The 115,343-nt window shown below is 56.6% G+C and carries 94 protein-coding genes and 10 pseudogenes (1 of these 104 running past the window's edge); 40 read left to right on the top strand and 64 right to left on the bottom strand.

What is annotated here, in order from left to right; genetic code table 11:
• Window positions 1-643: 643 nt before the first annotated feature.
• Window positions 644-2,212 (top strand): annotated as a pseudogene (locus QA648_RS33385) (IS66 family transposase).
• Between the two features lie 307 nt (window positions 2,213-2,519).
• On the opposite strand, the gene QA648_RS33380 reads toward QA648_RS33385, so the two are convergent.
• On the bottom strand, window positions 2,520-3,677 hold the full coding sequence (locus QA648_RS33380; RefSeq protein WP_283054355.1) for a lysine 2,3-aminomutase: 1,158 nt from the start codon (window positions 3,675-3,677) through the stop codon (window positions 2,520-2,522).
• A gap of 207 nt (window positions 3,678-3,884) precedes the next feature.
• On the opposite strand from QA648_RS33380, the pseudogene QA648_RS33375 reads away from it, so the two are divergent.
• The 3 pseudogenes from QA648_RS33375 to QA648_RS33365 form a co-directional block, all read left to right on the top strand.
• Window positions 3,885-4,136, top strand: a pseudogene (locus QA648_RS33375) (IS110 family transposase); the annotation flags it as partial.
• A 141-nt stretch (window positions 4,137-4,277) separates the two neighbouring features.
• A pseudogene (locus tag QA648_RS33370) lies at window positions 4,278-4,412 on the top strand (helix-turn-helix domain-containing protein); the annotation flags it as partial.
• Window positions 4,410-4,862 (top strand): annotated as a pseudogene (locus QA648_RS33365) (transposase); the annotation flags it as partial. The pseudogenes QA648_RS33370 and QA648_RS33365, both read left to right, overlap by 3 nt.
• A gap of 733 nt (window positions 4,863-5,595) precedes the next feature.
• Here the strand turns inward: QA648_RS33365 and QA648_RS33360 are convergent.
• The 4 genes from QA648_RS33360 to QA648_RS33345 all read right to left on the bottom strand — a co-directional run bounded on the left by QA648_RS33360 (window position 5,596) and on the right by QA648_RS33345 (window position 11,237).
• The gene (locus QA648_RS33360; RefSeq protein ID WP_283054354.1) at window positions 5,596-6,507 is read right to left on the bottom strand and encodes a MurR/RpiR family transcriptional regulator; all 912 of its coding nucleotides are present in this window, start codon (window positions 6,505-6,507) and stop codon (window positions 5,596-5,598) included.
• A 921-nt stretch (window positions 6,508-7,428) separates the two neighbouring features.
• A complete protein-coding gene (ectB, locus tag QA648_RS33355) occupies window positions 7,429-8,703 on the bottom strand; it encodes a diaminobutyrate--2-oxoglutarate transaminase (RefSeq protein ID WP_283054353.1) in 1,275 nt (424 codons plus the stop codon).
• Window positions 8,704-8,947: 244 nt separating this feature from the next.
• A complete protein-coding gene (locus QA648_RS33350; protein WP_283054352.1) occupies window positions 8,948-9,934 on the bottom strand; it encodes a LuxR family transcriptional regulator in 987 nt (328 codons plus the stop codon).
• A gap of 379 nt (window positions 9,935-10,313) precedes the next feature.
• Window positions 10,314-11,237 (bottom strand): hypothetical protein, encoded by a 924-nt coding sequence (locus QA648_RS33345; RefSeq protein WP_283054351.1) that lies wholly within the window; start codon window positions 11,235-11,237, stop codon window positions 10,314-10,316.
• A 246-nt stretch (window positions 11,238-11,483) separates the two neighbouring features.
• On the opposite strand from QA648_RS33345, the gene QA648_RS33340 reads away from it, so the two are divergent.
• The gene (locus QA648_RS33340) at window positions 11,484-12,311 is read left to right on the top strand and encodes a winged-helix domain-containing protein (RefSeq protein ID WP_283054350.1); all 828 of its coding nucleotides are present in this window, start codon (window positions 11,484-11,486) and stop codon (window positions 12,309-12,311) included.
• A 293-nt stretch (window positions 12,312-12,604) separates the two neighbouring features.
• Here QA648_RS33340 and QA648_RS33335 read toward each other — a convergent pair whose 3' ends face one another.
• The 12 genes from QA648_RS33335 to QA648_RS33280 all read right to left on the bottom strand — a co-directional run bounded on the left by QA648_RS33335 (window position 12,605) and on the right by QA648_RS33280 (window position 24,461).
• A complete protein-coding gene (locus tag QA648_RS33335) occupies window positions 12,605-13,618 on the bottom strand; it encodes a 1-aminocyclopropane-1-carboxylate deaminase (protein WP_283054349.1) in 1,014 nt (337 codons plus the stop codon).
• 359 nt (window positions 13,619-13,977) lie between these two features.
• Window positions 13,978-14,202 (bottom strand): exopolysaccharide production repressor protein, encoded by a 225-nt coding sequence (locus QA648_RS33330; RefSeq protein WP_283054757.1) that lies wholly within the window; start codon window positions 14,200-14,202, stop codon window positions 13,978-13,980.
• Between the two features lie 54 nt (window positions 14,203-14,256).
• Window positions 14,257-14,586, bottom strand: coding sequence for a ferredoxin III, nif-specific (gene fdxB / locus QA648_RS33325; RefSeq protein ID WP_283054348.1), 330 nt, complete (start codon window positions 14,584-14,586; stop codon window positions 14,257-14,259).
• Entirely contained in the window at window positions 14,583-14,786 is a 204-nt protein-coding gene (locus QA648_RS33320) for a CCE_0567 family metalloprotein (RefSeq protein WP_260305790.1), read from the bottom strand. Before QA648_RS33320 ends, fdxB begins: the two co-directional genes overlap by 4 nt.
• Window positions 14,787-14,810: 24 nt before the next feature.
• Entirely contained in the window at window positions 14,811-15,299 is a 489-nt protein-coding gene (locus QA648_RS33315) for a NifX-associated nitrogen fixation protein (protein WP_283054347.1), read from the bottom strand.
• A gap of 12 nt (window positions 15,300-15,311) precedes the next feature.
• The gene (nifX, locus tag QA648_RS33310) at window positions 15,312-15,812 is read right to left on the bottom strand and encodes a nitrogen fixation protein NifX (RefSeq protein ID WP_283054346.1); all 501 of its coding nucleotides are present in this window, start codon (window positions 15,810-15,812) and stop codon (window positions 15,312-15,314) included.
• Window positions 15,778-17,169, bottom strand: coding sequence for a nitrogenase iron-molybdenum cofactor biosynthesis protein NifN (gene nifN, locus QA648_RS33305; RefSeq protein ID WP_283054345.1), 1,392 nt, complete (start codon window positions 17,167-17,169; stop codon window positions 15,778-15,780). Before nifN ends, nifX begins: the two co-directional genes overlap by 35 nt.
• Window positions 17,169-18,743, bottom strand: coding sequence for a nitrogenase iron-molybdenum cofactor biosynthesis protein NifE (nifE, locus tag QA648_RS33300; protein WP_283054734.1), 1,575 nt, complete (start codon window positions 18,741-18,743; stop codon window positions 17,169-17,171). Before nifE ends, nifN begins: the two co-directional genes overlap by 1 nt.
• On the bottom strand, window positions 18,727-20,268 hold the full coding sequence (gene nifK, locus QA648_RS33295; RefSeq protein ID WP_283054733.1) for a nitrogenase molybdenum-iron protein subunit beta: 1,542 nt from the start codon (window positions 20,266-20,268) through the stop codon (window positions 18,727-18,729). The genes nifE and nifK overlap by 17 nt, the downstream gene beginning before the upstream one ends.
• A gap of 125 nt (window positions 20,269-20,393) precedes the next feature.
• Window positions 20,394-21,896, bottom strand: a complete 1,503-nt coding sequence (gene nifD / locus QA648_RS33290; protein WP_283054732.1) for a nitrogenase molybdenum-iron protein alpha chain — start codon at window positions 21,894-21,896, stop codon at window positions 20,394-20,396.
• 103 nt (window positions 21,897-21,999) lie between these two features.
• On the bottom strand, window positions 22,000-22,893 hold the full coding sequence (nifH, locus tag QA648_RS33285) for a nitrogenase iron protein (protein WP_283054731.1): 894 nt from the start codon (window positions 22,891-22,893) through the stop codon (window positions 22,000-22,002).
• Window positions 22,894-23,486: 593 nt separating this feature from the next.
• Window positions 23,487-24,461, bottom strand: coding sequence for a LysR family transcriptional regulator (locus QA648_RS33280; protein ID WP_283054730.1), 975 nt, complete (start codon window positions 24,459-24,461; stop codon window positions 23,487-23,489).
• Between the two features lie 985 nt (window positions 24,462-25,446).
• On the opposite strand from QA648_RS33280, the gene QA648_RS33275 reads away from it, so the two are divergent.
• Window positions 25,447-26,412, top strand: coding sequence for a hypothetical protein (locus tag QA648_RS33275; RefSeq protein ID WP_283054756.1), 966 nt, complete (start codon window positions 25,447-25,449; stop codon window positions 26,410-26,412).
• Between the two features lie 199 nt (window positions 26,413-26,611).
• Here QA648_RS33275 and QA648_RS33270 read toward each other — a convergent pair whose 3' ends face one another.
• The gene (locus QA648_RS33270) at window positions 26,612-28,696 is read right to left on the bottom strand and encodes a prolyl oligopeptidase family serine peptidase (RefSeq protein ID WP_283054729.1); all 2,085 of its coding nucleotides are present in this window, start codon (window positions 28,694-28,696) and stop codon (window positions 26,612-26,614) included.
• Between the two features lie 1,046 nt (window positions 28,697-29,742).
• Here QA648_RS33270 and QA648_RS33265 point away from each other — a divergent pair.
• On the top strand, window positions 29,743-30,288 hold the full coding sequence (locus QA648_RS33265) for a hypothetical protein (protein WP_283054728.1): 546 nt from the start codon (window positions 29,743-29,745) through the stop codon (window positions 30,286-30,288).
• Window positions 30,289-30,459: 171 nt separating this feature from the next.
• Here QA648_RS33265 and QA648_RS33260 read toward each other — a convergent pair whose 3' ends face one another.
• The 3 genes from QA648_RS33260 to QA648_RS33250 form a co-directional block, all read right to left on the bottom strand.
• Entirely contained in the window at window positions 30,460-31,524 is a 1,065-nt protein-coding gene (locus QA648_RS33260) for an LLM class flavin-dependent oxidoreductase (protein ID WP_283054727.1), read from the bottom strand.
• 244 nt (window positions 31,525-31,768) lie between these two features.
• Window positions 31,769-33,274 (bottom strand): SDR family oxidoreductase, encoded by a 1,506-nt coding sequence (locus QA648_RS33255; RefSeq protein ID WP_283054755.1) that lies wholly within the window; start codon window positions 33,272-33,274, stop codon window positions 31,769-31,771.
• A gap of 119 nt (window positions 33,275-33,393) precedes the next feature.
• Entirely contained in the window at window positions 33,394-33,966 is a 573-nt protein-coding gene (locus QA648_RS33250; protein ID WP_283054726.1) for a nuclear transport factor 2 family protein, read from the bottom strand.
• Between the two features lie 1,029 nt (window positions 33,967-34,995).
• On the opposite strand from QA648_RS33250, the gene QA648_RS33245 reads away from it, so the two are divergent.
• A complete protein-coding gene (locus tag QA648_RS33245; RefSeq protein ID WP_283054725.1) occupies window positions 34,996-35,733 on the top strand; it encodes an aspartate kinase in 738 nt (245 codons plus the stop codon).
• A gap of 77 nt (window positions 35,734-35,810) precedes the next feature.
• Here QA648_RS33245 and QA648_RS33240 read toward each other — a convergent pair.
• A pseudogene (locus QA648_RS33240) lies at window positions 35,811-35,921 on the bottom strand (SOS response-associated peptidase); the annotation flags it as partial.
• A gap of 378 nt (window positions 35,922-36,299) precedes the next feature.
• Window positions 36,300-37,163 carry an isocitrate lyase/phosphoenolpyruvate mutase family protein gene (locus QA648_RS33235; RefSeq protein ID WP_283054724.1) on the bottom strand — a complete coding sequence of 288 codons (864 nt, stop codon included), beginning with the start codon at window positions 37,161-37,163 and terminating at the stop codon, window positions 36,300-36,302.
• 742 nt (window positions 37,164-37,905) lie between these two features.
• Here QA648_RS33235 and QA648_RS33230 point away from each other — a divergent pair.
• Both QA648_RS33230 and rpoN read left to right on the top strand, forming a co-directional pair.
• Window positions 37,906-38,445, top strand: a complete 540-nt coding sequence (locus QA648_RS33230) for a peroxiredoxin (RefSeq protein ID WP_283054723.1) — start codon at window positions 37,906-37,908, stop codon at window positions 38,443-38,445.
• 78 nt (window positions 38,446-38,523) lie between these two features.
• A complete protein-coding gene (rpoN, locus tag QA648_RS33225; RefSeq protein WP_283054722.1) occupies window positions 38,524-39,966 on the top strand; it encodes an RNA polymerase factor sigma-54 in 1,443 nt (480 codons plus the stop codon).
• A 44-nt stretch (window positions 39,967-40,010) separates the two neighbouring features.
• On the opposite strand, the gene QA648_RS33220 is transcribed toward rpoN, so the two are convergent.
• Window positions 40,011-40,667, bottom strand: coding sequence for a nitrogen fixation protein NifQ (locus QA648_RS33220; protein ID WP_283054721.1), 657 nt, complete (start codon window positions 40,665-40,667; stop codon window positions 40,011-40,013).
• Window positions 40,668-41,140: 473 nt separating this feature from the next.
• Between QA648_RS33220 and QA648_RS33215 the strand changes: the two genes are divergently transcribed.
• From QA648_RS33215 to QA648_RS33150, 14 genes are all read left to right on the top strand, one after another.
• Window positions 41,141-41,461, top strand: coding sequence for an iron-sulfur cluster assembly accessory protein (locus QA648_RS33215; RefSeq protein WP_283054720.1), 321 nt, complete (start codon window positions 41,141-41,143; stop codon window positions 41,459-41,461).
• A 25-nt stretch (window positions 41,462-41,486) separates the two neighbouring features.
• The gene (locus tag QA648_RS33210; protein WP_283054719.1) at window positions 41,487-42,143 is read left to right on the top strand and encodes an iron-sulfur cluster assembly scaffold protein; all 657 of its coding nucleotides are present in this window, start codon (window positions 41,487-41,489) and stop codon (window positions 42,141-42,143) included.
• A gap of 45 nt (window positions 42,144-42,188) precedes the next feature.
• On the top strand, window positions 42,189-43,415 hold the full coding sequence (nifS, locus tag QA648_RS33205; protein WP_283054718.1) for a cysteine desulfurase NifS: 1,227 nt from the start codon (window positions 42,189-42,191) through the stop codon (window positions 43,413-43,415).
• Window positions 43,416-43,604: 189 nt separating this feature from the next.
• Entirely contained in the window at window positions 43,605-43,988 is a 384-nt protein-coding gene (gene nifW / locus QA648_RS33200) for a nitrogenase stabilizing/protective protein NifW (RefSeq protein ID WP_283054717.1), read from the top strand.
• A 182-nt stretch (window positions 43,989-44,170) separates the two neighbouring features.
• A complete protein-coding gene (locus tag QA648_RS33195; protein ID WP_283054716.1) occupies window positions 44,171-45,022 on the top strand; it encodes an electron transfer flavoprotein subunit beta/FixA family protein in 852 nt (283 codons plus the stop codon).
• 12 nt (window positions 45,023-45,034) lie between these two features.
• Entirely contained in the window at window positions 45,035-46,147 is a 1,113-nt protein-coding gene (locus QA648_RS33190; protein WP_283054715.1) for an electron transfer flavoprotein subunit alpha/FixB family protein, read from the top strand.
• Between the two features lie 11 nt (window positions 46,148-46,158).
• The gene (locus QA648_RS33185; RefSeq protein WP_283054714.1) at window positions 46,159-47,463 is read left to right on the top strand and encodes an FAD-binding protein; all 1,305 of its coding nucleotides are present in this window, start codon (window positions 46,159-46,161) and stop codon (window positions 47,461-47,463) included.
• 11 nt (window positions 47,464-47,474) lie between these two features.
• Window positions 47,475-47,774, top strand: a complete 300-nt coding sequence (locus tag QA648_RS33180; protein ID WP_283054713.1) for a ferredoxin family protein — start codon at window positions 47,475-47,477, stop codon at window positions 47,772-47,774.
• Between the two features lie 178 nt (window positions 47,775-47,952).
• Complete coding sequence (gene nifA, locus QA648_RS33175; protein ID WP_283054712.1) at window positions 47,953-49,698, top strand: nif-specific transcriptional activator NifA; 1,746 nt, start codon at window positions 47,953-47,955, stop codon at window positions 49,696-49,698.
• 231 nt (window positions 49,699-49,929) lie between these two features.
• Window positions 49,930-51,411: a nitrogenase cofactor biosynthesis protein NifB gene (nifB, locus tag QA648_RS33170; protein WP_283054711.1), complete on the top strand. Its 1,482-nt coding sequence runs from the start codon at window positions 49,930-49,932 to the stop codon at window positions 51,409-51,411.
• A 33-nt stretch (window positions 51,412-51,444) separates the two neighbouring features.
• Complete coding sequence (locus tag QA648_RS33165; RefSeq protein WP_283054710.1) at window positions 51,445-51,639, top strand: 4Fe-4S binding protein; 195 nt, start codon at window positions 51,445-51,447, stop codon at window positions 51,637-51,639.
• A 98-nt stretch (window positions 51,640-51,737) separates the two neighbouring features.
• Window positions 51,738-52,061 (top strand): nitrogen fixation protein NifZ, encoded by a 324-nt coding sequence (locus QA648_RS33160; RefSeq protein ID WP_283054709.1) that lies wholly within the window; start codon window positions 51,738-51,740, stop codon window positions 52,059-52,061.
• On the top strand, window positions 52,058-52,270 hold the full coding sequence (gene nifT, locus QA648_RS33155; RefSeq protein ID WP_004126022.1) for a putative nitrogen fixation protein NifT: 213 nt from the start codon (window positions 52,058-52,060) through the stop codon (window positions 52,268-52,270). The genes QA648_RS33160 and nifT overlap by 4 nt, the downstream gene beginning before the upstream one ends.
• Before the next feature lie 34 nt (window positions 52,271-52,304).
• Complete coding sequence (locus QA648_RS33150; RefSeq protein ID WP_283054708.1) at window positions 52,305-53,186, top strand: SIR2 family protein; 882 nt, start codon at window positions 52,305-52,307, stop codon at window positions 53,184-53,186.
• A gap of 790 nt (window positions 53,187-53,976) precedes the next feature.
• Here the strand turns inward: QA648_RS33150 and QA648_RS33145 are convergent.
• From QA648_RS33145 to QA648_RS33135, 3 genes are all read right to left on the bottom strand, one after another.
• Window positions 53,977-54,438 carry a hypothetical protein gene (locus QA648_RS33145; protein ID WP_283054707.1) on the bottom strand — a complete coding sequence of 154 codons (462 nt, stop codon included), beginning with the start codon at window positions 54,436-54,438 and terminating at the stop codon, window positions 53,977-53,979.
• A 145-nt stretch (window positions 54,439-54,583) separates the two neighbouring features.
• Window positions 54,584-56,008, bottom strand: coding sequence for a nucleotidyl transferase AbiEii/AbiGii toxin family protein (locus QA648_RS33140; protein ID WP_283054706.1), 1,425 nt, complete (start codon window positions 56,006-56,008; stop codon window positions 54,584-54,586).
• Window positions 55,998-56,786, bottom strand: a complete 789-nt coding sequence (locus tag QA648_RS33135; protein ID WP_283054705.1) for a type IV toxin-antitoxin system AbiEi family antitoxin — start codon at window positions 56,784-56,786, stop codon at window positions 55,998-56,000. Before QA648_RS33135 ends, QA648_RS33140 begins: the two co-directional genes overlap by 11 nt.
• Window positions 56,787-57,661: 875 nt before the next feature.
• Between QA648_RS33135 and QA648_RS33130 the strand changes: the two genes are divergently transcribed.
• Window positions 57,662-59,503: a type II toxin-antitoxin system HipA family toxin gene (locus tag QA648_RS33130; RefSeq protein WP_283054704.1), complete on the top strand. Its 1,842-nt coding sequence runs from the start codon at window positions 57,662-57,664 to the stop codon at window positions 59,501-59,503.
• 254 nt (window positions 59,504-59,757) lie between these two features.
• Here the strand turns inward: QA648_RS33130 and QA648_RS33125 are convergent, their stop codons facing one another.
• The 11 genes and pseudogenes from QA648_RS33125 to QA648_RS33070 form a co-directional block, all read right to left on the bottom strand.
• Window positions 59,758-59,889, bottom strand: a complete 132-nt coding sequence (locus tag QA648_RS33125; RefSeq protein WP_283054703.1) for a hypothetical protein — start codon at window positions 59,887-59,889, stop codon at window positions 59,758-59,760.
• 128 nt (window positions 59,890-60,017) lie between these two features.
• Complete coding sequence (gene cysC, locus QA648_RS33120) at window positions 60,018-61,916, bottom strand: adenylyl-sulfate kinase (RefSeq protein ID WP_283054702.1); 1,899 nt, start codon at window positions 61,914-61,916, stop codon at window positions 60,018-60,020.
• Window positions 61,916-62,815: a sulfate adenylyltransferase subunit CysD gene (cysD, locus tag QA648_RS33115; protein WP_283054701.1), complete on the bottom strand. Its 900-nt coding sequence runs from the start codon at window positions 62,813-62,815 to the stop codon at window positions 61,916-61,918. Before cysD ends, cysC begins: the two co-directional genes overlap by 1 nt.
• A gap of 5 nt (window positions 62,816-62,820) precedes the next feature.
• Window positions 62,821-63,567: a sulfotransferase gene (locus tag QA648_RS33110; RefSeq protein ID WP_283054700.1), complete on the bottom strand. Its 747-nt coding sequence runs from the start codon at window positions 63,565-63,567 to the stop codon at window positions 62,821-62,823.
• Between the two features lie 507 nt (window positions 63,568-64,074).
• Window positions 64,075-64,860: an ABC transporter permease gene (locus QA648_RS33100; protein WP_283054699.1), complete on the bottom strand. Its 786-nt coding sequence runs from the start codon at window positions 64,858-64,860 to the stop codon at window positions 64,075-64,077.
• 3 nt (window positions 64,861-64,863) lie between these two features.
• Entirely contained in the window at window positions 64,864-65,778 is a 915-nt protein-coding gene (nodI, locus tag QA648_RS33095; RefSeq protein WP_283054698.1) for a nodulation factor ABC transporter ATP-binding protein NodI, read from the bottom strand.
• Window positions 65,766-67,492: pseudogene (gene nodU / locus QA648_RS33090) on the bottom strand (nodulation protein NodU). The gene nodI and the pseudogene nodU overlap by 13 nt, the downstream one beginning before the upstream one ends.
• A 36-nt stretch (window positions 67,493-67,528) precedes the next feature.
• Window positions 67,529-68,246 (bottom strand): annotated as a pseudogene (gene nodS, locus QA648_RS33085) (nodulation methyltransferase NodS).
• A complete protein-coding gene (gene nodC, locus QA648_RS33080; protein ID WP_283054695.1) occupies window positions 68,161-69,522 on the bottom strand; it encodes a chitooligosaccharide synthase NodC in 1,362 nt (453 codons plus the stop codon). The pseudogene nodS and the gene nodC overlap by 86 nt, the downstream one beginning before the upstream one ends.
• 11 nt (window positions 69,523-69,533) lie before the next feature.
• Window positions 69,534-70,193, bottom strand: coding sequence for a chitooligosaccharide deacetylase NodB (gene nodB, locus QA648_RS33075; RefSeq protein WP_283054694.1), 660 nt, complete (start codon window positions 70,191-70,193; stop codon window positions 69,534-69,536).
• Complete coding sequence (locus QA648_RS33070; RefSeq protein ID WP_283054754.1) at window positions 70,190-70,780, bottom strand: NodA family N-acyltransferase; 591 nt, start codon at window positions 70,778-70,780, stop codon at window positions 70,190-70,192. The genes nodB and QA648_RS33070 overlap by 4 nt, the downstream gene beginning before the upstream one ends.
• 329 nt (window positions 70,781-71,109) lie before the next feature.
• Between QA648_RS33070 and QA648_RS33065 the strand changes: the two genes are divergently transcribed.
• On the top strand, window positions 71,110-72,036 hold the full coding sequence (locus tag QA648_RS33065; protein WP_283054753.1) for a LysR family transcriptional regulator: 927 nt from the start codon (window positions 71,110-71,112) through the stop codon (window positions 72,034-72,036).
• Between the two features lie 538 nt (window positions 72,037-72,574).
• Here the strand turns inward: QA648_RS33065 and QA648_RS33060 are convergent.
• The gene (locus tag QA648_RS33060; protein WP_349254338.1) at window positions 72,575-73,120 is read right to left on the bottom strand and encodes a helix-turn-helix transcriptional regulator; all 546 of its coding nucleotides are present in this window, start codon (window positions 73,118-73,120) and stop codon (window positions 72,575-72,577) included.
• Window positions 73,121-73,947: 827 nt separating this feature from the next.
• On the opposite strand from QA648_RS33060, the gene QA648_RS33055 reads away from it, so the two are divergent.
• Together QA648_RS33055 and repC are read left to right on the top strand one after the other, a co-directional pair.
• Window positions 73,948-74,421, top strand: coding sequence for a protein psiB (locus tag QA648_RS33055; RefSeq protein WP_283054692.1), 474 nt, complete (start codon window positions 73,948-73,950; stop codon window positions 74,419-74,421).
• 866 nt (window positions 74,422-75,287) lie between these two features.
• The gene (gene repC / locus QA648_RS33050; protein WP_283054691.1) at window positions 75,288-76,583 is read left to right on the top strand and encodes a plasmid replication protein RepC; all 1,296 of its coding nucleotides are present in this window, start codon (window positions 75,288-75,290) and stop codon (window positions 76,581-76,583) included.
• A gap of 269 nt (window positions 76,584-76,852) precedes the next feature.
• Here the strand turns inward: repC and QA648_RS33045 are convergent, their stop codons facing one another.
• On the bottom strand, window positions 76,853-77,320 hold the full coding sequence (locus tag QA648_RS33045; RefSeq protein WP_283054690.1) for a helix-turn-helix domain-containing protein: 468 nt from the start codon (window positions 77,318-77,320) through the stop codon (window positions 76,853-76,855).
• Between the two features lie 1,026 nt (window positions 77,321-78,346).
• On the opposite strand from QA648_RS33045, the gene QA648_RS33040 reads away from it, so the two are divergent.
• The gene (locus QA648_RS33040) at window positions 78,347-78,664 is read left to right on the top strand and encodes a hypothetical protein (RefSeq protein WP_283054689.1); all 318 of its coding nucleotides are present in this window, start codon (window positions 78,347-78,349) and stop codon (window positions 78,662-78,664) included.
• A gap of 133 nt (window positions 78,665-78,797) precedes the next feature.
• On the opposite strand, the gene QA648_RS33035 is transcribed toward QA648_RS33040, so the two are convergent.
• Together QA648_RS33035 and QA648_RS33030 are read right to left on the bottom strand one after the other, a co-directional pair.
• Window positions 78,798-79,454: a helix-turn-helix domain-containing protein gene (locus QA648_RS33035; RefSeq protein ID WP_283054752.1), complete on the bottom strand. Its 657-nt coding sequence runs from the start codon at window positions 79,452-79,454 to the stop codon at window positions 78,798-78,800.
• Window positions 79,455-79,986: 532 nt separating this feature from the next.
• A protein-coding gene (locus QA648_RS33030) for an IS5 family transposase (RefSeq protein ID WP_283054688.1) occupies window positions 79,987-80,750 on the bottom strand; the annotation gives its coding sequence in 2 pieces (ribosomal slippage) (window positions 79,987-80,408 and window positions 80,408-80,750; 765 coding nt in all).
• 146 nt (window positions 80,751-80,896) lie between these two features.
• Between QA648_RS33030 and QA648_RS33025 the strand changes: the two genes are divergently transcribed.
• Window positions 80,897-82,084, top strand: a complete 1,188-nt coding sequence (locus QA648_RS33025) for an IS701 family transposase (RefSeq protein ID WP_283052815.1) — start codon at window positions 80,897-80,899, stop codon at window positions 82,082-82,084.
• A 178-nt stretch (window positions 82,085-82,262) separates the two neighbouring features.
• Here the strand turns inward: QA648_RS33025 and fixJ are convergent, their stop codons facing one another.
• Together fixJ and QA648_RS33015 are read right to left on the bottom strand one after the other, a co-directional pair.
• Window positions 82,263-82,901, bottom strand: coding sequence for a response regulator FixJ (gene fixJ, locus QA648_RS33020; RefSeq protein ID WP_283054686.1), 639 nt, complete (start codon window positions 82,899-82,901; stop codon window positions 82,263-82,265).
• The gene (locus QA648_RS33015; RefSeq protein ID WP_283054751.1) at window positions 82,870-84,375 is read right to left on the bottom strand and encodes a PAS domain S-box protein; all 1,506 of its coding nucleotides are present in this window, start codon (window positions 84,373-84,375) and stop codon (window positions 82,870-82,872) included. Before QA648_RS33015 ends, fixJ begins: the two co-directional genes overlap by 32 nt.
• A 235-nt stretch (window positions 84,376-84,610) precedes the next feature.
• Here QA648_RS33015 and hemN point away from each other — a divergent pair, with 235 nt between their 5' ends.
• Window positions 84,611-85,963, top strand: a complete 1,353-nt coding sequence (gene hemN, locus QA648_RS33010) for an oxygen-independent coproporphyrinogen III oxidase (protein WP_283054750.1) — start codon at window positions 84,611-84,613, stop codon at window positions 85,961-85,963.
• A 155-nt stretch (window positions 85,964-86,118) separates the two neighbouring features.
• On the opposite strand, the gene QA648_RS33005 is transcribed toward hemN, so the two are convergent.
• The 11 genes and pseudogenes from QA648_RS33005 to ccoN form a co-directional block, all read right to left on the bottom strand.
• Window positions 86,119-86,343 carry a hypothetical protein gene (locus QA648_RS33005; RefSeq protein ID WP_283054684.1) on the bottom strand — a complete coding sequence of 75 codons (225 nt, stop codon included), beginning with the start codon at window positions 86,341-86,343 and terminating at the stop codon, window positions 86,119-86,121.
• A 318-nt stretch (window positions 86,344-86,661) separates the two neighbouring features.
• Window positions 86,662-86,796, bottom strand: a pseudogene (locus QA648_RS33000) (MoaD/ThiS family protein); the annotation flags it as partial.
• Window positions 86,787-87,761: a glycine oxidase ThiO gene (gene thiO, locus QA648_RS32995; RefSeq protein WP_283054683.1), complete on the bottom strand. Its 975-nt coding sequence runs from the start codon at window positions 87,759-87,761 to the stop codon at window positions 86,787-86,789. The gene thiO and the pseudogene QA648_RS33000, both read right to left, overlap by 10 nt.
• A gap of 371 nt (window positions 87,762-88,132) precedes the next feature.
• Entirely contained in the window at window positions 88,133-88,813 is a 681-nt protein-coding gene (locus QA648_RS32990) for an OmpW family protein (protein ID WP_283054682.1), read from the bottom strand.
• A 416-nt stretch (window positions 88,814-89,229) separates the two neighbouring features.
• Window positions 89,230-89,376: pseudogene (gene ccoS / locus QA648_RS32985) on the bottom strand (cbb3-type cytochrome oxidase assembly protein CcoS); the annotation flags it as partial.
• Window positions 89,373-91,667, bottom strand: a complete 2,295-nt coding sequence (locus tag QA648_RS32980) for a cation-translocating P-type ATPase (RefSeq protein ID WP_283054681.1) — start codon at window positions 91,665-91,667, stop codon at window positions 89,373-89,375. The pseudogene ccoS and the gene QA648_RS32980, both read right to left, overlap by 4 nt.
• Window positions 91,664-93,265 (bottom strand): cytochrome c oxidase accessory protein CcoG, encoded by a 1,602-nt coding sequence (gene ccoG, locus QA648_RS32975; RefSeq protein WP_283054680.1) that lies wholly within the window; start codon window positions 93,263-93,265, stop codon window positions 91,664-91,666. Before ccoG ends, QA648_RS32980 begins: the two co-directional genes overlap by 4 nt.
• 376 nt (window positions 93,266-93,641) lie before the next feature.
• Window positions 93,642-94,505 carry a cytochrome-c oxidase, cbb3-type subunit III gene (gene ccoP, locus QA648_RS32970; RefSeq protein ID WP_283054678.1) on the bottom strand — a complete coding sequence of 288 codons (864 nt, stop codon included), beginning with the start codon at window positions 94,503-94,505 and terminating at the stop codon, window positions 93,642-93,644.
• 1 nt (window position 94,506) lies between these two features.
• The gene (locus QA648_RS32965) at window positions 94,507-94,659 is read right to left on the bottom strand and encodes a cbb3-type cytochrome c oxidase subunit 3 (protein WP_104825658.1); all 153 of its coding nucleotides are present in this window, start codon (window positions 94,657-94,659) and stop codon (window positions 94,507-94,509) included.
• A 9-nt stretch (window positions 94,660-94,668) separates the two neighbouring features.
• Window positions 94,669-95,400 carry a cytochrome-c oxidase, cbb3-type subunit II gene (gene ccoO / locus QA648_RS32960; protein WP_283054677.1) on the bottom strand — a complete coding sequence of 244 codons (732 nt, stop codon included), beginning with the start codon at window positions 95,398-95,400 and terminating at the stop codon, window positions 94,669-94,671.
• Between the two features lie 7 nt (window positions 95,401-95,407).
• A complete protein-coding gene (ccoN, locus tag QA648_RS32955; protein ID WP_283054675.1) occupies window positions 95,408-97,024 on the bottom strand; it encodes a cytochrome-c oxidase, cbb3-type subunit I in 1,617 nt (538 codons plus the stop codon).
• A 380-nt stretch (window positions 97,025-97,404) separates the two neighbouring features.
• On the opposite strand from ccoN, the gene QA648_RS32950 reads away from it, so the two are divergent.
• From QA648_RS32950 to QA648_RS32925, 6 genes are all read left to right on the top strand, one after another.
• On the top strand, window positions 97,405-97,848 hold the full coding sequence (locus tag QA648_RS32950; protein WP_283054674.1) for a pseudoazurin: 444 nt from the start codon (window positions 97,405-97,407) through the stop codon (window positions 97,846-97,848).
• Between the two features lie 23 nt (window positions 97,849-97,871).
• Entirely contained in the window at window positions 97,872-99,224 is a 1,353-nt protein-coding gene (locus QA648_RS32945; protein WP_283054673.1) for an STM4012 family radical SAM protein, read from the top strand.
• On the top strand, window positions 99,221-100,189 hold the full coding sequence (locus QA648_RS32940) for a class I SAM-dependent methyltransferase (protein WP_283054671.1): 969 nt from the start codon (window positions 99,221-99,223) through the stop codon (window positions 100,187-100,189). The genes QA648_RS32945 and QA648_RS32940 overlap by 4 nt, the downstream gene beginning before the upstream one ends.
• 29 nt (window positions 100,190-100,218) lie before the next feature.
• Window positions 100,219-101,427, top strand: coding sequence for an MFS transporter (locus QA648_RS32935; protein WP_283054669.1), 1,209 nt, complete (start codon window positions 100,219-100,221; stop codon window positions 101,425-101,427).
• A 413-nt stretch (window positions 101,428-101,840) separates the two neighbouring features.
• Entirely contained in the window at window positions 101,841-102,533 is a 693-nt protein-coding gene (locus QA648_RS32930) for a carbonic anhydrase (RefSeq protein ID WP_283054668.1), read from the top strand.
• 4 nt (window positions 102,534-102,537) lie between these two features.
• A complete protein-coding gene (locus QA648_RS32925) occupies window positions 102,538-104,079 on the top strand; it encodes a SulP family inorganic anion transporter (protein WP_283054667.1) in 1,542 nt (513 codons plus the stop codon).
• A gap of 641 nt (window positions 104,080-104,720) precedes the next feature.
• Here QA648_RS32925 and QA648_RS32920 read toward each other — a convergent pair.
• The 3 genes from QA648_RS32920 to tnpB (QA648_RS32910) all read right to left on the bottom strand — a co-directional run bounded on the left by QA648_RS32920 (window position 104,721) and on the right by tnpB (QA648_RS32910) (window position 106,870).
• Complete coding sequence (locus tag QA648_RS32920) at window positions 104,721-105,047, bottom strand: hypothetical protein (RefSeq protein ID WP_113217717.1); 327 nt, start codon at window positions 105,045-105,047, stop codon at window positions 104,721-104,723.
• Window positions 105,047-106,618, bottom strand: a complete 1,572-nt coding sequence (locus tag QA648_RS32915) for an IS66 family transposase (RefSeq protein WP_283054665.1) — start codon at window positions 106,616-106,618, stop codon at window positions 105,047-105,049. Before QA648_RS32915 ends, QA648_RS32920 begins: the two co-directional genes overlap by 1 nt.
• A gap of 72 nt (window positions 106,619-106,690) precedes the next feature.
• Entirely contained in the window at window positions 106,691-106,870 is a 180-nt protein-coding gene (gene tnpB, locus QA648_RS32910; RefSeq protein WP_283054749.1) for an IS66 family insertion sequence element accessory protein TnpB, read from the bottom strand.
• 546 nt (window positions 106,871-107,416) lie between these two features.
• On the opposite strand from tnpB (QA648_RS32910), the gene QA648_RS32905 reads away from it, so the two are divergent.
• Genes QA648_RS32905 through QA648_RS32895 form a run of 3 tightly spaced genes read left to right on the top strand, consistent with a single transcriptional unit; the run spans window position 107,417 to window position 110,203 of the window.
• Window positions 107,417-108,091, top strand: coding sequence for a helix-turn-helix domain-containing protein (locus QA648_RS32905; RefSeq protein WP_283054452.1), 675 nt, complete (start codon window positions 107,417-107,419; stop codon window positions 108,089-108,091).
• The gene (locus tag QA648_RS32900; protein WP_283054664.1) at window positions 108,088-109,515 is read left to right on the top strand and encodes a recombinase family protein; all 1,428 of its coding nucleotides are present in this window, start codon (window positions 108,088-108,090) and stop codon (window positions 109,513-109,515) included. Before QA648_RS32905 ends, QA648_RS32900 begins: the two co-directional genes overlap by 4 nt.
• Window positions 109,484-110,203 (top strand): hypothetical protein, encoded by a 720-nt coding sequence (locus tag QA648_RS32895; protein ID WP_283054663.1) that lies wholly within the window; start codon window positions 109,484-109,486, stop codon window positions 110,201-110,203. Before QA648_RS32900 ends, QA648_RS32895 begins: the two co-directional genes overlap by 32 nt.
• Here the strand turns inward: QA648_RS32895 and tnpB (QA648_RS32890) are convergent.
• The 6 genes and pseudogenes from tnpB (QA648_RS32890) to QA648_RS32865 all read right to left on the bottom strand — a co-directional run.
• Window positions 110,174-110,419, bottom strand: coding sequence for an IS66 family insertion sequence element accessory protein TnpB (gene tnpB / locus QA648_RS32890; RefSeq protein ID WP_283053782.1), 246 nt, complete (start codon window positions 110,417-110,419; stop codon window positions 110,174-110,176). The genes QA648_RS32895 and tnpB (QA648_RS32890) overlap by 30 nt on opposite strands.
• Window positions 110,416-110,778, bottom strand: coding sequence for a transposase (locus QA648_RS32885; protein WP_283054662.1), 363 nt, complete (start codon window positions 110,776-110,778; stop codon window positions 110,416-110,418). Before QA648_RS32885 ends, tnpB (QA648_RS32890) begins: the two co-directional genes overlap by 4 nt.
• A gap of 115 nt (window positions 110,779-110,893) precedes the next feature.
• A pseudogene (locus tag QA648_RS32880) lies at window positions 110,894-112,210 on the bottom strand (amino acid permease); the annotation flags it as partial.
• A gap of 171 nt (window positions 112,211-112,381) precedes the next feature.
• A complete protein-coding gene (locus QA648_RS32875) occupies window positions 112,382-113,590 on the bottom strand; it encodes a beta-ketoacyl-[acyl-carrier-protein] synthase family protein (RefSeq protein WP_283054661.1) in 1,209 nt (402 codons plus the stop codon).
• The gene (locus QA648_RS32870; protein ID WP_283054660.1) at window positions 113,591-113,872 is read right to left on the bottom strand and encodes an acyl carrier protein; all 282 of its coding nucleotides are present in this window, start codon (window positions 113,870-113,872) and stop codon (window positions 113,591-113,593) included.
• 96 nt (window positions 113,873-113,968) lie between these two features.
• On the bottom strand, window positions 113,969-115,343 hold the 3' portion of the coding sequence (locus QA648_RS32865) for an acyltransferase family protein (protein WP_283054659.1). Its footprint extends 551 nt past the window's final position; 1,375 of the gene's 1,926 nt are visible here — the last part of the coding sequence; the start codon falls outside the window, past its right edge; it ends in the stop codon at window positions 113,969-113,971.

Raw genomic sequence — 115,343 nt, 5'->3', positions numbered from 1 at the left:
TATTTGACGAGATATCTTGTATTTGCAGGCGTAACCTCTCATAAAAGCGACCTCTTGCGGCATAATCCACTTTACAAATGCGGCATATTTATCCTTACACTTCCGCACGTCAGCCCGGCCCCGATTTGCTCGAAAGGCGCTTCACCAGAGTGGCCAAACTCCATTAAGTCGACTACCCGCAAGAGCGATCGCCCGTTGCTCATGACGACCTCAGGATCCAAGCTCACAAGATCAGTCCATTGCGGAGGAACCGACCAAACAGTGGTGTCCTCGGTCTGCAGCAAAAGGCGTTCACCATGCCGGTTGTAGCGCTTGCCGACGCACGGCAACTGCCGTGGGAATAAAGGATGAAACGGATGCGTCACCCGCACTAACTGCGTATCTGCGTTGGCAGTGGCTGCATTCTGTTGTGAGGTACAAAATAATCGAAGAAAATGGCTTCTGCTGGCCTGTCCCGTCTGCTACCCGCGTCCGTCTCGATCATGCGCAATTAATGGCACTTCTAGCCGGAATGGATTGGAAAAAGATCCGCCCCGCCAAGGTGCGCCGGCCACTTTCGATCGGCTGATGACGATGTGCGGCAAGTTGAATCATGTTGCTGTAAGTGTTGGGAAATCGGCTGATTCTATGCTCTATTACGCGCATGGTTTTACCCGGTCCAGACCTTCCTGACGACGTCGATGCGCTGAAAGCGATGATCATTGCTTTGAACGCAGAGAAGGCTGCGACTGACGCCGAAATTGCCCGAATGAAGGCTGTCCAACAGAAAGCCGACGAGCGGATCACCACTTTGACGGCGATCTTGAAGGTTTTGCAGCGGGCCCAAAACGGTACGCGCTCCGAGCGACTGCGGCTGGCGATAAACGACGAGCAGATAGACTTCGCTTTTGAGGAGGTCGAGACTGGCCTTGCGGCGATTGACAGCGAGCTCGGCCAAGTGGGCAAAGAGCGGCCAAAAAGGGAGGCGCGGCCACGCAAAGGTTTTGCCGCCCATCTCGAACGCATCGAGGAAGTGATCGAGCCGGAGATCCCCGACGACTGCCAAGGCTTGGAAAAGGTTCTGATCGGCGAGGACCGATCCGAGCGGCTTGATGTCATACCGCCGAAGTTCAGGGTCATCGTCACACGCCGCCCGAAATATGCCTTCCGCGAACGTGACGGCGTGCTGCGGCTTTGGCGCCCGCGCATATCATCGAAGGTGGGCTGCCGAGCGAACGGTTGCTGGCCTATATCGCCGTGTCGAAATACGCCGATGGTCTTCCGCCTCTCTATCTGCGCGACAGCGTGGTTCTCAGCCGCTCTTGATGGCCCAATGGATGGGGCATCTGGGCTTCGAGCTGCGGATCTGGCGGATTACATCTTGGAACGCATTAAAGCCGGAGAGAGGGTTTTGCAGACGAGACCACCTTACCGACGCTGGTCCCCGGCTCTGGTAGAACGATGAAGGCGTGGTTATGGGCCTACGCTCCGACCGTTTGGCGGGTCTGGCCCGCCGATGGTTGCCTATCGCTTCGAAGACAGCAGGGGTGGCAAGTGTGTCGCGCGTCATCTCGCCGGGTTCAGCGGCATCCCGCAAGTGGATGGGTACTCGGCTTATACCAGCATGCTCAAGGAGCGCGCCAAGTCCGGCAGCAATGAAACGATCAAGCTTGCCGGATGCTGGCACATTTACGCCGAAAGTTCTACGAGCTGCATGTCGGCGGCATTAATGACGCTGCAACGGCGTCGATCACAGCCATGACGGAACTTTGGAAGGTCGAGGACGAGATCCGCGGCAGTGATGCCGAAACGCGCGCGAGGCGCCGTCAGGAGACGTCCGCTGGCATTGTCGCCGATCTCTTCCAGTTGTGGGAGAAGGAACTCTCCAAAGTCTCCGAAAGTCCAAGACTGCTGAGGCGATACGCTACGGCCTGACACGCCGGGGGCGCTGGAGCACTTCTTGACGGACGGCCGCGTCGAAATCGACTCCAACATAGTCGAGCGTGCCATCCGGCCCCAAACCATTACGAGGAAGAATAGTCTCTTTGCCGGCAGCGAGGGCGGCGGAGAGACATGGGCGACGATCGCCACACTTCTGCAGACGGCAAAAATGAACAATGTCGATCCGCTTGCCTGGCTATCTCAAACGCTCACCCGCATCGCAAATCGCTGGCCAGCCGCTGATATTGAGCTGCTCATGCCATGGAACTTCAAACCAGACGCCGTCGGCTAACCGCTTACGAGCAATTTCGTGATCGAGCTCTCGCGCCTTGTCGAAGAGTGGGTGCAACGTGGAAATCACCGCGATTATTTTGACGGCGGCCTAAGCTTTGTAATGGCGCGTGCTCAACGGTGCAGCAGTTTGTCCTCAAGACCTTTGGGCGAAAAATCACCGCGTCGTCAGACTCGTTCTGCCCAGACTTGATGCTTCTTTTTCGTCAAATCTAGGCCGATTCTCCATCGACGCTTTCCTCTTTCATGTTCCAACGCACAATTCTGGCACGTAAACGCCGTTAAGTGGGAAGCGTCCACTCCATCACTTACTTTCCATCTGATATTTCGAACAAATCGTCTAGCCAACAGGCGCCCTCAAGGTATGGACGAGAAAATATCTTCCCAATCTTTTCCTGAGACCTGTTCTGATGATATCGCATGTACACACGGCCATCGGCTCCAAGGTCAAGAATCTCGATCTTTCCTGTGTAGTGCGACATGATATATTTGAATGTCTTTTGGATGCCACTGAGACGTTGGTTGATCCCGCGCGTAATCTCTAGTCCCCGACGCAGCGAAACCTGAAAATGGGATGCGCCTTTCACCGGTCTTGCCTGAAAGAGATAGTATGGACGGACCCCCATCTGATGACATTTGGCGAAGGTCGGAGCCAAGATCTCAGGATCATCGTTGACTTTCGCCAGAAGCACCGATTGGTTAAAAAACTCAACGCCTCGTGCACGCAGAGAGCGGATGTTGCGCTCTGCGTCGATCGAGATTTCACCGATGTGATCGAAATGTGTGACGATGAAGGCTGCCTTACCTGCGTCCTGGATCCGTTTGAACAGGGTCACCAAGCTGGGATCCTCGAACCTCTTGGGTGCGTACGCGAGTGCTTTTGTGCCAAAACGAATCGAGTTCAAATGCGGAAACGGCAATAGATAATCAAGAATCTCGTGGAGCCTATGGGTGCTGAGCACGAATGGGTCGCCTCCAGATATAAGTACGTTCGTCATCTCAGGATGATTTCCAATGTATCGTCCAATTTGCCCTAAGTCAGCTGCAATTTCATCTGAGTCCTTTCCAACTAGGCGTTTGCGAAAGCAATAGCGGCAGTATGAAGCGCAGCGGTCTGTTGCAAGCAACAGACCTGTCTGAGCGTACTTGTGCTGAAATCCAGGCACGACCGTGTTATCATTCTCGCCGCTGGTATCCAGATCACCGGTATTGTCAAACTCTTTGAATGAGGGCTCCACGATGAATTTGAGTTGATCGTAATAGTCACTGTTAACGATTTGTTTGCGATAGAATCTTGTGACACGATAACGTGTGATATTGTTAGCTTCCAGCTCGCCGGGGGTTATTGCACGCGCGCCCTCCACGAAATTCATGATCTTCGATGACAACCGCGGGTTCGAACTGGTGAGCGGATCCACATTCACTTGTTTTGCCGTTTTACTTTGGATAGTTCGGGTGGTCTTCATTTAGAGCCCTTTAATAAAAGAAGGCGGAACGCAATGGGCGCAAGGGTTTCTTGTTATGCCCATGCAATCAACGTGCCGTCGATGATCTTTTTGCCGGCAAAGACGAGCAGTCAGCTGATTACCCAGCGGCATCGTCAGAACACGTGCGACTTCAGTGTTAGGGCCGGAACAGCACCCCCCAAGTTGACCCGTTAAACGTAAGGCCGTATGTCCGTCTTCGTGGCTGAGGTGGCTCGCCCTACACTGGTCTTCCGAGGGTTGCTCGGACAGGCCGAGCAGATCCTCATCACAGGAGGACGAGCCGTGGCGGATTATAGAGAAGCTTTTGTCGGAATCGATGTTGCCAAGCTGAAGAATGCAATTGCGATTGCTGAATCTGGCCGAAACGGAGAGATCCGTTATGTCGGCGAGGTTGAGGCATCGGATGCCAGCATGCGCCGCATTATCCAGCGTATAGCTGTCAGTACCGGAGCAATACCCCTCAATAGCGCCGTTTGAATCTTCCCAGTTTGAGGCGCCGCCGGTCTTCTGGCGCGCGCCCGGAAGACCGGCGGCGCGTCATCGCCAATACTCTTTCCGATGGTCGGAAAGGGGATTTGGGTGATCAAGCTGAGGGAGACAATGATGATCCTGGATTTACATCGACAAGGGCTGTCGGTGTCTGCGATTGCCAGGCAGACTGGCATAGATCGCAAGACGGTGCGCAAATACATCGAGCGTGGACCAGAGGCTCCGGTCGTTCGAGCTCTGCAGACGCTGCGAGGGATCCATCTGATCGTCGCAGTCACATTCGCCGCGGAGGTCGGCGACGTGACCCGATTTGAGAGCCCTCGCCAACTGATGGGCTATCTCGGCCTGGTACCTGGCGAGCGATCAACGGGTGAGACGGCCAGACGAGGCGCAATCACCAAGGCCGGCAACGGTCGGGTTCGGCACATGCTGGTCGAGAGCCCCTGGACTTATCGCCACCCGCCAAAGATCGGTACAAGAAAGCTCTACCTCATGGAGCAGGCCCCATCGAGAGTTCGAGAGATTGCATGAAAAGCTCAGAGTCGGCTGACATCTCGATATCGAATGCTCGCCGGACGGGGAAAGCGAACGACGGTGGTTTGCACCGCGATTGCGAGGGAGCTGACCGGCTTCATGTGGGCTGTTGCAAGGGAGGCGCAGGCGATCAGATCATAGATCGCTGCATCGAAGTTGCACCTCGCGCATGGGCGGGGGCGGGACAACGGCAGGGGAACACCCGTCAGACGCTTTGTGGCCGGCACTTGACCGACGCCCGTCGTAAGATCGGAACAGCCCGGACGCACAATCGGGAATGCGGTAACCAACCCGCGCATCAGAGCTTGATCATAGATGTCCTACAGTTCCGCCTCCACCCATACGCGATCATCATCATGAACAGCCGTTCGTTTGGACGGTCGGGCTCCTCGCGCCCAAACTATTGACAACGGACATCAGAGCGATGATGTGAGCCGTCGTTTTTCGAAGCTTAGCATGTGTTTTGCCCACGCGATGCTTGAGCTCTGCAATCCGAGCCTCGTACTCCTGGATTATATCGGCCGCCTGCGCATCCTCATCGATGGCGCCTCCTCGTGAATTCGATGCTGTGGGAGCGATACCTTCATGGGTCCTCTGTTCGAAACGGCTGAAGCGATGGTCGTTCACAATCGCATTCTGTCCAATCTACGGCGTGCTCTAAAAAGGATCAATGTTCGCTGCTGATTGGCACGTCAAAGGCAATCGGCCGTATCAGGCTGCCTACGTTAACACCGGCTTCTTGCTGCCTTTTCGTGTTCAGATTCCTGATAGCTGCTCATCGAAATTGCCAGCCGGGATGCCACCTGTCACCTATTTCGGTCAAGCGCATGTGCGATGTCAACTGCGATTGTCGGGGCAGGCGGAAAACGATCCATCAATTTCCGGTTCTTCTTTGGTCATGAGAGTTTGTGCCAACGCCGCTCTTCAGGACATAAGTGTCGAATTCTACGAGATGTTCTTTATTGGCCGCCAAAGCTTGAAGAGCGCAGCTACCACGTCTTGCGGCGACCAGTTCCATGAGACACTCTACTGCGGCCAATGCGGGAGTCATCGTGTGAATAAACGAAGGAATTTCGGTGCGAACGCGGATTACAATTTGAGAAATTTTAGCGATTGGAGACAATTCGCTGTCCGTCAAAGCGACGAGTTTCGCACCACGAGACACGGCAAACTCGGCTGCCTGAACTGTGAAGCGAGTGTAAGGGCTAACTGTGACCGCTAGCAAAATGTCTTCTGGACCGACAGAACGGAGTGCATCATCAGAGGCACCGCCCATCCCCTCGATCAATGTTGTAGGAGAGCCAAGTAATGATCCAACATGGTGCATTAAATAGGCTATGGGAAAACTTGAACGGCGGCCGATGCAAAAAATATGTTTTGCCTCCGCTATGAGGTCGGCTGCTGCCGCCAATGCGGCAATCGCGGACGGCTGCGCGAACCTGCTTAGATGACCCTGCAAAGCATTTACTGTGTCGCAAATGAGGACGCCATCGCCCCCAATTTCCCCTCGCGCCAATAACGATTCTCCACCCCCGCCGAAGCTTTCCGGCCGTTCCCTGACGCTGTCGGCGAATACCTCCTTTAATTTGTCGAAGCCATCGAAGCCAAGGCGTTTCGCAAGCCGCGTTAATGTTGCCGGAGGCACTCTTGCTCGGCGCGCCTGCTCTCTCATTGACAGCAGCGCGACTTCTGTCGGATGGTCAACTAACCAACGTGCAGCGACCTTCATTTGCGGAGGGAATTGCTCATATCGGTCCTTTATGAGACTTGCAGTGTTAAAATCCATTCTTACTTCCTGATGCCCTTGAGGCAAATCCTTAAGCGACAAAGGTCTATTCCTTCGTTTAGGGATTTAAGACCGGCCCATTGTTGAGAAACGCAACCTTTTCACGCTGGCTCACGCAGCACGAGTTGACGCACGTCAAGCGCTGTGGCGTTCCCCGGAATTGAACAGATTACTCTATCGTGAGGTCCGGCGCTGCGTCTCGACGCTAGCATCCCAACATCTTCATCCGGAGAGACCCAAAAGTTAACTCCGCATGAGGGCGAAAATGCAATAAATGGAGCCATTCGGGGCACAGTGATATGGCGTTTTCTTTTCGTCGCAGCAATCACAAATCTCATCCTTGACTCTAAGAACGGCAGTTTCCGTGGCTTTCCGAGAGGGTCAAGCAAAAGCTGTGCCAGTGCGCAGATCTGACCGACGAAGAGTTTATTTCCTTTTATTTAACTGTTAAATGAGAATGCAGAGTCGCAGAGCCGACAACTCCCTGTCGCGAATCCGACAAATCTGGAGTGTCCGTTGGCTGGCTCTTTAGGAATGCTGGCAGGAGCCTTCCGCGTTGTTCGCTTGCGACAACATAGACCTTTTGAACGACGTGATCGCCAGATGTTGAGAAAAACAGCTGTGGCATTATCGAGATTTGAGCGACTCGCATCCAAATTGGCGGCGCCGTTCTTCGCAACTATAACCGGTTCCGTGCCGTTGGCGCTGAACTTGCCTCGTTGAATTAATCCATTTTGAAGTAAGCTCTCGGGGGACATGTCACACTGAGAGGACTAGGCAATGTAGCGCAACCGTTTTACGGACGAACAGATCATCGGCATTCTGAAGGAGCATGAGCGGGCACGCCGGTCTCGGAGCTTTTTCGACAAAGTACTGCCGATACGTCACTCGGTCGCAATTGCTATCCTTTTCAAAGTGGCTTTACACGCTTGCGTGCAGAGACTTCTCCAGAATGTCCAGGCCACGTTGCAAAGTCTGCCAGTCAGTTGTCAACGGAGGAAGAAGTTTAATAACCTGGTCTTCCGCGCCACATCGCTCTACAACAAGCCCCTCTTCAAAAGCTTTGCGTACGATTTGCGTCGCCAATTTGCCCGTACTGCAGTCGAGCCCGAACATCATGCCCCTCCCCCGCACGGATAGGTTAGAATTTCGGTTGCTTTGCGCGACTTGCTGAAGACGATCTCTTAGAATGCATCCTTTGTCGACAACTTCGTTAGATAGCTTTTCATTTGTCCAGTATTTTCGCAAAGCAGCGGTCGCTGTCACGAGTGCGAGATTGTTGCCCCTAAAGGTTCCGCTGTGTTCGCCTGGTTGCCAGACGTCAAATTCGGGTTTGAGCAGCAAGAGTGACAGCGGCAGCCCACAACCGCTGAGAGATTTCGACAAAAGAACGATGTCTGGAGAAATGTCCGCAAACTCAAAGCTGAAAAAATCGCCAGTTCGTCCGCAGCCCGCCTGAATGTCATCAATAATCAGCAGGATGCCATTCTTCCTGCAAAGCCGCTCGAGCGACTGCAGCCAGTTTCTGCTCGCAGGATTGATGCCGCCTTCACCCTGAACGGTTTCAAGAATAACGGCCGCGGGCAAATCGACGCCACTGCTACCGTCGGCAAGCACTTTGTCCAAATATTCCGTAGTATCCCGATCAGGGCCCCAATAGCCGTCGTAAGGCATGAACACCGCTCCGGAAGGAGGAAGACCTGCCGCGTCTCGGAAGTATCGATTACCAGTTACTGCAAGCGCGCCCAGGCTCACCCCATGATAACCGTTGGTGAATGAGACGATGCTGTGGCGTCCAGTGACCTTGCGTGCAAGTTTCAAAGCTGCCTCGACGGCGTTGGCTCCAGTGGGACCCACAAACTGGTATTTGTACCTAAGACCACGCGGGCGCAAAATCAGCTCGTCAAAAAGCTCGATGAACTCTCTTTTCGCCGACGTAGCCATGTCTAACGCATGGATAACCCGATTTGACTGCAGGTACTCCACGGCAGCACTTAGGATGTACGAATCGTTGTGACCGTAGTTAAGGGCACTCGCGCCGGAAAGAAAATCAATGAACGCACAACCATTTTCGTCTTCGAGGATGGCTCCTGCCGCTTTCGTGAACACCACGGGGAATGATCGTGAATAGGATCGCACGTTCGATTCGAAGGTTTCAAAAGCAAATAGGGAATTGGAAATGCGGTCATTACTCACGATTATTTCCTCAACCAGATGCCATGACCCAGCGCCTGTACCCTTGACGCCAATTACCGCGAAATCTCAGCAACGCCTCGAAATCCGGCGTCCATTTGGAAAGTTTCCGCAACTCTATATGACCATTGCTAACTGTGCTCCTACCTAGAATGATAGTGTTCCTATTTGCTTATTATTGGCCTGTCGCAGGAAAACAGAGCTGCGGCAGTGGCGGCACTGCCGCCTAGAGACGAACAATCGCCTCCTACAGCTCGATAAATCCCAGATTTATTGCCTTAATAGCCGCGACCGTTCTACTGGCAGCGTCCAACTTTCGCATGACGTTTTTAATGTGAAAATTAACAGTGTTTTCGGATATATTCATAATAATTCCTATGTCCCATGACGACTTTCCCCGTGCTACCCAGAGAATACATTCTTTCTCCCTAAGCGAGAGCTCAGGCACTTTCTCCATGGGATTCGAATCCGCGACATTTGCAAGTCTCAGATGGAAATGTATCGCCGCAAGTTGTAAGTAGGCGATTGCCCTGTGGTGGTATTCACGCTCAATTTGCTGGGCAAAGCTCATGATGGCGAAGCTTCCAGCCGAGCTGCGCAAGGGAATAGTAATGCCTGACCTTACGCCAAAGCTTGCAGCCTCGTCGAAGATACGCCGTTCGTTTGGAGTTGTGCTAGGGCCAACGTATGCCTCCCTCCACTGGATAGGGCCTGATCGCATTCGACTTTCCTTGATAATGGGAGCTTTCCGATCATAACCCATTTCGAGACATCGCTTCTGCCATTCATCAGGATAGTTCAGGATCTCAAGTGAAGGGCGTCGAACCGGCTGTAAAACCTTGCGCTCGATTGTAAGAGGACCGTAGGCTATCCACGTACAGCCGAAATTCAGAGCGAAAGCTGATAAGTGCTCAAATAACTGTTTAGACTGAGCGATGCCATGTGTCTGGTCAAGAAATCGGCCGAACTCGACCGCAAGTTCCCCTCGATTTATAGCTTGAGAAGGCCGCGAGAGGTCCGAGGAAATCAGATCGGCAACTCGGCTGGTCTGCTTACTCACTTGAGTGGAACCGCAACCGTCCCTAAACAATCGATTCTCTCTCTCGGTCAAATAATGGCACGCCATTTTGTCGTCAGTGCGTGACGTCGCTGGCCCTGAGCGGCCACGGCTCTCCGAGCCTTCGGCGAACGTTATCGCTAAAGCTTTGAAAGCGGGCTGTGGAAGAGCTGACATCGTGCTTTCCTCCCGTTTTTTCCGAGGGCTCGGAATTCCGTAGTTCAAGAGTCGTGCCAATCTTGCTGAAAAGAACCCCCACAGAGCCTCTACCAATTTTTTTAGCCGTTTATGTAAAATGCAGCAGCAAAGCAGCCGAGTACGCCGCGCTCAGGCTGGACAAACCTGACAATAGTGTCTGTTGTGAGTCCCCAACTTCGCGACGTTCTATGTATGAAAGTGCTCGAAGAAAGAAGGAATCAACTCGGTGGTTTGGCATACGCGCAATTTGGTGTCAGGCACCAAGCTTTGCATTTCGAAAACAGGGACCGCATCTGGGGCATCAAAGATTGCGTGCGCGGAAGGAAAAGCGTTGGGCGAGGTTCTTCAAATGCGGCACTCAAAATCTGGCTGTATGGATGTCGTTGTTCACCGTCATTTCGCTCGGATCGGCACACATGACATAGATTGGATGACCGTGAAACCCAAAGGCTGCTTCAAAGAACTCCGGATCGTCATGCGAGCGACGTTGCCGCCTAAGCGCAATCCTCCGAACTAACGCCGCATCAAATTTATAAACGCCGACGAGGCTCAAATCTGCAGACGCACTTTCATGGCTGTCGGAGCCTTCGGGTATAATTGCTGTAAGGCGTTGCGCTTTTCCCGTCAGCACTCGTAGCGATCGTTTACCGGGTGACTGGCTAGCAACTACAATGTTGCGATATGATGACCGCACCAAGCGCTCCAGCATCGTGAAACTGATCGCCATATCCTCGGTAAATATCAGAACGACCCCATTGACGTCAGCAACTTCCTCTGCCGTTGCCACGTCAATAAGGCGTCCCGGATATGGCGTGCGCAGTGGGCGTACGCGGAGTTCCATACCATACAGCTCGTGACAGAAACGATGGTCGACCTCGCCCATGCCTCCTAGTCCAAGGATAATCGTCTTTTGCACGCCAACACGTGCCAATTGAGATAATAAACCTTGCAGAACGGACGTGCCGCCGACCATAACTGCGCGCGCTGAGAAGCGCTCTTTTGCAGTTAATTTAATATGTCGGGGGCCTGGGATAACGATCGCACATTTCTCCATTAGCAGTGCCCTCGGACTGTGCACATACGATAAGACTAACTCTGCATCGTCCTCGATCCACTCCCTAATCAGATAGTTGACTGGGCGGTGGATCAGCGCCTCTTCGAGGCTCATGTCCAAACGCTGTGCGCAGCCATCGGCGACGGCGAAAGCATCATAGATCCTCAAGCCGAATAGATGGTCCGCATCAAGGGTGCATGGCTGTTCTCCTGCCGCTGACACATCCATTTCTTCGCCAAACCGAAAGCACGTATTAGTGCGAAGTCGCTGGCTTCAGATTCAGTTTGAGTATTTTTTGCTTTAGTGGCAAAGCGCCCAAGTCCGAGATTTCGAACATGTGCGCTCAGTGTTACAGCCATGGGATTGTTTCAAAACAATCTTTTCGTTGGCACGACGCGTGCACGGTTATCTGCAAAATCGCCGACTGACGAGTGAACTCCCTCCAGGATCAAACCCATTCGTCGACGTGCCGTAATGGAAGGCTTCGGCGCAAGCCGCAATTCAACAAACTGGATTTTGGAGATAAGTGCAAAACTCTGTTGGCGAAAAAACCTGAAGGTCGGCCGAACTTTCATTCAAGGATTTCACGCGATGTCGAAGGACGATACCAATCGGGATTTCCACTCAGCGGCGGTGCTGATCAATGCACCAGACGATTGCTCTGGTCAGTTCTTGGAATGCGCATGTAAGTACATCAATACCAGCCATGGGAACGCCCTTGCCAAACACTTGCAAGAGGCGACGCCAGATGTGGTGTTTCTTGGGATGCATTTCTCTGACGTTGAGACGCAGACGCTCTGTATTCGCCTGCGTCTTTCTCGGGCGCGGTCAATGTCGATCATTGCGATTGCGGAGGTTGCTGATGAAGTAACTCAACAAGACAGGCTCGCCTTCGATGACAATGAGCATGTTAGCCGATCGCGAGAGATAGCGCTCACAAGCATCGGCAGAATCTTGGACGGCTCGTGTCGGAGTTCCATTCCAAGGCATCAAGAACTGCTTGCCTTTCAGGACATTGAATTGGATGTGGCCACGCATCGTGTGCGCCGAAACGGCCGGACGATTCATCTCGCTCCAACCCAGTTCCGCCTGCTGGAGCACTTTATGAGAAACCCATACCGGGCGTACTCGCGAGATGAACTAAAGAATGCAGCTTGGCCGCATACCGTTCATATCGGGCCTCGCACCATCGATGTTCACATTGGTAACTTGCGCGCGGCCCTAAATAGGGACAGCGACCGCGATCTGATACGGACTATAAGATCTGTTGGCTACGCGCTTTCCGAGAAATCGGATTCGTAATTGCGGGATCGGCCTGAACCTGGCCGTGTCTGCGGCGCCAATTTGGCTGCGTCTTGATCGGTCAAAATAGGCGCACCCCAATAGAGTAGGCATTGTGATTAAAACAGTGCTTGATTTTGGCGTTTTCGGCGGAGGATTTTTTGCTTGCCAACGGTATGGCAATGTCGCTGATAGTAGCGGATTTTCATATTGCTGAGATTGGAAAAAGGGCTGCACCCGCAGTACTATTGCTTGTTGGCGCATCCATGGAACCTTCAATTTTCAGGGCCCGCATGAGACTATTTCGTTCGGGATCAGCCGTTGCGAAACGTGTAGCTGTAAGCATTGATTGCCGGCGCGCCGCCGAGATGCACGTAAAGAATCCTGGATCCTTCTGAAAAGAAGCCTTTGCTGATGAGATTTATCATCCCTTGCATTGATTTTCCCTCGTACACGGGATCAGTGATTATGCCTTCCAGCCGCGCGCAAAGGCGAATGGCCTCGTTCGTTTCCTCGGAAGGAATGCCATAACGGGGGTGCGCATAGTCCGCGAGCAATACCACATCATCGTTGGCGATTTCCCTTCCGAGTTCGACGAGCTTTGCAGTTTGGCGGGCAATGTTGAGCACCTGCGACTGGGCTTGGAGTGGGGTTGCCGAAGCATCGATACCGATCACATTGCGCTGTCGCCCATCCTTGGCGAACCCGACGACCATGCCGGCTTGCGTTGAGCCCGTCACCGTGCAGACCACGATGTAGTCAAAGGCAAAGCCAAGCTGTTTTTCCTGCGCGCGAACTTCCTCGGCAAAGCCCACATAGCCGAGACCGCCATATTTGTGGACAGAGGCCCCCGCTGGGATCGCATAGGGTCTGCCGCCCTTTTGCTTGACGTCGTCGAGAGCCCGTTCCCAACTGCTGCGGATGCCGATATTGAAGCCGTCATCGACCAGCCGCACCTCTGCTCCCATGATCCGGCTTAAGAGGATATTGCCAACGCGATCGTATACAGCGTCCTCATATGGTACCCAATCCTCCTGCACCAGAAGGCATTTCATGCCGATCTTGGCGGCAACCGCGGCGACCATGCGCGTATGGTTGGACTGCACGCCACCAATGGAGACAAGCGTATCGGCATCGGACGCGATCGCGTCTGGAATGATGTACTCGAGTTTGCGGAGCTTGTTGCCGCCGAACGCCAGACCCGAGTTACAGTCCTCGCGCTTGGCATAGATCTCCACCTTTCCCCCTAGATACTCGCTGAGGCGATCGAGCTTTTCGATAGGCGTAGGGCCGAAGGTAAGGGGATATCGTTCGAAATTTTTCAGCATTTTTCTCTTCCAATGTGGCTTTAAATCCAGTCAGTTATGCGCGATCCTTAAGCGACTGACGGCACTCTCCCACGTTCCAAAGATCCCATTGTCCCCTTGCCCTCGTTGGCATCGAGACGACGCAATCCAGGCCGGTGCTCACAGCTTCAACGTCAATGCTGATGAAACAAACAATAAACTCCTCAGTGGCGACACTGGAAGCGATCGCCGACGGTCATGTCGTGTAGTTGCTCCAATAACGTCATGCTCGATGATCAATGTCCCTTCTAAGCAGCCCGAGGCTCACAACTGATCAATTCCCGGCCTTCAAGGGCAGCAAACCGCACCATCGAGCCAAGCTGGGAGGACATCGGAGTAGTTCAGTGTTTCTTCTCGCAATGCTCTGGCCGGTAGCGCATTTCCTCGCGATCATCGAACCGCAAGACCCGCCGGCTCCTCTTTGAAGCGCAACTAGCTCGCCACATCAGGAAGAGCACGCTTGCGAAATAGGCCACTTGAAAAAGGAGCCAAATATCCAACGTCGTGGCCATTGCTCTGCGGATGGAATGGGAAACGAGGTAAGTGCCTAGAAGGCTGATGCACATGACCAGTTGCAGGAGGCGACAGAAAATTGCAAAAGGCACCGTCGTTCTCCGAGTTTATACGCCAGCACATGAAGCGAGCTTGTCAGCCGCTATATGAACCTGACAGTTCTTCGGGCAGACGCGGACGCAGGCGCCGCAGCCGATACAGCGCCCTTCCTGGTCCACGACCATGATCATACGACTGAGTTCGCCATCGAAGTCATCGTCTTCGTCATCGCAGATGCCAAGGATTTCACCCGCTTCATCGGCGCCGTAAAGGTGCATGACGTCACGCGAGCAGACCTTGAAACAGCGGCCGCAGCCGATGCAAGTTTTACCATCGATGCCGGTCAGATACTCCGGCATCCAGTTGGATCCATCGCGGGTAACGAAAGACCCCGTCATCGGGATTCCTCCAATACCGCAAGCTCTTTCTTCGCCGTATTCAACTCGGCGAACGCGTCGAACGTTTTTTCTGCGATCGTCTTGATCTTAGGCCAGTTGACCGGGAGGTCCTCGGCAAGGTCGTGCAACTCCATTTTCGCAGTTGCCGCTCGTGACTGGAGTTTACGGACCTTCTTAAGCTGCTCCACAATGTCTGACATTATCTTTTTCCTCAAAAACCGATTTCATGGCGCCCGCGCCACGTCGGGATAGGCTTTGATGGCGACGATCGCAGCATCGACCAATTTCGTGCCGGCCTCGGCTAGCTTGCGAAGCGTCTCGAAGCCGAACCGATGCACGTCCCGGAGCGTCTTCGACAAGACGACCAAACGCCCTGTCGTGAGAACCACTCGCCCGAAGCCCTCGGGGTTCATCGTCACGATCGAGGAGGCGACGAGGCCGGAGTGCCCCTCGATTTCAAGCCCGACACAGGTGTAAAAGATCTGAAGCCTCCAAATCACGTCCGGATCGGGGTCCCCGATAATCGGCATCTGCCGGCGCTGCTCCTTCGTCACAATGAAATCGGCAAGCAGGTCGGTGTCCGATTTTCCGTCCCACGACCCATGAGCATCCTGCGCCCTCACCAAGCGAACCAGGCGTTTGATGAACGGGGTTGCCATTGCGTCGCTATCATCATCTGCGACTGTGTTGGCGAGGCTGATAGGCGAAGTCATCTCCGATCTCCTTTAATCCTCATCGTCGAAGAACGGCTTGGCGAGACCCATCCCGGCGTCTGCAAGCACCTTGCGCAGCCATGGCGGCGGGGCAGTTTTCAGCATGGTCTGGGTGCGCGTCAGGACTTCCTCGATGGACGATGGCTCCGGCACTTTGATCGGATGGATTTTTGCCGCGACGACCTTCGCGGCGGAGGGGCCGCCGATCGCCAGGCAGAACAGCAGATGACATCCCTTCAACGCCTCGACCCTCATCGTGATGCGATCAGTGCCGCCGTCGTTCGTGTGCTTGCCGCTTTCGTCAGTTGCTTCACCAAAATCGACGGCTTCGACGATTTCCCAACCGGTTGGGGTGACGTCATAGACAGCAAAAAGCTTGGCAGATCCGAAATGTGCGTTCAGCCTCTTCAGGTCCTGCGTCGCGATCGCAATGCGCAGAACTCCCTTCGGGCATTCTGGGGCAGGTACCGGTCCCTCGTCAGTGACGAGTGAAAGTCGTCGGACAGCGGTCATTTTTTGCCTCCATGTCTTGCAAGGGATTGAGCGCTTCGGGGCTCGGCCGGCGGCAGTTCGACTGGAAAATGTTGGCGGCCTCGAACAGAAAGTTGCGCGCGCCCTCGTAGAGGATGGTTTTCTTATGCTGGCTGCCCAGCCGGTCGAAAATCGGAAAGCCGACCCTCATCAGCGGGACGCCAAGCCGCTCGGCCGCCTGACGGCCGTGGGAATGGGTCACGATCAAGTCCCCGCCAGCGTGACGCGCCATGGTTTCCAGATCGGAAAGGTCGCCGACCTGCACAGCGTCGGCTGGCACCTTCTGCAGAATGCAGTTGGTGCCGGTGGTCGCTACCGCCGCGACGATTTCAGCGCCCATACCCTTGAAGAACGTCGCAAGTTGAAAAAGATGGTCTGGCTCGGCGGCAATCGCAATGCGCTTGCCGCCGAAATGAAAATGACCGTCGAGGAGTGCGTCCTGCAATTGCGCGCGTCGCCGCCGCACCGTGGCCGGCACAGGATTGCCGGCGATCATCGCCAGCATGGTCATGAAACGGTCGATTGCCTTTAGGCCGACAAGCTGCTCGAAGAGGACGTAAGGCACGCCGGTCTTGGCCTGCAGCGCCGCGGCGGCCGTGCGCATATGCTCGCCGATCGCAACCGCCTGGAAGCAGGTGCCGAGTTCGCGGATTTCCTCGACCTTCGTGCCGCCATAAGTGGTCGGCACCCATCGGTCATCAGGAATCGTACCGTCAAGCGAGCCCGAGACGTCCGGCAGGATCACCGGCTTGAGGCCAAAGCTTTCGACCGTTTCGCGCAGCAGTTCAACATCGGCGACCGTCAGGTGCCAACCTGGCAGGATCGCAATCTTCTTCAGATCGCGGGACCGCCCGCCTGGGGTCGTAATGCCTTCGATCATGGAGGTGACGGCCTTTGCCCAACCCTCCTCGATCGCACCGTCGAAATCCGGTGTGCTCGACAGCACGACCTCGGTACCCGCAAGCTCTTCGGCACGCTCCAGCTTGATATTGGCAAGATCGCCCTCGAAATTCTCGCCGCGGGTTTCGACCAGCGCCGTTGTGCAGATCCCGATCAGCTTCGGTTTAGCGCGTGTTTTAAGATTAAGGAGCGCCTCTTCCAGATTGCCGGCGCCGCCGAGGATCGTCGCCACTGCGTCCATCGCCGTTGTCTGCAGGGGAATCGCTTCCTTGAAATGGCGCACGAAGAGCACCAGCGCGAAGCTGGTGCAGCCTTGGCTGCCGTGGAACAACGGTATCGCACCATCGACGCCGAGATAGGCCAAGGCCGCGCCCAGAGGCTGCGATGACTTCAGCGGGTTGACCGCCGCCGACTTAGTCTGCGGAAGAATGCATGCCATCAGCTTTCCTCACCACTTGCGGAAGCCACCGGCGAGAGTGGCCACGGTGTTCGTGAAGGGCAGGAAGTTTCGGTCTCGCCCTTTCCGCTTGGCACCCGAGCCTCCGACGCAGGCGGGCATTCCCAGGGTGCCGGCTCTCGCACCTCACTCCAGATCGGATTGTGAATAGCAAGATCGATCTGGCGAACGAGCTCCACCATACCGTCATAGCCCGCATAGGGGTGGTGGCGCTCCTGGTTGATATCCAGCCAAGGTGTTTTGGCCTTCAGCGCGATGAATTGCGTGCGCCCGCCCGACAACATGATGTCGGCCTTGCCTTCTGCGAGAAAGTCGTAGAGCTCGCTCGGTCGCATCGATTCGAAGATATGATTGTCGTCCTTCAGAATCTGTTTGATGCGTTCCTTGTCTTCGGCAGTCGACTTCTTGGTGGAGGTGCCGACAATTTCGACGCCGATTTCCATCAGCGCGTGGGCGACCGACCAGGCCTTCACACCGCCGGTATTGAGGAGCACGCGCTTGCCTTGAAGCCGCGGCCGGTATGCCGCGAGCTTTTTCCATGCAATCGCCTCCTGCTCTGCGATGAGTGCCTCGGTGCGCTCAAGAATTTCCGGATCGGCACCCTTCCTGACGATCAGCTCAGCGATCTGCCGCAGCGATTGCGAAGTATCACTGATGCCGTAGAAGGAACCTTCGAAGAAGGGAATATCCCAGAGTTCTTCCATTTTGCGGGCAAGGTTTATGAGGGCGGTCGAGCACACCATCATCGCTGCCCGGGCGCGATGGGCGGAGGCAATGTCACGATAACGCGCGTCCCCGGGGATGCAGGCGCGCACACGGATGCCGAGCCGGTCAAGAAGCGGCTTTACCAGCCAGAACTCACCGGAGAGGTTGAATTCGCCGAGAATATTGATGTCGTAGGGACCGGCATCGTCGGGCTCCACCGTGCCGATGACATGATCGAGCAGAGTCTCGCCGGCGAGCTTGTTTCCAAGGTTCTTGGAGCCGGAAAAACCGGGCGCATTGACAGGCACCACCGGCAATCCGAATTTTTCCGCAGCACGCTTGCAGACGGCTTCGATGTCGTCGCCGATCAGCGCCGTAACGCATGTCGAATAGACGAAAATCGCCGGCGGCGCGTATGTTTCCTTGATTTCGCGGATCGCTTTGAAAAGCTTCCGCTCGCCGTGCCCCATCACCACGTCGAGTTCGGTAAGATCGGTGGTGAAGCTCGTGCGCCAGAGCGTTGGGCCGGACGAAGCCGTACCGCGATTATCCCAGGAATTGCCTTCGCAGGCGAGCGTGCCATGAATGAGATGCGCGACGTCGGTGATCGGCTGCAGCACAATCTTTGCCCCGTCGAACGCGCAGCCGCCGGCGGCCGCCCCGGGAGTGAGCGGCTTGGAACAGCCCTTCTTGCGCACGCTGGCATCTTTGCCGCGGTTCATCTCGCAAGCGGGCTCATCGAAGACTTCCTGGATCCTGGCATCGAGCGAGCGCCTTGCGACGGTCTTGGATGCCGATCGCAAGGCGCTTGGCGGCGGAGCCGATCGTTTGCCGTTAGCGTGTGAGGTCATAGGAATAATCCGTGACACCTGTTTGGCTCGTCTCGCGGTCAAGTTTGTCGAATATCGTGTCGAGGATTGTCGTTAAGACACGCAGCCCGCCTTGGTAGCCCATCAGCGGGAAGCGATGGTGATGATGCCGGTCGAAAATTGGAAACGTCAGGCGGATCAGCGGCGTGCCGGTGTCGCGTTCCAGATATTTGCCATAGGAATTGCCGATCAGGAGGTCCACCGGTTCGGTGAAGAGCAGCGAGCGCAGTGCCCAGAGGTCCTTGCCCGCCCAGACCTTGGCATCCTTTCCGAACGGCGAGGATGCAAACAATGCCTTCATTTCGGCTTCCCAGGCAGATGTGCCGTTGGTGGCAAGGCAATGTATCGGCTCGCCGCCGGTTTCCATCACGAACCGGGCGACCGCATAGACAAAATCTGGATCGCCGTAGATCGCGTATTTCTTTCCGTGCAGCCAGGCTTGGCTGTCCGCCATGGCGTCGACAAGCCGCCCGCGCTCCAGTGCGATCGCGGAAGGGATTTCCTTGCCGGAAATCACCGAGATTTTCATCAGCAATTCGTCGGTCGCGGCGACGCCAATCGGATAGTGGAAGGAAGCGGTCGGCTGTCCGAGCTCTTTGCAATATTCCAGCGTCTTGCGGGTGTTGTAGTGCTGCAGCGATAGTGTCGCGTCGGCGCCAAGAGCTTCCTTGACGTCTCCGATCGTCGTGCCGCCATCATACATGCGATACATGCCGTCCGAGGGAGTATCGAACTGGTCGGATGCATCCTGGATGAGGGTATAAGACACGCCCATGAGGTTGAGCAGGCGCTTGAGCTCGCGGTTGTTGCCGACGCAGAAGCCGTCGAAGCCGGGAATGATGTTGATGGTGCCGTTCGGTTCCTTGCGCTCCCTGCCCTTCCAGAAGTGCTCCAGGATGCCCTTGACCATGCCGTCATAGCCATCGACGTGGCTGCCGACGAAGGCGGGCGTGTGGGCGAATGGAACATCGAAGTCGGAGGGGACCGAGCCTTCGTTCTTGGCGTTTTCGATGAAGCCGTGCAAATCGTCGCCGATAACCTCCGCCATGCAGGTGGTCGAAACCGCAATCATCGACGGGTCGTAGAGCGCATAGGTGTTGGCGAGCCCATCGACCATGTTCTTCAATCCGCCGAATACCGCCGCGTCTTCGGTCATGGAGGAAGAAACCGCTGACGAAGGCTCCTTGAAATGTCGCGAAAGGTGCGACCGGTAATAGGCAACGCAGCCCTGACTACCATGGACGAAGGACATGGTCCGCTCGAAGCCCGCGGCCGCAAAGACGGCGCCGAGCGGCTGGCAGGCCTTGGCGGGATTTATCACGAGGGCTTCGCGGGCGAGATTTTTCTCCCTGTATTCCCAGGTCTTGGTGAACTCACCTTGATCGGCAACGATCTGGTCCGGGTGCGGACATTCGAAATTCAGCTTCTTTTCGGCAAGCATTCGCCTGTATTCCGGCTCGCGGAACAGGGGCGCGTGGTCGAGAATTTTTTCGGCCGACTGCGGCATGGTATTCGCCTTTCTTTTCATCGTGCCGCACCGGTGGCGGCAAAGAACGTCGAGATGTTAGAGGTGTGCGGATCAAGTCCGCGGCGAGAGCCTAGCCTGCCCCTGCTCCAAGACAGGCCAGGCCCTCATTCGGCCGCAACCGCCTCAGCCGGCGCGACCTTTTTCTTCCAGGGGGCGTCGTAGAGATCCCAGACTGGATTGTTGATGGCGAGATCCATGTCTTTGGCAAAGATGGCAAAGCCGTCGTAGCCATGATAGGGGCCGGAGTAATCCCACGAATGCATCTGGCGGAACGGAATGCCCATCTTCTGCACCGGGTACTTTTCCTTGATACCGGAGCCAACGAGATCGGGGCGGATACCCTCGATGAACTTTTCCAGTTCATAACCAGTCACGTCGTCATAGATGAGCGTGCCTTTTTTCACGTAATGTCCGGTGCGCTGATAGTCGTCGTTGTGGGCGAACTCGTAGCCGGTGCCAACGATCTCCATGCCGAGATCCTCGTAGGCCGTGACCACGTGACGAGGGCGCAAGCCGCCGACGTAGAGCATCACCGTCTTGCCTTCGAGACGTGGTCGATATTTGGCAATGACGGCGTCGACCAAAGGTCGGTACTTGGCGATGACTTTCTCGGTCTTTTCCTCGATTTCCGGCCCGAAATGTTTGGCAATCTTGCGCAGAGAGGCTTCGATCTGCGAGGGACCGAAGAAATTGTATTCCATCCACGGAATGCCGTACTTTTCCTCCATGTGCCGACAGATGTAGTTCATCGACCGGTAGCAGTGGATGAGGTTGAGCTTGGCCTTGGGCGCCCGCTCCAGTTCGGCAAGCGTTGCGTCTCCCGACCAGTTGGCGACCACGCGCAACCCCATCTCCTCCAGGAGGATGCGCGTGGCCCATGCGTCGCCGCCGATGTTGTAATCGCCGACGACGTTGATGTCGTAAGGACCCGCCTCGAACTCGGCGTCGGTCTTGTCGAACACCCAGTCGCGGATGGAATCGTTGGCAATATGATGCCCAAGTGATTGCGATACGCCGCGGAAGCCCTCGCAGCGCACCGGCACGATCGTCTTTTCGTATTCCTTCGCCTTCTTGCGCGACACAGCCTCGATGTCGTCGCCGATCAGACCGATCGGGCATTCGGATTGGATGCTGACGCCCTTGTTCAGCGGGAATAATTCCTCGATCTCATCGATGATCTTGTCCAAGCTCTTGTCGCCGCCGAAAACGATGTCCTTTTCCTGGAAGTCGGAGGTGAACTGCATCGTCACGAAGGTGTCGATCCCTGTCGTGCCGACATAATAATTGCGACGCTGCGACCAGGAATAATGGCCGCACCCAACCGGTCCATGGGATAGGTGGACCATATCCTTGATCGGGCCCCACACGACACCTTTGGAGCCGGCATAGGCGCAGCCGCGGATCGTCATAACGCCCGGAATGGATTTGATATTCGATTTGACGCTGCATTCGGAAAGGACGTCGTCCTCCTGGTCGGTCGCCTCTCCGCCCGTTGCAACGCTGAGGTGCTTGTTGCGGCGCTTCGCCGCCTTGTCCGGATACTGCGACAGCACGTCCGCAATAAGCTTTTCATGCAATGTGCCGTCATTCTTGTAGTCGAGGCTCATAGGGCCTGCCCTCTTTTAAGGTTCGGATGACGCCTCGCGCTGAGGCGCGTTCTCGGGAAGGACGCGCCGGGTCAAGGGCCGGCGCGTCCGTCGAAAGCGGCGGTTATTGGGCGGCCGCCACCTTCGATTCCTTGGCCTGAAGTTCGGCAAGCATCTGCTCGTCGGTCTTCATGATGCCGAAGTCGAGCAGCATGTCCTCGAGCTCTTCCATGGTGATCGGGGTCGGAACGGTCCCTTGACCCGAATTGGCATGAATCTTCTCAGCCAGTGTGCGATATTCTCCGGCCTGTTTGGAATCCGGCGCATACTGGATGACCGTCATTTTCCTGAGCTCGGCGTGCTGGACGATGTTGTCGCGCGGCACGAAATGGATGAGCTTGGAATTGAGCCTGGAGGCCAAGGCCTCAGCAAGGTCGACTTCGCGGTCCGTCTGGCGCTCGTTGCAGATCAGACCGCCGAGCCGCACGCCGCCTGCATGGGCATATTTCAGGATGCCCTTGGCGATGTTGTTTGCCGCATAGAGCGCCATCATCTCGCCGGACATGACGATGTAGATTTCCTGGGCCTTGTTCTCGCGGATCGGCATTGCGAAGCCGCCGCACACGACGTCGCCGAGCACGTCATAGGAGACATAGTCGACATTGTCGTAGGCGCCGTTTTCCTCGAGGAAGTTGATGGAGGTGATGACGCCGCGACCGGCGCAACCAACACCCGGCTCTGGACCGCCGGACTCCACGCACTTGATGCCTTTATAGCCGATTTTGAGCACGTCCTCGAGTTCGAGGTCTTCCACCGAACCTTCCTCTGCCGCTAGATGCAGGACGGTGTCCTGCGCCTTCGAGTTCAAGATGAGGCGGGTGGAGTCGGCTTTGGGATCGCAGCCGACGATCAGGATCTTCTGCCCGAGATCGACAAGGGCTGCGAGCGTATTTTGGGAGGTAGTGGACTTGCCGATGCCCCCTTTGCCGTAGAATGCGATTTGACGCAAATCTGACATGTTGCCTTCCTTCTTTCGTTCCATCCATCGCGGAATACGGTCGGCAGCTCGCGCCGCCCGCCAACAAGCGTTTCAAAACGCGTGCCAAGTTGGCGGCCGACTTGAAGGGAAACTCTCTTGATTGTTTTTCAGCTATTTAGCCGCGCCAAACATGTGCGCGAACTGGACAGGTCTTTGTCGCAGGCCCGACAAATCGGACGCAAGGTGTCGCAGTAAACGGGTGCTGTCTGGAGATCGTTGGGTGTCGGAGGTTAGCAGCGATCAACAGCAGGACCAAAGAACTTCTAAAATTGGAGGCAATCCCACATCAAATCGTGCCAGTGGCGAAGCACCCGATTCTGCCTCGAAACAACGCCAAACCAGTTGAGACCCAACTGCTTGTCGCGCCGCATCATTGCCCCAGGGATCGAAAGCGGCATATCCATGCGGCGCGACACAGACGAAACTGATCAGACCAGCCTTGGACTCAGCGTTAAGCACAGGGATCCAGGGGAGCTGGCAATGTTCTTGGTGGCCGGTCGCGGACAGGCACGCTTGCCCAATAGGTTGGAAGGTCTAAGTGCATCGCAGCCGCATCAAGCGAGCCGGACTATTCATCCGGCGTAAACTTTCGGACGACTGGGCTTCATTGTGGGAGCACCTTGACGTTCCGCAGTCGGCGGCGAAGCCATCCGGGCTGCCTCCCGAATTAATGTCTCCCGCATCCAGAGGCTTGCCGGATCGCTATTGTGAAGCGCCGGCCATTGGAGGGCCTCAGTCAATGTGGCGATCGGAAGCGGAAGCTCCATGATCCGTAGGGGTGTCATTTTCGCGCAATGCTGCGCCAGCCGCAGAGGCATTGTCCCTATACGGTCGGTACCCGACACCATGGGTGGGATCATGCTAAAGGATTGCACCACGATCTCGATACGTCGCTTGAAACCCCGCTCGCGCAAATACCACTCGTCAATGGCGGGCCGGCGGCTATTTCCAAACCTGACCGCAACATGACCCATCGACATGTATTGCTCGAACGTGAACGGCTCTGTCAGCTTCTTGTTCGTACTGCACCCTACGCACACGAATATATCGTCGAACAGTGCCGCATGAGGATGCTTCGACATGAACACTTCCGGCATAATGAGAAAGTCGATATCGCCGCGCTGGAGGAGCTCATCGAAGTCGTCTGAAACAGGGAGAAACTCGAAGCTGACGGCAGGAGCTTCCTGCACCAGACGCTCCACGACCTTTTCAAGAAACACGAGTGTGACGTAATCGGAGAGGATGATCCTGAAGCAGCGATCCGAATGAGCGGGGTCGAACGGTTCCCAGGTAATAACGGAGAGCTGGATATACAGCAAAGCCTCCCGGACTGTCACCGCGAGCCTTTCGGCACGTGGCGTTGGGACAAGTTCACGGCCAACCATCGTGAAGAGATCATCGTTGAAATACGTCCGCAACCGCGCCACGGCCCCGCTCATGGCTGGCTGGCTGAGATTGATACTTCGTGCCGCTGCCGTAAGGTTGCGCTCGGTCATGAGGGCGTCGAGCACGACGAGGAGATTTAGATCAAGACCCTTGAAACGCATGTTTTCCTTCATCCACGGCGTGGAGGTATGCCATACACGCCATCGATCATCGTGCCCATTGAAAGGATATAAATTGGCCGAAATCAAGTAGATCGAGCGCGCATTTGCATGGGGTCGCCCGAAACGATCGAGTAAACGGTGTTGGAACTCTGAGGTCTAACCACATTGGGCGTGGCAAACCCCTTATCCCGGCAACCTCTTAGGACGCTCGTTAGACGGCAAGGCGTCGAAACCTCCCAAGGCAAGCGCGCTGTATTGGACAAAAATTCGGGCCAACCCGACAGCTTGGCATGCGGGCTTCCGCCCAAGCAAGCACGGCAAAGCAATCGCTTGATTCGAAAACTCGCGAATGTGGCAAACACCGCCGCCGGGCAGGATACGCCGCGCGAAGGAGATTGGTTATCACCGCGCGTTTAGGATCCGCTCAATCCCCACGCCTAAATGGCTTGGCGAGCCGACATCCGGTGGGGAGTCTTCAACAGGAAAATGCCGTACCGAAATGCCGGTCTCGATCGGCATGATCAACGGGCCTCAGTCCCTGAAATTGCGGAGCTGTGTCTTGAATTATCCATCTCGCAAATAAGCATTATCTAAACAATAGATTTGCCAAACCTGTGGGGCATTGGAGTAAGGTCCCTATGTCCCCGACTTTGATCGTATTCGCCGAAACAAACTTTAGGGAAATTGATGTTCAGTCATGCAATCAAAGTCGGTGCGCCCGATTTCCGTTCATTGGGCTAGGTCCGACCGAGCCTAATGTGAAATCCGTTTTCCATAAGGGGAGCTACGACACATTCCCTTGAACGGATCCTCCCTGGACAAGACCAGCAAAGGCGGCGTGCGAGAGCATACCGCCTTTGCACATTCCGTCAATCCGTCACTGGATTTCGTAGCATCAACAGGAACATTCTTTGTCAAGACTATCCGTATTGAGTGCAGGTTCTTGCCCGCAGGAGGAACTTCCATCATCCATGAAAGGCCACGAATGCTCAGCTCCGCAAACTCTAACCCGAAGGACCTCGAAACGATCGCGCGCAACGGCGGGGTATTTCGCCGGATAGTGTCTCGAATTCCAACCTATCTCACCGATATTCGGGAGAACCCGGCTTGGCTGCCAATGTTCCTGCTGGCACGCACGATGCCGTTCCGCAAGGCACATTGGCTGACCGCAAGACAAGCGCAGCGGCGGGAAAGTCGCAAGCCCTCGATGTTTGGCGACCTCAAGGCAGAGGCGATCGCCGCCGAATTGAGAAGAAGTGGCCTATTTGCCGGATTGACGCTTCCCACCGCAATCCACGAGGAAATTGCCCGTTTTGGGAATGAGACTCCTTGCTTCGGCAATTTCGACCGAAGGTTTGACTTTTTGGCCAGCGACCATGTCGAAGCCGAGCGGTGGTTTGGCCGGACGATACTAAGTGGCCACCATTACGAACGGGCGTTACGATGTGATGCCGTCGTTGCCGTTCAGCAAGACCCGCTGCTTCTTAACGTGGCAAGGCATTATCTCGGCGGCAATGCGAGATTGATCACCACGCGGACGTGGTGGAGCTTTCCGACAAAAAATGCCTCGGATGCGGATCTGAGCCGCGCTTCCTTCAAGTTTCACTTCGATCTCGATGATTGGCGGATGCTGAAGTTTTTCTTTTATCTCACCGACGTCGATGGCAATTCCGGCCCGCATATCTACGTGCGCGGCAGCCACAACCGTCGACGCTTGAAGCATCAATTGACTCTACTGGTTGGCCATCCCGCGCACGAGGTGCTGGATTTTTACGGCGAGGAAAATGCCATCACTTTGACCGGCAAAGCGGGTTCAGGTTTCGTCGAAGATCCTTTCGGCTTTCATATGGGTACCTTGGCAAATCAGAGACCGCGGCTGATGATGGAAGTTGGATTTGGCGTCTCAAAGCCATCAAAACGCCGTTTCCATGGAGAGCCGGTTCTTCGCTAGATGAGCAGTCGTTCAGGCGCCGATGCAATTACTGACAGAGCTCTATTTCGGCGATTGGAATACAATCCGACCGTCAAGCTGGCGGTCGACGCCAGCCATCCCCTGCTGCCACGCAGCGCGACTTAGTGATCGATGATATCGCTGATGATGAAGGGAGTGCCTCACCGCTTCTAGTCGATCCGCTGCTTTCCACAACAAGTCATAGACGTTCCGGAAAACCGATGGCATCGCGAAGGAAACTGTAACCGAGGGCGAGGAAGGTCGCCTGCTCGCGATTGTCCGTGCCGGCGCCATGACCGCCGACCTCAGCTTCGTAGAAGTAGGCGGGGCAGCCGAGTGCCTGTAGCTTTGCAGCCATCTTACGTGCGTGCCCAGGATGGACGCGGTCGTCCCGTCTCCGGGTGGCGAGCAGGATGGGCGGGTAGGATTGCCCCGCTTCGGCCGTGTGATAGGCAGACATTTGACTGAGAAAGGCCCAATCCTCCGGCTTGTCGGGATCACCCTTTTCGTCAATCCAGCTCGCACCCGCGAGGAGCTTCGTGTAACGACGCAGGTCCAGAACCGGAACGGTGCAGAAGAGCGCGCCGAAACGCTCCGGATATCGAGTTAGCATGTTGGCGATCAGAAGACCGCCATTTGAGCCGCCCTGGGCAGCGATCCGTCCCGGACGCGTGACACCGCGGCGCACCAGGTCAGCGGCGACGGCGGCGAAATCGTCATGGGCAAGACGTCTTCCCGCCCTTCTTCCAGCCTCGTGCCACCGGGTGCCGAACTCGCCGCCGCCGCGGATGTTGGCCACCACGCTCGTGCCGCCGCGTTCCAGCCACAGCTTGCCTATCGCGGAGTTGTAGTGGGCCAGAACCGATTTGCCGTAGCCGCCATAGGCGGTGAGGTGAACCGGCGCATTTCCGTTTCCGTTCTCCGGGCCAACTTGTGTATAGGGGATTATTTCACCATCTGTCGAAACCGCCTCATGACGCGTGACCACCAATCCGGATGCATCGAATTTGTCTGGATCGCGTTTCAGGACGACGGGGGCGCCGAGCCGCGGCGCCCCGTTGAGATTGAACAAGAGAAGCTGCGGCGGCGTCACTGGATCTTCAGCCGAGACGAGGACTTCTCCATTGCTCTCGTGAACTTCCGCATCTAACGGCCAGGCTCGAACAGTCGTCGCAGCGGGCATGGTGTCCAAGGTTCGGTGCGTCCAATTCTGTCGTCCGGGCGTGAACATACCGAAGCGCGGGACGAGATTGTCGAGGAGGAATACCACGAGCTTTCCGTCATTCCAGAAGAAGGACTGCAGGGCGCACCTTTCGCCCGGTTCAAATAGCGTGGCAAAGCTACGCGCGCCGGCGATGAACGAGGACAGGGAGATGCCGAGCAGCGCGTCAGCCGCATGGGTCGTCCCTCCGACCTTCCATGCGTTGCGCAACTTCACAGCCAGCCAATCACCGAAGACGTTCCAGCTCGCATCTCGGGGAAGATCGATCTGGGTCTTCGGACCGCTCCTGTCGCCGATCCAGCGGATTGCGTCGAAAAAGGTCCGTTGCTCGATGAACCAAACGCGTTCGCTTGCGGCGGTACGATCCAGATAGCCGAACACGAGGATGCATTCGGGCCCCGCCTCGAAGATAACCGGCGCGGCGAGCGGATCCGAACCCCGCGTCCATAATCGCACTGTGCGCGCATAGCCGGAGCGCGTGGCCATGCCATCGCCGAGAGCGATGGAAAGCAAAAGAGTGTCGTGATTGAGCCAGGCAATATGGCCTTTGGCCTCCGGGAGATTGAAGCCGTCGGCGACGAGGCTTCGCGTGGTTAGATCGTACTCGCGATGCTCGACCGCGTCGCTGCCACCCAGCGATAGGCGAAGGACGGCCCTTTCGCATCTTCCCGGTTCGATCGAGGCACCGTTCCATATCCAGTCCTTTCCCTCTGTCTTGGCGAGGTCATCCAAGTCGAGGACGATCTCCCACTCCGGCTCCGCCGTCATGTAGGCGGCGAGCGTTGTTCTGCGCCACACGCCTCTCGGGTTTGCGGCATCTCGCCAGAAATTATAGAGGTATCGGTCCCGGCGCGTGATCCACGCAATCTTGTCAGGGCGGTCGAAAATACCTGCGAGCGTGTCGCGGTCTCCTTCGAACCGAGGCCCGCCAAAGCGCGCCAGCGTTCGCGCCGATTGCTCAGTAGCCCAAATCAAGGCTTTCTCGCCATGAATGTCTTCGAGCCAGAGATAAGGGTCGTCATCGGGGGCATTCAGTGTCGGGCGAGCATCGATACCAGTCATGTGCGAAAAACTCCTAATCGAGAAAACTTCGTGGTGCGGGGAAGTGGTAAGTCTGTGATGGCGGGCACCTGGCCGGGCGATCTGTCCGGAGATGGGATGGTATTGTCTCGCCTGGTTTTATGTTGCCGAGCCTCCGAGGTTAAGAAACAGGCGGCAAATAAGCGGCTGTTTTAGCCGATCAAATGGATTTGGCCCTGCCAGAAATCGTTACCGCTCCGTGGCCGCTGGGCGATCCCGCGAACCGAGCAATGGCTCGGTCTAGGCTCGCGGAAAGCTCGCACAGAACTTGGGCCTCCACTCACATCCGCAGGAACAACCGGAGCTGGCGCCGCGAAGAAGGGGGCGGTCCGCAATTTGGCGCCAAAAGCGCTGATCACCGCCGCACCCGCGCGACTTTTATCCGGCGAATGCGAAAGTCCGGTAAGCACATGTTCATTGGAATCCCAGCGAAGGTTCATTGGCGACTATTGGTCGACGCCGAGCAATTATGACAATCGCGCCAACTCGAACAATCGAGCGCTCCGATGCCAGGCGGGTGCCAGGCGGGCAACGGATCCTTCGGGCTGAATGCGGATCTGCGCCAGACTTGGCATGATACCTTTCTCCTCCATTCTATCGGATCGATGTCGTCACAGGTCGGCCGTTCCTGTCACCTCCTGGCAAAGGAACTTCAAAAGCCATGCCAGCTGTGCAAAGAACGTGAAATGACCCGCTATCCACCGGTTTAGGTATGGATGCGCCGGTTGGCCGAACACGTCCGTGTCGCGGACGGAACAAACCTGACAGTGTCCCCCGGATCAAACAACAACGCGAAGACTTATTGAAGTTTCAGGCGAGAGTGTGCCGGTTCATCACAGACCTGGTAATCGTGCCGATCAACCAGAAAGGAGCAAGACCGGGGGAGGCTATTACGATTGATCAGTGGCGGGGCGCTGATTGGCAAGCTGTTTGCTAGTTGAGCCCGGGGCAGCGAAAGCGACAAAGCTAGTCGGCTGCTATTGCGACATTGGATTCTATAAAATGAACCCAAAGGAGGGCGGCGGCGGATGACATGCATTGTCGGTTTAATCAGCGACGCATCTGTTCACATCGGGGGCGACAGCGCTGGTGTGGCCGGCTATTCGCTTACCGTCCGAGCCGATCGCAAAGTTTTCCGCAAACAGGACTTCCTCTTCGGATTTACCTCTTCGTTCAGAATGGGCCAGCTTTTGGCACATTCCTTCAAGCCGCCCAAAAGACACCCCGAAACGGATGTATATGCCTTCATGGTGACGGATTTCGTCAACGCGCTTCGCCAATGCTTGAAAGATGGCGGCTACGCACGACGGCAGAACGAAGCTGAGCGCGGCGGCACCTTCCTCGTCGGCTATGCCGGAAGGCTTTTCAGAATCGACGATGATTACCAGGTTGGCGAGCCGGTCGATGGCTTTGACGCCTGTGGATGTGGTCAGCAAATAGCACTGGGCGCGCTCTTTGCATCGTCCAGCGCTCCGCCCCGCGAAAGGTTAGAGATGGCTCTCAACGCCGCCGAGCGATTTTCCGCCGGGGTGCGCGGCCCGTTTCACTTTGAGACTCTCGATCTGGCTGCATGATGATGGTCGCTACTGCAACTGATTGTGGCGAGTTCGCTAAAGTCTAAATCGCCGTTTCTTCAGGCCCGAGGTCCGTATCGTCAGCGAGGGCCGTTCGCCGTGAAGCGAGATCAACTTCGGTCTATCCGAACGACTCATCATCAAAAATTACTTCGTGATCTCGGAAAGCAATTATCCCGTCATCGCAGGTGCATGACCGAGTGACTTGTTGACGGCCGGGATGATCTTGTCTCCCCAGAGTTCGATTTGCCGCAGCATCGCCTGATGATCGAAATCGCCCAATTGGCAATGAATTGCGATCTGGGACGGTTTCAGCACACTAATCTCTTCCAGCAGGCGATCGATCACCCGATTCACATTGCCGATTGGCAGATTGTCGCGCATCGTTTGAAACGACAGGTCCTGTTGGGTCGGGGTTTCCTGCAGCAGGTAACCGTCCTCACTTTGTTGTCGGCGCTGATGAAGCGCCTCAGATAGCCGACGCTGGAAACGGGCGTTATCGAGATAGCTGTTGATCTCCGTCTCATTGTCGCTGGCATAGCAACAACGCAACAGCGAAATCTTGGCGTCCGTAACAGTCTTACCTTTTGACAGTGCTGCGTTCTCGATGCTTTCGCGCAGCCTGCTCAAAGTGTCCAAGCCGTCGTGGAATGCTGTGACGAAAAGATTGTGTCCCTCGCGATAAGCACGGCCCATGTTGTATCCGGACGCCGTGGCGATCCAGATCGGGGGGGTCGGCTTCTGGATAGGCCGCACCGAAATAGCCGTGGGAGGTACTTTTATATATTGACCATCGTGCTCGAAAATCTTTTGCTTGAGACCCTTGAGAACGACATCCAGATATTCCGAACAAATGGACGGCGCCTCATCGATTTCGACACCGAAGCGGTCAAACTCAAACTGCTGATATCCAGAGCCGATGCCAAGCTCCAGGCGACCGCTCGAAACGATATCGGCGAAACCTATCTCGGAAAGCAGACGTTGTGGTTGATAAAGCGGCAAGACGCAAACACCAGTGCCGAGGCGAATGGAGTTCGTCCGGCCGGCACAATGGGCAACCATCATCAAGGGCGATGGAACCAGGCTATAGTTGTTGAAGTGGTGTTCGGCAAACCACGCGGTGTTGAAGCCAGCTTGCTCCGAAAGGACTGCCTGTTCGATTGAGTTGCGGATGATGCTGGCGGGCGATTGATGATAGCCCCGCTGGGAAGCAAGGATGAAGGTCGCGAATTCCATAGCGTTTCCTCATTAACGTTGGGCCCGTCGGCAAATGGTCGATAGCTACGTGTCGTGGCTGCGGTCCCGATCCGCTTTTTTCGGTATTCGAGGTTTCGAGACAGATCGCTTGCCGTTCGCCGGCCGCAAGCGCTCCTTCAAATTGTCAAATTCGATGATCTCACGCATCCCATCTGGCAAATGGTGTCATTTTCGATCTCCCGTGAATGTTCTGATCGTGGGACAATCCAATATCGCCCGACCTTCAGCCGTTGCCGACGTAGAGGGTCGAACCGTTGATGTATGAAGCATCTGGCGAAGCTAGAAAAAACGCGGCGTTTGCCATGCCTTCGAACTGCCCACCGCTACGGGCCGGGTTGCGGCGGCTGATCGCTTTCCGTGCACTATCAGGTGTGTGAATGAAGCCAAGAGCAATCGTCGCAGTCCGAATGCCAACCGGCCCGAGTTCGGCCGCCATGCAGCGGGTCAGCATTTCCAACCCCGCCTTTGATGCGCCATACGCATGGCGCTGGGCAATCGTCAGGGAACGGTTAATTGATCCGATGTTCAGGATTACCCCGTCGGGCCGCATCGTCTTGATAGCCTCACGCGCGCAGGTGAAGGCACCGGTGAGGTTGACATCGATGACGCGCGCGATCTCGGCAGGCGTTTGCTCAACTCCCGACTCGCAGCTGTCGGGCCAAGCGGAACTGTTGACGAGGACCTCAAGCCGCCCGAACCGCTCCCGCACATCGTCGAACAGTGCTACCACCTTCGTTTCACTTGAGATGTCCACGGATTTTCCCATGTGCTCGCCGCCGAGGGATTTTGCGAGCTTCACCGCTGCGGCGCCGTTTATGTCTGCAATTACGACGGTATCGCCGTTTGCTGCAAAGCGGCGGACAACGGCCGCGCCTATGCTGGTCGCGCCGCCCGTCACGAGGACGATCCGCTTATTGGTTGATTGTGGCGGGCGGGAAAGCTCGGCTACTGGTATTTCGCTTACTCGCGGGTGCGCGTCGCCGGGCTGGTTGAAGGACATCCACCCCCCATCAATTGTCAGCACCGTGCCGTTGATGTAATGCGCATCCGGGCTGGCGAGAAACCGCACGGCTCGCGCAATTTCGTCCGGACGCGCCATCCGTCCCATCGGCACACGGCTACGCACCGCCGCCAAGTTCGTCTGGCCCGCGCGTTCCAATTTCGCAACCATCGGCGTGCGCACATAGCCCGGCGCCACTGCCGTCACGCGGATGCCAAGCGAAGCCAACTCGGAGGCGAGCGATTTCGTAACCGAGATAAGGCCCGCTTTCGAAGCAGCGTAGGCGTTGCGTTTTGGATTGCCAATTATGCCCGCCATCGAGGCGACGTTGACAATCGCAGCACCTGGCTGCATCCGCCGCGCCGCTTCGCGAGCCATGAGGAAGGGCCCGATCAGGTTTACCGCCATTGCGCGTCGGAAGTCGTCGATGGGGGTCTCAGTGGTCGCGGCCATGCTGGGTCCCATCGCCGCATTATTGACAAGAACGTCGATGTGGTCGAACTGCGCGTCGATCCGCGCATAAAGGGCAAGGATATCTTCTTCCCGCGAGACATCGAATTCAAGCCCGAGATCCGCCGCGCCGAAACCGCGAGCCAGTTCAAGCACGCCGCTGTCCGGAAGGTCTGCGGCAACAACTATGTCCCCGACAGCGAGATGAGCGTCGACGAGTGCGCGGCCGATCCCGCCTGCAGCGCCTGTAATGATGACGACGCGTCCTTGCTGTTTCATGAGGAATTCTCCTGACCGTTTTCCGGACCATGTTTTCCGGACAACCACCCCGGCATGGCAGTAGATTGAGAGGTCGCGTGGTTTACATTCGGCCATCGACGAAGATTTAAAACCGCTCATCACCGAGGCGTTTTCGCCATGTGGATCAGATCTTCACGTTTTTGAAGAAAACGACGTTTCACGAGCGCATAGACCGGATCGGCCGGATACGATGCCCCGATCGGCTGCCGGAGACCAAAACGCTCCACCTCTGAGGTCACTGGCGCGGTCTGTTCCTCGAACCAATCGTAGACGACGGTCCGCTCGGCAATGCGCCACTCACCTTCTCTTTTCTGAAACAGATCGCAATAGCGGCCACACAAGAGGACCTGACGTATCGTCCTCGCGCCGTCCGGTCCCCGCTGCAGCGCAGTGAAGTAACTCTCGACGGCAGCCTCCGCCGGATCGATGAACTCAATCAGAACGTTCGTGATCTGATGGATGTTGCGCGGTTCGGTCTTGAAGACACCCAGCGCGAACTCTATGAATCCCTCGGCCGAGCCGGAATAAGCGCCGTGATTATCGTGCGCATCGGGCCAGTACGCACTGCGTAGCGCCGCCTCGTCTGCCCGATCTATCCCGCGACAGTATCGATAAAGACAGTCGCGGATCGCCTCGCGATCAAGTAATTCGGTAATTTGTTCGTGGCACATCGCTTTGTCGCTAATTCCAGGTTGGGAAGAGGCATTCGTGCATTGATCGACGCGGCAACGACGCCAGGATGTTCGTAGCCGGCGGACCATCGAGGAGATGCTGCACTTTGCACCTGGCACGGGGCGGCTCGCCAATATGCTTCCCACCGATCAAACCGTCGTTTGGTTCGACGTCCGTAAGTGCGCTCGGCCGCGGTTGAAAGTTATCGGGGATTTGGCCCCTCAGACCGTTCGCTCTCTTGGCTTCCATTGCTCTCCTCTTCGACGAAATCCATTTGACGATTTGATATGGTCCGCCTCCCCTCCTGCCGACCGGAACCGAATAATTGTTTACCGGTCGGCATCGCCGGTACAGGACCCCACCACTTTCAAAGACAAACACGTTCAAATCTCATGCCAACGCGACTGGCGTAGCGGACGAAATGTCTTAGCGGCTTGATTTCACCTGCTTACGTGGGAACAGCGAGATTGACTTAACGAAGGCTGTGTCGGGTATCTGACAAATTGGACAGTGTTTGCGGTTGAATCTCCATAACGCGTTTTATCGCCTCTCTGAGACGTTTCGCTGTCCTCGGCCCTCGGGAAGAAACATGGACAAAGCTTTTGCCGGCTCCTTCTTCAAAGTTGGCACGGTTTTTGACGTTGCTCCGATGCAGTAAGAACCGCAAACACATATTTCTCGCGTTGGTCGCCGCATGGAACGGGGATCATGGAGGCCTGCAGCTAAATGAAGAGGCCCGTCAGTTTGAGCGTCGCGGACAAAGATGGAAGGTCGCGGCACGTTCGAGACTTCTCCAATATCGATCGGCGAAGAATTACGGGGAAAATGGTGGAAGAGCGACTTTTCAAACGCGACGAAACTTCTCGGCGTTAGGTTCAACGTAATCGAGCTTGCTCCCCAAATGGCGTTGAACGAATGCAGTTGTGCGCTGCGGCTTTCATAAAGTCTCGGTTTCCCATCGGAATCTGACATCGAAGATCCCTGCAGACGCACATGTGGCCTACACAGTGGAAGGGCGAGGTCCAGACATGTTCACCCAAAGTCTTCCCCCATGCGGCTTTTCCATAATTGTGAAGTTCGGTGGAAACCTCATGCATGATCTGTCGGCCTGTAGGACGGCTGTGGCGGAACTCGAGCGCTTGGTCCAGCGTGGACATCGAATTTTAGTAGTTCCCGGCGGGGACTTTCACGACAAGGCGATGGAGCGTGTTGACGACCTATATGCTCTGGCACCGGTTTCGACCCATCACGCGTGCGCTCTTGTCCAAGATCAGAAAGGAAATTTGCTGGCCAGTCGTGCTTTTTCTTCGAAACTTGTTCCGTCTGCAACGTTGAGCGAATGTCGGAGCCTGGCAAAGGTTGGCAAAATTCCAGTTCTGCTTCCGTCGCGCATGCTTTCCACAACGGATTCGGTTGAATGGAGTTGGGACATTACGTCCGACGCTGTGGCCGCGTGGATTGCGTGGGTAACCAACGCTCCTTTATTGGCAATCCTGACCGACGCAGACGGCGTCTATCGCAATGGGGCAACTCACAATCCGGAGGCGCTGATCGAGGAGATAGATGCCCACGATCTTGCGGAGCTTGGTCATGCGCCGGTCGATGCTTGTGCGGCCCATTTCATGTCCTTGCGAGGTGCTGCGGGGGTTGTTATCAACGGCACGCATCCAGACCGGCTCCGTGATTGGACCGAAGGAAAGCACGTGAGAGCGACCTACATCACCACATTTCCCTACAAAGAAAGCGCCCCATCACGTTCGGCTTAGTCAACGACATTGCCGGCGTCAAACGGCCTGATCATGGTTCCTTCCTCCGGCACGTTCTTTCATAATATCGCCATTGGTCACAGCAACGGCGGCTCCGGATCCTCGAAAGGCTCAATGATATCTGGGCGGTCATTTTTCGGCGAACCGACGTCCTTGCCGATCGGCCACATGGTCATAAGCTCGCTCGGGATCTTACGAGGAAATAAGTTCCATATCCGCCGGCGCCGATCCAAGTTGGCCGACCGCACCAATGTAAGCTTCGCATGACTTCATGCTTGGACGGTTTACAGAAGAACTGGATTTTGAACACCCTTTGATCGAGATAATTCACAGTCACAAAGATCGGCATACCCGGCGCTATGCAGTCCTTGCCGCCCGACGCGCCGCACCGGGTTTTTCGCCGGGCTTCAAGCAACTTTGCAAGAGACGGAGTTTTGACCAAGCCGGCGACGACAAGCGCCATGCAGGCAGAAGCGCTTGATCGTATTCCATGCGCCTGGGTGCCCCTTCAGCCGGACCGATTCTACTACGTGCGAGGATAGATACCTACTTCCGCCGAAGGCGGTTCACCATAACGCGGCGGGATGGTCGTCGAGCGTCGCTACCTCCTGCCCAATCCGCCCGGCGCTTGCTTCGGCAATGATCCAGTTGCAAGCGGCCCGCATGCCTGCGACCGCGGCCCGCATCGCATGATTGACCCAGATGACATTGGAGATCCCAGCCTCATGATGCACTGAAATGACTGTGCGGTAGTAGTTGGAGGGCGCAATTATGATCGGAAGCCGCTTCCACTCCTTTGCGAAGGTGAGAACCTCCTCCATTTTCGCCTCTTGCGAATGGATCAGGATTGCATCGGCGCCGGCGTTCGCATAGGCGTCCGCCCGCAACAGGGCCGCCTTGAGACCGTAACCCGCGATCAAGGCTTCGGTGCGGGCGACAAGCACAAGATCGTTTCCCGTCGTGTCCTTGATCGCCTTCAGGCGGCCGGAACACACTTCGATATCGTCCAGCGGATGACGACTGCCGACAGAGGAATTCATTTTCGGGAAGCCCTTATCATCGATGCACACACCAGATGCGCCATGTTGCAAAAGCTTTACTGCCATCAACCGCGCGCTATTCATGTTCCCGAAGCCGGAGTCACCATCGGCCAGGATCGGCAGCCCGCTGGCATCCGCCATTCGTTCCACCACCTCCATCAGATGTGTCCAACTCGCCTCCCCGACGTCGCGATAGCCGAGGCTCTTCGAAATGGACGGTCCAGACGCCCAGATGGCCTTAAAGCCCGCCTGCGTGGCGATCAGCGCAGAAAGCCCATCATACGCTCCCATCAGGTGCGTGAGGTTCGGCGAGGAAATCAGATCGCGGAGCGTTTTCGTCGGATCCTCAATCGCCCCGATGCTCTTTGGAACGAAAACCGTTTGATCCATATCATGCTCCTTCGGAAATCTGCCGGTGCCAAGCGCAGCGAAAAGAGCAACGACGCAAGTTGCGTGCCGGATGGGCGCAAACGGCCGTGCTACACGACCTGTCCCGGCAGGCAGCCCAGGCACTGCGATCCCTTCGTCCGTCTTCCAACATTCTTGTCCCCTTTCGAACATAAGAAGGTTGGCGAAGGGACACGCGAGAAAGAACCTAGTCGTCCAATCGCGATGACCGGGCCCGCACTTTTAATCTCACTGGGACCGGACACGCGGCCGTCTTGCCGAAGAGCTGGAGAGTGGTACAGGTCTTAATCTGGAGATGGTCGAGAACGGCAACGCGACGCATCGGTCGGCGCTGCAAGAAGAGGTGTCTCGGCAAATCGTTGCGCCCAAAAGCGCGAGTACCGCGGCCACATCAACGCCCGCCGGCGGTGCGAGTTGAAGGATCTGACACGACTTTCCGGAACGTTTCTGTATTTTTCGAATATCGGACGCTTCCCGATAACGGGCGACTAACCGATGTCACCGCGGCGGACGTCATTCGAGGCTCGGATATCTCGGTCAGTGCCGTTGTTCGAGGGGCTCCTACTCAAACCAGGGCTCGGTGCAGAAGCAGAATAGTTCTCTACCCTCAAAGGCAATGGCACGGCGCTTGCTAGACCAGTATCTCGGATCTCGGCTGAGATCGAATACTGCGGCCGTAATCGCAAAACAACGCGTCAATTGTCTGTTATGAAGGAGCAATTGGATGACCAGCAAAAAGAAGGTTCCCTTCGTCACGTTCCGCACGCGTGTTCGCGATGATGCCCTACCCGGACCGAATCCGTATCGCTGGAAAGACAAGACATCCGACGACTATTTCAGCGGCAAGCGCGTCATCTTGTTTTCGCTGCCAGGCGCCTTCACCCCCACCTGCACCAATCAACAGCTACCGGATTTCGAAAGCCTTTATGGGGAGTTTCAAAAGAAGGGCATCGATGAGATTTACTGTCTCTCCGTAAACGATGCATTCGTCATGAACGCCTGGGGCAAGTCCGTAGGGCTTCACAACGTCAAGCTCATCCCTGACGGCTCAGGAGAATTTACGCGCAAGATGGGCATGCTCGTCGCCAAGCACAATCTCGGTTTCGGAATGCGTTCCTGGCGCTACGCGGCGGTGGTCGATGACGGTGAGGTGGAGCAGTGGTTTGAGGAAGAAGGCTATTCTGACAACTGTCAAACCGATCCCTATGGCATTTCATCGCCGCAAAACATCCTCGAAACGCTGAAGGCCTCGGCCGCAGCATAGGCACGGAGGATCCAAAGCCTCATAAAATGAAAATTCGCGCGACTACGTACCAAGATCGATAGGGGTTTCGCTCTTAGGATGCAGTATTTAGCAAACCTTCTCCAGCGCCAAAAGCAATCGCTGGTAATTACGCCTCAGCTCATCCAATCGATTCGCTTGCTGCAACTGGCGCACGGCGAGCTGCATCAGTTCGTCGAACAGGAACTGGAGAAGAACCCGTTTCTGGAGCTGGCATCAAGCGACGGCATTGCTTCTGACGATGTCGTTTCGAGCTCGGAGAATACGCCCGACATTGCCGGGCAGGAGGCCAAGGTTGATGCGCCGACACGGGTCGACGCTCGCGAGCCACTTGGAGAATGGAAATCAATTCGGAATGGAGCCAATGCTTCGTCAGAGCAACCCCCTGGCTTCGAGGAGTTTGCGGCTTCTACCGAAACATTGCACGACGATGTCGCCCGGCAGATCGCCCTCACTGCATTCACCTCTCGAGATCGGCTGATCGCCGGTGCGCTTGCCAATCATCTGGAAACCACTGGATATCTTCAGGTGGACCTATCAGAGCTGGCAGCAAGCCTGGGTGTCCGCGACGCAGACGTCGAACGGGTTCTCGCGACCTTGCAGCATTTCGATCCACCTGGAATTTTTGCGCGAACCCTTAGCGAATGCCTCGAGATACAGTTGCGGCAGCGAGATCGGTTCGACCCTGCTATGGAAGCGCTGATCGCAAATCTTGAGTTGGTTGCGCAACGCGACTTTCGCGCATTGAAGCGGCGCTGCGGTGTCGACGACGACGACCTTCTCGACATGTTGCACGAGATCCGGACACTCGATCCCAGGCCCGGAAACCGATTCCAATCGGGACGACCAGAAGCCATCATACCGGACGTTCGGGTCCTGCCTTCGAACGCAGGCGGGTGGCAGATCGAGCTCAATCCCGACATGCTGCCCAAAGTGCTCATCAACCAAACCTATTTTTCCGAAGTCTCCCGTCTGACCGCGCATGATTCCAAAGATCAGGCATTCCTCAACGAATGTTTCCAAAACGCGAACTGGTTGGTTCGCAGCCTCGATCAGCGCGCCAAGACGATCCTTAAGGTAGCGACCGAAATCGTCCGCCAGCAGGATGTCTTTCTGGAACGAGGCACTGCCTATCTTCGGCCTCTCAATCTTAAGACTGTCGCTGACGCGATCGAGATGCATGAGTCGACGGTGAGCCGTGTGACTTCGAATAAATACATGCTCACCCCCCGTGGCGTGTTCGAACTGAAGTATTTTTTCACGGTAGCGATTGCCTCCTCCGAAGGCGGTGAGGCACATTCGGCCGAAGCTATCCGCCATCGCATCAGGGCAATGATCGCCGCGGAAACGGAGGACAGTGTGCTTTCCGACGACAATATGGTCGCCCAGCTTCGGGGAAGCGGCATCGATATAGCGCGCCGCACCGTCGCAAAATACAGGGAAGCAATGAATATCCCCTCCTCCGTTCAACGCCGCCGCGAGATGCGGGCGGGATTTGGATAGATGCCGACCGAACGTAACGATCTCGCACCACTCGCAAAACCGATCTAACAACGGCCTCCATCCGTTTCAGGGCCGAAGCACGCTTCGAAATCACTGCATTCCTGACAGCTCGGAGCGGCGCACAGCGAAAAACCTTCGGCCTCGCAGAGCTTGCGGTAAAGATACTTCTTCCACCTCATATTGTTGGTATTGCCAGCCGCCAGCGTCGGGAAATGCATGGCAAACAAACGCCCGAGCTCGGCCGGCTCAAGTAGTCCAAGGTCCTGCCAAAGATGGTCGTCGCGCAGGGCACGTCGGGCAATGATCTTAGCAAAGCGGGCACTGACTGGATCGTTGTGACGGGCATGCGAAAGTAGCAATTCACGCAGGAGCCCTTCCTCCGTACCGAGTTCCGGATCGCTCGCCTCTCCCGGAAAGAAGGCGTCGATGAGCTTGGCAGGAAAACTCCTTGTAAGGATGTCCCGCAGTTCGGCGCGAGAAAGGCCGGTCGCCTCTGTCGCCGACGCCTGGCCAGCTTCGATCTCCTCAAGCGCTCGTGAAAAGACACAGGCAAGCGCATATTCGTCAAAATCCATCTCCAAGTCCATTCGCAGCCACTGCCCGGCTTTGGATGACTGCAAGTGTTGCCACCGATCAGACATTCGTGCTCCGCGACTGATGCCCTTGCCCCTCAAAACCTGGAACTGATGCAGATCTGACACGGCGCTTTTGCTCCTTCGTTTCATCGATCAAGGTCGCCTGCAGCATTGACGGCCGTGACGAGAAACCTCCAAAAACCATGCCAGCGTGGTCCTACAAACAGCGTAGGCACAGGCCTTTCGGGGTTATTTGCGCGATGTGATGAGCGTGCAAATGCAGAGCGGCCAACGCCAAATGTCGGCTCATCGACAAACCCGACAGTCATCGTTGGTACTCAGCCCTTTCCCCGGTGCGCCTGCTAGGAACGTTCTCCCACCTGCGATAACGGCCGCGGCGTGGAATGGCGCGGTGATCCTTTGGTGGGATTCTCGCATTCACCAGTGACTGCCCTTTTTTGATATTTGACGTTCAACGATGTCGGAGATGCGCATATTGCCACTGGAAGATCCGAAGGTTCCTCAAGTGTTTTTCTGTTTGGCACGGCACATGCAAGGTCATTTGCGAATTTTGCCGACGACCAACGAGAACGACATTTATGATCACGCTCACAGACAACGCCGTCGCCGCCATGAGGATTGCGCTCAGCCGAGCGGACGAGCCGGCCGAGGGCCTGCGCATCGCGGTCGAGACCGGTGGCTGCGCCGGGCTCAAATACAGGATGGGGCTTGAGAGCGGCTCACGCGAGGGCGACGCTGTCATCGAAACAGATGGGATCACGCTGTTCGTGGACGCGAGCTCTCAGCCACACGTCAACGGCATGACGGTGGACTTCGTTACACGGCTGGAGTCCTCAGGCTTTGTCTTCGACAATCCCAACGCAGCAGAGATGTGCGCTTGCGGCAAGTCCTTCGCCTGATCATCCCGAATAGGTGTGAAAAGTCATGCGGAAGTATCGCGACAAGCTCAAGAAATCGTCCTGCAATCACAAGGGCGCCCGCGGTCTGCAAACAGCCAATACTGAACGCGAGGTCGGCGCGGTCTCACGTGGGGATCTGGTTGAATTGACGATGGGCTTCGCCCGGCCGATGGACGCAATCAGTGTGGCAACATTGCAGACGCTCCGCAGCCGTTTCGCGATCACCTGCCCGGCCGCGTTGATCGATTATATCGTCGGCAAAGCCGCCCATGAAGCCCTTCGAATTATCAATCGCGACTTAGCGGATGGCGTCGATCGGCCGCCGTCCGGACGCTCACGATCACCGCTTGCGTCGTATCTGGCGCAAAGTCGTAGCAGGATCCCGTCACAAGCGTCAAAGGTGTCGAGGAAGCGACTGTTGCGGTCCCTGCGGCGTTGTTCGTTAAAGGCCTCATCAGGTCAGAGACGATTTTGTCGGCGGGCACAAAGGAAGGCAGCGCGCTCGAGGTCACAGAAACATCTTTGTAACCGATGGTCATTTTCGATGGGATGCCGCCAAGGATCGAGGACGCATGGGGCTCGCCTGAAACATTCCCACCATAATCTGAGACTGCCAAATGACGTCGCTACAGCGAATTCGACCAATCGAACGCTGCCGCGATTGTTCTCGCTCCAGCGCTGAACGACGGAGACTATCGAGGTACTCCGCCAACTGAGGATCGCTTCCATGAGATCTGTCTATCTCGACAACAATGCAACGACGCGAGTCGATCCTGAAGTCGTACAAGCGATGTTGCCGTTCTTTACGGATCAATTTGCCAATCCTTCGTCCAGTCACAGTTTCGGCGCCTCGGCAAGTGCGGCGATAATGACCGCGCGCAAACAATTGCAAGCTTTGATCGGTGCGGAGTTCGAGCATGAGATCGTCTTTACGTCCGGCGGGACGGAAAGCGACAATGCAGCGATCCTGTCGGCGCTCGAGATCATGCCCGATCGCACGCAGATCGTGACGTCCGCAGTCGAGCATCCGGCCGTGCTGACGCTCTGCACGCATCTTGAGAAGACGCGTGGCATAAAGGTGCACAGGATTCCAGTCGATCGGCATGGTCGCCTCGACCTGCGCACATACCGGGCAGCCCTCACCCCACATGTTGCACTCGTCTCGATCATGTGGGCGAACAATGAAACGGGCACGATTTTTCCGGTCGCCGACCTCGCTAAGTTGGCCAAGGAAGTCGGCGCTTTTTTCCATACAGACGCTGTGCAGGCGGTCGGCAAGCTTCCGATGAACCTGAAATCGAGTGCGATCGACATGCTGTCGCTCTCGGGTCACAAGCTGCATGGACCCAAAGGGATTGGTGCGCTTTGGGTAAAGCACGGCGTACGCTTCGATCCGATGATGAAAGGGGGACATCAGGAGCGCGATCGGCGCGCGGGCACGGAAAATACCACCGGCATCGTCGGGCTCGGCAAGGCCGCTGAACTTGCCTTGCGCTTCATGAAAGAAGAGAACGGACGAGTAGGATCGCTGCGAGATCGCCTGGAAAAAGGGCTTCTGCAGCGCATCCCAGATGCGTTCGTCACCGGCGACAAGCAAAAGCGGTTGCCGAACACCTCAAACATAGCCTTCGACCAAGTCGACGGCGATGGCTTGCTGCTTCTTCTTGACCGCTATGGCATCGCTTGCTCTTCCGGCTCGGCTTGCACGTCTGAGTCGCCGCAGCCGAGCCATGTGCTAACGGCGATGAACATTCCCGATATCTCGAGCCATGGGGTCATCCGGTTCTCCCTGTCGCGTGACAATTGCGAGGAGGATATAGACCGCGTGCTCGATGTTTTACCCGGAATCGTCACCAGTTTGCGTGATGGTTCGTCGTTTATGACGACGCCGGCAAAGCGCCGAAGACCTTTGACTTTTCTGAAGTCTACGGAAACGGACGGAAACCCCTCGTGAAGCGGTTCGTGTTTCTGAAGACATGGCTTGGCGGCACTCGGCGATGTTCGTCGCTTTCGCGACGCAGAATTGTTCGGACTTGCCAAGCCGCTTGAGGCCATAAGCGCGCGGACTTTTCTTGCGAGATTTTCGCGACCGCGGATTCATCGCAGCGGATCACCGCAGCATCGTTCCAACCGGGAGAATGTCATGAACAATCATTGCAACGCCAGCCGAACCGGCGATACGGCCAAAATCCTCGCGCGGTTGAAAAATCTGTCGGCCGCGGAGGAATTTTTCGCGCTGCTTGACGTCGCCTATGATCCCAAGGTGCTTGACGTCTCGCGGCTCCACATCATGAAACGGATGGGGCAATACCTTGCCGAAGAGGATTTCACCGATCTTCCGGAACAGGTGATCGCTGCCAGGGCACGCGCCATCCTTGAACGCGCCCACGAAGATTTTGCGACGTCCTCGCCATTGGCGCACCGGGTCTTTAAGGTGCTCAAGGACCACAATCCGGCCACGCCTGCCCAACCGGGTCCCACCTTCGTGCCGTTCGATTCCATCTTGAAGCGTTTCGGCAAGGATTAAATGCGACATGGTGTGGCTTGAACGATGTCGAGAAGCCGACAAATAGCGGTTCCAGCGCCCGCAGATTAGAAGAAAACGGCGGAATTTCAAATGGATGTGAAATTCAAAAGCGTTGGCACAGATAGTGCTTCGATGGACATGAAGCGCGAAACCCGCCATTCGAACAGCAGCTAGGAGACCACATGCACGTCGTAGTCTGTATCAAGCAGGTGCCGGACTCCGCACAGATTCGCGTCCATCCGGTAACAAACACGATCATGCGCCAGGGTGTGCCGACCATCATAAATCCTTATGATCTATTCGCCCTTGAAGAAGCACTGCGGTTGCGTGACGTCCATGGCGGCGAGGTCACCGCGCTCACGATGGGTCCGCCCATGGCAGAGGATTCGTTGCGCAAGGCGCTCACTTACGGTGCAGATCGGGCGGTATTGTTGACTGACCGCTATTTTGCCGGATCCGATACCCTGGCGACTTCTTTTGCTCTTTCCCAGGCGATCGCAAAAATCGGCGAGACCTTCAGCGCCCCCGACATCGTCTTTACTGGCAAGCAGACGATCGACGGCGACACTGCCCAGGTCGGGCCGGGCATCGCCAAGCGCCTCGACCTCCTGCAACTCACTTATGTTTCAAAGATTTGCTCCCTCGATCTCGATGCGCGCGAAATTAAGGTCGAACGCCGTTCGGAAGGGGGCACGCAGATGCTGCATAGCAGGCTTCCCTGCCTGATCACCATGCTGGAAGGCACCAACGAAATCCGCCGCGGCTCGCTTGATGACGCGCTACGCGCTGCACGCAGTCAGATCGTAAAATGGAGCGCGGCCGACGCCGGCATAGAGGACCTCAGCAAGTGTGGATTGCGTGGTTCGCCGACAGTCGTCAAACGCGTCTTTGCCCCGACAGCGCGGGTGGAAAAGGCGGAGCAAATCACCACCACCGATAAGGCGCTGAGCGATCTTGCTGATGAGTTGATTGTCGAAATCTTCGCCCGTCAGCCGGCGCTCGAACACGAACTCGCCTTCGACGCCAGCGCATAACGGCAAGGAGCCATGACGTTGACCGCAAATCAAGAAACACCGCCCCCTGCCGTCGGCCGCGCGGGTATGAAGAAAGAGCTGCCCGAGCAATTCAAGGACTACCGGCACGTTTGGGTCTTCATCGAAGTGGAGCGCGAAAATATCCACCCCGTCTCCTTCGAACTGCTAGGCGAAGGCCGCAAGTTGGCGGACAAGCTTGGCGTCAAACTCGCAGGTGTCGTGCTCGGACCTCCGGGGGACGCAACCCAGCAGGCCATTGCAGAGGCGTTTGCCTATGGCGCCGACGTTGCTTATCTGGTGGAGAACCCCCTGCTCGCAGACTATAGGAACGAGCCCTTCAGCAAAGCTCTGACAAATCTGGTTACCACTTATAAACCCGAGATCCTGCTTCTGGGTGCGACGACGCTTGGTCGCGACCTTGCCGGTTCCGTGGCGACGACCCTGTTGACGGGGCTCACTGCGGACTGCACCGAACTAGATGTGGATGCGGACGGTTCGCTTGCCGCAACGCGGCCGACATTCGGCGGCTCTCTATTATGCACAATCTACACGCTCAACTGCCGACCGCAGATGGCGACAGTGCGGCCGCGCGTCATGGCGATGCCGCAGCGCATGAACAAGCCTGTCGGCTGCGTCATTCAGCATGGGGTCCCGATGCTCGAGGAGGAGATCGTCACCAAAATCCTCGGGTTCCTTTCCGACGTGCAATCGACAAATTCCAATCTCGCCTATGCCGATGTGGTGGTGGGCGGGGGCCTGGGTCTCGGAACATCGGAGAACCTGAAGCTTGTGAAGAATCTCGCGCGGGTAATTGGAGCCGAATACGGCTGTTCGCGGCCGCTGGTCCAGAAAGGCTGGATGCCGGCTGATCGCCAGATCGGACAAACCGGCAAGACTATCCGGCCGAAGCTCTATATTGCAGCCGGGATTTCCGGCGCCATTCAGCACCGGGTTGGCGTCGGCGGAGCTGATCTCATTGTCGCGATCAACACCGATCCGAACGCACCGATTTTTGAGTTCGCCCACCTTGGCGTCGTGACGGATGCGATCCGCTTCTTGCCGGCCCTCACTGATGTTTTCACCCATCGGCTGTCGCCGCACAGTCGCGATAAGCTTGCGAACTAAGGGGCACGGCTATGAGCGGGGAAAAGTTTGACGCTATCGTCATTGGCGCTGGCATGGCCGGCAATGCGGCTGCTTACACCATGGCAAGCCGTGGCCTGAAAGTCCTGCAGTTGGAACGTGGCGAGTATCCGGGCTCCAAGAACGTCCAGGGCGCCATCATGTATGCGAACATGCTGGAGAAAATCATCCCGAATTTTCGAGATGATGCGCCTCTTGAGCGACATCTCGTCGAGCAGCGCTTCTGGATGATGGATGATACATCCCATGTCGGCATCCAATATCGATCGGATGACTTCAACGAGTCGACGCCCGAGCGGTACACAATCATCCGCGCCCAGTTTGACCGATGGTTTTCGCGCAAGGTGCGCGAGGCGGGAGCGACGGTCCTGTGCGAGACGACCGCGACGGAACTTGCCCAGGAAGGCGGCAAGGTGATCGGTGTGCGCACCGACCGTAGCGGCGATGTCATTCTTGCGGACACGGTCGTTCTTGCGGAAGGCGCCAATGGGCTGCTCGGCGCACGGGCCGGTTTGCGGCGAACGCCGACTTCGGAGAACGTGGCACTCGCGGTCAAGGAAATACATTTTTTGCCAGAAGACGTGATCGATCAGCGCTTCGGTCTTCATGGCAACGAAGGCTGCGTGATCGAGGCGGCCGGTACCATCTCCCGAGGCATGGCCGGGCTCGCCTTCCTTTATACCAATAAGGAGTCGATCTCTCTTGGCATCGGCTGCCTCGTCTCCGACTTTGCTGCAACGTGCGAAAGCCCTTACGAGTTGCTCGAAGCATTCAAGAACCATCCGTCGATCAAACATCTGATCGCGGATTCGGAAGTCAAGGAATATGCAGCTCATCTCATTCCCGAAGGTGGGTACAAGGCAATTCCCGCGCTCTTCGGCGATGGCTGGGTCGTGGTCGGCGACGCAGCACAGCTCAACAATGCCGTTCACCGCGAGGGTTCCAATCTCGCCATGACGTCGGGGCGCATCGCCGGGGAAGCAATTTTCGACGTCAAGAGCCGCGGAGGCCGAATGACCAAAAGGAACCTCGCACTCTACAAGACAATGCTGGACGATTCCTTCGTCATTAAAGATCTTAAGAAATACAAGGACATGCCCGCCCTACTTCATACCAATTCCCGCAATTTCTTCATGACATATCCGAAGTTAATGTCTGAGGCTTCGAAAAATTTCATGCGTGTCGATGGTACGCCGAAGATCGAAAATGAAAGGGCGACGACGGCCGCTTTCATAAAGGCGCGCTCGCGCTGGGGACTGGTCAGCGACGCGGTGCGCCTCGCAATGGCTTGGCGCTGAAGGAGAATAGGATGACGGTTGCAGTGACGAAGTTGCGTGTGGAGGACAAGCTTTTCCAGAATCGCTATCTGGTTGATCCGGGACGCCCTCACATCAAGGTGCAGCCGCACGAGCATCCGAGTGCGAACCTTTTGGCGCTGACACGCATCTGCCCGGCAAAGTGCTATGAGCTGAATGACAAAGGCCAAGTGGAGATTGCCGCCGACGGCTGCATGGAGTGCGGCACATGCAGGGTGCTGTGTGAGGCAAGTGGCGAGGTTATCTGGAACTATCCCCGAGGCGGTTTTGGTGTTCTCTTCAAGTTCGGGTGAACAGCTCTATTATTAAACATCTCAAAAACACACTATTTTCGTCACAGCCAGGCGCTGCATCAATTTTGCCTGGAACCAGCTTGCAATTTCAGAAACTAACATTAGAGTTTCTACTTATACAAATAAGCACAAACAGTGGTTGGAATGGGGGCATTCTACACAGCTAGAGGTGTTGAAAATGACCCGCATCCTACGCGATTGCGTCGATGAAGTTGGACCTTTGCGCGGACAATCCAGCAAAACGCCTGAAGTCGGAATCTCCTGCAGCGGGATCTACGAAATATCGAAGCTCCTGACGGCCGCTGCACCGCTGGAGATCACGCTTGTCAAGGTCGCGAATATCCTCCCCACCTTTTTGCGAATGCGTCATGGAGCAATCGTTGTACTGGCGAGCGAAGGGGAGCCGGAAATTACCGCGTCGGCCGGAGTGACCGATCCTCGTCAATCTGGCGCTCGCCACATCATCACACAGGCTGCAATGGATCAGATCTTGATGACCGGACAGCCGCTGGTGATACGGGAAACAAGTAAGTCCGAACTGTTTCAGGCTCCTCAACCGTCTTTGAGCAGTGACACGATCCCAATTACATTTATCGGGGTTCCTTTAAGGGCTGCGCACAAACTGGTCGGGACGTTATGGATCGACCGCTTCAGGGACAGCGCCACTGAGCTGCGTCATAACGAAGATATTCGCTTCCTTACCATGGTCGCCGATCTTATCGGCCAGACTATCTCGTTCCACCGAGCCCTGAGCACGTCGGGTCCGCAGATCATCCAGCTGCACCGGAAATCCGCCGAAGGGGGACGGAATGATCCGAGCCAAAGTTCGCGAGCCAAAGTCGACTGGATCGTTGGAGAAAGCCCCGCAGTCAGGCAGGTGTTGGAAATCGTCTCTGCCGTGGCGATGACGAATACCACAGTGCTTTTGCGGGGTGAAAGCGGCACTGGCAAGGAATTTTTCGCACAGGCAATTCATGAGCTTTCCCCTCGCAGGAAGAAGTCTTTTGTAAAACTAAACTGCGCCGCACTGCCTGAAGGTGTCCTGGAATCGGAACTCTTCGGACATGAAAAGGGCGCTTTCACCGGGGCTGTCTCGCAGCGCGCAGGGCGTTTCGAATTGGCAAATGGGGGAACGCTGCTCCTTGATGAAATCGGCGAAATTTCGCCTGCCTTTCAAGCCAAGCTTTTGCGAGTGTTGCAGGAAGGCGAGTTGGAGCGGGTCGGGGGAACCAAGACCCTCAAAGTCGACATCAGGCTCATATGCGCAACCAACAAGGACCTCGAGGCGGCTGTCGCGAATGGCGAGTTCAGAGCCGACCTTTACTATCGCATCAATGTCGTGCCGATCGTCTTGCCACCGCTCAGAGACCGCCCCGGAGACATTCCGCGCCTTTCAAAGGTCTTCCTCGACCGTTTCAACCGCGAGAACAATCGCGAGCTCACCTTCACGCCGCCGGCACTAGACCTGATTTCGCAATGCTATTTCCCTGGAAACGTCCGCGAGCTCGAAAATTGCGTGCGACGGACGGCGACTTTGGCGCGCTCAAAGACGATCGTTCCCTCGGATTTTGCGTGCCAGAACAGCCAATGCCTTTCGGCGCGGCTTTGGAAAGGAGATGGCGGCAGCCGTGACGGTAAGGCTATCAATGAGCTCACTCGGAGAGGAACGATGCCGGCGATATCGCCGCTCTCTACCCAACCAGGCAGCGTCTCGCATCCGGAGGTAGCGCCCGTCAAGCCCTGCGATCCCAATGGTCCGGCGTGCCAAGCCCTATCACCGCGCCTTACAGAGCGGGACCGGCTGATCGAGGCAATGGAGAAGGTCGGATGGGTTCAGGCCAAAGCGGCTCGTATGCTCGGCCTCACGCCCCGTCAGGTCGGCTATGCTCTGCGCCGGCACAATATCGAGGTGAAAAAGTTCTAAGCCCATGTCGTTCGTCAGGTCGAAGATGCCCTCCCAGCACTCCGCGTGACAAAGGCGCGTTGAATTCGCGACGAGGTCCATGTGCCGATTGTCAGGAACGAACGAAACCGTGCGGAGCAAGTGTAATCAATCGAACACGAAAGTCTAAAACACCTGATATGAAACAATTTCTAGCACTGGCATAGGTCTTGCAGTTTGAACTGCAATTTTCACCAGCCACGGAATTGCTAGATGACCGCATCGATGATTTCGCTTGATAGCTCGGCCAGCGCCAAAACTTCGGACCGCAGGCTGGCTACCGCGAAGTCCGGGAGCTGCAAATCCTCATCCTGCGGCTCGCCCGCAAAACCGGATGACATGGATGCAGCGATCTGGAAGAAGATAAAGGATCATCCCTGCTATTCGGAAGAAGCACACCATTATTTCGCGCGCATGCACGTCGCCGTCGCACCGGCTTGCAATATCCAGTGCAACTACTGCAATCGCAAATATGACTGCGCAAACGAAAGTCGGCCCGGGGTCGTCTCGGAAAAGCTGACGCCAGAGCAGGCGCTACGCAAAGTCATTTCGGTCGCCAACGAAGTGCCGCAGCTTTCGGTCGTGGGCATCGCCGGCCCAGGCGATGCGTGTTACGACTGGAAGAGAACCAAGGCGACGTTCGAAAAAGTTGCCGCGCAAATTCCCGACATCAAGCTCTGCATCTCCACCAACGGTCTAGCATTGCCAGATCATGTCGACGAGCTTGCAAGCATGAATGTCGATCACGTGACCATCACAATCAACATGGTCGACCCGCAAATCGGCGCAAAGATATATCCTTGGGTTTTTTACGACCACCGGCGATACACCGGCATCGAAGCGGCCGAAATCCTGCACAAGCGCCAGATGTTGGGTCTGGAGATGCTGGCGGCGCGCGGCATCCTCATCAAGGTCAATTCGGTGATGATACCCGGCGTCAATGACGAGCACTTGATCGAAGTGAACAGATGGGTGAAGGAGCGCGGCGCTTTCTTGCATAACGTGATGCCCCTGATTTCGGACCCGGCGCACGGCACTCATTATGGCCTGACCGGGCAACGCGCTCCGCGGGCAATCGAATTGAAGGCGCTTCAAGGTCGTCTCGAAAACGGCGCCAAGCTGATGCGCCATTGTCGGCAGTGCCGGGCCGATGCCGTCGGTCTGCTCGGCGAGGATCGTGGCCAGGAATTCATGCTCGACCACATACCCGACGCAGTCTCCTACGACGACCGCAATCGCGCGGCATACCACGAAGTAGTCGCGCGGGAGAGAGGCAATCACGCAGCAGCCAAGAGCGAGGCGATCGAAATGGTCAAAGCAGCAGGCCCTGACGGGTCGCTTCACGTCGCGGTAGCGACCAAGGGCGGCGGGCGCATAAACGAACATTTCGGCCATGCGAAAGAGTTCCAGATTTATGAAGCCTCTCCGAGAGGAATCGCCTTCGTGGGCCATCGCAAGGTCGAGCAATATTGCCGCGGCGGTTGGGGTGACGACGCTACACTCGACGGTGTGATCGTTGCGCTCGAAGGGATCGACATCGTGCTCTGCGCCAAGATCGGAGATTGCCCTAAAAGGCGGCTGGCGGACGCCGGCATTCGAGCAATGGACTCTTATACCTATGAGTACATCGAAACCGCCATCAGCATGGTCTATGCCGCCCAGTTTGGTGTTGACCCGCTGACAGGGACGGCCTGAACTGTTCATTTTAAACCGCCTCAGGAGTTGATAATGGCCTTCAAGATCATCGCATCCCAATGCACCCAGTGCGGAGCCTGCGAATTCGAATGTCCATCAGGTGCGATAGAACTGAAGGGCGACAACTACGTGATCGATCCGGAGAAGTGCACGGAATGCGAGGGGGCTTTCGAGACGCAGCAATGCACATCGGTATGTCCGGTGCCGAAGACCTGCGTCCCAGCCTGATCGTCTGTTCGCTGGCCGCCTGAAGGCAATATCTCCTCCAAAGGACACTTTGAACCACGCGGCTAAGCAGACCAGTCTCAAGAAAGTGAGGCACCACCGTGGGCCGAGGACGCGAACAAGAGATAGAAATCGTCTGTCCACCGCGATTTCTGCCGGGCGAGCGGGTTCGTGCCACGCGCCACATAAAGAATGACGGAACCTATCCGGGCAAAGACGTTGGCGAAAACCTGGTACGGAAGGGCGATGAGGGTTATGTGCGCGACATCGGCACCTTTCTCCAGCAATTCTATATCTATGCGGTCGAATGGGTGGATCGCGGCACCATCGTCGGCATGCGCGCGCGTGAACTGACGAGCCTCGACAAAGCCGCGGCAAGCATTGCCGAAACGGCTACCAGCGCCAAGGAAGGAATAGCCCCGTGAAAGTGATGATCCGCAGAACCGGAACCGGCTTATCGGCATATGTTTCCAAGAAGGATCTCGAAGAGCCGATCATTGCTATGGAGAATGAGAATCTATGGGGCGGCTGCGTGCTGCTTAGGAATGGGTGGCGGCTTGCCCTGCCCGATCTGCCGAAAGACACCCGCCTACCGATTACGGTCGAGGCAAAAAAGATATCTGAAGAGGACTAGACGCTGCAAACGAACGACAAAAGGCGACAGCGGCATGACCGTGCTTCTTGAATCTGATCATCTATTGGTCTGCCGGGGCGATCACGCCGAAAAGCAACTTCGTTTGCTGAAGGATGGGCTCGCCGCGGATGGCATAATCCCGTATCTCGGTCCCGGGCTTCTTCGGCAAAGTTCGGCGGCGCCGCCTGTACCGGACGGACCGGAAGCCATTGCAGCAGCTCTTAACGCACGGGCGACAGCACCTTCCAAGATACGCAGCAACATGTGGTCGGTCGCACAGTTTATCGAGCAGCGCCGACATCGTCGGACGCTTCAAGCCTGGATGGCGGAGATATTCGCCCCCTCCCAGCCGCCGACTGTCCTCCACGCCTGGCTTGCAACGCTGCCGCTCTCGCTCATCATCGACAGCTGGTACGATGCGGCGATGCGCGCGGCTCTCCTGGCGAACGGCCGAACAGACGTGGTCGAAGTGCAAGGCGTCTCGCGGGCAAATGAGAATCGCGACATTTGGACGAAAACCTACGATTTGTCCGGAAGCGAACTCATGCCCGGTTCGGTGGCAAAAACGGTGCTTTATGCGCCTCATGGGGGCGTTCGGCCCGCCGCTAATTTTCTCGTGTCAGATGCCGACTATGTCGAAGTTCTGACCGAGATCGATATCCAGACGCCGATCCCCGAAATCGTCAAGGAACGGCGGAGCAACCGCGGTTTTTTCTTTCTGGGCTGCCGCTTCAACGATCAGATGTTACGCATCTTCGCCCGCCAGATCATGAAGCGCTCCAACGGTCCACACTTCGCTGTGATGGATGCCGAAACCATGACCAAGAATGAACGCCGCTTCTGCGCGGAATGCGCCATCATCCTGATTGACCTGCCGATTGGCGAAGTTGCGGCCGGTCTTGTCGATGCGGCATAGCTGCAGGCGCGACCCAGGCTTCGCAAATCCCATGCAGACCAAGAAGCACAAATCTTGCCGACGTTCCGGGGAATTCGGCGGTAAATGCACCAATAGCCAAGGTCTGCTTTGCGCCCGCAAGCGACGTCGGCTCGGCTTGAAGGCATGACCGATTTGGGGCCGGAAACGGACTGTCCGCTTCGCGAGAGCAGGCCAGGAAAGCGGACATGTGGTTGCGTTCGAAAGAGACGGCAAGTTCGAATCTCGTCCGGCGCTCCAGTAATGCAATCAATGGTTTGAAGGTAACGATTTAGACATAATCAGAAAAAAGTGAGAAATTTGCCACAAATTCGCGATCCTCTGAAACCCACAGGAACCCGCCATTTTCTGATCCAGTCTGTTTCTGTCTGTGGCGAGTGTGTAGCGAATGTCCAGCAACCTCAAGCGGCCTTTGACCGGAAGGCAGCAACCCCGACCGAGGTGCGCTTCCACTCAAACTGACGGTTTGAAATCAGTCGATTTTACGAAGCGAAACTTTGTAAATTAAAGCATATCCAAACCTCGATTATACTCAGTAAGTAAACTTCCCTTACGCGTATCCCGCGATGTCGGGCGATGTAACTTTCGCATATTTGAAATACGCGAAAGTTACATCAGGTCCCTTATCTCGTCGACGAAAACATCACAAAAAATGCTCGGCCGCGGCCACGCAGAGGTCGACAAACCGGTCCAGCTGATATGCGGTATCAATCGCAGGAGCCGCTCAGTGGCTCGCTCGCCTCGTAATATTCGACTCTCTCCTCGATCCTTTTCAGTCGGCAGAAATTTGGAAAAATGTGAAAAATAGTAACTTTTCATGAAAAGCGATTCTAAAATCGACGTTCTGTGAAATTTGGCAAATTACCTTCAGCCCTCGTGTTCGGAAATCAAACTTAGCCTCTTTCTGGAGACGCCTGGAATGATCTACGAGCGAGCGTGCCGCGCTCGTTGCTGCGAACAACTCCTTCTGAACGTTGCCCTTAATATCCTCAAGTCTGGCTTCATTCACCCTGTCGAAAATATTCTGGCCGACAGCCTCCTCAAAGCAGGCAACAGCGGCGAGCAGGTCCACAAACGCACGATCAAACACGCGAGCGCTAACAGGGTATGAGCTATAGCGCTTCCAGATCTTACGGCCGGGATGGCTCGTCATTATCTCGTCGATGTCAAAGCCACTGACGCGCGCGATTTCTCCAAGCAAATCGAGGGGCAGAGGCACGACTGCAGCTTTCAACTTTTCCCGTATAGTGGCCACATTTGATGCTCGCTGTTTGTGCATCTGGTCCGTAGCCGCGCGCAGGATTGCCGGGTCGCCGAACCCGTGCGGAAGGGCGTTGTCCTTATCGGCTTGCTTTAACTCCGGTTGCTCATGTCGCCCCTCAATATTGCGTATCTGCGAGATAGCCTGTGCGGCCCGGGCACGGATACCCCTGCGGTGTTTTGTGCGGTTTCAGTGAGCTGTCGTGTGTTTGCCTGCGGAACTTTTTCTGACAAACCGGGCACTGATAGACATAGGTTGGATGACCTAATGCACGGGATCGTGCGGGCGCGAGACGGGGGCGATTCAACGCCATATCGCCGAATGAGCCGCCATTCCGTGAATGCGGAATGGCAATTGGTCCCGAGGGTATAAGCTCAACAGCATAGCGTGGCACAAATGTCTGGGTGGTCGCGCGCGCGCCGGTGATGCGGTCGACCCGGTAGCTGCGGTGTTCGTTCTTGTTGAGATTAAAGGCGTGAAGGACGATATTGCCTTCACTCGTGCGACGCAGCGAGTAGGGCTCGATGCGCCTTGTTGTGCCCTGATAATCAAGATCAACACACAGCCGGTTTCCGCCCGCGAAGCGGATGATTTCGAGATACGTCTGCGACGTATTAGGGATATCCAAGCTGAACGTGCGGCCGTGAATAACGGTTTCACCCGCCGCTAGCGCGAAGGCAGGCAATTCGACAGGCATTTCACCGCCGGTAAGCCAAGTGAAGAACTCGGGCAGCACACTCCAGAAATCATCTACAGGTGGCAGGGCCGGAAGCTGGTGCGCCAGCATGGCCGCCCAACTTCCTTCAAGCGCGTCGCGGTGGCTCGCAAGGTCCTCTAGCTTCGGCACTGCAATGCCTTTGAAATCGCACTTCTGCCGAAGAACATCAAGGAGCTCAGCAGCACGCGGGCGCGCTTCGGCATTCCGAAACAGATTGACGACATCGTAGAGATCTCGCGGTCTTGTGCGTTCCGCAAGCGCCCGCACTTTTTCGCCGAAGGTCTCTACATAGCTGTAGGATAGGACTTCGAAGCTGGCCTCCTGCGCATCGCTATAAGAATGGAAAACCGGTGTCCTTACCGCCGGCAGGACGATGCGCTCATCGGCGGTGAGATCGAGTTTGATGCGCGGCAGGCGAATGACAGCGACATTGGGCGAAACAGGCCCTTTGTAGCTCAGCTTGCCTTGACAAGAGATATTGCCACGTGGGTTATTGAAGAGGTCGAAGCTCTGTCCTTCAGCAGGTATCTCAAGGCCTGAGCGCTCATAAATCCAATCGGCGATCTCGCCAAAGACACGCTTGAGGAATTCCTCATTGAGATGGGCTTCCTCCATTAGAGTGAAGTCGAGATCCTCCGAAAACCGGTAGGTCTCGAAGTAGCATTTCTTCAAACACGTTCCGCCCTTGAAGATCCACGTCTCGCGCAAATCCTCATGCGCGGAAATCCCGGCGAGCGTCCAGCCCAGAACGTAATCCTTCTCGACCACGTCGGGGCGAAGGCCAACCTTCCCTGCTGTTTCCAGGATCTCGGCCTTACTGATCATGGCTTGATACTCCGATCCAGCTGGCCGGGACTTTCAGTTTCCAACGTGTCACGACGCGATCGCACGTAAGTGTGGGATCGAGTTTGGCGTAGCCTTTCGTTAGCCGCGCTTTGCACGCGGTGACGAGTGCTGCTCCTAGCGGATGACGTTCTGCCAGGAAACCAAGCCGTTTGAACACCGCTCCGTTGTCGAGTTGATCGGCATAGGCGATCAGCCGGTCCGGCTTGCTGTCATTTTTATGCAGGTAGCGGTCGAGGCAGTCGGCCACATGTTGGATGCCGCCGCTGATCGCCGGATCGTCCAGTATGTCGAGCATAGTCCGGTCGATGTCGGAGACGCTGACTTTCGTGTGTTCGCGCCAGACTGATTTGATGCCGAAGATGCGCGACTCCGGGATCTGACGCAACGTAAATTGCGCTCCACCGCTTTCCTTGATGCGGTTTCGGATAGGTCGTGCCGTAAAGACGACGATGTCGCGAAACAGTTGTTCGGTAAGATCCCAATATTCTGCAGCTGTTCGGCCACCGATATAAGCGGGACCAAAAAGCGCGGGGACCAACAGCCACGCGTCAGCTACCGTCTGGTCGCTACCGCGCATATCCAGAGAAACAGGCGCGTAGACACCCGTGCCGACGCGCTGTAGCCATCCTTGCGCCGCCCATGCCGACAGAGTCTTGGCGGCTTGGACGCGCGAGATGGCGAGTGCGCGCGCAGCATCGTCGATTTGAATGACATCGCCGGCGGCTCGAAGGACGGTAGTTAGTTTGGGTTTTTTCATAGTATATTATATGCGCATTTTTTCAGTAATATGAGGAATTTCTCCATATAAAGTGTACTATTAGAAAGGCCAGAAAGCAATCAAAGTACAATAAAAGCGCAAAATTTCTGGAAAATACGGAAAAATTACATGTTCGATAAGCCTTCCGGGGAGGAGATGCGGGTGCGCGCGAAGCTCCTGCTGAAAACGCAGCGCTCGATCGCCAGTCCCGCGAAGTAAGAGCGGGACTGCGCCACGGGTACCCCCGCTGCCTATGTATCGAGCATGTCCCACTCATCGCCCGTGACCCAACGCAAAGCTGACAGCTTCCCGTTGATTATACCCCATTCGAAATCGTCCCAGGGCCCAAGATTGTCGACTCCTACCTCTTTTCGCGGCGGCAAGCGCGTCTGCCCATATCGTAGCTGATCGACGATACGCTCCGTCACCAGCCTGTCGAGCCTGGCCATCGGGATTGAGCGCCCTTTGCAGGCCTCCTTGCCTTTCAGCGCGCATGTGGCGCAGGTGTAGTAGCGCTAGCGGCCCGACTTGCCCGTTCGCAGTATGATGCCGCCGCCACAGCTGGCGCAGGTGGCGATACCCGTCAGAGGGATCGGACCGATAACGATACGCGGCGGCGTTACCTTCGGGTTCTTTGCTCTGAGCATGGCCTGCACGGCGTCGAAGTGGCTTTATCGATGTTCGATAGGACAATACTAATTTTGAAATAAGTATTTTTCTTATAACTCAATGCGTTATTATATCTTTGATCGTCTCAGCAGCACCGAAAAATTGTAACTATCGCGTATCTGAAATACGTGATAGTTACAATTCCTTGCAGCCCGAAAACGAATGTTGTAACTTTCTCGTATCTGAAATACGCGAAAGTTACATATATGCCTCTTCATCTCGTCGGGGAAAACATTGACAAAACGCGTGGCCACCGTCAGGCGGAAGCCGGCAAGCTGGTCCAGCTCATGCGCGGTATCTATGTTGATGCCGACGATGACATAGATCAGACGGTGCGGACCCATGCTGTACGCATCGCTAAATATCTCTACCCGAACGCCTACCTGTCGGCCGCCAGCGCCGTTCTGCTCGGCCCGCTGCGCGATGGCCGCCTGTTTCTAACCGGCCGCCGCGTGCAGCGGCAGCGCATTAGGACGCTCGAAATCATTCAGAACAAAGCGCCGGACAACCCGTCCGTCGCGCAGGCGGCGGTCGGCGACAACATGGGCGAGTTCCGCGTGGCCGTGTCTTCGCTGCGCCAGCGTTTTCTGGAAGCCTTCCGCATCCGTAGTGAACATGCGGCCTCGTTCGACGAAGACATGAAAGAGGCAATCGCCGCACGGCTGATTGAAGAATATGGGAATCCAGAGAGCGCCGCCGATGCAGTGTTTAAACTTGCCCGCGACAATGACTGGCTTGCTGAAGGCAGCGCCGCCGAGCGTTTCCTCAAACGGAAGCCGGCGGCCGCCGTAACTGTCACCAACCAGGCCGCGCTCGACCTGACCGTGGCATGGCACGGTGCGCCGATCGGCAACCTTACGCATGATGGCTTCGAATGGCGGTGGAAGGCGTCCGATCCCGACGGCCCGCCGCTTGTGCGCCAGACTACGCCGGGCAGATTGCCTCCCTTCATTGAATCACTGCTCCCGGAAGGGTGGTTGAACCGGGTGCTAAACAGCCCGGACGAGCGGGCGGAACTGCGCACCGGTAAGCGGTACATGTCGAACATCACAATTGTAGAGCGGGCAAGCGAGCTGACGGCGCTTCCGGCCGATATTCTACTGACGCGGCTGAACACCTTCACGGCAAACCACCTGTTTACAGGGATCTATGCCGGTCCCGGCCGCGGCGATATCCATGATACGTTCGAACAGAACCTGGCAAAAATCTTCGCGACAGGCGCGACACCGCGCCTGTCAGGCGTACAAATCAAGGCGCCGATGTTTCTCGATGCCGACGGCACCCTTATGCCCAGCACGAACAAGCCGTTCACGCATATTCTCAAGCCCGCCGGCACGTCGGGATTCGAAGCGCTGCCCGCGATAGAATGGCAGTCCATGGAACTCGGTCGGGCGGCCGGATTCATTGTGCCCGCCATTGCGCTCGTTGCCATGCCGGATGGCATGCCACATGCCCTTGTGGTTGAGCGGTTCGATATCCGCACCAGCCTTGACGACATGCGCCGTCTCGTGCTCGAGGACATGGCGTCGGTTTTGGGCGTGCCCGCGGAAGATAAATACATGGGCACCATGGAGCGGATCGCATCCGCCCTGCGCCCGCTGTCTATTGACCCGGAGGCGGACCTGCTGTTGGTCTTGCGGCGGGCACTGTTCGCCTGGCTGATCGCGGACGGCGATATGCATCTGAAGAACATGGCCATGCTGAAAATCGCGGAGCCACGGAGGAGAGATTTTAGCTCCGTGCGAATGGCGCCGCTCTACGATGCGGTCACAACGCGGGTATTTCCGAGCCTGCAGAGCGACCGTATGGCGCTCAAGATCAGCGGCAAGGACGAACGACTCAAGAGAGCGGACTTCAGGCGTTTTGCCGCCACCGCAGGTATTCCGGCGTCGGCGGCGGATATGGCCATGGATGAGCTGGCGGCGGCGCTTGCACACGGCCTGGACGCCCTTACGTTGCCGCCGCCGCTGGCAGATGGTTCAGTCCGCGCTGAACGGGCGGCGCAGATGCGAGAAATTGTCCGCGAGCGTCTGGCCACTTTTGAATAGGATCGGGCCATTGCTATTGGATCACAAAGCTTCAGATCGCGCAGGGTTATTGAAGGCGACGTTATCCCGGTGATGTTGATCGATTGCTGCATTGTGCTTCTCCATCTGTTTTCGATGGAGCGCCGTGAAGAAGCGGGCCCAGGCACGGCCAGCAACAGATAACACGGGAGGACAGCGTCTTTGCGTTCTAGCGCCGCCGGGACGGCCCGCTTAAGGTGATTTGTCGCAAAACAGGGAAAGCATCCCGCAGCGCCTCATATCACAGCGGTGTTCGCCGGGCGCGCTGCCTCGCGGGTGAGCGCCCGAAGCAGAGCGGCTAGATCGAAGATAATCTGATCATTCTCCTTGCTGGAATAAGCCGAAACGAGCTTTTCATGCATCGACATCAATTGTCTGCCGAACGAGGACCGACAATTTCGCAAGTTTACCGAACTAAAGCTTGAGTCGCGGGTCACACCAAACCGCTGCTCGGACCGCTGACGCCACATGCCAAAAGCGAGCGTTAGGCCAGGCGCTATTTCTCCTCCATTCGGCTTCGAAGGAACTCTTCTATCTGAAGCGCTAACGTTACCGGCTCCTGGCCGACGGTTTTGAGCTGAAGTTCGGGATTGTCCGGCGCCTCATATGGAGACGAGACGCCGGTGAAGTTCGCGATGTTGCCGGCGAAGGCCTTCTGATAGAGCCCTTTCGGATCGCGGCGCGCGCATTCCTCCAAGGGCGTATCGACAAAGATTTCGATGAACTCGCCTTCATCCATAAGCTCGCGCGCCATACGCCGCTCGTCCCGAAAGGGCGAGATGAACGAACAAATCACGATCAGTCCTGCGTCGGCCATCAATCTGGCGACCTCGGCGACGCGGCGTATGTTCTCGACCCGATCGGCCGCGGTAAAGCCAAGGTCACGATTAAGCCCGTGGCGTACGTTATCTCCGTCCAAGAGATAGGTATGCTTGCCGTAAGTATGCAGAAGCGCTTCGAGCGCATTGGCGATCGTCGACTTGCCCGAACCCGACAGACCGGTGAGCCAAAGGACAGCGGGCCTTTGGTTCTTGAGCGCGGACCGCGCGGCCTTGCCGATGTCAAGCGCTTGCCAATGAACGTTTTCGGCACGACGAAGCGGGAAATCAATCATGCCGGCACCGACGGTCGCGCTGCTTACCCTATCGACGATGATGAAATTGCCGGTTGACCTATTTCCCTCGTAGGCGTCAAACACGATCGGTCTTTGCGTCATGATGTTGCAGACGCCGACCTCGTTCATCGGAAGCAGTTTGGCCGGTTCGCGAACGAAGTTGTCGACATTCAGTTGGTGCTTGAGCGCAGTCACCGTGGCGCTGACACTGTCCGTCTCCGTCCGCAAGAGATAGCTTCGTCCCGGGAGCATCGGATTGGCATCGAACCAAATAAGATGCGCCTGGAATTGGTCGGCGACAAAAGGCCTTAAGGCGGGGTCAACCAACATGTCGCCCCTGGAGACATCTACGTCGTCGGCTAGAACCAAGGTTACCGGTTCCCCTTCTGCGGCAGATATCTGGTTGCCACCAGGGGCAATCATCGCCCTGACCGACGAGCGCAGCCCTGATTTTGCAACAATCACCGGATCGCCGACGGCAATTTTTCCGGATGCGATCCGGCCCGCATAGCCGCGAAAATCCGAATTTGGCCGCATGACGAGCTGAACCGGAAAACGAAAGGGGCTTTGCTTGTCAGGTGGGTCGAGTTCAACCGCTTCCAGATATTCAAGAAGCGCCGGACCTTGATACCAGGGTAATTGCCCGGATTTCGAAACAACATTGTCTCCGAAGCGGGCGGACATCGGAATAGCCATTATGCTGGCAAAACCCAGCTTCGCCGAGAAGCTTGCGTATTCGGCCACGATGGCATCAAATATCGGCTCTCTGAAATCGACGAGATCGATCTTGTTCACCGCCAGCACGACATGGCGAATGCCGAGAAGCGAGACGAGATAGGAATGTCTGCGTGTTTGCTGGAGTATGCCTTGGCGGCTGTCGACGAGGATGACGGCAAGATCGGCCGTCGATGCGCCCGTCGCCATATTGCGCGTATATTCGTGGTGGCCTGGCGTATCGGCAACGATGAACTTGCGCTTCGACGTGGAAAAATAGCGATAGGCGACATCAATGGTGATGCCCTGCTCGCGCTCCGCCTCAAGGCCGTCGAGCAGCAGAGAAAAATCGATTTCCTCGCCATTGCCGCCACCGATGCCGACGCGGCGAAGGTCCGCCAATTGATCTTCGAAGACCAAATCGGCATCGCAGAGCAATCGACCGATCAAGGTCGATTTGCCGTCGTCGACCGAGCCGCAGGTGATGAATCGAAGAACCGGTGTTTTGTCCTCTTGGACTAGATGCTGTTCCATGTCATGCGCCGATATCGAAAAAGGATATGACATCAGAAGTACCCCTCGCGCTTCTTCTTCTCCATTGCGCCGGCCTCGTCGAGATCGATCAGCCGGCTCTGTCTCTCGGAGGTGCGTGCCTCCACGATCTCGCGTAGGATTTCCGGCACCGTCGCCGCACTGGATTCGCTCGCTCCCGTCAAAGGATAGCAGCCGAGCGTGCGGAAACGGACCGTGCGTTGCGTGACCGTTTCGTCGGGCTCAAGTGGCATGCGCTCGTCATCGACCATGATCATCGTCGCACCGCGGCGCACGACGGGCCGCGGCGCCGCGAAATAGAGTGGCACGACGGGAATGTTTTCCTTTTGGATGTATTGCCAGATGTCGAGCTCGGTCCAGTTGGAAAGCGGAAAGACGCGCATCGTTTCGCCTGCGCTGACACGCGTGTTGTAGGTTCTCCACATCTCCGGACGCTGGCGTTTCGGATCCCAAGCATGCTGGGCGTTGCGAATGGAAAATATCCGCTCTTTGGCTCGCGATTTCTCCTCGTCGCGGCGCGCGCCTGCGAGCGCAGCATCGAAACCGTATTTGTCTAACGCTTGGCGTAGCGCCAGGGTCTTCATCATGTGCGTGTGCACGTTGGAGCCGTCTCGAAAGGGGCTGATGCCCTGATCGATGCCATCCTGATTGACGTGGACAATCAATTTCAGGTCCAGTTCCCGCATCATGCGGTCGCGGAAGGCGATCATCTCCCGAAACTTCCAGAGGGTGTCCACATGAAGAAAGGGAAAGGGTGGTTTTCCCGGAAAGAATGCCTTCATTGCGAGATGCAATAAAACGGAGGAGTCCTTTCCGATGGAATAGAGCACAACCGGATTTGAAAAGGTCGCAGCGACTTCCCGAATGATATGGATGGCTTCGGATTCGAGGTATCGCAGATTGTCGAAAGACATCTCATTTATCCTTGCGGAGCCGATGTGTCGTCAAGCTCGAAGAACTTCGCGTAAGGCCCGCCTGCAAAGTGCCGCCGTAGGTCTTCAAAATTCTGTAGCGACTGGGCGAGCGACCGTGTTTCCTGCCGTTGAATGGTGGCGCGATTGGAATACTGATGCGCGGGAGCTCCGAGGAACGCCAAAACGGCTGCCAGGCATGCGCTCGGTTTAAGAAGAAGATCCTGGTATTCGATCGTCAGCAGTTTGCTCGGATCGAACGCGCTCTTGACCCGTGCATGGAAATCGTCGGCAGCTTTGAAATAGGTTTCGCATTCGTTCACTGACAGCGAGACACTTGGGGGCTCATTACTGTCAGCGCTGAATTTCAGCCACTGACCCGTTTGCCTTGCCTGCACCAGAGATCGCAGGGATTCCAATGTATTGCGAGTAAGCAGAATGACCTTCAGGCCTTGCCAGCGAGCCAGCTCGTCGAAAAAGCCCGGGCGGTCATAAAATTGAGGCTCGTTGATCTTACAGCCGACGTGCGTCACCTTCTTCTTGGCTGGCGGATAGCGCAGATAGGCGAGCTCGAGAAGCTCGCGATCGCTGTGCCGCAGGCGATCCTTATCGGGCCAATTTTCATCATAGCTGTTGAGCAACTCACCGTTGCTTAAAACATTTGGATGGTCGTTCAGCAACGCTTCGAGATAGTGCGTCCCAGTTCGCGGCATCGCAAGGATGACAAATGGCTGCGTCGGTACGGAATGGATCATTGCGGATGTTCCCAACTGATATTGATCACAAAGGTGTGGAAGGCGCCCTAACAAGACCTCCTCGGTCGCGCTGCCGCTGCGTCTTTATGATCCGTCCGCAGCCTTTGAAGGCTGGCATCGACTGCTTCGAAAAGATTTGTGCGCGTATAGCTGACACGCCCGTCGCGGACATAGGGCAAGTTTGCTTTGCCTGGTCGGACGGGACCAACCGCTTTGGTCGAGAGCACCACATCCTGCCTGCGGCCGGTTTTGCGCAGCCAACTGCCGATATAGCGCACCGACAGACCCGTATGTCCCGACGCGGGGTGGTACAGGGTACATCTCCGCCGTGTCGACAAAGTTTACGCCTGCATCGAGAGCTGTTTCGAGTTGCGCGTGCGCCTCGGCTTCCGTGTTCTGCTCTCCCCAACTCATCGTACCCAAGCCGAGCGCGCTTATCTTCAGGCCGCTGCGGCCGAGTTCGCGATACTGCATTTCAAAGCTCCTTTTCGTAAGCGGTCATGGCTTTCAGGGCATCAGACGGCGCCGCAAGAGCGTTGCTGAAAGGAAGAACGGCAATGCCGCGTAGAGGCAAAGCGTACCGATATGCAGGCCGACGCTTTCGGCCGGCCGGCCGAGCATTGCTGGACGAATGAGGTCGATCGCATGTGCGAGCGGCAGGAAGTGCGCCATTTCCTGAAATCCGCCTGGCAGTTGTGCGACCGGAAAGACCGCGCCGCACAGGAACAACATGGGTGTGAGGACGAGCGTCTGGTAGAAAATGAAATAGTCGTAACTGGGTGCAAGTGCCACGACGACCATCGCCACGCTCGCGAATGCAAACCCGGTCAGCGCGATAACCGGCAGCACGCAGGGGATCGAAGTCCACGTCGCATAGCCGAGCATGGTGGCGACGATCAAAATTCCCGTCCCGGCCAGAAACGCCTTGGTGGCGGCCCATGCCAATTCGCCGAGGACGACATCGCCGAGCGTCATTTGTGTGTATAGGATTGCTTCCCAGCGGTGAGATTGCATCCGAGCGAAAGCCGCATAAATCGTTTCGAACGTCGCGGAGGTCATGGAACTTGCCGCAACCATGCCGCCAGTCAGAAACGCGATATAGGGAGCCCCGTCCACGCGACCGACCATTATTCCCAAGCCGAAGCCGAGACCGAACAGATAGATCATCGGATCGGCGAGATTGCCGAGTATTGACGCAAGCGCGACCTTCTTCCATGCCAGAAAGTTGCGGCGCCACACAGCAATCCAGTTCCAGGCGTTAGCCGGCAGCGTTGTCGCGTAACCTTCACCCATCGTTCATTTCTCCATCTCGCGCCCGGTCAGCCGCAAAAAAACGTCCTCCAGATTCGGCGGACGCTGCAAAAGACGCAGGCCCGTTCGCCCGCGCAGCTGCGCCAACACCGGCTCCGGATCGGACGCATAACAAAAGAGCGTCTCGCCGCTCACCTCGAACCGTTGCGCATAAGGCCGGATCGCTGAATGCAGTTCATGCGGATTGCCGCCGTATATTTCGATCACCTGGCAGCCGATCTGCTCGTCGACAAGCGCGTGCGGACGGCCCTCGGCGATGATGCGCCCTTTCTCGATGACGCATAGGCGGTCGCACAAACGTTCAGCCTCTTCCATGAAGTGGGTGGTCAAGATGATCGTCTTGCCGCGCGCCAAAAGCGCGCGCAGGCGCTCCCAGATCAGGTGGCGCGCATGCGGATCAAGGCCCGTCGTTGGCTCGTCCATGACGAGCAGCTGCGGGTCGTTGATCAGCGCACGTGCCAGTGTCAGGCGCCGCTTCATGCCGCCGGACAGCTCGGAAACGCGTGCATGCGCCTTGCTCTCAAGACGCGCGAACTCGAGCAGTGACGGAATGACCTTTTCGACCTCGCGTGTGCCCATGCCGAAATAGCGTCCGAACACCAGAAGATTTTCGCGCACAGTGAACTCGGCGTCGAGGTTGTCGAACTGAGGGACGACGCCGATGCGCCTGCGTGCCAAGCGCGCGCGCGCCGGCACCGGCACCCCGAGCACGCTGATCTTGCCGGAGTCAGGAAGGGTCATGCCGAGCACCATGCGCGCAATTGTGCTTTTTCCCGCGCCGTTCGGCCCCAGCAGGCCGAAGCACTCTCCCGCTGCAACGGAAAACGACAGCTCGTCGACAACGGTCCTTCCGCCGTACGACTTTGTGACGCCGGCAAGTTCGATTGCTACCGCGGACATGTGCTCATCTCATGTTGGCTGCGACGCCAACCGGCGCCAATTCAGATACCCGCTCCTTGGTGAAGAGCACGCCGTTGCACCATACATGTTCGATGCGTCCCCATTCGCAGGCTGCGGCAGCATCCGGGAAGAAGCCACGTCCATGGAGGTTTGCACTCGTATTGCAAAGCAGCGGGATGCCTGTGAGTTTTTCATACTCGATGAGGAGTTCGGTAACTCCGTGTTCAGAGCTCCTGGAAATGGTTTGCAAACGTGCAGATCCGTCGAGATGGACGACAGCGGGAATTTTGTCCTTCCACTCCGGGCGCGTCTGGTGGTCGAACAGCATGTAAGGATCGGGCGTTCCGGGACTGAATATATCCGGCGCCCGGTCCTCCAGGCATATTGGCGCCACCGGCCGGAAGTGTTCGCGAAATTTGACTTCGTTGAGATAGTCTTTCATTTGCGGCAACGTCGCGGCTGCGAGAATGCTTCTGCCTCCGAGCGCCCTCGGTCCGAGCTCGGCGCGCCCAGCAAGAAAGACAACGGGCTTATTGCTGGCGAGGATCGTGGCGAGTTCTGATATGCTGCACGGGGCAGCCTCCCATCCTTGCGGCGCATCGCCATTTTTCAAAGCCGGGCCGCTGTAGACCGACCACTCCAGCGGCACGAAGCCTTCATGCACCGCCATGGCGCTGCAGGCGGCACCGATTGCAGAACCACTGTCGTTCGGAAATGGCGGAACCCAGACGGCATCGAACAGGCCTGTCGCACGTAGGGCACTGTTCCATTTGATGTTGAGACCACAGCCGCCGGCTATGCATAAATTTCGCGGCCCGGGCAAAGAGTGGCGCTTCATGGCAAGCGCCATTTCACCGACCAAGAGAAGCTCGAGGAAAGCATGGAATGATGCAAGCACATTTTCGGGCGCCTTATCCTCCAATCGGACCACGCTGGCATCGAAGAAATCATGCACGGCCACAAGGGAAGATTCAGCGTCGTTGATGTTTGCGCGGTAGCGGCAGGCTCGCTCGGAATCGCCTGAAAAGTGCTCCTCATAGAGCTCTTTGAACACCGCGACGATGTCTTCATCAATCGAACCAAGCGCGATATAGGCCATCAGCTTGCCGGCGACACCGAGGTCCCAGCCCGCGCGGCTTGGCTGCTTATATGGCCCGAAGTAATGGCCCGCGGCCGCGTATGCTTGCCCTATCATCGGGAATAAGGATTCCAGGAACCGGGCTCCTTGGTCATCGACATGATAGAGACGCGGGAAGATGCAGCCATCCCACACCAGGCAGAACGCGGGTTCGCGAGCCTTGGCGAACGGACTGGTGCAGTATGCGGAGGCCACGTGGCCGGTCACATGCGGATAGCTCTTATAAGAAAAAACCCGGTCGTTGAGAATGAGGCCTGTACCGTCGATCGAATCGAGAAGACCGTCGGCGTGGCGTTCAACGTACGGCGCCCCCGTGAGAGTGATGGGAGCTGCGCCACTGAGGACCTGGAAACGCGACTCGATCTCACCGTCCCATCCGTCGATGACGAACTGATCGACATCGCGTGGATTAAGACCGTGTTCCGCCAAAGCGGTGACAATTGCGTCGAGATTGTCGATGGTTTGATATCGGCGATTGTTGTCCTGCTTCTCCTGCTCAATGCAGAAGACTAGCCGTCCGTCCTCGATAAGGGCGATCGCCCCGTCATGGGTGAGCTTTATACCACAGATGCGCATAGTGTCTCCATGTCTAAGGGTCGAAACTTCGATTGATCAGGAAGAGGAAACCGGATTGCGGAAGCGGACGAGCAAGCAGTCTTCGTTGTCTGAATCCCCCTGTAGCTCCAGACGCTCTACCTCGACCAACATGTCTTTCAGCATGGCGATGACCGTCTCAGCGCCGGCAGCATGACCCCAGCGCCGGCAATTCGCATCGCGTGCCGAGCCGAAAACCAGATGCCCGCCCGGCGCAAGCATGCGAAGCAGGTTGCCAACTGCCATTCGCATCTCGGCAATGTCTCCGAGGTAATAAAGAACTTCTGCAACCACGATCAGATCGAAAAGCTCTTCAGAGGAAAACTGTTTAACGTCTGAGACAACCCAGCTGATGTGTGCCGGCATGTTCATCCGTCGGCGCGTTCGATCAATTGCTTCTGGCACGACGTCGACAACTGTGAGGCGCCGGCAATGGGGCGCCAGTTTTTCCGTGAAGGCGCCGGCCGCACACCCGACTTCGAGTGCGTTTGCGATGGGACCTTCGGCAAGCGACAGCAGGAGCATTTGCGCGTGACGCTTGCGTTCGAACGGATTACCGTCGAGGCGCCACGGATCGTCTGCAGCCAGTTCGCGATTTAAAAGTTGATAATTGTCGTGCATTTTCAAGCCCGTCTACCTTGATAAAGCGATCATCGCTGGTCGGTGCAAATGCCGTCATATGCCATCGATCTGGTCGCATCTCTCGCAAGATTGTGCCGGCGAAGCGGAGCTTCATTTTCCTGTAATTCTCGTGGGCTTGATCCAGCAATCGGGTCTTGGATGGCATCCAGCTTTCCACCCTTGTCTGGTGCTTTGGCAGCAGAGCCGCGCGACAACCAATCGCTATTGCTCAACGTACAGAGCGCGTAGGCCTTCAAGGGCAGCAGGAAAAAGATGTTGAGGAAGGTATGCAGCGAGAATCCGATAAATCGAAATTGGCGGGCACGGACCGCTGCGACGCTGCAGCGGATCATGGTCATCGATGCGATCATCAGGCATGTCCACCAGGGCACGGTGCCGGTGAGTGCGAACTGCGTAAGTCCGGTTAGCACCGACAGGGCGAGCAAGAGCGGTCCGAGGTTCTGACCAATGACGTCCAAAGTGAGAAAACGGTCAAGACCAGGCAGAAGGTTCATTGCAAGCAACGTGTCGCGGAAAGTGCTGCGTGCCCAGCGAAGTTGCTGACGCAGATAAGGGCGCAGCTTGTTTGGAACAACAGTTGCCGCGATGGCGGTTGGAACATATTCGGTTCGAAATCCGGCTTTCAGCATGAGGATCGTAAGATGACGATCCTCGCCGAAGTCGCTTCGTTTTCCCCGGAACATTTGCGTTTCGTACTGGTCAAGTAGCATCGTGAGCGCAGTCCGGCGGTACATGGCGCATGGACCACAGCAGCACATGACTGCACCGAAACGAGCCTGTGCCGCCCGCTCCTCATTACAGGCCAGCCAGTATTCCATATCGATCAAACGGGTCAACCAGGTCTCGTGGCGGTTGCTCGCAGCCAGCTGGCCCATAGCCGCGCCAATCGCCGGATCTTGCATCTTGAGTGCAAGTTTCATGACGACGTCTGAGGCGAGAATGGTGTCGGAGTCGACGTTGAGGACCAAATCTCCAGAGGAACGGCGTATCGCCGCTATCTGCGCCTTGCGCTTTCCAACATTCTCCTTGAGCAGAATGAATGTGAATCTTGGATCGCGTGCAAATGCCGTGTGAACGGGCGTGATGGCGTCGCGATTGCTGGAACCGTCATCAACTACATAGACATTCAGATCCCCGGCGTATTCTTGCTGCGCGATGGACTCCAGGCAATCCCAAAGAGTGCCCGGATCCTCGTTGAAGGAGGGTATAATGACATCGACGCTCGGCCAATGCGCCGAGCCGATCGGCTCTGCTGATGTCGATGGTTCATTGGTCGGCCGAGCATAAACGACCTGCATGCTTTTATAAGCCGTCGAGAGCAGCGCATAAAGCGAGATAGCGGCAGTGCTGGTTGTGTCGAGCAGATTCATGGATATCGCTTTCAGTGATGTTGAGGAAGCGAGCGGATTACAAATCCGCGGTCGCGCACGACTGGAATGATGCGAGAGAGTGCCATGATGGTATGATGGCGCAGACTGCTGTCTGTGCTCGGCTCCGCCTCGCTTGGAGGACATCCATCGTGCAAGAGAACGATTGCCCCGGGACGGATAGAGGCGAGCACTGCATCGACAATCGCCTCGACGCCAGGACGGGACCAGTCTAGGGGGTCCACCGACCAGTGGACGGCCGCCAGCCCTGCGCTCGCCGACACGGAAAGAACGTCTTGGGTCCAGCTCCCATAGGGAGCGCGCATGTATTGCACCGACGCCTGCGGACATGCGGTCCTGATAGCCCTGCTCGCCTCGGATATCTCATGTTCTATTTCGCCGGCGCTGCAATTGGACAAGTCGGGATGGGTCATCGTGTGATTGGCGACCTTGTGGCCTTCGGCGATCATTCGCTGGATGAGTTTCGGCCGCTCGGCCGCGTAAGTTCCGATAACGAAGAAGGTTGCGGGCGCCTGATGTTCCGCGAGCACGTCGAGGACTTCCGGCGTGCAGAAGGGATGAGGTCCGTCGTCAAACGTCAGATAGATGCTCGGCTGGTCGGTAGCGTCAGCGCACGTATCGTGCATTTCGTATAAGCAATCGAGGTGCGTCATAGCTCCGGTCCGTTCCGATCGATCACAGTGCCTGCTGGCCAATCGGAGATGGATCCTCCAATCGGCAGCACGATGACAAGCGCGTCGTCAATGCGTGTGGGCGGCTTGTCGAGGCGCGCCTCCGGTAGAGTGGAGCACACACGAATCCCCGATAAGATCGTTACCGGACCGTGACGGCCGAACCTTTCGATATGCTTTTGCAATGCGGGCCGAACGGTGCCGAACGCAAAGGGAACGGCGAGTTCGCGCAGTGTCGGAAGCATGGCGTGAATTGAATGCCCGATCCCTAATCCCTCAAGATCCGGACGGACGCCATATAGTCCGAGCTCACCCACCAACTGATCGATTGCGCCAATCTTAATAAATCGGCGCAGCAAGCCTAGATGAGCCGCGACACCATTAGCATCATAGCCGATCAGGCGAAGTTCGGGCCTTGCTCCCGCCCAGCTTCGACTGCCCTCGAATGGTTTTGCGTTAAAGGGCCCGGTTGGCCCATAGGTCATCCGAAAGAAGTCGGCGAGCTTGACATGCTCGGCGAGTTCCAACTCGTTTTCCCAGCACAGTCTCCACCGCACCTTTGAGCGCATGCAAAGACCTCCTTTTTCTTGCTGTAGTTCTGAGGGAAACATCGTGTGATTGCAGCAATGGCTCGTCTTCCGCACGTCATACGCGCCATTGACGACCGCAGCGGCAAACAATCGTGATAGTAGAGCCTTTCTCTTCCGCTCGCGTCTGAGATGATCAACTCTCCCAATACTTCCGACCTTCCTCAGTCGTTCGTAAGCTTGCGCCGATGTACTCGTCTGCTAATCGACATACTTGTCAGGTTATCGACATTTTTCTCATGCACCATCACGCCGAATCGGTAAAATTGATTGTTTGGATGGCAACCATCCACATCTTGGATGACGGAAAAATGCGTTTTAAAGGACTGGACTTAAATCTTCTTGTTGCGCTCGACGCATTGATGACGGAGCGTAATCTTACGGCCGCGGCACGCAGCATCCACCTCAGCCAGCCGGCGATGAGTGCCGCTGTTGCCCGATTGCGTGTCTATTTCGAGGATGAACTGTTTACGATGAATGGTCGCGAACTTGTCCTGACGCCGCGTGCGGAAGGGCTCGTTTCGGCCGTCCGAGAGGCTTTGCTGTATATCCAGCTCTCCATCATTTCCTGGGAGCCGTTTGACCCTTTTCAATCGGATCGCCGTTTCAAAGTCAGCCTTTCCGATTTCCTCACACTCGTGTTTATGGAAAAGGTCGTGAAGCGTGCTGCGCGGGAAGCCCCAGGCGTGAGCTTCGAATTTCTGCCCCTCGCCGATGACTATGACGAGCTTCTGCGCCGTGGCGAAGTCGATTTTGTCATTCTCCCGGAAGTGTTCATGCCAACTGGGCATCCTCGAGCGAAACTGTTTGATGAGACACTCGTTTGCGTGGGCTGTCGCACCAACCAAGAGCTATCACAGCCGCTTACATTCGATAGATACATGTCCATGGGGCATGTCGCGGCCAAATTCGGGAATTCACGAAGGCCCGCCATTGACGAGTGGTATTTGCTCGAACACGGTTTCAAGAGACGTATCGAGGTCGTCGTGCAGGGCTTCAGCATGATCCTGCCCGTTCTGTCCAATACCAATCGCATAGCGACCGTGCCGTTGCGACTGGCGCAACATTTCGCCAAAATTTTGCCCCTTCGGATCATGGACCTTCCACTGCCACTTCCCCCATTCACAGAGGCCGTTCAATGGCCTGCGCTTCAAAATAGTGATCCGGCAAGCCTGTGGATGCGCGGGATCTTATTGCAGGAAGCATCGCGCCTTACCTTACCGTCCGAAGAGCATTGAGTGCGGATATGCCAACAATGTTGCTGCAGCCCATCTCATGCGGAGTACTCGCAAGATCGACTTAGAGTTTATAAGGAAGAGAGGTCATCGAGGCACCTGACTTTCTAAGAATGTGGCATGTCGTTCAGAGGACGGTGCACGCAGATTGGCAGGAATGTCTTTAGTGCTGTCGATAGAACGCCGGTTTCGGCAATCGGTGCGAGTCTGCAATCGCCAGCAGATAAACATTTCTGGCTAGCGCTGATATGCGCTTTGGATGGTGCATGATGGCAAAATCTCTGCCGACGAAGCGCGGTGGGCATCCTTGGCTGCAGCCGAAGAAGCTGGAATACCGTTCTTTAATCAATGCTGACGCGGCTGAAAACGCGCGTAAGTATGGCGGTTCCCCTGCCGCGTGTTTTTTTGAAGGCTGCGAGAGTAGGAACGCACCTGAATCGGCCGGTTTCACCGCATGGCGCCTTCCGTTTCCTGCGCAACATCGCAAAGCCCAGAAGAACCGTCATGATGGATCTACTCCAATCGGCGCGACGCCTTTCCGTCATTTGCTGCCGTTAATTTGGTTTCCGATTGCGATTTCGACAGCATTGCGGCATTCAGGGTCGTCCGCCGCCTGGCCATCATTTTCGCCGCAGGTCTCGCCTATGCGACCTAACAAGCTGAACACATCCCGCAACGTCTCTTCGTCGAAGGCCCGCAATTTTTCGATTGATGCCAATAGCAGAACCGCTTTGGCTTCGGTCCCACCCCACAGATGGGGTGCTGCTGGCGCGATAATTTCCTCCGGAGTGGCGTCCAGAACCTCACAGAGATGAATCAGCCGGCACACCGTCAGACGGGAGACTTTATTTTCGTAGCGACCGTAAACCTGTTCGCTGAGACCAAGCAAGGGCGCCAGTTTCGAGCGAGGCAGTTTTCGTCTGTCGCGGGCGCCGCGAAGACTGGTGCAGATCTGTTCTTCCAGTTCCGCGCTAAGCGCAATTCGCCCGTCAAAGGGCTTCCGATAGACTGGTTTGTCTATACGTGGGTCAACGACCTGCTGTAAACCGAGTTCTTTAATCCACTGCTTCAAAGATGGACCTGCCATTGCTGAGACTGAAGGTTAACGCACAAGACCTCTTTTATACGGAAAAATGTTGAGGTTAAAACCTGTAACGCTGCATTTTTGATCTTTTTTGGCGCATCTTTCTATCAAGCGAATTCGTGCCACGTGCGTAGATTCTTGATATTATCCTTATTTCTCAATACATAAAGAAAGCGGCACCAGCCTCTCTTGGTGCCAGAACGTGCAAAGACCGCGCCAAATTGGGTTATCATCATAATCCGAGCGGGACCGCACTGGCATGGCGTTTCCGACGGATCCAATTTCGTGAGAAACGCACCAAATGCCATTTTCTAGAATCTGTTGCGTGGCTAAAACGGCTCTCTGCCGCTTGGGTCTGATAGTCGACATACGGGAAAGCGATGTGGGCATCAGCCTCAGAAGGGCATCGCCGACGCCCCGGTCACAAGTCGGCACGAGCGATCCAGTTCACACAGCACTACCCACCCAGTACGACTACTGAAAATTGCATATTCAATTCAAGCATGCGCCGACTAACATACTGCTTTTTAGCTTTTTGCTCAAAAAACGCAAAATATATTTGGCGCGCCTTCAGGCTTCCTCGCGCCAGCGATCCTGTGAAATACCAGCCTTATCCATCTGATTTCACCGCAATTCTTTCGAATCTCGCTACCCTGGAAAGCTGTCCAGATTGCGAAACGCGTGCCAAATTGGCGCAGGCGGCATTTACAGCGCCTTTTGAAATCAGCATATTGCGCCGCGTCGCCGCTATCTAGGGTTGGTGTTATTGACCCTCCCTTCTCGCTCATCTCCGTGGGCACGAGATCGCTTCAAATAGAAGGCTAAAACAAATGAAAAATATCGTGTACGTGTTAGAATCAGACACCGCCCTGTTTCGGGCGGTTGAGCTCCAGGACGGAAGCAGCATCGCTCCGATCTACGACTTGATTGGTAGCAGGCTGATCGAGATGATCCGCTTTGACGATATGCACTCGCTGTTCTTAGACGAAGAAGCGTTGCGTGATGGGCTAACCGCCTTTACAATCTTTGATGGCTACCCAAAGCCTCTGGCGGGGAAAATTGTCCTTGTGGGAGGCGACGGCGGACAACCTTATCGTTCCCCATTGATCACGATTGCGGATGCGGCCGCACGTTTTCAATGTTGCCGGCCGGTGCTCGATCCAGTCTTTGTCACGGCTGACGATATGACGCCAAAGGGCCTTATACTTGCCGGGGCACTGGCAAGCTTGCAAGTCCGCATTGATCGTCGCTCTCCTATGCTCGAAGAGAGCGCAACTTGCGAAAATCGCGGCTTGATACAATAAATCCGACCGCCACGCTCACGAACGTTCCCGCGGGCGTGGCGGCAAAGGCTTAAGCACTCAGTTTCAGCTGACTCACTCATTTGGAAAGCGGCAATCCTTTGATGGATTTGCTGCGGTGGCGCTGCAGCTCAACATGCTGGGAGATCTCAGGGAGCTCCGGAAAACGCGCACACCGTTCGCAGGTCTGAGATGGCGATCCCACGCACCTCAGGTAATCATCGCTCCAGGAGATTAGATCTCAAACCCCAACGAGGGATGGAGTTTAGGTCGACAGCGGACGGCACAATCCTCCCGCCTCTTCTGATAGCCCCCGGGTCGATAATGACCAGCCGGGAAAGCGGGCCATCGCTATTCGTCCAACTATCCACATTTCGCACTCTGATCCCCAACGGCAAGTACCGGAGGAGTATTGCGTTTTCGGTCAAGCGTCATCGGCTCGATGTCCGAGCATCCGGCAAATTTTCGAGCTCCTGTCCATAAGGCGAACCAAATAGGATCGGTCAGAACCGCATCGAAATTGCGTTCAGATTTTCTTATACCTAGCGATATCAAAGACTTAATTTAGAAATTGTTCGGCTGCGACCTCAAGTAGCAGCTCAAATTCGTACATATCTTGCGCCAAATTGATTTGTTGAGATATGCTTTTCTCGTATTGACCGCAAACATCCCGACGCGTGGGTCGGGTTTCAAATGGAGAGACAAAACCGGCCAGAAAAAGAAAACCGCTCCCGAAGAAATCCGGAAGCGGGTCTGTAAGAGAATAAATTAGCCAAAACCTTTCTCGCAGACCCTTCCTTCCTTGTCAACAAAAAACACCAATTTGGTGGACGGCGGAGCTTTGCCTGGTCCCGAACGGAGACGAGGACATGGAAGATATAACCACCTGCCAGCGGCCGGTCGGCCGTAAGATCACGCCTCAAAGGGCCGAATTCCGCCGCTTGGCAAAATCGGCAAAAATCGGAATGGTGACACGTGCCCAATTGGCGGTGCTTGCTCAAAACCTGACCTGCACAGGCCTGATAAATGGAACGGAAAGCCATCTGTTGCTGATATTGATCAACACCGCCCCCGCCGATGCTTTCGAAAAGTCGGGGCGGCCAATAGTGTTCAAATCGAACCGACAATTGGCGTTTGAGGTCGGGCGTTCAGTCGGTCGGGTCAGTCGAATGCTCTCCAGGCTTTTCGATCTGGGTTTGATCACGATGCAGGACAGTGGAAACTATAAGCGATATCCTATCAGAAACAGTGACGGCGACATAACAGACGGATGCGGGGTCGACCTTCGAATACTGGTCCTGCGATATGGCGAGCTTAATCGCCTCGTAAAAGATATCCGAGCGGAGAAGAAGGCGACCGAAGCCGCGTTGCGACGATATCGCGGCGCGTTGCGCAATATCCGTTATGCCCTCGCTGTTGCCGCTGATGTAAGTGCGACGGTGCGCCAACGCGTCGCCGACCGCGTCGAGCGCATCAGTAATTATATCGGAATTGCGGCCAAAGCGTCCAACCGGATGCTGCGTCGTGCGACTTTCCTTCTTGAATGGTCTATGGACCAACTGATGCAGCTTGACCCGCGACCTAAAGACCAGCTCGGGGCAGTTAAAACGACATGCTTACGTGTCGAAAACGACATGCAGAAACAGACTACACTTCCCTATCAATCAGTACGTAGTAATGTTCAAGAGGGTTCGGCACATGGCGGACAACTCAGTTTTCCAAAAGCCGGCGCCGCCGGCAGATCGGCTTTCGAACAAACCGCGACGCGGCGGCGAGGCTCAATCAGTGAGCAGGAGCCTCAGCGGCAGGCTCTACTTGCGCTTAAGGATATCTTGCGGGCGGCACCGGCGCTCGGGGAGCTTGGATGCACCCCCAAAAACTTCCAGGAGCTTGTTCGGCTGACTCCAATGTTGTGCCGCTTCGCTGGGATCTCAGAGGATGCCCGTCGCGGCGCCGTCGAGACAATGGGCGAACAGCAAGCAGCCGTGGCAGTGGCAGTTACTCTTGAAAAAGCAAATCGGCGGGAGGTCAGTTCGCCTGGGGGATATCTGCGCGCAATGGCCGAGCGCGCAGCCGCGGGCAGATTGCATCTTACCCGCTCGGTCTTCGGTCTGGTGGCTCGCCGCGACCTTGAGGAAAGCACTCGAACCGCCGGGCAAACTTAACTGGTGGGTCACGCTTTTAAGAGGTGCAGCGTTCTAGTCGACACTCTTCATGCGCCACGATCAAAGCGATCGACGATATCGGCGCATGCGGCGTCCAACCGGAAAACGAGTAAGTGAAGGATCCACGCTTCTATGGTTACGTCGCCTGGTTCCCTCAGAAAGATGATCATGGAAACCACATCTGCGGCGAGATCGTCGGTGAAGACCGACGCTGGCCGTTGGCGGAGTGCCCGTTAAACAAGTCGAGCATACCCGCGATTAATGTCTCATCAGCTCCCGTTATCTTGGGGCATAATACGCTTCAACAGCCGAACGAGATCGCGCGTTGCGTCGCTCGGAAGGGTTCTGATAATTCGATCCAGAGTGAGACGATCCTCGGCTTCCTCAGGCGTGCGCCCCCAAAGATGGGGTGCCGCTTCATAGAGCATGTCTATGGGCATGAAGCCGAGAATCTCACAGAGATGGATCATTCGGGTGACCGTCATTTTCGAAAACGCCCGCTCGTAACGTCCGTAAACGGGTGTCGACAGGCCGAGCATTGGCGCAAGATCCGCGCGAGAGAGGCCTTCGGCCTCGCGCGTTTTTTTTAAAAATGCACTGATCAGTTCTTCCATATTCCCTAATGTCGCAACGTTCCCGTCAAAACCGGGCTTGCGGTAGATCGGCTTGTCGACTTCCGGATCGGTGGTATCCACGAGGCCTCTCGAACTTTTGTAACTTTCTAGATCTTGCGTCACCGCCTGTCCCTATTTTTCAACAATCGCTGGTCAAAGTGGATCACCTTGAACGGACCTGAACTGCTTGCCTTTGCCACTTTGCGGTCGTCTTCTGTCCATTCCGAAGGACATAATCCGGTTATAACAACTTTAAAGAGTTTAGCCAATTTGCTTCAGTAATCCGATGCACGCTGAAGTCAAATCACGGCTGCGAGATCGGCGGTCGGGATCAATTCAGCGCCAAACGATTGCTCGCTGCGACAATCTCCAAGCCATCACGATCGCCTTGAAATGCAGCCAAAATTCGCGAATACACCCCTGAAGCTCCTCAATGGAACCAGCGGCAATCGGCATTGGTTCCGATGTGAACGGCCGAGCCAACGGTCGACGCATCTTCGTGTCCGCTTATATCCCATTTGGTTAGCAGGAAAAGCAGGATGGTACCCTGGTGATGGTTTTGCCCAGAGAGCCTTATCGGTTATCCCTCTCCGGTTGTTGCGTGAAACCAAGCGATTTCTGATGGCCGGCTTGCTCGCGCGAAGCGGACGGACAGCGCGTATCTTCAAAGGACGAAACCGGTCGGCGGGCGCATCGTAAAGCTCGCAGAGCGTCAAAGCGAAAGGCTTGCCGCGGGCTTTCTGGGGGCTGGGCGGCTATGAGCGAGGCGCTCGTCTTCTCTGGTTGGTGTCGGCCATGCCGTGCCGGAAAATGCGGGGATTGAATCGGGGCTCGGCCTAGGACCCGGCTCAATCGAGCGCCGGACCGGCATCCCCGCGCCACTGCGTTGACGATGCCGAGACGCTCAGCGGACTTGCGGCGAAGTCCGCTGAGGCTGCCGTTGACGACTGCGGCATCGTGTGTGACGACATCGCGCTAACCCTGCTTCGCACACCGCATGGCCTTCGAAAATAGGGGGCGATCGATCTTGCGGAGCATGTTCCGGCTTCGTCATGGGTTGACGCTTGCCGGCGGCGCTGTCCCGCATCAGGGACGACCCAGGTGGCGGCCAATAATCTCAGCCGCCGGATCAATCCGGCCGAGGGACTAATGCCTTTTCTTTTCGCGGCTACTATCGGCGCCGTCGTGTTGGCGCCGTCAGGCTATACGGAGAAGACATTCTGGGCTTGGATCTCGCCCGTGGACGACAGCCGCTACGATCTGATCTCCATTCCAGCCGGCGGCAGCACCTGGCTCTTCGCTCCGGGCACGGTGGCGGAGGATTTCCTGATAATGATGCGGGACGGTCGTGCCGTTCAGGCCAATGCCCGAATGTTCGACATCGTTACCGACAGGATCGGCATTGATATCCGCAAAACTCCTGCTGACAGCACGGAAGGTGGCCGTCGTCCTACGGTCGCGCCATAAGTTCCAGGCAAGGACCGGAAACAAGCTGACGTAGGCCCGCCACACCATGTCCCAGAAATGAGATGCGCGAGCGCAAATGGCGATTTTTCAGCCCGAAGGCTGCAACGTCCTGCATTGCACAGGTCGCGCCGAGCTAAGATAGTCGGGCAACATGGCCCGAGAGCGAACGAAGTGCCTCAGGCTTCCTAATGTCGACCATTCGCGCATGTCGCAGGCTGATTATGCTTTGTTCCTTCAACTCGCTCATCGCACGCGATACCGTCTCGATGGTCAAGGCGAGATAATCTGCAATGTCCTGCCGCGACATAGCCAATCTAAACTGTCGTGTGCCTCCCAGGCGCTCGCAGAGATCCAGCAAAAATACGGCGACCCGTTCAATCGCAGACTGCCGTCCGATAAGCAGAAGGTGTTCCTGAGCGCGTTCCATAGCTTCAAGAGCAAACGCAAGGAGTTCCGGCAAATGCTGCTGGGCAGGGCCCTGTTCAAACGCGACTATTCTTGTCAGGGCGAGCGCTTCGGCAAAATAGCGATGCTGAGCGCCGGCTTCCAAGCCGAACATTTCCCCCGCGACATGGAAGGAAACGACCTGCCTCCCCCCGTTGGGAAGGATACGACATATTCGAACAGCTCCGGCAGAAACCTGATAGCACTTTTCGACGTTCCCGCCCTGGGCGTATATCTCTTGGCCGCGCTCATATGTCACGACGAGGTGCGCTCCCGGAATTTGCGGCCCCACAATTTTCGCCGGCGTGATCGAAGTCTGTGCTGCAGGCATTAATTTGGGATGCATCTCGTATTCCCCATGTTCCAGGGAAAGATTGCCGGTTCTTATGGGAGCGAGTAAATTCGGTTTCATCACTAAGGGTAAACACTTAAACGGCATCTCGTACGGTTCGCCGGCGCTTTATTCCGATCCCTTTCGACGGGTATTCATCACAAGAGGCAGAAGCTCGTCGTCCTCATAAGAATCGTATCGCCGGGTCAGAAGGACCATGCGGCCAGTTATTCGGTAAAGACTTCCATTCGACGCGCAGGAGGCCGCTCCCTGCGAAGTCCGCGGAAACGCTACCGAAGTTACCGATTTTGTGGTTCCGCCCCTCGCTGGTAGAGAGCGTTTTTTGGTTTCAGCCCAAGACATTGCGGAACTTAGGCGCATAATCCTTCAACCCGCGAAGGCTAAGGAACTCGGCGATGACGACCAAATACAGAGTTTCTGGGAAAACCGGATGCCATGACGCGACCTTTTCCGTTCGGACGATTCCGGCAGGACGCCGAATACGGCGAGATCAATGCCACGAAACTAGGCTGTGGTGACGATTTAACTATTTGATCCATAGCATGATGCTTGCAAGCTTGATGAAGCCGAGGAAGTGGGCGGCGAGCTTGTCGTAGCGTGTTGCGATGCGCCGCCATTGTTTGAGCTTGGAAAAGAAGCTCTCGATACCCCATCGTTGCTTGTAGGCGAGGCGATCGTAATCATGCTGATGCTTGCGGTGACGGCGAGGTGGAATGACCGGTTCGCCGCCATGGTCGAGGATGATGTCATGCAGGCTGTCGGCGTCGTAGGCACGATCCGCAAGCACCTGCTTGGCTGGCAGCCCTCGAATGAGGTCGCAGGCGGGTGCCATGTCGTTTTGTTGTCCGGGACCGAGTCGGAAGCGAACCGGCAATCCCAGCGCATCGACTACAGCATGGATTTTGCTCCCAAATCCGCCTCGGGAACGGCCGAGAGCCTGGGTTTGCGCCCCCCCCTTTTTCGACGTCCACCAGCGGCCTGTGCCTGCGCCCGGATGACTGTGGCGTCGATGGACAGCCATTCCATGTCCGGATCGGCAGCCACAGTATCAAAGATCTGGTCGAATACGCCCTGTTCGATCCAGCGATAGTAGCGCCGCTTGACAGTCTGATAAGGACCGAAACGATCTTCGGGTAGATCGCGCCAGCGTGCACCAGAGCGGGCAAGCCACAACACCGCATCGAAGAATCGGCGACCGTCGCTACGAGGACCACGCCGGCCCTTACGGCCACCCGGTACAAACGGTTTCAGCCGCTCCCACTGATCGTCTCGAAGTGTCTCGCCATCCATCGCTAACCTCCAAAAGCTAGCGTTGAATCTGATTTGAGCCTCAGATGGAATCCAAACCGTTAATTTGTCACCACACCCTAGTACTACAGTTGTAAATGGGAGCAAATCATGATTCTCTTCAAGGAGTTTTTTGAAGGGGCTGCGGCATGTCTGTTTCGGAATGGTCGGGTTCGGGGATTTCCTGGGAAGGGGAACTGTCGGTGCTGAAGGCGCGTCTTGGCGTGGTGTTCCGACGTTCTGAGGCGCGGGAGGGCTGCGGGGCATTTATCGACGGGCTTTTATCGGGGATTGAGCGCAAGACGGGCTGGCTTCTTTCCGAGCAGGCCGGCCTTGGGCGCCCGTGGCGAATCCAGGCCCTGCTGGGGCGCTCGCAATGGGATGCGGACCGGTTGCGTGACATCGTTTGCGATTACGCCATGGAGGCGCTCGGCGATCGATCGGGCGTGCTGGTGGTGGACGAAACCGGTTTTTTGAAGAAAGGCACCCATTCGGTCGGGGTGGCGCGGCAATATTCGGGCACCGCCGGCCGGATCGAGAGCTGCCAGATCGGCGTGTTTGTCGCCTATGCCAGCCGCTTTGGCCAGACGCTGATCGACCGACGGCTCTATCTGCCGGAGGCGTGGGCGAAAGACCAGGCGCGGCGCAAGGCGGCCGGGATTCCACAGGAGACGGAATTCTTGACCAAGCCAGCAATGGCGCGCGCCATGCTGGCACAGGCGCTTGATCGCGGCGTGCCGTGCGCCTGGGTTCTGGCCGATGCGGCCTATGGCGGCGATTACCAGACGCGCCGCATGCTCGAGGAGCGCCGACAGCCTTATGTGCTTGCGGTGCGCTCCAACCATACCTTGCGAATGCTGACCGATCAGGGGCTGCTGCAGACGGACCCGAAAGAGATGGCCGAGGAACTGCCCGTTGCGGCCTGGACTGCTTGTCCTGCCGGCGAAGGCGCCAAAGGATTGCGTCTCTACGACTGGGCCCGGATTGCGCTGCCTTATGTCGTCGAGGAAGGCTATGCCCGCTATGTCCTCATCCGCAAAAGCCGAACGGATCCGCGCGCCCTCAGCTACTATCTGGTTTTTGCACCCGCCGAGGCTACGCTTGCGGAACTGGCCGGCGCGGCAGGATTGCGCTGGACGATCGAGGAATGCTTCCAGCGCGCCAAGGACGATCTCGGCCTTGACCATTGCGAGGCGCGCTCCTGGCATGGCTGGCATCGCCACATGACGCTCGTCATGGCGGCCGCGGCCTTCCTCGCCAAGCTCGGCGCCGATCTACGCCGTTCGGCCTGCGGCAAACCGAACGAAACGAGTCCAAATCCGAAAATCGCTGCCTGACGCGCAAGATCAGGCTCATCCCCACCGTCGCCGAAATCCGCACGCTCATCGCTCGGCTGATCATGCGAAAGCCCGCAAAGCGGGGATTCATTCTCGCCTGGTCTCTCTGGCGACGAAACCATCAGGCGCAGGCCATGCTCGCCCACTATAGAAAACGAGGTCATTTACAACTGTAGTACTAGAAGGGGCCATCCGCTACCGCAACAGCCATACGGACGAGATGCGGGAGGCTTTTCGCTCTCATTTTCGACATGACGCGGGCGCGATGAACCTCCACCGTGCGGCGGCTAATATTCAGATCATGTGCGATCGACTTGTTCGGAAGGCCGGCCACGACGGCAAGAAGCACCTGGCGCTCCCTCTCGCTCAAGGTTTGGACGCGCGCTTGAATGGCGAGGATCTCGTCGGCGTTAGTGTCAAAAACATGTAAATGGTCCGACGCTCGTTCGATCGCCTCGATGATAACGCCATCCTCGCAGGGTTTCTCTATGAAGTCGACCGCACCGGCTTTCATCGCCTCAACTGCCATGGGCACATCGCCATGTCCGCTGATTACGATTGACGGAATCGAGATCTTTTTCACACTAAGCTGACGGATGAGATCGATACCCGACATCTCAGGCATTCTGAGATCCGTAACAAGAATTCCGTTGTGGATGCTCGGGGCAAAGGAAAGAAACAAGGCGCCCGATTGATGCACCTTGACGGCATAGCCGTTCGTGGCCAGCATGAAGGCAAACGATTTGCGCGCCGGCTCTTCGTCATCGACAATATGGATCGTATAGTCAGTTGTTTTCACACGTTTGTCCTTCCGCATAGGCGGGAAGCGTGAACTGGAAAGTAGCTCCGCCAGCCGCGTTTTTCGAGACTGTCATTTCACCTCCATGGGCCTCGACAATACGTTTCGATATCGCAAGGCCTACACCCATTCCAGTTGGTTTTGTCGTGACGAATGGCTCGAAGAGCTCCGCGGCAATTTCTTCCGGAATGCCTTCGCCGGTGTCTTCCACGATAACGGCGACTTCACCCTCCTGCGTGGGCATCGTGCGGATCGTAAGCTCGCGATGCTCGACGTGGCGCATAGCTTCTATGGCGTTTCGCATCAAATTGATGATGACCTGTTCGACCTGAACACGATCGACCATCACCATCTCAGCGCCGGGCACATATTCGAATACAGTCCTGATGCCGTTTTCTCGGGAACCGACAAGCGCAAGAACACCTGCCTCCTCCACCAGCGTGCGAATGTTTTCGAGGGCCTTTTCCGTTTCACCTGTCGTTACGAACTCCCTGAGATGTTTGATAATTTTTGCCGCTCTAAGGGACTGACTTTCAATCTCCTGCAAAGCGTTTCTCATGCCCGTTGGGACACTGTTGTTTATGTCGCTCATGAGCTTCGTACACCCGCAAGCATAATTTGTAATCGCCGAAAGCGGTTCGTTCAGCTCATGCGCGAGGGCGGATGCCATTTCGCCCATCTCGCTTAGGCGGGCCAATCTTGCCAATTCCGCCTGGATTCGCTGCTGGTGAGCAGCGGCTTCTTCCCGCTCCGTAAGGTCTCTTAGGAAGCCGATGAAAAATAAGTCGCCACCCGATTCCAGCCGGCTCACGGTTAACTTGAGGGGAAACGTCGATCCGTTCTTCCTGCGTCCGACAACCACTTGATCTTCGAAAACGCACTTTTCGCCGGTTCCAAGTTGCCATTGCATATGGTTGCGGTGGTCGGCACGATAAGGGTCAGGCATCAGCAGTCGCAGGTTCGCACCAACGAGTTCTTGTGCGGCATACCCGAACTGCCGCAAGACGGCGGCGTTGAAGAAAACAATTGCGCCATCGCGGGTAGTGATCACCGTCGCATCTGGCATTTTGTCCAATATCGATGTCAGATGCGCAGTGCAGGCTGTGGGGGCAATCTCCCTCTCGATGATGGCGTGTCTTGTCGCCTGCAACGCCTCTCCGAGACAAGCAATCAGAAACACTGCTACGCCAAAGGAAACCAGTTCAAAGACCGTCGGATCAGCCCCATCGTGCAGCCGCTGAACAAGGACATCAGCACCAAGCGACATGCCGGCCGCGAGGGCAATCGGCTTTACTCCGCCGACGATTGCAACCATGAGAATAGCAGGGATGAACGGCAATAGGTTAAGATCGTCGCTAGTGAACTGCGACAGGGCCAGTCTCAGTGCGAGAACGCCTAATGGAGCAGCGGCAACGACACTATAGGCGACGATCGGTCTGCCCCGCCACCGGACGAACATCCAAGCGAGCCCGCCAGCGCCTCGTGAATGCATTTCGTGGTCTACCAGGGGATAAGGTATTGTCATCATGCCGCACCCCTCACTGGCAGATCAAAAATAAGCTGCACTCTCGTCATCGACTATGCTGCGCCTCCTTTTGCGTCGGCGCCACGATTTTGAAAATAATTCAAAGAAATCCGACGCGCTCTTTGTTGTCGATCAAAGAGCTATGCAAAGCGTGTGCCTAGAATGCCCGCATTCTAGGCCGCACTCCGTAGAAGGATTTCGCATGCGATCGGCACTTGTTGAAAAATACGGCGATGAGCGCCTGCCCCGCTACACCAGCTATCCGACCTCGCCGTGTTTCTCCACCAACGTCGACGATAACACTTATGAGAATTGGCTTACCGCTGGCGCGCTGGAGAAAGCGGCATCGCTTTACGTGCACATACCGTTTTGTCCATCGATATGCTGGTATTGCGGATGTCACACCATGAACGCGCGCAACAGCCGCCCGATCGTCGACTATCTCAGAATGCTGCGCGAGGAAGTACGGCTCGTGTCCGCAAAGACCGGGGCACCGGTCAGGATCGACCATCTGCATTTTGGTGGAGGAACGCCAACGATCATGGGGCCGGAGAAAATGTTTGAGCTTATTGAGCTTCTGCACAAGCACTTCGAGTTCACGGGTTCGACCCAAATCGCGTTGGAGATTGATCCGAGGACGCTAGATCAAGAGATGGCGACGGTTCTCGGGGAAGCAGGGGTGCACCGCGCTAGTATCGGGGTACAGACCTTTGACCCGACGGTCCAGAGGGCGATCAACCGCACCCAAAGCAAAGAACAGACAATGGAGGCGGTTTTTCAGCTGCGCCGGGCGCGCATCGCCAGCATCAATTTCGATCTTATGTATGGCCTGCCAAACCAGACGGTTCAATCCTGCATCGAGACGACCAAGGCAGCGATCGAGATGGAGCCTGACCGATTCGCAGTCTTCGGTTATGCGCATGTACCGTCCTTCAAGAAGCATCAACGGCTGATCGACGAAGCCTCTCTCGCCAATGCGCAAAGCCGTATTTCCCAGGCAAAGGCAATTTCGGAACACCTTGTTGCGGCCGGCTACCGCCGCATCGGGATCGATCATTTTGCGAGGCCGCACGACAGCTTGGCAACCGCGCAGACAAACGGGCAATTGCATCGCAACTTTCAGGGCTACACGACCGACGCCTGTGAGACGCTTATCGGCTTGGGTTCGTCAGCGATTGGTCGCATGCCAGGCGGCTATGTTCAAAACGAGGTGCTTCCCAATCGTTACGCGAAGCGGATCGCATCCGGACGCTTGGCCACAACGAAAGGCTGGCGCTTGTCGGCCGAGGATCGCCTGCGGGCAAGCATCATCGAGCGCCTGATGTGCGACTTTCAGGTCGACGTCCCGGCGTTGACCGTCACATACGGTTTTGAGCCACGCGCGCTTCTCGATGGCAACACCAGGCTCGCGATGCTCGAGAGCGACGGAATAATCGAAAACGCGGGCGGCATCATTCGTTTGCTAGAAGAAGGGCGCTTTTTGATCCGCGCCGTTGCAGCCGCTTTCGATGCCTATGTGAGGGATTCGGCGCGCCGTTATAGCAAGACGGCCTGAGGTTTCTCTTTGCAACAAAGCAACGGGAGCCCTTCGGCACGTCGGTATACCGCCGGCAAGCCATCTCGTCTTAAGCGACTTGCCGGCCGGCTGGATGAAGAGTTGTTAACAGCCATCTTGCGCATACCAAAGACGAACGCAGATGGAACTCAATGCTAATTTGCCGCAGCTCTTCGAGCGAGCGCCATAACGTAGTCATCTGCGATATCGGCCAAGGTCAAAGCGACCTCCGGCTCCTTCCAACCGGCAGCGACGGCCGTCAGCACGAATTCGCGGAATGCCACGGAAAGCACCTCCTCGCCCTCGATGACGCGATATGGATTATTCGCGTCATGTTGAGGGGCGCCGATCTGTATTGTTGTGGGTCGGTTAGGTTCCATGTGACGTCCCTCTGAAGGTTGACTTGTTGTAGATTTGTCCTGAAATCCAGTCTTAACTGCACTGCGACTATGCTTATTTTCTAAAATATTAACCGCGGCGTGTCGTTAGCCAGGCATCCCGAATTTTGCCGCAGCGTCCATTTTTGTTTGCTGGTTCAACATTTTTTCGTTTTAGGCATGGGTGCAGTGTCCCGGCGCTTCAGCTCCAAATGCTCGATGGTGTTCAGGGCAGGCCTCGTTGCTGCGATCCATTGCCTGGTTTTCAGCATTCGCATTCAAGACAATATTCGTCACCACTGCAGCACTGTCCGCCCGCTCTCGATCCTCGCGGTGAACGAGTTCGCCGTTGACGGCGGTTGCCAGCCAGTCGCCTTCATAGTCGAGTGCGGCCAAAAGCTACGAAAGCGTCGTAGCGGCGATCGACTGCGCTTCGCCATTAATGATCAGGTGCATTGGAAACTCCTTTGCGTCCGTTCGGAAAAGACGAGATCGGCGGCTTCTGCCGCCATTGTCGGCGCCAGCAGAAAGCCGTGGCGATAAAGACCGTTGACGTGGATGACTTTGCCTTCCCGCATCACGCGCGGAAAATTGTCGGGGAGGGCAGGGCGGATGCCGGCGCCGGTTTCGACGATAGTGGCATCCGCAAAGGCTGGATGCAGCGCATAGGCTGCGTTCAGCAGTTCCATCATCGAGCGCGCAGTGATCGGGCCGTCGAATTCGGTCTCGATCATCGTCGCGCCGACCATAAACAGGCCCTTGCCGCGGGGGACGATATAGACGGGAAAGCGCGGATGCAGCAGGCGAACGGGCCGGGCGAGCGTAACCTCCTCTGTATGCAGATAGAGCATTTCGCCACGCACGCCGCGCAGATTGCGACTTTGCCCGATGCGGGCAGCACCGGTGCAATCAACGATATCGGAGAAATCGTCTTCGCTCACATCTTCGTCGGTAAAGGCGACCTCTGCTGACAGCAGCTCTTTCAACGCGCGCAGCGCCTGACGAGGGTTCAGATGAGCTTCACGCTGAAAGAACAGGCCCTTGCGAAAACGCCGCGCAAGGGCGGGATCAAGCTCGGCTACACCGTTTTCGTCCAACCATTCATACCCAGACGTACGGGCCGCAAATCGGGCGAGTTCGCCCGAATCCCGTTGAGGTGCGACGACCAGTGTCCCTTTACGGACGACTTGGCCAGGCACGACCGCATCCCACCATTCCACGGCCATTTTCCCCAATGTCATCACTCTCTCGTCGGCGTTTTCCCGTTCGCACCAGGGCGCCAGCATGCCGCCGGCGAGCCAGGACGCAGCGCGCCCGAATCCTGGATGCGGGTCGAAGACTGTGACCTGAGCGCCCCGCGCGCAAAGTTCACGTGCTGCTGTTAGGCCGGCAATACCGGCGCCCTTAACGAGAATCCGCAATGCCATGCTCCCATATGCATATAGAGATCGCCGCCCTTACGGCATTTCGCCGCCATCGCATCTAGGCCCTCCGTTGAGGCATCGGCGTCAATGTCGTGCGATATTCGTACGACCAGAATATCGCGCCGCACCCGGATACGATGGGTCAAGTGAACTCTTTGCGAACTCAACTATGCTGTGACTTGGTCGCGGCTTTGTTCCATTTCTCAAGCTAGTCCACTTCGAGTCCGACTTTGATCTTCTCATTAGTTTGACGACCAAGTTGGCACGCTCGTACCCGGCATCACTGGCTGCCAATGTCATCCAAACGCTTCTCGAGCCTTGAATGACACAACTCGCTAAACACCAAGGAATTTTGATGAGTCTACGGCCTAGAAACGATAGGTTACGCCCGCGCCAAGCAGCCACGGATCGAGCCTGGCCTTGCCGCTGACAGCGGCGCCGCCGACGTTGGCATCGAAATCAGGCCTCACGAAGATCTTTTTTGCATCGAAGTTCACACCCCAGTGGTCGTCGATCATATAGTCGAAGCCGGCCTGGAGCGCGACACCGAAGGTGTTTTTGACATCAAGGCTACGAGCACCTTTTCCTGACTGATTGTAGAACAGCGTATAGTTGATGCCGGCGCCGACATAAGGCCGAAAAGCGCCAAAGTCGGTAAAATGGTATTGTAGGGTGAGCGTTGGCGGCAGCAGCCAAGTCTTGCCGATCTCGCCGAGCGCTGAAATCGAGCCTCCGCCTTGGACCTTGGCGTAGGTTGTGGCCAGGATGAGTTCCGCGGCAAAATTCTCAGTAAAGAAATACGAGATGTCGAATTCTGGAATGACTGTGTCCGAGAAAGAAAGATCCGAGCCCGGCAATCCGTCGACGCGCCCAGAGTCATTGGTGATCACCCCAAGCGCCCGCAGCCGTATCTGCCATGGGTTTCTGTTCGCTGCCGCGGGAATGGGAGCCCTACTTGGTAGTGTCGTCAGATCGGCAGCCTCCGCGGTGCTGACGGCGCCGAATAATGCAGTAGCGATGATGGCCCGTACGATGTCGTTGGAAGTCATCCTTGTCTCCTTCGATCTGAAATTCGTCAATCGAGGAGCAATAACATCGGCTGGCACGTCAGGATTTGAGGCGGCTCAACTAAAGAAAACTGCACTGCCTGTCGCAGACAAACCCTAGCCTTGTGTGGCAATTTCGCAACGTTCAGGCATTTGAATGACGCTTGCCGCAAAAGCGAATTCGAATAACAACCGCATCATTGGAAAAGGCCTTTGCTGCAGCTTTGCATCATTCGTGTTTGGCCCGAGACGCATTACGACTACCTGGGCAGGAAGCCTCGCGCAATTCAACACGCTTTCGAATCGTCATTTCGGAAAGGCCTCTTCGTGTTAGACCGTCTGTGGATTCGAGACACTTGGGAATTTAGCAGTTCCGTAGGGTCATCTGCGCTCGAGATTTTCGTCTTTTGCTCCCCCTCAGGGGCATTATCCTCATTCACCAAGATGCGCCACGAAGCTCCTTCCAAATCATCATACTGTCCGCTCTTTAGCGACCACAGAAAGCCTCCCAGCCCAAGCGTACCCATGAACAGCGCCAGCGGGATCAGATAAATCAGCATATTCATGATGTAGAACTCCCTACTGAGGCTGCATATTTGCCCGCACGTCTAAGTTGCTCCCGCCGATTCCAGCCGAGCCGCAATGCATTCGTCACGACGATCAGCGACGACGTCGACATTGCGACAGCCGCGATAAGCGGCGTCGCATAGCCCGCGATGGCGACGGGAACAGCGAGCACATTGTAACCGATGGCAAGGGCGAAGTTCTGGCGGATCAAAGCTGCCGCGCGCCGCGCGACGCCGATCGCCTCCGGAACCGCGTCGAGGCGGTCCTTCAGGAAAACGAGGTCTGCCGCCTGCCGACCAATATCGGACGCGGACGCGGGAGCCATCGACACATGCGCTGCCGTAAGCGCCGGCGCGTCGTTGATACCGTCACCAACCATCATGACCTTGTTGCCTGCCGCGGCTAAGCGTGCGCACTCTTCGACTTTCTGCTTCGGAGCCAATTCCGCAATCCAACGATCCACATGCAATGCCCGTGCCGTTGCCTCGACGACAGCTCGCCGATCGCCAGACAGGATCATCGTCTGCAGTCGCGCAAGGCCGAGCTGACGAATGGCTACGGCTACTCCGGGACGAAGCGTGTCTTCGAAATAGAATCGGGCAAGTGCGATACCGTTCCTCGACAGAACGACCTCGGAGAGCGAGTCACCCGTTTCTTTTTCTTCGCGGGGCGGGCTCGAACAAGCGAACTCCATATTGCCGAGACGATATAGGCCGCCGGCGGTTTCGACTTCCAGGCCCGCGCCCGGAATCTCGACAACGCTGTCGAACCGTTGCCCGTTGCCGCCGGCACTCCGCAGCAACGCCTGAGAGAGCGGATGGCGGGAATGCGCGGCAAGACCGGCCGCGATCGCCCTTTCCTCCGGCCCCACATCCACCATCTCGATGAGACATGGCTGGCCCATCGTCAACGTGCCAGTCTTATCGAACACGACGGCATCGACCTCGGCGAGACGCTCCAAAGCGGACCCGTCTTTAATCATGATGCCGCGGCGAAACAGGTTGCCTGCGGCAACGACCTGGACGACCGGCACCGCTAGACCAAGCGCGCAAGGACAAGTGATGATCAGCACGGCGACGGCGACAAGCATGGCATGCTTCCAATCTCCGCCAAGGAAGCCCCAGGCAAGAAAGGAAAGCAGCGCAAGCAAATGAACCGCCGGAGCGTAAAGGCTCGCCGCACGATCGGCGATCCTGCGATAGCGCGCCCTGCCTCCTTCTGCTGCTTCCATGAGGTTGATGATTTCCGCAAGCAGCGAGTTTTCCGCCGTCTTCGTCGCGCGAATGGTCAATGACGCCATGAGGTTCATCGCACCCGATCTCACCTCCGCGCTGTTCGCGACAGCGACTGGTATACTTTCGCCCGTTACAATGGAGAGATCCAGCTCGCTCGTGCCGGCGGTCACGACGCCGTCGACGGGGATACGTTCGCCGGCAGCGATGAAAACATGATCACCGATGCTGATGTCTTCAATCGCGGTGTAGCGCTTGCTCCCATCGGCAGCTATCACCAGCGCGCCGCGTGGTGCGAGCCTCGCAAGGCCATTGACGGCAGCTCGCGCCCTTTCCCGCATGATCTGGTCGAGCGTGCGGCCAATGAGCAGGAAGAATAGCAGCGACACGGAGGCGTCAAACCATACATGCTCCCCGTGGTGGATTGTCTCGGACAGTGAGACCGCATAGGAAAGCGTGACTGCGAGCGAGATCGGCACATCCATGTTGGTGCGCCCATGCTTCAAGGCATTCCACGCCGAGCGAAAAAAGAAACGGCCGCCATAAATAAGGGCGGGCGCAGCGATCATCGCGGAGATCCAATGGAACAGGTCGCGGGTTGCTGCATCCGCGCCGGACCAGACAGATACGGAGAGCAACATCATGTTCGCAGCTGCAAAGCCCGAGACACCGACAGCCAGCAGCAATTGCTTGCGCAGGCTGTCGGTCTGTTCCGATAGCGAGGTTGGCGAGAAAACTTGGACGCGATAGCCTGTGCCCATAATCGCCGACAGAATACCGGTCGGATCGACCAGCGTGTCCTCCAGCCGCTCGACATAGATGCAACTGACTCGCCGGGCGGTCAGATTGACCCGGGCGCGCGTTACATAGGGAAGTTTCAGCAAAGCTCCCTCGATCGTCGAGATGCAGGCTCCGCAGTGCGCATCGGGGACGCTCAGGTCCAGTTGACGCAAACCGTTCCCCAACGGATGGCTCGCAAGAGTGATCTCTTCAGCACTGAAAGAACGGCTGCTCGATAGTGCCAATGTGCTTTCGGCGTCCATGGTGCAGCAAGTCATTGGCCAAACTCCGCCGTATCGATGCATTTATATCCCCGAGGTGCGTTGAAGGCGGCCCGGTACGTCGCCCGATCCGCGTGATTTTCGTCCTCTATGACGAACAGGAATTCCTTGATTGTCTCCGCCTTGGCCTGTTGCGTTACGAACACTTTAAGCGAGGTGGCCGCGTCCGGATCCGCATCGACAGTGAAGTGCCGGCCTTCCTCCTTCGAGAGTTCGGGGATCTTCATCGTCGCTCCTACTGCGCCCTCCAGTCGGATATCGATTTTCCTCGGCGCCGGGACCATGTTGAGGACGCGAAGCGTATAACCGTTGCGGATTGATCCATCCGATTCCAGCACATATTGCGGATTGCGATCGTGGAGCACGTTCAGCTCCAGCCGCTCCCTGAGCGCCAGATGCACGAGCATCGCCACCCCGACCGCTGCCCATACAGCGGCATAAAAAAGGACGCGCGGCCTGAAGATCACCCGCCAATTGAAGTGCCGAATGCCCTCGATGAAGCTGCCGTCAGGGTTTCGCACGAGGTTCGGCTGCACGGCGACCGTGCCGCCGTTGGTCGCCAGGCTCATGTTGGCGGCGTACTCGCTCAGCGTCGCATAGGAGATCAGGCCGCGCGGCTTATCGAGTTTGTCCATCACGCCGTCGCAGGCGTCGATACATAGGGCGCAGGTGATGCACTCCATCTGCTGACCATCGCGGATGTCTATGCCCATCGGACAGACCGCCACACAGGCATTGCAATCGACGCAATCGCCGACCGGCTGGCCTGCTGCCTGAGCTTTTTTGGCGTGACGGGAGCGAGGCTCACCGCGCCAGTCGTTGTAGGTGACGACCAGGGAATTTTCGTCCAGCATAGCGCCCTGGATGCGGGGCCACGGACACGTGTAGGTGCAGACCTGTTCCCTCATCAGCCCACCAAGAACGTAAGTGGTCGAGGTGAGAATGGCGACCGTGGCATAGGCGACCGCCGGCGCTTGGCCCTTGATTAGGGCAACGGCCAGGGATGGCGCATCCGCGAAATAGAAGATCCATACGCCGCCGGTGAGGACGCCGATGAGGACCCATATGCTATGCTTGGCGACCCGCTTTGCAACCTTGTCCGGCGTCCAGGGACCAGCATCGAGTTTCATGCGCGCGTTGCGATCACCTTCGATCGCGCGTTCCACGACAAGGAAGAGATCGACCCAGACCGTCTGCGGACAGGCATAACCACACCATGCCCGTCCCACCGCCGACGTTACCAGAAACAGGCCAAAGCCGGCCATGACAAGCAGACCGGCCACATAGAAAAACTCCTGGGGCCATATCTCGATGAAAAAGAAGAAGAAGCGACGGGAGGCCAAGTCGATGAGAATCGCCTGGTCGGGCGCATATGGACCTCGGTCCCAGCGAATCCAGGGAGAAAGATAGTAGATGCCGAGCGTGATCAGCATGACGATCCATTTGAATCGTCGGAACCGACCCTGCGCCCGCTTTGGAAACACCTTCTTTCGTGCAGCATAGAGTGGCTGACGGTTGCGCCGGACACCAACGTCGACGACGTCTAAGCGTTCGATGCGATCGTCAATTCTCGTGCGGCCTGTGTTGAGGCTCATCGCATGCCATCCTGTTGATGATCCTCATCCCGCATTTGACGAGCCAAGCGTTCTTGACACATGTCTGGGAGAGAAAAGTGAGCCCATCGGCTCAATCAAAAGGAGAGCCACACTCCGCGAGGGGTGTGGCTCGGAGGAACTACGAGCCGAAGCACGAAGGGACGTCCTCCAGTGCCGGAGAATAGCAGCTCGCTCGCTTGCGAGCGTTGAGTGAAATCAAAATCCTGCTAACTTTTTCAGTTCGACGAGAAAGTTTACTGGCTGCCCCGAACGTAACCGCCTTGCTTAAATGGACAAGATTGTGATCGACTGCTGACCGTGTCGTCCGTCCCGGCCATGAGGATTGTGATGCACACGAATTCGTGATTTTTCTTTTCTATTTTCCGCCGCCCAGGGAATGAACAAATACGGTCAGCTCCTTCACGGTGGTTTCGCCGAGCCGGGCCGACCAAGCCGGCATAACGCCATGTTTCGGCAGGGTCACCTGGCGGATAATCGCCTGCTCCCCTTTCCCCTTGAGCCAGATCGCGTCGGCGAGATTTGGTGCACCAATCTCCTGTTTGCCCCTGTCGTCTTCGCCATGGCAGGCAGCACAATTGTCGAGGAAAACCTGCTTGCCGGCCTCGGCCGCTGCCGGATTGAAAACTGTGTCGGTCAAGCCCCAAACGTAAGCGGCTACCTGTTGTATCTGCGCGCGTTCGAGCATATCGCCGAAGGCAGGCATTTCCGACGAATGCGTCTCGGGATCTGCCTCGAAGCGGATGCCGTGAGCGATGGTTTGTTGAATGGCGGGAAGACTGCCACCCCAGAGCCAGTCGTCGTCGTTCAGATTGGGAAATCCCGGAGCGCCGGTGGCACCGGAACCATGACACGGCGCACAGTTGACCTTGAAGGCCGAGGCGCCGCCTGCGATGGCAAACTCGCGCAGCGTCGGATCGGCATCGATTTCTTCGACGGTTTTCGCGGCGATCAGAACATCGAGACGGGCCTGCTCAACCTTGGCGTTGTCCATTTCGTGCTGCAGTTCAGCCCGGCTCGAAAAGCCGAGCAGTCCTTTGGTGGTATCTCTGATCAGGGGTATGGAGGGATAGGCGATGGCATAGCCGACGGCCCAGAGGATCGTGATATAGAATGTCCACACCCACCATCGCGGCATGGGATTGTTGAGTTCACGGATGCCGTCCCATTCATGGCCCGTTGTTTCGACGCCGCTGAGTTCGTCTATATGTTTGTCCGACATCTCAATCATCCTTCAGAGGTATGTCAGCGGCTTCGTTGGCTATCTTTTGGCTACCTGGCCGGAGCGTGAAGGCGATAGCCCCTACGAAAAACAAGGCCATTGCGAGGAGCCCCCAACTGTCGGCGAAGTGACGCATTGCAGTATATGTTTCCATGGTGGCACCTCAGCGATAACCGGTGGCATCGTCATAGGTCGAGAAATCAACCAGTGTTCCGAGCATCTGCAGATACGCGACGAGCGCGTCCATCTCGGTCAGCCTGGTGGGGTCGCCGTCGAAATCGCCGACCTTCGCTTTCGGATATCGCGCCAGCAGATCGGTCGTATTTGCGTTCGGATCGGCCTGCGCCCGCATGTCGGCTTCCGCATTCGCCAGCATGTCTTTGCCGTAGGGCACGCCGACATCCTCGTTAGCCTTGAGATCCATGCCGATATCCTTAACCGTGACGTCCTTCTCCTTGAGGAAGGCATAAGTGGGCATGATCGACTCCGGCACGACCTCGCGCGGGTTGGACAGATGCTGGACGTGCCATTCGTTGGAATAGCGACCGCCGACACGCGCCAGGTCCGGTCCCGTGCGCTTCGAGCCCCACTGGAACGGATGGTCATACATGGACTCTGCGGCGAGCGAATAATGGCCGTAACGCTCCACTTCGTCCCGGAACGGGCGGATCATCTGGCTATGGCAGAGGTAGCAGCCTTCGCGGATGTAGATATTGCGCCCTGCCAGCTCGAGAGGCGTGTACGGGCGCATGCCTTCCACCTTCTCGATCGTGTTCTGGAGATAGAACAGCGGCGCGATCTCGACGATGCCGCCAATGCTGACCACCAACAGCGATCCGACGAGCAGCAGGGTGGCATTTTTCTCGAGGATCTGGTGTTTGGCGAGTATTGACATGTTTATCTCACTCGGCGGCCTTGGCAATGAAAGCGCTCGGGATCGCGGCTTCGTCGCGCTGGCGCCCCCGGATGGTCATTGCGACGTTCCAGGCCATGATCACTCCCCCTGCCAGATAGAGAGCGCCGCCGACGGCGCGCAGGAGGTAGTAGGGAAACATCGCAGCCACGGTCTCTGCGAAGGAATAGACGAGGAAGCCCTGGCTATTGTATTCGCGCCACATCAGGCCTTGTTGGATGCCGGCGACCCACAGCACCGCCGCGTAGATAACGATGCCCAGCGTGGCGAGCCAGAAATGCCAGTTGACCATGCGGAGGCTGTAAAGCCGCTCACGTCCCCAGAGCTTTGGCGTCAGGTAGTAGATGGCGCCGAACGTGATCATGCCGACCCAGCCGAGCGCACCGGAATGAACGTGACCGATGGTCCATTCGGTATAGTGACTGAGCGAGTTGACCGTCTTGACCGACATCATCGGGCCTTCGAAGGTCGACATGCCGTAGAAGGCGATCGCGACGATCATCATGCGGATGATCGGGTCGGTACGGATCTTATCCCAGGCGCCCGAAAGCGTCATCAGACCATTGATCATGCCGCCCCAGGAAGGCATCCACAGCATCACCGAGAAGACCATGCCCAACGTCTGCGCCCAGTCGGGCAATGCCGTGTAATGCAGGTGATGTGGGCCAGCCCAAATGTACATGAAGATCAGGGCCCAGAAATGGATGATCGACAGGCGGTAGGAATAGACAGGGCGGTTCGCCTGCTTCGGCACGAAATAGTACATCATGCCAAGGAAGCCCGCCGTCAGGAAAAAGCCGACGGCGTTGTGGCCGTACCACCATTGTGTCAGGGCACCCTGCACGCCCGAAAACAGCGAATAGCTCTTCGAGCCGAGGAAAGAGACCGGCACAGACAGATTATTGACGACGTGCAGCATGGCGATGGTGACGATGAAGCCCAGATAGAACCAGTTCGCCACATAGATGTGCGGCTCCTTGCGCTTCAGGATCGTTCCCAGAAAGGTGACAAGATAGGCGACCCAGACAATGGTGAGCCAGATGTCGACATACCATTCGGGCTCGGCATATTCGCGGGCCTGCGTGATCCCGAGAACATAGCCGGTCGCGGCCATGACGATAAAGAGTTGATATCCCCAGAACACGAACCAACCGAGATTGCCGCCGAAGAGCCGGGCTCGGCAGGTGCGCTGGACGACGTAGAAGGAGGTCATTATCAACCCGTTGCCGCCGAAGGCGAAGATAACCGCGGAGGTATGAAGTGGGCGGAGCCGGCCAAAGTTGAAATACGGCGCGAGGTTCAGATACGGATAGGCAAGTTGCAGGGCGATCACGACGCCGATCAGGAAGCCGATCACCCCCCAGAAGACGGTCGCAATCAATCCATAGCGGATGACCTCGTCAAAATAGCCTCCGTTTTTGGGTTTGGCGCCGACTGCCTCCGGGGAAAAATCAATCCGCCGCAAAAGCACGACGGTACCCGCTATCAAACAAAAGAACAGTATCCCCATGTGGGTTGCAAAAAGCTGATCATGAGCGGCGCCGGCACCCACCAATGCCAGAAAAGCGCCGACCGCGACCAGCACGGCTTCAGCGGTGTAATTCATGTCATGGTTCCCGAAGCGCAGACGACCGCGCCACAGGCGGCCGCCTTCCTCGCTACTTTGGGCAACTATTCGCACGCGAGGGGCACTCAGTCCTTGATCTCTCTCAACGAATACTGCGATTTTGTTTGATGACCCACCTGATTGCATCCAATTGCGCATTGATCACCCGAGGTCGAGACGCGTTGGGAGTGTTCCCATTGAGAACGTGAGCCGAAACGGGTGGTTGCCGCAGCGACCTCATCCGCGCGCGGATGGACACCGACGCGGATGCTCGACGCAGAATTTGATTAAAGTTGCTCGATCTCAAGGAATGTCGGCCGGTCAGCGCCTAAAAACGTCGGGCCGACAGTTAATCGGGGTATCGCGAAAGGAGATCAGAAATGTGTTTGAAAATCTGTCCGATCGTCACAGCGGCGGTGCTGGCCACGTCATCGATGCCGCTCATGGCGGCGGATTACCAGATCCGGATGTTGAACAAGGGCACGGACGGCGCAATGGTTTTCGAGCCAGGTTTCACGAAGATCGCACCAGGTGACACCATCACCTTCATTCCCACCGACAAGAGTCACAATGTCGAAACATTCATGGGCCTGATCCCAGACGGTGCCGCCGAATTCAAATCCAAGGCGAGCGAGGAATATCAGGCAAAATTCGACATTCCGGGCTTCTATGTGGTGAAATGCACGCCACATATGAGCTTGGGAATGGTGGCCCTCATCCAAGTTGGCGATAACCCCACCAATCTCGATGCCCTCAAGACTGCAACCGTTCCAAACCTCGTGCGCAAGCGCCTTAACGCTGACCTCGCGCAGATTGCCGAATAATGGCGGCCGCAGGAGAAAGGAGCATGCGATCATTCGCAAATTCCCTGCGGGAAGCAATCGGGCAAGACGACCTCAAGGCATATGTCTATAGCTATCCCCCAAAACGGACATATAAAGAGCTTAAAAACATTAGTTTGAGCAATGTGTGGGATTCAAACGACCTGGGACCGGTGTCGTTATACATACATGTGCCATTTTGCCGATATAGGTGCACCTATTGCACGCTCTTTCTGACCACGCAGCATACGGAGGATCTTATTCGGCGTTATGTCGAAAAGATCTGCTGGCAGATACGCCTTTATGCAACATTTGCGGGGCACAGACCTGTCGCATCGGTCTATATCGGCGGCGGAACCCCGACTCTCCTGCCCATCGATCGGCTTGCCCAAATTTTCTCCTCCATTCGAGATGGCTTTCCAAATATCGACGGTTCGGCCGAGCTGTGCGTGGAAGGCTCTCCCGACACACTGTCCGGGGAGCTGCTAGATTTTTTGAAGAACCAGGGCGTGACCCGGATCAGCATGGGCATCCAAACGATGGATTCCGTCGAACTGAGAGCGTCCGGCCGCCCATATCCGGTTTCTGTGTCGATTTCCGCCATTGAAGCCATTCGGACGCGTTTTGATAATTTCAACCTCGACTTGATCTACGGCCTCTTCCGCCAAACGCAGGAAAGTTGGAAACGCTCACTGGAGCGGATCTTGTCCTTTCGGCCAACAACCGTTTCGCTCTACCCTGCGGTCAGCCGGCCGCTCACTGCTGTGCAAAAGCAGCAGCGATCGCAACCAGGGGAATATCTGGAAGACCGTATCAAATATGCGATCTACGACGGTAATGTCGATTTTATGCAGGATAATGCGTATCGGCAGGAATCTTTCACCCGTTTTACCTGTCTTCCCGAAGGCACCAGCGCCTACAGCCAGGAAACGTCTGACTTTCTCGGCGTTCCGACGATAGGCATCGGAGCAGGCGCGCGAAGTTATAACGGAAAATACCACTACAGCCTCGACTATGCTGTCGCGCTGAAGAATGTCGGCAAAGTCATAGACGATTACATAAACCTCGAACTCACTGGCCGGAATTTGCTCAAATATGGAGTGATATTAGACGAATCCGAAGAACGTTTGAGATATTTGCTACTCAATCTTACGCTCAACCAGATTTCAGAAGCGGATTATTCACGACGATTCAAACGGGATCTCCGCGCCGATTTTTTGGAGGTGATAGATGCCCTGGAAGACGAAGGGTGCATCGATTTGCGGTCCCCTGGCGCCATCCGCCTGACCCGGAAGGGTTACAAATACAGCAACCTGATAGCCCATCATCTCTTCTCGGACCACGTGAAAATCCGCGAAGAAAGGTACGTCCCGAAATGACGGACAGTGAGCGGTTTTGGGAACGAGGCTATTCGGATCCCAACGTCTGGACAATGGGCGGGCCAAGCCTCGAAGTCTATGAGATAGAACAGCAACTGCCAAGAAACGCAACAGCCGTTGACTTAGGGTGCGGCGAAGGCAGGAACGCTCTCTTCCTTGCGTTCAGGGGGCACACGATAACAGCTTTGGAACCGTCATCGAGCGCTGTCAGAAAGCTGCGATCGGTTGCAGACAAACATTCGTTGAATATCGATGTGATCGAAGGGAGAATCGAGGATTTCGTGCCTGATCAGAGGTACGACCTGGCTCTCGCGCACTCTTCGTTGCATTTTGTGAGCAAGGATGTGTGGGTTCCGTTGGTCAACGAGTTGAGACAACGGACCAACGAGGGCGGATTTCACAATTTTACAACAATTATCGGGACTTCCCGGTATCCCGTTCCGTACGAGTGCCGACACTCCAATTCATTCGATCGGGGCGATCTCCAATCATTATATGCAGATTGGCAGGTACTACGCTCTGATTTCTATGCAAAATGGGATTCCCATCCCGGGATTCCGACGCATGTCCACGCAGTAGAAAAATTTGTGTCCAGAAAGGCAGTGCCCGACGGCCCTTTGCCATTCACCAAAGTCGACCTGTCGAACAGCGACGAGCTGCCTTGTGACTTGTTCGAAAGGATCCCGCTCGGGATGCATGTTGCGGACCTCAGCCTGTTATGCGTCCGACCGACGACGGTCAATCGGATCGAAATGCCCGGAGTGAACCTTACCTCGCCGACCGAACTGACACGCGGCTATGCTGTTGAAGAGTGGTTCTTTGGCAAGCATGCGCTTCAGTTCACGCAAGGCGTGCTGACGGCCAAGTACGAGTACTTTACGCAGCCGATCTCGTTGCAAACGGTCCCGAGGACGTCAAACGGGTATGAGGCAGGAGCCCATCTCGGCTTGCAAAACAAAAATTGAAACCAGGGCATACGAGGACTGCTGAGAGCATGGGGCAGAGCTGGTGGAAAAGAGACTGCGCAAGAACCCGCCAATCCAGCGCGACTGGCGGCATGGATAGTCGAATTCTCGTACTCACTATTGCTGTGTTTATCACAGGCCTGGCCGAGAACGTTTTCATCGGAGTGCTGCCGGATATGGCCGGCAGCCTTGGAGTAAGCGAGTCCGAAGCAAGTAGCGTCATTTCAGTTTTCTCGATCACCTATGCCTTCTTCGCGCCGATCGCTGCACTGATTTCCTATCGCTTCGATCCAAAACCGACGCTCGTCACAGCCATGTCGATCTTTGCAGGAAGCAATGTGGCGGTCGTGATCGGTGGATCGGGGCTGCTCCTGATAAGCGCCTCGAGGATCATCACGGCAATGGCTTGCGCGCAGATATCGGTGTGCGCCGTCGGTTGTGCAGTTCAGATCGTCTCGGACAGATACCGAGCTCGTGCCATAGCCGCCGTATACCTTGGAATAAGCGGCTCACTTTTTTTGGGGGTGCCTCTGGGCGTTTGGATTACACATCTGATTGGTTGGCGCGCCGTAGGCCTTGCGATGATCGGGCTATCTATCGTCGCTATATGGCTTGTAATCGTCCGACTACCGAATGTCGGGCCGAAGAGCAAGCGGTCGCTTTTTGGCAAATTGTATCTAGCTCATTTACGAGATCGCAATCAGATGATGGCGCAGTGTGTTTCCATTTTGTTCATTGCAGGTCATTTCACCCTTTTCAGTTATTTGACCTCTTACGCCGCAAGCAAGGGGTTCTTCGGGCCGAATTGGGAGGCCTTTCTTTACGCGGTTTTCGGGTCGTCGGGCATGGCGGGCGGCGTGCTGGCCGGCATTCTCTCTGACGTCGCAGGTCGTCGGCTCGCGCTGGTCGCCAGCCCTGCAATCTATCTCGTCACAACGCTGCTGTTATGCATGTCAGAAAGCAGCATCTTTTTTTTCGCGAGCCTGTCAATGTGGGGATGCGCGAGCTGGTCGATCTCGCCGATCGTCCAAAGCTATATTGCGGATCTCGGCCGAAGCCCGAGCGACATTATCATCGGTGCGAATGTCACCGCAATGCACGTGGGCGTTGCCGGCGGCGCCGTAGTCGGCGGCAGGCTTATTGCAAATTATGACGTGTCGGTGCTGCCGATCGGGGCAGCCGGCCTGGCTGCAATGGCTTTGGCCACGGCCATCTTGTCGGTCAGAAGCTCGCATTGATGGTGCGGTGTTGGCACGTGATCGCCTCCACCTGCTCGATGTGGTTCTTACGAGCGCTCGTAGAGCCGTTGCGCCGAAACTCAGCACTGCGCCTCCATCGAGCAGGACGGGAAACTTCGTAGTTGCTTGGAATTCCGCATTGCAGCATCCCATTTAGGACCTACTAGCAACTTTAATCGATGCCTGCTCCGGCAATTGCGGTCTCACGCACGTCCACCAGGCTTTTCCGGGCAGATATGCGACAAGCCGTGAGCAAGGACTGAGCACCCTCATACTATTACAATATAGAATGGCGCGATCGACGCCTTGGCATCCTCTTTGCTTCTCACGCTTCTATCTCGCAGTTGCGAAATGGTTTCCGCCGATGCAGGCGCGCGCGCTGCTTCCATCCACCCCCACAATGAGGACTTGCTATGGGTGATCTACTAAAAGGAATTTCGAATTTTCGCGGTGCCGTGTTCCCGAACTACCAGGCACTTTACCGCAAGCTTGCGCAAGAGGGACAGCAGCCGCACGCCTTGATGATTTCGTGCGCCGACAGTCGAGTCCTGCCGGAAACCATTACCCAGTCGGGACCAGGTGAGCTGTTCGTATGCCGCAATGCCGGAAATATCGTTCCACCATTTTCCACCGCAAACGGTGGTGTTTCGTCCGCAATAGAATATGCCGTCGTAGCTCTCGCGGTTCGAGACATCATCGTTTGTGGCCATTCCGATTGTGGCGCGATGAAAGGGCTCTGCCGTCCCGAATTGCTAAAATCCATGCCGAACGTCGCCGCTTGGCTGAAGCATGGTTACGCTGCGCATTCGATCGTTTGCGAAGCCTATCCGGCCGACCTTTCCGAACGTCAGAAGGTCCGCGCTATCGCTATGGAGAACGTCATTGTTCAGCTTGACCACCTGCGCACACATCCGTCCGTCGCAGCCAAACTTGCGACCAATGACATAACGCTGCACGGGTGGTTTTTCGATATCGAAACTGGCGAGGTGGAGGTTTACGACGGGTCGGCCGCTCGCTTCACAAAGATACGCGAGGACGGGCCGTTACCGGTCGCCGTTACCGGTCGTGATCGGCCGCAAGTCGCAGCCGCAGTTGCGGCGGAGTAGGGCCATGACCAATAACAACTTCGCTTTTTCGCGCGATTTCGCCTCGTCGCTTGTCGTCTTTTTCGTTGCTATCCCGCTTTGCCTTGGAATTGCAGTTGCATCGGGCGTGCCTGTTGCCATGGGCCTGATATCAGGCATCGTCGGCGGGATTGTGGTGGGCTTGCTGGCGGGTTCGCCCCTGCAAGTGTCAGGCCCTGCCGCTGGTCTGGCGGTCGTTGTCTTCGGCTTTGTCGAACAATATGGAGTGGCCATGCTCGGGCCGGTCCTGATCGTTGCCGGGCTTTTGCAGATCCTTGCCGCGTTCCTGAAGATCGGCTCATGGTTTCGGGCAATCTCGCCCGCTGTCGTTCACGGTATGCTGGCCGGTATCGGTATTCTGATCATCCTCGGACAAATACACGTTCTGATGGGGGCCAAACCGGCTGCGGGTGGCATTGAAAACGTCGTGGCGATGGAGCGAACATTCGGACATCTTTGGGGGGGCGGTTTGACGAGCGAATCCGTCGACCTGCTTGTAGGGCTGATTTCCTTGCTCGCGATGATCGGCTGGGAAAAGTTCAGGCCGAAACGGCTGAGGCTGGTCCCGGGTGCGCTGGTAGGCGTTGCCACCGGAACCACATTAACGGCTGCTTTGCGGCTACCGATTGCCAGGGTCGAGGTTCCTGCATCTCTAGCAAACAGCATTTCATTGCCCACGATGGAAAGTTTCGCGAATATGGCCCAGCCTGGAATCGTCGTCACAACGCTGGTGATTGCGGTCATCGCCAGTGCGGAATCATTGCTGTCGTCTGCGGCTGTCGACCGGATGCATGACGGCGCCAGCACACGCTTCAACAAGGAGCTTTTTGCACAAGGTATTGGCAATGGGTTCTGCGGACTGCTCGGTGGTCTACCGATCACTGGTGTTATCGTGCGCTCCTCGGCAAATATCCAAGCCGGGGCGCAGACACGGACATCGGCCGTTCTGCATGGCGTCTGGATTCTTGGGCTTACGGTATTGCTGCCGCAATTGCTTTCCATGGTGCCGCTGACGGCGCTCGCCGCAATACTGCTCGTGACGGGTTGGCGGCTGATCAGCCTTCATCACGTGCGCGATCTCTTCGATCATCATGGTTGGGTGCCCGTGGGCATCTGGGTTGCGACCGTTGCCATGGTCGTTTTGCAGGACTTGCTCGTCGGCGTGGCTCTAGGTTTGACGCTCTCGATTTTCGAGGTCCTTCCTTATCTACGGCGCAAGCTTGCTATCGATCGAATGGAAGATGCTGAGACGGTTCATCTGACGCTTGGAGGCGTTGCGACTTGCAGGGATGTTCCCGCGCTCCTTAATACTTTAGAATCGCTTCCAACTGGTTGCACTGTCCGGATCGCCAGCAGCGATTTGCACTATGTCGACCATACCTGCGCAGAGACCTTACGCGATTGGCTTAAGAGGCAGAAAAAACTAGGGCGCACGGTCGATATTCAGCATCCACCCGCCGGCCGTCATCCGCGGTTGGTGCCGATCTTCAAGCGATTGACCGCCGAGACCGTGGAACCCGCCGGATAAGTCGCAGGGGACTGCCGAGCAGCGGATGGGCGAAGACATTCTCGGCCATCCGGACTTTATGCCTGTGACCAACCGCCTCGCAAATTATGATTTAAAGAAGCTTGCCTGTTTCTCCTGAGATTTTTAGGTGCGTCCGCGCTGGCCGGCTTAAAAGGAGCGACCGTCGCATCTGGATTTGAAATCGCGCGCTGCACTTCGCATTGCTTAGGCCGGTTTGTCGTCCGTTTGCAGAGCGACGCTTCCTGCGTTTCTGAGCGCGATAGCGAAGGAAGAGCTTCGCGGCTTGATTGGCAGCCGGCCGTGTCGGTTTTCTGACAATCAGTGGGTCTTCCTACAAACTCGCCATTCGAACCGGAAACGCTATGTCGGATCCATCTGCCACTTTCTTGAGTTACAGGGATCAAGCAGGTCTTCGGAAAAGGCGACCAGGCAGAGAAGCTGAGCGCCCGCGGGGCGCACCGGCGCCCTTGCTGCATCTTATCCGGCGGAAAATCTTGGTCATATTCGATCGAGACCATTTCCGCCCTCGGCGGACAATCGTGAGCGTCGTGCCTTTTTGACTACCACATAGGCGATTGCGAGCAATACGAACCACAGCGGCGTGACCTTCAAGGCGATAGTAAGCGTCCGGCGAATAGATTTTATGCCTGCTTACGGTTTTGAGCCTCGATTCGAGCCTGTTCTTTAGCCATGATGCGTTCGATCGTTTCCGGGTCACAATGATCCGCGACCAGGAAGCTTCGTAGTCCGCCCTTCCAGCTCCGGGCATCGCGCAGGAGTTCCTCTATGCATTCGATGCCGCGGTCTGTAAATCCGGTCATGCCATCTTCGGACCCGTCGTCTATGTGGATCATCTCGCCGTAGTCGATGTTGTCGGAATTGTACGTGATCTCTTCGAGCAGCTCCATATCCTCGTCGATGAGGTCCGCGACGGCTTTGATCGTGTATACGCGGGTCGAGCGGGCCATCAGGCGGCCTCGGCGCGGGTGATTGCCGCCGTCGGCACCCAGTTCCACGGCAGCAACTCCTCAAGGCGATCCGCAGGATGATCCTGAATCCTGGTCAGAACGTCCGTCAGATAGACCTCCGGATTATGGCCATGGAGTTTGACCGTTTCGATGATTGTCAATATATTGGCGATGCGATCGCCACCATTGTCCGAGCCTGCGAATAACCAGTTTTTTCTGCCGAGTCCGAGCGGACGCATCGCTCGTTCAGCTATGTTGTTATCGATCTCGACGCGTCCGTCATCGATATAGACGCTCAGCGCCGCCCACCGCGAGAGGGCATATCGCATTGCCTCAGCCAGCTTCTGTTTCTGCGGCAGCGTCGAAAGCGTCTCTTCTATCCAGCTCTTGAGGTCCTTCAGAATGGGCCTGGCATGTTCCTGCCGAAGCGCCCGCCGCTCGTCGGGCAGCATACCACGGATGCGATCCTCGATGTCGTAGAGCGCACCGATGCGCGACAGCGCCTCCTCGGCGACCGGTGATGGCTTCAGTTTGATCACGTCATGGAATTTGCGGCGCACATGCGCCATGCAGGCCGCCTCGATGATCTGGTTGCCGTAGAGCTTCTTGTACCCGCCATAGCCATCGGCGTGCATCACGCCGCTGAAGTCAGCGAGATGGTCGGCCGGATGCGCACCCTTGCGGTCAGGACTGTAATAGTAGCCTATCGCCCCAGGTCTCGGGTCTCGATAGCCACGGCCATCGAAGACATAGACCCAGACCCTGCCGGTTTTCGTCGTGCCTCGTCCGGGGGAGAGAACATCGACGGGCGTATCGTCGGTATGGATGCGGTCGACCGCCGCGAGATGAGCCCTGATCAGCAAGATCAGGGGCGCAAGCAGAACCGACACGCGACCGACCCAGTCCGCCATGACGGAGCGGGAGATGTCTATCCCCAGGCGGCCATACATCTCCGACAGACGATAGAGCGGAATGTGATCGTCGAATTTGGCGACCATGATATGGGCGAGCAATCCCGGTCCGGGCTTGCCTCGCTCTATCGGCAAGGTCGGCATTTCGCCGGAGACCGTCGTATCGCAGTCCTTACAGACCATTCGCTTTTCGATGTGGCGGACAATCTTCACCGATGCGGGCACGTGCTCCATCACCTGAACAATCCTGTCAGCCGCCTTCAGGAACGACGTGCCGCCACAGGTCGGGCAGTTGCACGGCGCCGTATAGACCTGCTCTTCGGTTGTCAGACCATCCGGCAGAGGTTTGCGTTTCGGCTTGCCCGGCGTGTCGTCCAGCTCCGGCAAGGGGGATTGCCCGGAGCGCATCTCAGCCTCGGCGCGAGAGGCCTCGATCTCCTCCAGCATCAGTTCGAACTGCTCGATTTTCCGGTCTATCTTCTCCGATGAAGGACCATGCTGCCGATGGCGCAGCAATTCCAACTGCGCACGCAGAAGATCGATAATGGAATCGCGCTTGCTGACTTCGGCTTCCTGTGCACGGAGTTTCGCCGCTTGCTCAGCGACGAGCGCACGCAAGGCAGATAGCTCATCCTGACTGTCAATCGGCGTTGTTTCCATGTCCAAAAACTAGCCGATTTGCGTCTCTAACGCCAGGCATTTCGCCCGGAACCTCCTGCAAAACAAGGGTTTTCACCCCGTTCTCCCCGGTGCGGAAGTCCACGCCGGCCTTCGCCAGTCGATCCCCTCAACAAGCATGGAAAGCTGGGCCTGCGTCAGATGCGCAACCCCGTCTTTCGCCGTCGGCCAGGGAAAGTATCCGCGCTCAAGAATTTTGTACCTCACAACAGAATGCAGCCACTGCCAACGCAGATACGCAGTTAGTGCGGGTGACGCATCCGTTTCATCCTTTATTCCCACGGCAGTTGCCGTGCGTCGGCAAGCGCTACAACCGGCATGGTGAACGCCTTTTGCTGCAGACCGAGGACACCACTGTTTGGTCGGTTCCTCCGCAATGGACTGATCTTGTGAGCTTGGATCCTGAGGTCGTCATGAGCAACGGGCGATCGCTCTTGCGGGTAGTCGACTTAATGGAGTTGGCCACTCTGGTGAAGCGCCTTTCGAGCAAATCGGGGCCGGGCTGACGTGCGGAAGTGTAAGGATAAATATGCCGCATTTGTAAAGTGGATTATGCCGCAAGAGGTCGCTTTTATGAGAGGTTACGCCTGCAAATACAAGATATCTCGTCAAATAGACCATAAGCATCGTCTTGACGAGGCAGCAAAATGCGTCATAATTAGCATTACGCTAACACCGCTTCATGTCCTCGGAGCCATCGATGTCTGCGAAGTACGACAGCAAGCGCACAAAGACGGATGGCCTCATCGAAGAGGGCACGTTCAATCCCACCCCGAGAAGGTGCGCGATCCAAAGTTTCGGGGCAGCGAGTTCTTCGATCCGCACGACGCCGTGCAGGTCAAATACGAGATGCTGCGTCGCGTCTCCATCGACAAGGTGTCGGTGACGGAGGCCTCCGACGAGTACGGTGTTTCCAGGCCAACCTACTACCAGGCCAAGGTGAACTTCGATATGGCCGGCATTGCCGGACTGGTGCCGACGAAGCCGGGGCCCCGCGGTCCCCACAAGATCGACGACAAAGTCCTGGCATTTCTGCAGGCGCAGCTCGCCCCAGGAGAACCCGTTCGCGCCCGGGAACTGGCCAAGCTGCTCCGCCAGGAACTCGATATCGAGCTTCATCCCAGATCGATCGAGCGGGTTCTAAAAAAGCGGCACGTAAACATTGCCGCGACGGCGGCATGCCCGATCCAACCGTCGACCATCGCGTCCCAGTACGAGGTATTGCGCAAGGCAGCCCTCGGCGCAGCGCTGCCGCTTATGGCCCGTAGCGGCCTGATGCTCTTTCTGCGCCGGGGGATGTGGGGATGGGTTCAGGCGCTGACCGCAGCAGCAAGCACTCCGCGAGAGCAGAATTACCCATCGTCATTTGCTTGTCCGCTGCACGGCGGACACAGCGCCGTCGTTCACGTCCTTGCGACAATCGCCATGAGCACCAACGATCGGAGGTCACCATGAATGTACATCTCAAAGTCCAGCCTCATCACCTCGAACGCGGCGCCTACCTCTACATCCGCCAGTCTTCCATGCGGCAAGTCGTTGAGAACGTTGAGAGCGCCAGGCGGCAATATGCGCTTCGGGGACGCGCTGTCGCCCTCGGCTGGCGCGACGAGCAGATTATCGTCATCGACAACGATCAAGGAGAGTCCGGTGCATCGGCGGCGTGGCGCGAGGGGTTTCAGCGGCTGGTCAGCGATGTCGGCATGGGGCATGCCGGGATCGTCATGGGCCTGGAGGTCTCCCGTCTGGCGCGCAACAATGCCGACTGGCAGCGTCTGCTGGAGATCTGTGCCCTTGCCGACACCCTGATCCTCGACGAGGACGGCGTCTATGATCCGGCAAGTTTCAACGACCGGCTCCTGCTCGGCCTGAAGGGAACAATGAGTGAGGCCGAGCTGCATGTGATCAAAGCCCGGCTGCGCGGCGGCATTCTCAATAAGGTGCGGCGCGGCGAGTTTCGTTGCCTCCTACCGACCGGGCTGGTCTATGACCATTTCGGCAATGTGACTCTTGATCCAGACATGCAAGTCAGAGAAACGATCATTCATTTCTTTGAGATGTTCTCTCGCCTCGGGTCCGCCTCCCAGACCGTCAAGGTCTTTCGCAATGAAGGCCTATTGTTTCCATCGCGCCTACACAACGGCGGCACGCTATTTCGGCCGCTGACCGCATCGACGGCGATGCGTGTCCTGAACAATCCGCGCTACGCTGGCGCCTATACCTATGGCCGACGACAGTTTCGACGCACCATCGACGGCAAAAAGACTCTGCGTGCGCGCGACATTGATGACTGGCCGGCCTGCATTCCCGATGCTCATCCCGGCTATATCAGCTGGGAGCGACATCAGGAGAATCTGAAGATCCTCAAGGCGAATGGCCGTGGATTTGAAGCGGCACGAGCTTCAATCCCAAGGGAGGGACCGGCACTGCTGCAAGGCCGGGCCGTGTGTGGGCAGTGCGGCAGCCATCTTAGGGTTCGCTATGCGGCGCGACGTGGCCGGCAGGAAGCCTGGTACATTTGTAATCGTGCCCGCATTTATCGTGCGGAGCCTATGTGTCAGTCGATCGCTGGGCCTCCCGTCGATGAAGCCATCGGTATGCTGATTGCCGAGCAGATGACGCCGGCGGCCGTCGAACTCGCTCTCGAAGTCCGCAAGGAGATCCAAGCCCGGCATGAAGAAGCAGACCGGCTGCGCTGTCGCGCAATCGAACGCGCCCAAACGGAAGCCGAGCTCGCTCAGCGCCGCTTCATGCTTGTCGATCCTAGTAACCGCCTCGTCGCCGACACGCTCGAAGGTGAATGGAACGAGAAGCTTCGCACGCTGGCCAGTGCCCGCGAAGAGCGCGAACGTGGCCGAGCACGATCAATTCATCCTCGATAAAGCTGTCCACGAACGGTTAGTCGCGATGACGGCCGACTTCAACCAGCTCTGGAAAGATCCGGATACCCCAAGCCGCGAACGCAAGCGATTGCTGGCCCACATCATTGAGGATGTCACTCTCTTAAAGTTGCCAGCGGAAGGAACCACTAAGCTTCACGTTCGCTTCAAGGGCGGCAAAATCCAGACGCTCACCACCATGAACCCAAAATCCTCTCCTCAGCAGATCAAGACAAAGCCCAGCATCATTGAACTGGTCGATAGGCTTCTCGACGATTACATTTATCCCGAGATCGCCGAGATTCTAAACGAGCAGGGGCATCGCCCAGGTGGAACCGCACGTCGCGGCTGCCAGGACGCCCGCTTTACACCCCTCAAAGTCGCCTATCTCATCCACGAATATAAGCTGCGATCACGATATGATCGACTGCGACAGCGGGGAATGCTGACAAGACAGGAAGCGGCAGTGCATCTCAATATCAGCGAGCAAACCGTCGCCAGATGGGCCAAATTTGGCCTCATCACCAGACATGCCTATAACGGGCACTATAGCCTGTACGAAATCGCCGATGGAGACCTGCCGCAAAAGCAATGCAGTCGATGGAATCCACTCGAAGATCGCGCTGCTGCGTATCGACAAATGCAAACCGAGCCAAGAACATCAACTGGCGAGGAAAGAGGTGTAGTATGAACGCCGATCGTTATAATAGAGGCAAAATCCCTGGCCGTCCCACCACAAAAGCTTGATCCGATCAGCACGCTTTCCCCTGAATCCAAAGATCGCGCCAGAGCCCGGCGCTTCCTTGATCGCCTGCTCCACCAGCGCCGATAAACCGTCGATCCCACGGCGCATGTCGGTCGCCCCGCAAGCCAGATAGACCCGCACATTTCCAGAAGGCCCGATCATGCCGCCTCCACGCAGGCGATCAAGGATGCCAGCGTCCTTCGCTCGATGTCTGTCGGAACTTTCAAACCGCGACCGTTTCGGAGCAAGATCTTGATAAACACCGGCGCCGGCCGAACGGCAGGCTTCTGCTCGAGACCTACGTCGTCCACGAGCTGTACCGGAAGGAACGATGGCGACGCACTAAAGTGGCTAATTGTCTTTCGCCATAAACGGATCTGACCTGGATGGAGGTCATAACGGCGAGCCACATCGCCAATGCGCGCACCAGGCTGATCCGCTTCTGCCAATATCTCCAGCTTAGCCTCTTTCGACCATCGCCGCCTACGCTCAACGCCGGATATAATCTCCATGCGAGCCATGCCAACCTCTCAGATCTGGTATTAATGTCAGCACTAATGCTGGTTCTAATGCCAGAACATCGCCTAACTGGCTCGTTCAGCAAAATCCGTTCACCGAACGCTCACAGGCGATAGCGGTGTCCGGCTTCTGCGCCAAAGCCCACAGGATGAAGATGAAGAAGCCGAAGACCATTGCGACAGCCGCACACCCGCCGGGCAGTTTGAAGGTGGATTTTTCGTGCAAGTCAGGCCGCTTGCGGCGATATTGCAGGTAAGATGCAAGGATGATCGACCAAATAAAGATGATAAGCACCGCAGAAACCGTCGTGACGATCGTGAAAGCCTCCATGACATTATCTCCGGAATAAAGCAGTCCGATGCCCGCCAGCAGAAAGACGCACGAGAAGAACAGTGCATTTACCGGCACTTTCCTTCGGTTCAACTTGCCGAATAGGCCCGGCGCCAGCCGGAGGGTCGCAAGTCCGTAGACCATGCGCGATGTTGAATATATGCCTGAGTTGGCACTTGATGTCGCCGAGGTCAGTACGACGAAATTCACCACATGGGCAGCAATACCAAGTCCAGCAAGCGAAAACATAGCGACAAACGGGCTCGAATTCGGATCGACTTCATTCCATGGGATGACCGTAAGGATGACGAACAGGGCACCGAGATAGAAGAGTGCCACGCGCACCGGAATCGAGTTGATTGCCTTTGGCAGGTTGCGGGCCGAGTCTTTGGTCTCTGCCGCGGTCATTCCAACGAGTTCGACACCTGCAAAGGCAAACACGGCAATTTGGAAACCGGCAACGAAACCGTGGAAGCCATTCGGAAAGAAGCCGCCATGCAGCCACAGATGCGAGACCGATGCCGTGCTTCCATTGGGCAGTGTGAAGCCTTTGGAAAGCATGTAAACACCGGTAAGGATGAGTGACACGATAGTGAAAATCTTGATGAGCGCAAACCAGAATTCGATTTCACCGAAATTGCGCACCGTCGGCAGGTTGAGGGCGAGAAGCGTGAATATTAGGCCAAGCGCCGGTACCCAGAGTGCAATGTCTGGGAGCCAAAATGACACGTAGCTCGACACGGCGACAACGTCGGCCACCCCGGTTACAATCCAGGAGAGCCAGTACGTCCAGCCGGTGAAAAACTGCGCCCAGGGCCCGAGATAATCCCCGGCGAAATCCGCGAACGAACGATATTCCGAATTGGATAGCAGGATTTCTCCGAGCGCACGCATGACAAAGAAAAGCATGAAGCCAATGATCGCGTAGACGAGCAAGATCGAAGGCCCGGCGAGCGAAATGGTCTTTCCGGATCCCATGAAAAGACCGGTGCCAATTGCGCCTCCGATGGCAATAAGCTGGAGGTGCCGGTTGGAAAGATGACGTGCAAGATGATCATCCCCTTTTCGATACGAATCTACGGAGTTCCGTGGTGCTATATTCATTGAGTACCTCTCGTCATTCATGATCGACGCGCTAATGATCGGCCAAACCTCACGGGCTCCAGCAGACAACTCTTCCCAAGTCAGGTAGCCCTTGGCACAGCTTGCGCCGGACGACTAAGGTCCGAGGTTCAGCACAGCATTAATCAGGCCAGGCGATGAAAACGCCAGGTTCTATACCCGCTTGAATGCCACAACGGCATTCGTGCCGCCCATGGCGAAGGCGTTGCTCAGTGCTACGTGCACCTTGCGCTCGCGCGGCCAATTGGGAGTAAAGTCGAGATCGCAAGCGGGATCGGGCTCGCGGTAATTGACCGTAGGCGGCACGACGCCTTCGCGCAGCGCCATCACACAGGCGATCATCTCGAGCGCGCTCGACGCACCGAGGCAATGCGCGTGCACGGATTTGGTTGAGGAGACGGATATCGAGTGGGCATGATGCCGGAAGACGCGTTTGATCGCTGCAGTTTCGATCTGATCGTTGGCTCTGGTACCAGTGCCATGCGCATTTAGATAATCCACGTCCTCAGCATTCAGCCCAGCATCAGAAAGGCAGGCGCGCATCGCGGCCACCGGCCCTTCGACGGCAGGTGCAACGATGTCGAACGCGTCGGCGGAAAGACCAGCGCCGGCGATTTCGGCAAGAATCGTGGCACCGCGCCGTGCCGCATGCTGATAGCTTTCCAATACCGCCATTGCCGCGCCCTCGCCTAATACCACGCCTTTTCTGTCGGCGGAGAAGGGTCGGCAGGTATCGGGCGCAAGTATGCGCAGCGCTTCCCAAGACTTCAGCACGCCCCACACAAGCGGGGCTTCGCTGCCGCCGGCCAGCATCACGTCGGCGCGGCCGAGCCTGATCTGATCCACTGCCGAGGCGATGGCATGGTTGGCCGAGGCACAGGCGGATGTGACGCCGAAAACCGGACCGCGCAAGCCAAGGCTCATGCTGACCTGAGCGGCGGCAGCACTCGGCATAACCTTGGGTGCAGTAAGGATGGCAGCCCGGCGAGCCCCATCTAAAAGAAGAGCGCGATAGTTTCCTTCGATCGCTTCCCCGCCGCAGACGCCAACACCCACCGTCGCACCGATGCGATAGGTGTTTCCTTCGTCAATGGAGAGTTCGGCATGTCTTGCAGCTTCGCGTGCGGCAATCACGGCAAGCAAGCTGAAGCGGTCCATTGAATTGGATTGCTTGGAATTTAGGCCATGCTCCGGTAGCGTCTTGATCTCGGCGCCGATCATGCCCTTCAACTCGTGAAGTTCTGCATTGGCGATTGGGCCAATAGCGGAACGTCCTTCGCGCATTGCTTCCCAGATCGAGGCGAGGTTGGTTCCGAGTCCGCATAGGCCGCCCATTCCAGTGATAACGACGCGCCTGTCCATTCAAGCCTCCCTTGCTCTCAAAGCGCGGACGGCTTCAATGAGATCACCGACAGTTTTAAGATTTGCCCAGGCGTCGGCGGTGTTAAACTCGATGCCGATGTCATAGGCTTGCTCTAGATCCCAGAGAATGTCCGCCAGCGTTATCGAATCGATACCGAGCAAGGTCAGCTCGGTCTCAGTCGTTATTTCGGCGTCGCTCAAGGATGGATCTCTGTCGGCGCCATACGCAGCAGCGTTTTTCTTGATCATGGCGATGACGTTATCTGCGATTTGATCTGCCATATTGTCTCCTCTCGATTTTTCTTACGACGCACAGGTTGCACTAGGGAGCGTGTCCCCTTCCCTCGGAATGGAAGGATTGCATTGGTCAAAAATGCTCTAGCGAGCGGCCCTGATCAGCCTCTCAGCAAGATTTGTCTGGCGAGCAATGATCTCAGATCCTTCATAGGAAAGGTGACCGCTATCTCGGTAAAGGAATTTGCCGCTAATCTCGGTTTTGCATTTTGTGCCATCGCAGAGAAAGTCGTGGTAAGAGACGACTTCTACGTCGGCCTTTAGCGCCACTTCGTTTAACAGCTCGAGGGTACGGGCGCGTCTGCGGCGGTATTCACTGACATCTATTTTGCAATCGCTATAGCGCCCAAGCATAAAGCTCCCCCTCGCCTTCCGCTCCAGGCAATCGCCAATGTCGAAGTTCCCGACTGGCGGAGGGGCAACCACAACCACGCGCTTCCCCAACGCGCGAACACCTTTGACGAGGGCCTTAATCCCCTCAACGGTTATATGCTGAGAGACTTCGGCATCGGTGAAAGTCTCACCGCTCCTCTTAAGCACCATAAAATCATTCGATACAGGCGTATCGAAAGGGCTTGAAATAGCCACGGTACTGATCTCCGGCCGATTTTTCAAAACGGCCAAAACACGATCATTGAAGTCAATGCAATCCTCGCCGAAGGCACGGGAAAAGGGTGACGCTAACTCCTTTGAAACAGCAGCAACGCCGATGGCGGGGAAGCATCCGCTCATTGTGAGCTGAGCTAGTCCGCCTTCGCCGATTGTTTTGGCTAAGCCGGGAACCAGCGCCATGGCAAATGAATCGCCCCAGACCAGCAATTCAGGTCTGTTTGTGGTTTGGCAGCTCTTCGGGACGTCCTGCGGAGGCGGACCGGGTTTGAAATCACACGCTCTCCCGAGACCGTAGTTGATGCGCCGGATGGTGGTAAAATCAAACCTGCTCTCAGTTGTGGCAATGGCAACAGAGGGCGATAAGGCGAGAAGAACCGATGCGGCCGCCAATCCTGAAACCAGCCGGAGGCGAGACATGACGTATCCCCGTCGGAATGGCTCCTCCACGAACGAGTAAAGCGCCCAGCTTCCAACGAATGAGAAAGCAACCCCCGCACAGATCGCAACCGTCGGAGGCTCCGCCAGCCAAACGGCTCTCACATAGACAAGCACGGGCCAGTGGATCAAATAAAGCGAGTAAGAGACGTCTCCGATCCTCCGCATGCCACGCACGACCGCGTTGTCCCAGCTAGGCGCGCGTAGGAGAGCCAGGGTGGCCAAGCAAATCAAAGCGGCATTCACGACGGGATGAGCGAAATCCATAGGGGCGAGGAGGAGAAGTGCGAGCGCGGGGAAACGCAACTTCACAAGCGCGGCAGACACCACGGGCCTCATGGGAAGCAATGCGCCAAGTGAACCAATGGCCATTTCCCAAGATCGGGTCGGCAGAAGATAAAACACGGCAGAT

It is taken from the genome of Rhizobium sp. CB3171 (assembly GCF_029714265.1).
Taxonomy (GTDB): domain Bacteria; phylum Pseudomonadota; class Alphaproteobacteria; order Rhizobiales; family Rhizobiaceae; genus Rhizobium.
Note: the sequence above shows the minus strand (reverse complement) of the source record. Positions and strands in the feature narration are given on the sequence as shown.

Excerpts from the sequence above, each read along its gene's own strand:
- fdxB (WP_283054348.1), bottom strand. The coding sequence starts at position 14,586 with ATGACGGGGTCTTTCGTTACCCGCGATGGATCCAACTGGATGCCGGAG.
- QA648_RS33165 (WP_283054710.1), top strand. The coding sequence starts at position 51,445 with ATGGCCTTCAAGATCATCGCATCCCAATGCACCCAGTGCGGAGCCTGC.
- QA648_RS33035 (WP_283054752.1), bottom strand. The coding sequence starts at position 79,454 with ATGCATCCCAAATTAATGCCTGCAGCACAGACTTCGATCACGCCGGCG.
- ccoO (WP_283054677.1), bottom strand. The coding sequence starts at position 95,400 with ATGTCAATACTCGCCAAACACCAGATCCTCGAGAAAAATGCCACCCTG.
- nifS (WP_283054718.1), top strand. The coding sequence starts at position 42,189 with ATGAGATCTGTCTATCTCGACAACAATGCAACGACGCGAGTCGATCCT.
- QA648_RS33040 (WP_283054689.1), top strand. The coding sequence starts at position 78,347 with ATGCCTTTTCTTTTCGCGGCTACTATCGGCGCCGTCGTGTTGGCGCCG.
- nifH (WP_283054731.1), bottom strand. The coding sequence starts at position 22,893 with ATGTCAGATTTGCGTCAAATCGCATTCTACGGCAAAGGGGGCATCGGC.
- QA648_RS33360 (WP_283054354.1), bottom strand. The coding sequence starts at position 6,507 with ATGGATTTTAACACTGCAAGTCTCATAAAGGACCGATATGAGCAATTC.
- QA648_RS33135 (WP_283054705.1), bottom strand. The coding sequence starts at position 56,786 with ATGAAAAAACCCAAACTAACTACCGTCCTTCGAGCCGCCGGCGATGTC.
- QA648_RS33230 (WP_283054723.1), top strand. The coding sequence starts at position 37,906 with ATGACCAGCAAAAAGAAGGTTCCCTTCGTCACGTTCCGCACGCGTGTT.
- tnpB (WP_283053782.1), bottom strand. The coding sequence starts at position 110,419 with ATGATCGGGCCTTCTGGAAATGTGCGGGTCTATCTGGCTTGCGGGGCG.
- QA648_RS33140 (WP_283054706.1), bottom strand. The coding sequence starts at position 56,008 with ATGATCAGTAAGGCCGAGATCCTGGAAACAGCAGGGAAGGTTGGCCTT.
- QA648_RS33335 (WP_283054349.1), bottom strand. The coding sequence starts at position 13,618 with ATGCTGAAAAATTTCGAACGATATCCCCTTACCTTCGGCCCTACGCCT.
- QA648_RS33260 (WP_283054727.1), bottom strand. The coding sequence starts at position 31,524 with ATGGAATTCGCGACCTTCATCCTTGCTTCCCAGCGGGGCTATCATCAA.
- nifE (WP_283054734.1), bottom strand. The coding sequence starts at position 18,743 with ATGACCTCACACGCTAACGGCAAACGATCGGCTCCGCCGCCAAGCGCC.
- repC (WP_283054691.1), top strand. The coding sequence starts at position 75,288 with ATGGAAGATATAACCACCTGCCAGCGGCCGGTCGGCCGTAAGATCACG.
- QA648_RS33250 (WP_283054726.1), bottom strand. The coding sequence starts at position 33,966 with ATGTGCCACGAACAAATTACCGAATTACTTGATCGCGAGGCGATCCGC.
- QA648_RS33130 (WP_283054704.1), top strand. The coding sequence starts at position 57,662 with ATGCCTCTTCATCTCGTCGGGGAAAACATTGACAAAACGCGTGGCCAC.
- QA648_RS33070 (WP_283054754.1), bottom strand. The coding sequence starts at position 70,780 with ATGCGCTCAAAGGTGCGGTGGAGACTGTGCTGGGAAAACGAGTTGGAA.
- QA648_RS33210 (WP_283054719.1), top strand. The coding sequence starts at position 41,487 with ATGCGGAAGTATCGCGACAAGCTCAAGAAATCGTCCTGCAATCACAAG.
- QA648_RS32930 (WP_283054668.1), top strand. The coding sequence starts at position 101,841 with ATGGGTGATCTACTAAAAGGAATTTCGAATTTTCGCGGTGCCGTGTTC.
- QA648_RS33235 (WP_283054724.1), bottom strand. The coding sequence starts at position 37,163 with ATGGATCAAACGGTTTTCGTTCCAAAGAGCATCGGGGCGATTGAGGAT.
- QA648_RS33195 (WP_283054716.1), top strand. The coding sequence starts at position 44,171 with ATGCACGTCGTAGTCTGTATCAAGCAGGTGCCGGACTCCGCACAGATT.
- QA648_RS33330 (WP_283054757.1), bottom strand. The coding sequence starts at position 14,202 with ATGTGCATCAGCCTTCTAGGCACTTACCTCGTTTCCCATTCCATCCGC.
- nifX (WP_283054346.1), bottom strand. The coding sequence starts at position 15,812 with ATGACCGCTGTCCGACGACTTTCACTCGTCACTGACGAGGGACCGGTA.
- QA648_RS33150 (WP_283054708.1), top strand. The coding sequence starts at position 52,305 with ATGACCGTGCTTCTTGAATCTGATCATCTATTGGTCTGCCGGGGCGAT.
- QA648_RS33190 (WP_283054715.1), top strand. The coding sequence starts at position 45,035 with ATGACGTTGACCGCAAATCAAGAAACACCGCCCCCTGCCGTCGGCCGC.
- QA648_RS33060 (WP_349254338.1), bottom strand. The coding sequence starts at position 73,120 with ATGGCAGGTCCATCTTTGAAGCAGTGGATTAAAGAACTCGGTTTACAG.
- QA648_RS33015 (WP_283054751.1), bottom strand. The coding sequence starts at position 84,375 with ATGCATTCACGAGGCGCTGGCGGGCTCGCTTGGATGTTCGTCCGGTGG.
- QA648_RS33280 (WP_283054730.1), bottom strand. The coding sequence starts at position 24,461 with ATGCGTTTCAAGGGTCTTGATCTAAATCTCCTCGTCGTGCTCGACGCC.
- QA648_RS33315 (WP_283054347.1), bottom strand. The coding sequence starts at position 15,299 with ATGACTTCGCCTATCAGCCTCGCCAACACAGTCGCAGATGATGATAGC.
- nodB (WP_283054694.1), bottom strand. The coding sequence starts at position 70,193 with ATGACGCACCTCGATTGCTTATACGAAATGCACGATACGTGCGCTGAC.
- nifN (WP_283054345.1), bottom strand. The coding sequence starts at position 17,169 with ATGGCATGCATTCTTCCGCAGACTAAGTCGGCGGCGGTCAACCCGCTG.
- nifB (WP_283054711.1), top strand. The coding sequence starts at position 49,930 with ATGACCGCATCGATGATTTCGCTTGATAGCTCGGCCAGCGCCAAAACT.
- QA648_RS33185 (WP_283054714.1), top strand. The coding sequence starts at position 46,159 with ATGAGCGGGGAAAAGTTTGACGCTATCGTCATTGGCGCTGGCATGGCC.
- QA648_RS32940 (WP_283054671.1), top strand. The coding sequence starts at position 99,221 with ATGACGGACAGTGAGCGGTTTTGGGAACGAGGCTATTCGGATCCCAAC.
- QA648_RS32915 (WP_283054665.1), bottom strand. The coding sequence starts at position 106,618 with ATGGAAACAACGCCGATTGACAGTCAGGATGAGCTATCTGCCTTGCGT.
- nodC (WP_283054695.1), bottom strand. The coding sequence starts at position 69,522 with ATGAATCTGCTCGACACAACCAGCACTGCCGCTATCTCGCTTTATGCG.
- hemN (WP_283054750.1), top strand. The coding sequence starts at position 84,611 with ATGCGATCGGCACTTGTTGAAAAATACGGCGATGAGCGCCTGCCCCGC.
- QA648_RS32870 (WP_283054660.1), bottom strand. The coding sequence starts at position 113,872 with ATGGCAGATCAAATCGCAGATAACGTCATCGCCATGATCAAGAAAAAC.
- QA648_RS32935 (WP_283054669.1), top strand. The coding sequence starts at position 100,219 with ATGGGGCAGAGCTGGTGGAAAAGAGACTGCGCAAGAACCCGCCAATCC.
- QA648_RS33025 (WP_283052815.1), top strand. The coding sequence starts at position 80,897 with ATGTCTGTTTCGGAATGGTCGGGTTCGGGGATTTCCTGGGAAGGGGAA.
- QA648_RS33110 (WP_283054700.1), bottom strand. The coding sequence starts at position 63,567 with ATGATCCATTCCGTACCGACGCAGCCATTTGTCATCCTTGCGATGCCG.
- fixJ (WP_283054686.1), bottom strand. The coding sequence starts at position 82,901 with ATGCGGAAGGACAAACGTGTGAAAACAACTGACTATACGATCCATATT.
- QA648_RS33055 (WP_283054692.1), top strand. The coding sequence starts at position 73,948 with ATGAAAAATATCGTGTACGTGTTAGAATCAGACACCGCCCTGTTTCGG.
- QA648_RS32950 (WP_283054674.1), top strand. The coding sequence starts at position 97,405 with ATGTGTTTGAAAATCTGTCCGATCGTCACAGCGGCGGTGCTGGCCACG.
- QA648_RS32965 (WP_104825658.1), bottom strand. The coding sequence starts at position 94,659 with ATGGAAACATATACTGCAATGCGTCACTTCGCCGACAGTTGGGGGCTC.
- nifD (WP_283054732.1), bottom strand. The coding sequence starts at position 21,896 with ATGAGCCTCGACTACAAGAATGACGGCACATTGCATGAAAAGCTTATT.
- QA648_RS32885 (WP_283054662.1), bottom strand. The coding sequence starts at position 110,778 with ATGGCTCGCATGGAGATTATATCCGGCGTTGAGCGTAGGCGGCGATGG.
- QA648_RS33100 (WP_283054699.1), bottom strand. The coding sequence starts at position 64,860 with ATGGGTGAAGGTTACGCGACAACGCTGCCGGCTAACGCCTGGAACTGG.
- QA648_RS33005 (WP_283054684.1), bottom strand. The coding sequence starts at position 86,343 with ATGGAACCTAACCGACCCACAACAATACAGATCGGCGCCCCTCAACAT.
- QA648_RS33180 (WP_283054713.1), top strand. The coding sequence starts at position 47,475 with ATGACGGTTGCAGTGACGAAGTTGCGTGTGGAGGACAAGCTTTTCCAG.
- QA648_RS32990 (WP_283054682.1), bottom strand. The coding sequence starts at position 88,813 with ATGACTTCCAACGACATCGTACGGGCCATCATCGCTACTGCATTATTC.
- ccoN (WP_283054675.1), bottom strand. The coding sequence starts at position 97,024 with ATGAATTACACCGCTGAAGCCGTGCTGGTCGCGGTCGGCGCTTTTCTG.
- QA648_RS33215 (WP_283054720.1), top strand. The coding sequence starts at position 41,141 with ATGATCACGCTCACAGACAACGCCGTCGCCGCCATGAGGATTGCGCTC.
- QA648_RS32875 (WP_283054661.1), bottom strand. The coding sequence starts at position 113,590 with ATGGACAGGCGCGTCGTTATCACTGGAATGGGCGGCCTATGCGGACTC.
- QA648_RS33275 (WP_283054756.1), top strand. The coding sequence starts at position 25,447 with ATGCTCAGCTCCGCAAACTCTAACCCGAAGGACCTCGAAACGATCGCG.
- QA648_RS33340 (WP_283054350.1), top strand. The coding sequence starts at position 11,484 with ATGGAAGGCTTCGGCGCAAGCCGCAATTCAACAAACTGGATTTTGGAG.
- QA648_RS32920 (WP_113217717.1), bottom strand. The coding sequence starts at position 105,047 with ATGGCCCGCTCGACCCGCGTATACACGATCAAAGCCGTCGCGGACCTC.
- QA648_RS32900 (WP_283054664.1), top strand. The coding sequence starts at position 108,088 with ATGAATGTACATCTCAAAGTCCAGCCTCATCACCTCGAACGCGGCGCC.
- ccoG (WP_283054680.1), bottom strand. The coding sequence starts at position 93,265 with ATGAGCCTCAACACAGGCCGCACGAGAATTGACGATCGCATCGAACGC.
- rpoN (WP_283054722.1), top strand. The coding sequence starts at position 38,524 with ATGCAGTATTTAGCAAACCTTCTCCAGCGCCAAAAGCAATCGCTGGTA.
- cysD (WP_283054701.1), bottom strand. The coding sequence starts at position 62,815 with ATGTCTTTCGACAATCTGCGATACCTCGAATCCGAAGCCATCCATATC.
- nifW (WP_283054717.1), top strand. The coding sequence starts at position 43,605 with ATGAACAATCATTGCAACGCCAGCCGAACCGGCGATACGGCCAAAATC.
- QA648_RS33380 (WP_283054355.1), bottom strand. The coding sequence starts at position 3,677 with ATGAAGACCACCCGAACTATCCAAAGTAAAACGGCAAAACAAGTGAAT.
- cysC (WP_283054702.1), bottom strand. The coding sequence starts at position 61,916 with ATGTCATATCCTTTTTCGATATCGGCGCATGACATGGAACAGCATCTA.
- QA648_RS33320 (WP_260305790.1), bottom strand. The coding sequence starts at position 14,786 with ATGTCAGACATTGTGGAGCAGCTTAAGAAGGTCCGTAAACTCCAGTCA.
- QA648_RS33125 (WP_283054703.1), bottom strand. The coding sequence starts at position 59,889 with ATGTCGATGCATGAAAAGCTCGTTTCGGCTTATTCCAGCAAGGAGAAT.
- QA648_RS32945 (WP_283054673.1), top strand. The coding sequence starts at position 97,872 with ATGCGATCATTCGCAAATTCCCTGCGGGAAGCAATCGGGCAAGACGAC.
- QA648_RS33265 (WP_283054728.1), top strand. The coding sequence starts at position 29,743 with ATGACATGCATTGTCGGTTTAATCAGCGACGCATCTGTTCACATCGGG.
- ccoP (WP_283054678.1), bottom strand. The coding sequence starts at position 94,505 with ATGTCGGACAAACATATAGACGAACTCAGCGGCGTCGAAACAACGGGC.
- nifA (WP_283054712.1), top strand. The coding sequence starts at position 47,953 with ATGACCCGCATCCTACGCGATTGCGTCGATGAAGTTGGACCTTTGCGC.
- QA648_RS33245 (WP_283054725.1), top strand. The coding sequence starts at position 34,996 with ATGTTCACCCAAAGTCTTCCCCCATGCGGCTTTTCCATAATTGTGAAG.
- QA648_RS33345 (WP_283054351.1), bottom strand. The coding sequence starts at position 11,237 with ATGGATGTGTCAGCGGCAGGAGAACAGCCATGCACCCTTGATGCGGAC.
- QA648_RS33350 (WP_283054352.1), bottom strand. The coding sequence starts at position 9,934 with ATGTCAGCTCTTCCACAGCCCGCTTTCAAAGCTTTAGCGATAACGTTC.
- QA648_RS32980 (WP_283054681.1), bottom strand. The coding sequence starts at position 91,667 with ATGACTTGCTGCACCATGGACGCCGAAAGCACATTGGCACTATCGAGC.
- QA648_RS33270 (WP_283054729.1), bottom strand. The coding sequence starts at position 28,696 with ATGACTGGTATCGATGCTCGCCCGACACTGAATGCCCCCGATGACGAC.
- QA648_RS33065 (WP_283054753.1), top strand. The coding sequence starts at position 71,110 with ATGCGTTTTAAAGGACTGGACTTAAATCTTCTTGTTGCGCTCGACGCA.
- QA648_RS33255 (WP_283054755.1), bottom strand. The coding sequence starts at position 33,274 with ATGAAACAGCAAGGACGCGTCGTCATCATTACAGGCGCTGCAGGCGGG.
- QA648_RS32925 (WP_283054667.1), top strand. The coding sequence starts at position 102,538 with ATGACCAATAACAACTTCGCTTTTTCGCGCGATTTCGCCTCGTCGCTT.
- nifK (WP_283054733.1), bottom strand. The coding sequence starts at position 20,268 with ATGCCGCAGTCGGCCGAAAAAATTCTCGACCACGCGCCCCTGTTCCGC.
- nodI (WP_283054698.1), bottom strand. The coding sequence starts at position 65,778 with ATGTCCGCGGTAGCAATCGAACTTGCCGGCGTCACAAAGTCGTACGGC.